This window comes from Aequorivita sp. IT1282 (assembly GCF_058068205.1).
The window spans coordinates 1-115,343 of record NZ_JBYRHR010000005.1 but is presented as its reverse complement, the minus strand read 5'-3'; the positions used below and the strand labels follow the sequence as shown (position 1 = coordinate 115,343).

Sequence of the window (115,343 nt, the reverse complement as noted above, 5' to 3'; positions counted from 1 at the left end):
AAAAACTTTAAAGCCAAAACTATTATGGGTGCGTTCCTTTTCTGAAATATATAATCCTATGTTGGCGTTGGAAGTAGTGGAAATGCTAAAGAAAAAGGGAGTGGATGTTTCTCTTTGCATGGTCGGTCCAGATAAGGACGGAACCTTGGAGCATTGCAAAAAAATAGTTGATGAATTAAAGTTGCCTGTTACTTTCACAGGATTGCTGCAAAAGAAAGAGTGGATTGTGCTTTCGACAAAATATGACATATTTATAAATACGACCAATTTCGATAATATGCCTGTAAGCGTAATGGAAGCTATGGCTTTGGGGCTTCCGGTTATTTCCACAAACGTAGGCGGTTTGCCTTTTTTAATTCAAAATGAAATTGACGGTATATTGGTTCCGCCTAATAATTCAGAATTTTTTGTGAAAGCCATTGAAGCGCTTTGTTTGGACGAATTAAAAGCACAAAAAATAGCTACAAATGCAAGAATTAAAATTGAAACGTTTGATTGGAATAAAGTAAAACAACAATGGATAAAACTATTGGAATCTTAATTTTTAAATAAATTTGTATTTTATTGAAAGCTTTGAAAAATTGATAGTTAAAATCGTAATTTCGAACTTTTAACCGTTTTGAGTTGTCGACAACCTACAACAGACAACCAACATCCCACAACTGATAATGGCCAAAAGCAATATCCATTTTGATATTTCCGAAAGAAAAGTACTGCTTCGTATCTTGGATATTGTCCATGTATTGGCATTGCTTTATTTGATGGGTATCGTTTTTGATTTTGATTATTTCAAAATTAATGCAGAACACTGGATGTGGTCCATAGTTTTGTCTGCGTACCTTACAGTGTTTGCGACAATTTTTGAACTCTATAATCTTCAAAAAGCAAGTAAGTTTAACGTGGTTGTAAAAAACGTAATTATCACTTCTTCGGTAACCGTACTTTTTTATTTACTTACTCCATTTTATACTCCTACACTGCCTACCAATCGATTGCAGATAGTTTACTTTTTTCTTGCTATAAACTTGGCGATGTTGACTTGGCGGTATGCATATATCATTCTTATTTCGGCACCTCGTTTTTATAAAAGAGTGGTGCTAATAGCCCATGCTCAAGATGTTGATGAAATAGTCGCTTCTCTTCAAAAGTCTGATCCCAATTATCGGGTTATCGGATTTTTTAATACGGGCCCAAGTGATTCTACGATTATTAATAACCTAGAAATAGACGCAATATCCATCACTGATATCTGTATGCTGGCAGAAGATACAAATGTTTCTGAAGTAGTAGTTGGCACACCACTTTCGGAGGGTATGACGGTTGAACTTAACAAACAGTTGATAAAACTACTTGAAAGCGGAATTCCAATCCGTGAATATACTCAAGTATACGAGGAATTGACTCACAGAATACCCGTGCAGCACGTAGAAAAGGATTTTTATCGATACTTCCCGTTCAGCAGAAGCAACCAAAACAAGCTTTATTTATTTTTTAGTAGAATTACCGACTTGCTATTTTCAGTAGTTGGACTTGCTTTCGGCATACTATTGCTGCCAATTTTATTAATAGGAAATTTATTTGGAAATCGAGGGCCATTATTTTACACTCAAAAGCGAGTTGGTAAAAACGGTAAACGTTTCAGAATATATAAACTGCGAAGCATGATAAAAAATGCAGAAAAGCACGGCGCCCAGTTTGCGAAAGTAAAGGATAAGCGTATTACGAAATTCGGTCTATTTTTAAGAAGATCTCGGATAGATGAAATTCCACAATTTATAAATGTTTTAAAAGGCGAAATGAGCGTAATAGGTCCGCGTCCTGAACGTCCCGAATTTGTAAAAGGTCTTATAAAGGAAATACCTTTTTATGAAGTGCGCCACCTCATAAAACCCGGTCTAACAGGCTGGGCGCAGGTAAACGCCAAATATGGTTCTAGCAATGAGGATTCTCTCGAAAAACTACAGTATGATTTATACTATATGAAACATCGAGGCCTTTTTCTAGATATTACAATTATGATTAAAACGCTTAGCACCATTTTGTTTTTCAGGGGACAGTGATTTGATGGTTATCTAAAATTGACTAATTGGGAGCAGGAGAATTGGAAACTGGAAGCAGGACGTTTGGACTCGATACGAGATTGGATTGGTGAGCAAAACGGATAGTTTATACCAAAGCCAAGGCAAAGCCATAGCAAAGCCATAGTAAAGCCATTAAAATGTAAGAAAACAACTATTTTTTCCTACAAATTTTAAATTAATAAAATCTCCAGTAAATCCACTCTTCGAAGTGTGGACTTGTTTTTATTTCTAAATTGAAAATTTGGATATTTTCGTTTTACTTCCCACATCGAATGAGAGATTTTTAATCAGACTAAATATCATAAATCAATTCCGAATCTACCCCTCCCTTTGAAGGGAGGCTGGGAGGGATGTTTTTCCAATTTCAAAGAGAGAATTTTTTTAATCCTGCTAACATATCATTAATCAATTCCGAATCTACTCCTCCCTTTGAAGGGAGGCTGGGAGGGATGTATTTCCTACTTCAAAGAAATAAATTTTTAAATCTTGCTCACATATCATAAATCAATTCCGAATCTACCCCTCCCTTTGAAGGGAGGCTGGGAGGGATGTTATTAAACCTGTCCCACACTCGTTGCTTCAGCAGCTTGAGAAGGCAGGGATGAAATAAAATACATCAAATAAACATAGCGAACAGCCAGCGCAATTAATAGCGGTAACAAAGCAATCGCAAATTCCTGTACGCCCGTTATCCAATGAATAGTTAATAGTGCTAAAAACAGTATCAGCATTACCGTATACCTTTTTAATTTTGGAGAAACTTGACTTTTCGAAATTGCGAAAAATAACACGACCGAAATAGGAAAGGCCCACAACAAATTGTAATTGTTGGCAGTAGCAGTATGATCTGTAGCGAACCAAAGAAATAAAAGTAATATACCTACAAGACCGGTAAAAGTAAATATAGCAGCGTCCAGATAACGGCTTCGGGTCGCTCTTTTGTAGTCGCGGTAGGTTATAAAAATAATCAACAATCCCAGTATGCCCAAAATAAACAACGGACTTAAAAGAAAATTGGATCCATCTGTTTTAGGCGTGTTTTCAAAAAGAACAGTAGTTTTTTTAACCAAATTATCTTCTGCACCAGCTCTGTAAATTACCGCATTAGCGGCTCCCTCATACACGTAATCAGGTAGAAATTGGTATTCTATAGGTTTTGCTGTTCTATCTATTACAGCGCCTAAAGCAATGTCTATACCCATACTTCCCCAACTGTTGGCAACGAGATTCTGCTGGATAAGCTCTCGGAAAGTAAATACTTCGGTTATGTGATCTTCTTTATATTCCAGCTTATCGCCAAGAACTATCTGTACAACATCGCGAATTTTAGTTGCGCAATTGTCGTAAAAGAAATCGTATTTATATTTTTTGTTTTCGGCTCTGGCATTGTTCCACAGAAAATCTGAAACAGCCTGCTTTTCAGCATAGCTGAGGTTTAGGATCTGCTCTTTAACCCAACGATTTTGGGCTACATAACTTTCAAAAAACGGCTGATAATAACTTACTCCTAGCTCATAAAGCAGTTTGCCTTGTGCGAATTTTGTGTAGAAATTTGGTGTGTCGAAATCGAACTTTCCGTAATTAAAAACTACATCAACCCCATTTAAAGTATCTTGGATCCTGAATGCGCTGTGCCCAAACTTATCGTAAAGCTCTGGTCCCGGACCAATTGTAATAATGCTAACTTCGGAAGTTTCAGATAGTGGAACAAACTGTGCTTTTGCTGAAACACTTAAAAGAATAATAAAAAAAAGTATGCAATTTTTCACCACGAAGACACGAATATTATTGTTAGCTGTTTATTTTTTGGAATATAAAATTTCATCGAAAAACATCCCAGTCCAATTTCAATGAAAACACATTGGAGTATAAGGCTGCGCTTTGATCGCCAATGTCTGTTAGTGCATAATCCACTTGAATACCTTTATAACGGAAACCAACGCCTATATTAGGTTGAAAACCTACAGAATCACTACCATCCAGTTGTTGAATATTCTGAAAATTACCAACGCCGCCACGCACATAAACCATATCTATATAAGCAAATTCAAGTCCCATAGAAGGAGTAATACTTGCGAGGGAAGTAGAGATAACATCGTTGGTTTCAGCAAATCTGAAATTGAGATCCACTTCTGCCAAAAACGAAAAATCGTAGTGATAAATAAACTTTCGAGCCATTCCCAACTGTAGTTTTGGAATCGTTATTTCGGTAGTTTCTGGCAGCTCTTGATTTTGGCCTTCCACTGCACCTTGAATTTCAGCAAATTTTTCTTCATCAATACTCCACGCGTTAAAAGTAGTGGTAATGTCGCGCGCCATAATTCCGAACATCCATTTATCGTTTCTAAATTGAATTCCGGCATCAAGTCCGAAACCCCAAGATGAGGCAAATTCACCAATAATTCGTCTAATAACTTTGGCATTTACACCAAAATTCAATCCATCAAGTGGCAACTTGCGAGCGTATGAAAACGTAACTCCATAATCTGCAGTTGAAAAAAGACTAATACGGTTATAATCAATGTTTCCTTCACTATCAATTAGCTGGGTAGTATTCAAAATATCATCAACGCCAAAACGAATTATCGAAAGCCCAACGGCGCTTCTATCGTCGAGTGGCATTGCAAAAGCAGCGTAGTCATAACTCGCAATATTTGCGAAATAGGAAGCGTGCATCAATGAAATTTGTTTGTCTTCCAGATTTACCAAACCCGCTGGATTCCAGTAACCAGAGTTAACATCGCCAGACGATGCCACTACGGCATTGCTCATTCCAAAAGCGGCTGCATCAACACCAATGTTCATAAATTCGTTGGAATACTTACGCACGGTTTGTGCGCTCAGTGTAACTGAAGTAAGTATTAGAAGAAGTAAAATTTTCTTTTTCAATCTCAAAAATTTGGACAAATATGGCACTATTTTACAGAATACTAAACTATAAATTTCTGCACATATTGTGTTTTAGTAGCATTGGACGAAAATACTTTGTTATTTTTACATTGAATTTAAAGAATTCGTAGAAAACGCTCCTTAATTAAACTTCTTTCCTTTGAAATGCATCCGATGAAAGACACGCGAACGTGAGGAAAGTAGACTTGTTTGCGGAATTGTTTTTAAAGAATAAAACATCAAATTCAAATTGATAACTAACATTATGAATATTATAAAACAAGTACCCAATATAATCACTTCACTAAACATTCTTTGTGGATGCGTTGCTATACTTTTTGCAACTTCGGGCGATTTGATTACTGCTTCCTTTTTTGTTTTCCTCGGAATTTTCTTCGACTTTTTTGATGGGCTAGCAGCACGTTTGCTGAATGCGCAAAGCGAAGTTGGGCTTCAATTAGATTCGCTTGCAGATGTTATTACTAGTGGAGTTGCACCAGGAATTATAATGTACCAACTATTGAACCTATCTTATTTCGGGCATATGCAAACACTTACCGAAACATTTTCTATGGATGGGTGGAACGTTGGATTTAAAAATTATCTGCCGTTAATTGGATTGATGATAGTAATTGCCTCTGCATATCGTTTGGCGAAATTCAATGTAGATACCCGGCAAACTTCGGGTTTTATTGGCTTGCCAACTCCAGCAAACACACTACTTATTTTAAGTTTACCGTTAATTTTACAGTACCAATATTCTCATTTTGCGGAAAGCATCATCCTCAACAAATGGTTTTTAATAGGAATGACGCTACTTAGCAGTATATTACTCAATGCAGAAATACCTCTTTTTGCATTAAAATTTAAAACTTGGGATTTTAAAAGCAACGCCGTTCGCTATATCTTTTTAATACTTTGTGTGGTGCTTTTAGTACTGCTGAAGTTTTTGGCGATACCTTTTATAATCCTGCTTTATATATTGCTTTCGTTGTTTAACCACAAAGAGCACTAAGAAGGCACAAAGAGCACAAAGAAATCTCTGTGAACTTAGAGTAGACATTGTGTCCATGGTGGGTAAAAAGGGGGAACCACAAAGAGCACTAAGAAGGCACAAAGAGCACAAAGAAACCTCTGTGAACTTAGTGTAAACATTGTGTTCTTTGAGGTTAAAAAGGGGAATCACAAAGAGCACTAAGAAAATTTACGAACATAGATTATTAGTGGATTATCCCTGTTAAATTTAGTAGAATGACAGAAAACCAAATTGCCAATAAGATTATAGGTTGTGCTTTGGAAGTTCATAAAGCGCTTGGTCCAGGGTTGTTGGAATCTGCATATGAAGAATGTCTTTTTTATAAATTATCAAAGGAAGGGCTGGTTGTTGAGAAGCAAAAACCAATGCCACTCATATTTGAAGAGGTGAAACTGAAAGTTGGCTATCGCATTGATATTTTGGTTGAAAATAAGGTCGTAATCGAAATAAAAAGTGTGGAAGAATTGAACGATGTTCATTTAGTACAAACACTTACTTATATGAGGCTCGGTGGTTTTAAATTGGGACTTCTTATCAATTTTAATGTTAGTTTATTGAAGCTTGGTATCAGAAGGGTTATAAACGGAGAATTGTAGATATAAAACATAGTGTAAGCATTGTGTGCTTTGTGGTTAAAAAGGGGGAACCACGAAGGGCACTAAGAAGGCACCAAGTGCACAGAGATTTCTTTGTGAACTCAGTGTACACATTGTGTCCTTTGTGGTTAAAAATTCTGTGGTTGCTTCTAAAACTCCAACTTCTTCTTCCGAAGTTCAAAATTTTGTCCTAGATATACTTTCCGAACCATTTCATCTGCAGCCAATTCTTCAGGCATACCGTGTTTTAGGATGCTTCCTTCAAACATTAAATAGGTTCTGTCAGTTATGGCAAGCGTTTCCTGTACGTTGTGATCGGTTATAAGTATACCGATGTTTTTGTTTTTAAGTTGCGCCACAATACGCTGAATGTCTTCCACCGCCACAGGATCTACTCCAGCAAATGGTTCATCTAAAAGAATAAAATGTGGGTCGGTTGCCAAGGCGCGCGCAATTTCAGTTCTTCGTCTTTCACCACCGCTTAAAAGATCGCCACGGTTTTTACGAATGTGGCCTAATCCAAACTCTTCAATTAACGATTCCATCTTTGCTCGTTGCTCTTTTTTGGATAGTTTCGTAAGTTGTAAAACGCTTAAAATATTGTCTTCAACACTTAATTTTCTGAAAACAGAAGCTTCCTGCGCCAAATAACCAATCCCGTTCTGTGCACGTTTGTACATAGGGTATTTGGTGATATCTGTGCCTTCTAAAAAAATCTGACCGCCGTTTGGCTTTATCAACCCAACTATCATATAAAAAGAAGTTGTTTTTCCTGCGCCGTTTGGACCGAGCAGACCAACAATTTCTCCTTGATTTACTTCAACAGAGATTCCCTTTACAACCTTTCGGCCTTTATAGGATTTCATTAAATTTTCGGCTTTTAGCTTCATTCAGTAAGTGTTTCCGTTGATAGAACGTTAAATGTACTATATAATTTTCCGAAGAAAAAATTAAGATTGTTGTGCATCAAGCGCTTCCCAATATTCAAAAGCTCTGCGCAGATGCGGAATAACTATAGTTCCGCCAATAAGTAATGAAATACTCATGCCTTCAACTACTTCTTCTTTGGTAAGTCCTAATTTGTGGCATTCTTCTAAATGGTAACGTACGCAATCGTCGCAACGCAATACCAATGAATTTCCCAAACCTAAAAGCTCCTTTGTTTTCTTCGGAAGAACGCCTTCCATATATGCGTTGGTGTCTAAATTGAAAATACGCTTGATAATTTTGTTATTATCTGAAAGCATCTTTTCATTCATCTTTTCGCGGTAGGCGTTAAATTCTTCAACTTGATTGTTTTTCATCTGTCGTATATAATATGAAGTTCTTCGTTTTAAATGCTAATGCGGGCGATAAATTGCGAGCCTACAGTGTGTTTATGCTTTTTTCCTTTTTCGCTCTTCTCTCAACTGATTTCTTATAACCACTTTTGAAATATAGATACTCACTTCGTATAAAACAACGATTGGGATAGCTACAATTATCTGGCTCACAATATCTGGGGGAGTAATTACCGCTGAAAGAACTAGCACGATTATTAAGGCAAATTTGCGGTTCTTCCGAAGAATTTCGGGCGTAACCAGTCCTATTTTTGTGAGAATGTACATGAGGATTGGCAATTCAAAAACAATGCCGCAGGCCAATACCGAAGTACGAACTAAGGAAATATAACTATCTAAATCAAAATCGTTAAAGACTTCTTTACTTACTTGGTAATTTCCTAAAAAGTTGATGGATAGTGGAGTAATAAGGTAATACCCAAAAAGCACTCCTAAAAAGAAAAGAAATGAAGCTACAAAAATAAAACCGCGACTAGATTTGCGTTCCTTTTCTTTTAAACCTGGTCGAATAAACTTCCAAAATTCGTAAAGAATATAAGGAAAAGCTATAATAATACCCGCATAGATAGAGGTCCACATATGCGCAGAAAACTGCCCAGCCATCGTTCTACTTTGAATTCGGAAAGGCATTTCTTTAAAACAGAAAGTGTCCATCCCCAAGGAGCGCGAAATATTGCAAAACATTCTATAGGTTGGAAAATCTGGATGCTTGGGGCCGAAAATTAGCGTGTCGAAAATAAAATCCTTAAAAGCAAATGCGATTAACGCCAATACTACTACGGCAAGTGTAGAGCGAATTAAGTGCCAACGCAGTTCTTCCAAGTGATCCAAGAAGGACATTTCTTTTTCTGGGGAACCAAGTTTCTTCATTATATAATGCCCTCCTTAGTAAGATTATGAATGTGTACAACACCACTATATTTGCCTTTTTCTTCAGCAAGAATTTGAGTTATACCATATTTGTCCATCATTTCCATTGCTTCAACAGCCATAGCGTTGTTGGCGATTCTTTTAGGATTATGGGTCATAATATCTTTTGCGGTTAAGCCAGCAAAGTTATCTGTTTTCGTCAACATACGTCGTAAATCGCCATCAGTAATAATACCTACAATTAAATCATTTTCAACCACTGCAGTTACGCCCAGCATTTTTTCTGAAATTTCAACAATTACTTTTTTAACATCAGTATCTGGTGAAACTTGAGGCTTTTCGTTTAAAGAGGTAAGATTGCTTACTCGAAGGTATAATTTTTTTCCCAAGGAACCACCCGGATGAAATTTCGCAAAGTCTTTACTCGAAAATCCGCGAAGGTCTAAAAGGCACATTGCTAAGGCATCGCCAATTACCAATTGTGCGGTGGTACTTGTTGTGGGCGCTAAATTATTTGGGCAAGCTTCTTTTTCTACATAAGCATTCAGCACAAAATCTGCTTGTTGGCCTAAAAAGGATTCCCTATTACCAGTTATGGCTATTAATTTATTGCCAATAGCTTTTATTAATGGGACCAAAACTTTTATTTCTGGGGTATTTCCGCTTTTTGAGATACAGATAACGGTATCGTTTTCTTGTACCGTTCCTAAATCTCCATGGATAGCATCTGCTGCATGCATAAAGATTGAAGGCGTGCCCGTAGAATTTAAAGTTGCCACTATTTTAGTGGCAATGTTGGCGCTTTTGCCGATTCCGGTAACAATTACGCGACCTTTTGAGTTATAAATGTAATTAACTGCACCTGCGAACTCTTCATTTACTAAATGTGCCAAATTCGCAATGGCTTTACTCTCAGTTTCTATGGTGTTTTTGGCTACGGAAATAATTCTCTCTTGCTTGTTCAAAATTTTAATGCTTTTGAATGTTTGTAACTGTATCAGAAATTAGTATATTTAGAATAGAATTATATCAATTCGTTAATCTTAATATAGATACTTTCGTTTAAGATGCAGTCAACGTAATACGGTTGCAAAATTACAATTGTTAATCAGTAAAACAATGTATTGTTGACTAAAACTGAATTGTCTTTTAAAAACTCAATCAGCGTGGCAGAAACTGACATTTACGCAGCCCTGAAAAAATATTTTGGATTTACCCGCTTCAAAGGTTTACAGGAAGAAGTGGTAAAAAGTATCCTCGATGGTAAAAATACATTTGTGGTTATGCCTACGGGCGGTGGAAAATCACTTTGTTATCAACTTCCAGCACTTATGCAAGAAGGAACGGCCATAATCGTTTCTCCTCTTATTGCATTAATGAAAAATCAGGTAGATGTATTACGTTCTCTCTCTTCGGAAGACGGCATCGCTCATGTTTTAAATTCATCGCTCAATAAAACCGAAGTGAAAACGGTAAAAAGCGATATTGCAAGCGGAATAACAAAACTATTGTACGTTGCTCCCGAATCGCTTACAAAAGAAGAATATGTATCTTTTCTGCAAACTCAGAAAATCTCCTTTATGGCGATAGATGAGGCGCACTGCATTAGCGAGTGGGGCCATGACTTTAGACCTGAGTACAGAAACCTAAAAAGCATTATTCAAAGAATTGGCGATAACATACCTATAATTGGGCTTACCGCCACTGCAACTCCAAAAGTACAGGAAGATATTCTGAAAAACTTGGGAATGCCAGATGCCAACACTTTCAAGGCATCTTTTAATCGTCCAAACCTTTATTATGAAATACGTCCGAAAACAAAAAATGTTGATGCAGACGTTATTCGCTTTGTAAAACAGAACGAAGGAAAAACAGGAATTATCTACTGTTTAAGCCGAAAAAGGGTAGAACAACTTGCGCAAGCTTTACAGGTAAACGGTATTAAAGCTGTTCCCTATCATGCAGGCCTTGACGGAAAAACGCGTGTAAAACATCAAGACATGTTTTTAATGGAAGATGTAGACGTCGTGGTTGCAACCATTGCCTTTGGAATGGGAATAGACAAGCCAGATGTACGCTTTGTTATTCATAATGATATTCCAAAAAGTATTGAAAGCTATTACCAAGAAACCGGACGCGCAGGTCGTGACGGCGGCGAGGGGCATTGTTTAGCTTTTTATAGCTATAAAGACATAGAGAAACTAGAAAAATTCATGAGTGGCAAACCCGTGGCCGAACAAGAAATTGGTCATGCGCTTTTACAGGAAGTAGTTGGTTTTGCTGAAACTTCCATGTCGCGTAGAAAGTTTATTCTTCATTATTTCGGGGAAGAATTTGACAATGAAACCGGTGATGGCGGCATGATGGACGACAATATGCGTTATCCCAAAAAGAAACACGAAGCAAAAGACGATGCTGCCCTGCTTTTAGATGTAGTTTCAAAATCTAACCAACAATACAAAAGTAAAGAGGTTGTAAATGTATTAATAGGGAAGGTAAATGCCCTAATAAAATCGCACCGCACCGATGCTCAAGAATATTTTGGCTCGGGTGCAGACCATGATTCTGCATATTGGATGGCGCTACTTCGCCAGCTTTTGGTAGCTGGATTTTTGAAAAAAGATATTGAAACCTATGGCGTTATTCATTTAACAGATTCCGGGAAAGAATTTATAAAATCGCCTTCGTCTTTTATGATGACTGAAGATCATTCCTTTAAAGATGCCAATGACGATATAATTGTAGGTGTTCAAAAAGGAGGAGATATAGTAGACGAAAATCTTTTCAAACTCTTAAAATCGGAACTTAAAAAAGTAGCACACGATTTAGACTTGCCGCCATTTGTAATTTTTCAAGAACCTTCGTTGGAAGACATGGCTCTTAAATACCCAATAACTCTCGAAGAGCTTTCAAATGTTCACGGGGTAGGCGAAGGAAAAGCTAAGAAATACGGAAAACCTTTTCTGAAAATAATTCAAAATTACGTTGAAGATAACGATATAATCAGGCCAGAAGATTTCGTAGTAAAATCTACAGGAAGCAATAGTTCACTTAAATTGTACATCATCCAAAACGTAGATCGCAAACTCGCTTTACCAGACATTGCAAGTGCCAAGGGCATTGAAATGAAAGAATTTATAAAAGAAATGGAGGCGATTGTTTACAGCGGAACTAAGCTAAATATAAACTATTGGATTGATGAGGTTTTAGACGAAGACCAACAGGAAGAAATCCACGATTATTTTTTAGAGACAAATACAGACAGTATTGAAAAAGCGCTCGATGAATTTGACGGCGATTATGATGAAGAGGAATTGCGCTTATACCGTATTAAATTTATTAGTGAGGTTGGCAATTAATCCCGCGAATCATACATTGTTGTAGAGACGCATAGCGCTGCGTCTCTACAATAATTTTTTTTATGATTTTTCTTCTTTGTTGAAATACACTAAGTAATAATACATCTGCTTTTCTTCATCCCAACCCTTTTCAATAAATTTTTCGGCACTATCTGGATTGATAAAGTCTAGCTTAATCTGAATATTAGTATCCAAATTTATAACGTTCTTTATTTTCTTTCTAGCAGCTGTAACAGCAGTATTTGCAATGGGGAAAGTGGTTAAATCTTCAATGCTGTATTTAGGTGCTTTTTCGCTTTTATAATGACGGAATTCCGGCAATAAATCTGGATTATCTATTACCTCGTTCATAAACGCAGTTTCTTCAAATTGATCATTTTTCGCAAAATGATTCACTGCTCTGTTCATAAACATTACTTCCTGTTTTTTATCTTCTGCGGGTAGCACCACGTCTTTCGCAAAATCTTGACAGAATTTCAAATACTTTTTTGTGTAGAAATTATCATCGGCAAATGCTTCAACACCTAAAAAACTTTCCAGCCAATAACGTGCATCGTAGCGGTTGCTATCCACAGAAAGTATTTTGTATCCTTCTTCTTTTTTCGAATTGAAAATGATACAACCTTTGTCTAATTTATTCAAATTTACACCGTGCTGCAGCATAGCTTCCAACTGATTGCCATCTTCGGCAAACTGAAGGAAATCCTGCTTTAATTCACTTTTAAAAATACCGATGGCGTCCATTTTTACATTGTCGAGCTGCACGCCTTCAAGGTAAGCTATATAGACTTCGCCACTTTTTATATGCGGATGTTCCGATTGGTTATAAAGGTAGGTTGCCATTTTGCGACTTTCTTCGTGAATATTTTCAGGATTGTCGAAAATCTTTGTAGTGCTATTAAAAAGTTCGTGAAATTCTAAATCGGCTTCGTGTGTAAACTGAAAATAGTTTTCCTCCTTTTCGCGGAATGGTTTTAAGAAGAATTCTTTTAGCAATGGCGTGATTTCATCGTCCATTTTATAAGGATTTGCCGAAAGAAAAATTGCTTCGTTCCTACTTTTATTACCCACCCTATGAATGGAAAGCGATGCAATGTGGGTACTGAAAAGGTTGATCATATTTATTGTAGGTAATTAAAAAGGTGAAAATGTAAAAGTGAAATATTAAATGATAATTAAGATTTTATGTACCGTCAACCGTTTTAATTCCAGTTTTCGTCAAAATCGAGATTGTCATAATCCTCTGGATCCAAATCGAAATCTTCATCTAAATCATCCTCTTCGATGTCCTCGGCAATGAATTCTTTTTCTGGAGCTTCTTCCGGTATTTGACCGTGAGCAAACATAAGGTTTGGATAAAGCACACCTTCTTCGGCCTCGGCAATATCGGCAAGTTCTGCCATAAACGTCCACATATTTAGAAAATCGTAAACGTACAATAATCGGGTTTTATTTTCATCAACCACATCTTCTAAAAAAGTTTCGTTCATAACCCGAATTCCTCCCGGCTCGTCGCTTACGTCAAAAAGAGAAATCTCTTCGCCCTCTTCCCATAAATCATTGCTGATGTAAAAGGAAGCCATTTCTAACCCATCAAACCCAAAAGATTGGGTAATGGCGTTGTGAAGATCTTCTAATGTAGCAGAAGCTTTTATTTCAATATCCCGGAAAACATCTTCGTGTGTGTCGAGAATAACCCTGAAGCGGTAAATCATTTTTTTAATTTTTTTTGGGATGCAAAGTTATTAAAAAGTAAGCAGTATTCGGTTGAAGTTTGCCTTTTAGGTTTTCTTTTTATTTTGAAAATCTATGCAGCGCATAGGTCATGGAAGCTAATAGGAAAAAGGCAGTTACTTGGTGTAAAACGCCTAAAACCACAGGTACCTGCAATATTAGCGTAAAAACACCTAAAATGAATTGTACAAAAACCAGAATCAATAAAATATTAATTCCCTTTTTCTGGAGAATCGTTAACGGCAATTTTTTCGTTTTGTACCAAATAAAAAGAATTGTAGCAACAACTACATACGCCATATAGCGGTGAACAAACTGAACCCCACTTTTACCTTCAACAAAATTTTTCCAAAGTGGAACCTGTTCTGTATAGACCGTTTCGTGGATTAATTTGCCCTCGTTCATTAAAGGCCAATGGTTGTGAATCCAGCCAGCATCGAGACCTGCAACAAAAGCGCCCCAAATAATTTGGATTAACAATACAGCCAATCCAAAACGGATTATATTTCGAATGTGTGTATTGATTTCTTTTTTAGCAGGATAAATTAAATCTAGTGCTACCCAAAAAGTGTAAGCAAAAGTTATAAAAGCAGTAGTTAAGTGCATTGCAAGCCGATAATGGCTCACACTCGGCCTGTCAATCAGCCCACTTTTTACCATATACCAGCCCAAAAACCCTTGAAATCCCCCAAGAAATAGGAGAATTACAGCCTTTTTAATCGTGGGTTTGGTGAGTTGTTTTTTTAGAAGAAAATAAAGGAAGGGTACAAGGAACACAATGCCAAGTAGTCTGCCCAAAACTCTGTGAATGTATTCCCAGAAATAAATATCCTTAAAGTCTTCGAGATCAAAATGGGTGTGCAGCTTTTGATATTCTGGAAATTGCTGATAATGTTGAAACTCGGCAATCCATTCGGCTTCATTTAGCGGTGGAATTGAACCCGAAATTAATTTATAACTAGAAATTGAAAGTCCGGAATGGGTTAGGCGAGTAATGCCGCCAATCACCACCATAATAAAAATAAGGAAACAGCCCGTTAAGAGCCAGTAAATTACCTTTTTGTTGTCTTTATTTGCCACTGAATTATTGTTTTAATTGTGCAGTCTCTGAAAAAAACCACCACGAATGCACGAATTATTTTTTATTTTCTGAACACTGAACACTGAACACTGAACACTGAACACTGAACACTGAACACTGAACACTGAATACTACCATTCCCACTTGTCCTTAATCAACTGCTTTGAGCCCAATAGCCACTCCTTTTTTCAACATAAAATCGTGGGCAGCTTCATATTTATTTGGAATTTCACCTTCCAGAATTGCTTCTTTTATGGCGTCTTTTATAATTCCAATCTCGCGCGAAGGCTTAAGATTAAAGGTTTTCATAATTTCTTCACCACTAACGGGCGGCTGAAAATTACGAACTTGATCGCGTTCTTCAACTTCCACAATTTTTTCGCGCACCGTTTGAAAATTGGCGTGGTATTTTTTAAACTTCTTCGGATTTTTGGTAGTTATATCTGCTTCACAAAGCGTCATTAAATCCTCTACATATTCACCTGCATCAAAAATCAAACGCCTCACAGCGCTATCGGTTACTTCGCTCGCCAAAACAATTGGGCGGGAACTCATCAATACCATTTTTTGAACGAATTTCATTTTATCGTTCAGTGGCATTTTTAACCTTTTGAAAAGTTTGTAAACCATTTTAGCACCCACAAATTCGTGTGTGTGAAATGTCCATCCCAGTTTTTTATCGAATTTTTTTGTTGGAGCTTTTCCTATATCATGAAGCAGCGCTGCCCATCGTAACCAAAGATCGTCTGTGGCTTTTGAAATATTATCGACCACTTCCAAGGTGTGCCAAAAATTGTCTTTGTGGGTTTGTCCTTCTTTTTCGTCTATTCCTTGTAGCGCAACCAATTCAGGCAAAATAAAGGGGAGTAACCCTGTTTTATGCAAAAGTGCAAATCCTTTTGAAGGCACTTCGGCAAGTAATATTTTGTTGAGCTCGTCCACAATTCGCTCTTTCGTAATAATTTTTATCCGTTCGGCATTTCGTGTGATTGCTTCCAGCGAATCCTTTTCAATAATAAAGTTCAATTGGGTTGCAAAACGAATAGCGCGGAGCATTCGCAATGGGTCGTCGCTATACGTAATATCTGGGTCGAGCGGAGTGCGGATTATTTTTTTATGAAGATCGTCAGTTCCGTTGAACGGGTCGAGCAATTCACCAAAATTTTGTTCGCCTAAACTTAGGGCTAAAGCATTTATGGTAAAATCTCTTCGGTTTTGGTCGTCTGCTAAAGTGCCATTTTCCACAGCAGGATTGCGGCTTTCTTCAGAATAAGATTCCTTTCGGGCACCTACAAATTCAAGCTCTATGCCGCCACTTTTTAGCATTGCGGTTCCGTAAGTTTTAAAAATAGAAACTTTTGGTTTTCCCGGAAGTAATTTTGAAACCTCTTGGGCGAGTTCAATTCCGTTCCCAACGGCAACAATATCAATGTCTTTCGCATCGCCGCGATCTAAAAGAAAATCGCGCACATAGCCGCCAATTACATAGCTTTCCAAATTTAAGTTATTGGAAGCTTTTGAAATAGTTCTAAAGATTGGGTTTTTTAAAGCGGATATGTAGGATGGTTTGATCATTTTTTTTCTCTCGCAAAGTCGCAAAGTCGCAAAGTAATTAGTCTTGCGTCTTATGTCCCCTCGTCTTATGTCAATTTTATTGCCTTACAACTTTTACCGAGCCATCATTTTTCAACTTAATAATCGCCGAAGGTTTTCCAGATTTTCTTTCGCGGTGCAAATTTACAACATAGTCTACGCCTTCCAAAATTACGGGGTCTATTTCACTAAAAATTTGTGGAGTTTTTGCGTCCGATACATTGGCCGAAGTTGAGACAAGTGGTCGGCGCATTTTCTTTATTAATGTTTTGCAAAAATCATCCTTCGGAACGCGAATAGCAAGCGAATTATCTTCCGCAATTAGATTTTCAGCCACACGAATTGGGTCGTCGTAAATGATGGTTGTTGGCTTTTTTGCATATTTCAAAATATCGTAAGCCACTTCGGGTACGTTTTCAATGTATTCGTTCAGCATTTTGAAATCGCTCACCAAACAGATTAACGATTTTTTATCGCTCCTTTTTTTAAGTTGAAAAACTTTCTCCACGGCTTCGGCATTGGTGGCGTCGCAGCCTATGCCCCAAATAGTGTCCGAGGGATAAAGAATTATACCTCCTTTTTTTAAAATAGTCAGGCAATTTTCGATTTCAGTTTTCATCTAAAAAGGTGATTTTTTGTTTTTGTTTTAACGATTGTGTTTGGTTGTTGCTCTTTAAAATAATTGGGAGTAAATACCATTTTTTCGGTTTTAGTAAAAGGGCGATTGTTAAATACATTCTAATCAGTAAATATTTTCCAAATCCATAATTTTTCCGAAGTACATATAAATACGAAATATAACTCTCTTTATTAATTGCTTTCGAAATGCCCGTACTTATGCCTTGATGGTGCAGGATTTGCGCTTCGGGAACCAGCCAACTTTCGTAACCAAGTTTTTTAAGACGGTGGCAAATATCCATTTCTTCCCAATACAGGAAAATATTGGTATCGAATCCACCTACCTCTGAAAATGCTTTACTATCGAAAAAAAGAAAAGCACCATTTACCCAATTAACTTGCAATGGTTCAGTATATTCTTTTTTTCGACTTGGATATAATTTTGAATCGTTTTTTTCAAGAAATCCACGTCCAAAAAGTAATCTTCGCAAGCCTTTGTTATGATCAAAAGAAGGAACAAAATTATTGTCTTCATCAAAATTTTGAGCGGTACAAACGCCAACTTTTGAATGATTTTTCATAAAACCCAACAAAATGCTAAGGCAGTCATTAAGTAGCATTGCATCGTTGTTTAGAAAAAGCAAATAATCTGCTTTCGCGAATTGCGCGCCAAACATATTTCCGCCGCCAAAGCCTGTGTTTATATTGCTTCGGTGAAGCGAAACGTTTTGTTGTTGGGGGAAGCCATCCTTTAAAATTTTATATTCCGAAGGCGTTGAATTATTGTCAACCACAATTATTTGGTAGTTTATTTCAGCCGAAGTTTTTTCAATCACAGTGTATATGCACTCCAAAGTATATTTTGAAGAATTGTAATTGATAATGATTACGGCAATATCCATCAAATGAATTTAAGTGGCGGAATTTTTCCAACTGATTTTGGCAAAGATACAATTACTCTCTGTGGCAGTTGGCCGAAAGATTTAAATATTTGTGCTAGTTATAGCAAGCTTTTATAAACTTCAATATATTTTTCGGCAGTGGTTTTCCAACTAAACTTTTTGGCGCGATCTACGTACCATTTTTCATAAAATGGTTTGTTGTTATTGAATTTCTCCATGCCGTCTTTCAATACATTCGCCATATATTCAGGTTCGTAATGATCCCAAAAAAAGCTGTGCTCGCCGCCAATTTCGGGGAGGGAAGTGTTGTTTGAAAGAAAAACGGGTTTCCCAAAACGCATCGCTTCAATTGGTGGAATTCCGAAACCTTCACGCTGCGATGGAAAAACAAAGGCCTCACAATTTTGAAGATAATATTGTTTGTCTAAATCGGCTATTTTCCCAGTTTGAAACACTCTGTTTTCAAAACCGTACTGCTGTACCATTTCAGTAAGTTTTTCAGCATAATTTGAACTATTGCTACCCGCGAGCACCAAATTATAATCGGGCAGAAAGCGCAACATTTCCACGAGACTCATAAAATTTTTGCGTTCGCTGAAATCGCCTATGGAAAAAAGATAGGGTTTTTGTGGTAAAATTGAAGGTTTATAATCCTTCGGAAGTGTGATGTCGGTAATCGTATTTCCGTTGTAAATTACATATTCCGGAATGTTGGGAACACTAAAATGTGCGTGGGTATCTTGCTTTGCAAATTCCGAAATATATGCAATTGCACTGCTGCGTTTCAGTTTTTCGTTGAATTGCTTTTTCAGTTTTTCTTGCAATTCCACAGTGCCTTCGGTTACAAAATGTACGTCGTGAACCGTTAATAAATAAGGAATGTTGAAGAAAGGTTCAATCTTTATATTTTGATTTAGGCAGTGCCAAAGATTGTATTTTTTCTTTATTCGGAAAGGTTTATGGCGAGTAAGCGAACTGTATTTTCGGTATTTGAAAGTTGCGCCAAATTCTTCTTTTAGTTCTGCGATATTCTTCGCATTCAAAACTATTTCAAAATCGTCCTGAGGAAATTCAGCCAACGCTTTTATGAGGTGGTAATTAAACTGCCCAAAGCCCGAATAACGGTTTTTTAAATTATGCGATTCTAAAAAAACTTGTTTCAAATTAGCCATTTAAGTTTAATCTATATTTCTGTACAACAACCAAAGATTCACATATCGTTTAAACACCGAAAAGGCGCTTACATAGGCCAAAATAAAGCCTTCTTTCCCGTCCAAAATACCCAACCTGAAAATGAATTGGTTCCAAAATCTATAAAAAGGGCGGAATAGAAAATGATAGTAGTTTGGTTTCTTTCCTTTTTTATAAAGCATTTGCGCTTGCAGCGTACTGTATTGATGCATTTTGGCGGTATAATCGTCAAAAGATTTATAGGTGTGATGCGGGAGACTGTTTTTTAAATATTCAGTTTTGCCATCTGCCTCTAGCGTTTCGTGAACAAGTTTTGCGTTGTATTGACAATGATTTTTATTGAAAAACCTAATTATAAAATCATTCTGCAAGCCACTGTATTTAATGCGTTTCCCCATAAAATAGAAATCGCGTTTCACAAAATATGCAATGGCTGAAGGGTTTTTGAAATTTTCAACAATTTCATCGGCGAGTGCTGGCGTTATTTCTTCATCCAAATCGAAAAAAGTAACCCAATCGTTGTTTGCTTTTGAAATAGCGAAATTTTTCTGTGCAGAAAAGTTGTCGAAAGCCCGCTGATAGACTGTAACTTTTTCGTGTTTGGACGCCAAAGCTACCGTTTCATCACTGCTATAAGAATCCACAATCACAATTTCGTCCGCAAACCAAAGGCTTTTTATATAGCCTTCAATATTGTGAGCCTCGTTGAGAGTGATTGCGATTGCGGTGATTTTTGCAGTGTTTTCCAAAAACGGATTGTAGTTTGCGTAAAAGTAATAATTTTACAACTATAAATCTGAAAACTGTTATGGCGAAGCTTCCCATTTTAATGTACCACCACATTACCGCAGAGGCGGGAAAAGGTTTGACGATTTCTGCCGAAAATCTTGAAAAACAATTTAAGCATTTGGCTGAAAATGGTTATAAAACCTACCATTTTAGGGAATTGACAAAACTGAAGTCGTTGCCAAAAAACAAAAACATCGTCATTACTTTTGATGACGGCTATGTGAGTCAAATGGAATTGGCGCTGCCATTGCTGAAAAAGTATAAATTGAAAGCTACATTTTTTGTGCCTTTGAATTTTTTGGGGAAAACTGACAGTTGGAATACTTCTTCTTTGGAAATTATGACTTCGGAACAGTTGAAAAATCTGGACCCAAAAATTATTGAACTCGGGTTTCATTCTTTTAAACACAAAAAGTACACTGCACTTTCCAATGAGGAAATTGAAGCAGACACCCGTCGTTGTGAAGAGTTTGTTTTAGAAAATGAATTGAATTTTTCAGCAGTACTAGCGTATCCATACGGCAAATGTCCGAAGGAAAAGAAGACAAATGAAATTTTCAAAAAAACACTTTTAGATAACGGAATCACTTACGGGCTGCGCATTGGAAATAGAATAAATTCATTTCCGTTTAAAAAACCTTTTGAAATTCAGCGTATCGATGTAAAAGGAGAATTTTCGTTGTTGAAGTTTCGGCAGAAAATTCGGTTTGGGAAGTGGTTTTAGTCCCCCTTCGGGGGCTAGGGGGCTGCTAACGCATTCCCTTTTGCAATAACATTAATTTCACATACCTTTCAAAAACACCATACGCATTTACCGCGGCAACGGTCATTCCTGGTACGCCATCGCGAAATCCACCTTTTAAAATGAACGAACGAAAAAAGCGATAGCTAGGTTTAAAAAAGAGGTGAAACCAAGTAACTTTTTTTCCTTTATCAAACAGTTGCTGCGCTTGAAACCACGCGTACGACTCTTTTTTAGAAATATAATTATCTAAACCTTTGTAAGTAAAATGGAGCATTTTGCTTTTCAGTTTTCCGATACTGCCTATACAAGTAAGTTTTTCGTGTACCGAACCAGCATATTGCGCGCCATCTCGTTTTACGAGTCGAAGCACATCATCGCTATGATGATATAAAAAACGGTTCATATAAAAATGTGGGAAATTGATTTTGTAGCCGCCGTGTTTGGGGTTTTGGAGCGTTGCATTAATTTCTGCTTCCAAAGAATGAGTTACGCGTTCATCGGCATCTACAAATAATACCCAGTCGCCAGTTGCTTCTTTTAACGCGAAATTTTTTTGGTTTGAAAAGTTATCGAATTTTCGCTGAAGAAATTTTGTTGCGTATTTCTTGGCTATTTCGGGGGTAGTATCCGTGCTGAAAGAATCGATCACGATTATTTCATCGGCAAATGCAACCGAAAAGAGCGCATCTTCTAAATATGCTTCTTCGTTAAAAGTGGGTATGATAACAGTAAGCATTGGCATAGCTATTTTTTTATTCTTCTAAAAAGGTCTCTCGCTCCGTGATGGATCATCAAAATATCAATCCTTTTTATATCTACAATTCTATAAATAATTCTGTAATTTCCTACCACTAATTCACGAATATTAGGGTCTTCCATTTCCTCCACAATTTTACCAATGTTTGGATAGGTTTTAATTATTTCTGTGGATTGTTTTATTTTTTCAACTTGGCGCCGAGCGTAGATTTTTGAATCAAGTGAAATATAATAGTAGATTTCTTTTAAATCTATTTTTGCATCAGAAAGCCATTTTATTTGAACCATTCCTGCATTTCGTTTTCTAAAGTTTCTTCGCTTATTGTATCATTCTGCTTAGACTTTTCAATGCGATTCTCAAGCTTATCTATGAAAATAAACCGCTCGATGAGTTCTTCAATAGTGAATTCTTCAGGAAATTTTTCAATATGTTTTTTAAGAAATGTCTTCGTAATCATCTTTCTATATTTTGTTCTAAATTACAACTTTTCGATTTCTGAGCCAACTTCATAAATAACTTTATCTTTGGAGCTTAAAGCAATTTTCAATTTATGACAAATACTTGCAGAATTTGTGGCAATAACGAAGCAAATCAAAGCTTTACAGCAAAAGAGATGATGTACGGCTTACGCGAAAATTTTGAATATTTTCAATGTTCTAATTGCGGGTGTCTTCAGATTGCTGAATTTCCTGCGGATATGGGCAAATATTATCCGGGAGATTATTACAGTTTTGACACTTACGATGGGAAGAAATTTAAAGGAACAAAAGGCGCCATTAAAAAGAAGCAATACGAAGCTGCGGTGCTTGGTGGGCCAGTTTACCAAAATACCTTGGGTAAAATTTTAGGAAAAAAGGAATACGCCATTTTTAAAGGTTTACATGTAAATAAGGAAACCCGAATTCTGGATGTTGGCTGTGGCAATGGTAGAAATTTTTTATATCCGCTGGCGGAAGTAGGTTTTAAAAACGTAACGGGTTGCGATCCTTTTTTGAATGATACCATTAAATATGAAAATGGATTAACCATTAAAAAAAGCAGTATTTATGATATGGAAGGCAGTTATGATATTATAACCTATCACCACGCCTTTGAACATCTGCCAGATCCTTTGGAGAATTTAGAAAAAGTGTATAAGCTTTTAGCTCCGGGCGGAGTTTGCATAATTCGTATTCCGACGGTTTCTTCTTTTGCTTGGGCACATTATGGTGTTAAATGGGTACAATTGGATGCGCCGCGACATTTTTTCCTTCATTCGCAAAAAAGTATGCAGCTACTTGCAGGCAAAACTAATTTTGAAATGTATAAAGTTGCTTATGATTCTACACATTTTCAATTTACGGGAAGCGAAAAGTACTTGAAAGACATCCCCCTTTCTGCGCCGAAAGAAAAAGGTTTTTCAAGTTCACTTAACAGAAAAGTTCAAAATTTTAAATACGAACAAAAGGCCACTACCCTCAATAAAGAGGAGCGGGGTGATCAAGCTGCTTTTTATTTACGCAAGAAATAGTTTTACCTTTGCCAATCTATGACTGCAATTGATACTTCCATTATTATTAGTACCTACAATTCTTGCGAATGGCTTGAAAAAGTGCTGTATGGTTATAACAATCAGACATACAGGCAATTTGAAGTTGTAATTGCCGATGATGGCTCTAATGAAGAGACAGAACAGCTCTTAAAACGGATGGAAACTGAGGTTTTTTACTCCATTGTTCACGTTTGGCATGAAGACAAAGGCTTTCAAAAATCGCAGATTCTTAATAAAGCTATCCTTCAATGTAGTGCTGAATATATAATTATGAGCGATGGTGACTGCATTCCACGAAAAGATTTTGTGGAGCAGCACGTTAAATTTAGAGAAGAAGGTTATTTCCTTTCAGGGGGTTACTTTATGCTTCCTTTAGATATTTCAAAAGACATTTCAAAAGAAGATATTTATACTGAAAAATGTTTCGATGTTTCGTGGTTAAAACAACACGGACTGCAATCTTCTTTTAAAAATAACAAGCTCTATTCGGGACCGTTTAAAGCATTTCTTCTTAATCGGTTTACACCTACAAACGCTAGTTGGAATGGTCACAATGCTTCTGGTTGGAAAAAAGATATAATCGCTGTAAACGGTTTGGATGAACGCATGCAGTATGGCGGACAAGACCGTGAATTGGGCGAACGTTTAATTAATCTTGGGCTTAAAAGTAAACAGATACGCTACAATGCAGTTGTATTACACTTGGACCATCCGCGCGGTTACAAAAATGAAGATTCAATAAATAAAAACTTGGCCATCCGTCAACAAACACGTGGGCAACATAAAAAGTGGACGGCGTTCGGGATTGTTAAAGATGATAATGAAGCTCCGTTTGTTTCGGTAATTGTGAGCACATACAACCAACCCGAATGGCTTAAAAAAGCACTTTGGGGTTTTGAGCAACAATTAGAAAAGAATTTTGAAATTATAATAGCCGACGATGGTTCTTCGGAAGAAACGAAAAATCTAATTGAATCTTTTAAGACAAATTCGGCATTAAGTATTAAACACGTATGGCAGGAAGATCACGGTTTTCAGAAAACGAAAATTCTAAATAAAGCCATAAAAGTAGCAAAAGGCGAATATCTAATTTTTACCGATGGCGATTGTATTCCGAGGAATGATTTAGTTGCAACCCATCTTGGATTGAGCCGACCGAGTTGTTTTCTTTCTGCGGGATATTTTAAATTGTCGATGAATATTTCGAAACAAATTACCAAAGATGATATTGAAACTCAGCGTTGTTTTAATGCGAAATGGCTTTTAAAACACGGCCTAAAAAAGACCTTTAAAATTAATAAGCTAACTTCCTACGGTCTGAAGGAAGATATTTTAAACACATTCACTCCCACCAGCGCCACTTGGGACGGCAACAATGCTTCTGGTTGGAAGAAAGATGTACTTGCCGTAAATGGCTTTGATGAACGTATGCAATATGGTGGCGAGGACCGCGAAATGGGCGAGCGCTTGATGAACTATGGTATAAAACCATTGCAAATTCGTTACAGCACAGTTACACTGCATTTAGACCACGAGCGCGGTTATGTTCGGAAAGAAATGTTTATAAAAAATAAGGCTATTCGAAGAATAACGAAAAAGGAAAAGCGTGTTTGGACAGATTACGGCATTGTTTCGAAAGAGACTGAAGTAACTAATTAAGGCAGTTTAATTCTTTTTATAAACCCCAATTTTCCAATAACGAAGTTCTTCATCTGTAGTTACGGTTGTGAAATCTAACTCTTTTAATCTTTCGTCTTCCTTAAAATATTCCCAGCAACCGTGGCCTTCGCGATAAATTGAAGTTATTATAATTCCGCCATCGGTGAGTTTTGACAACATACGGTCAAGTACATTTTGCTTTTCGGTTTCGTGAATATAGTAGAATGCTTCGTTGAAAACGATTACATCAAAATCTTGTTTTGGAATGAATTTCACGGCATCGGCAGCAAGAAATTCGGCTTTTGGTAATTTCTTTTCGCTTGCAATTTTTATGGATTCTTTTGAAAAATCTAAACCTAAGAAGTAAGAGTAGTCATCGGGGTTTATTCGTTCCGTAAGCAATCCATCGCCGCAGCCAATATCTAAAATACTTGGATTTTTAGGTGAAAAACGGTTTATATATTCAATGATTTTTTGATAACGACTTGCTTCCTTTTCGCTACGCAGACTTTGCCACCGCCCTTTTTTATATTGGCGATTCCAGCGTTGTTTTCTTCTCCAATTATGAAATTTGTCTAGTAGATTCAAGTGCCGCTGTTGTTAAGATGATGCGCCAAAAACGGCTTTAATTTTTCGAAAATCATTTCGGGGGTTAATTGCTTGTAAAGAGAATGTGGGTCTTGCTCAATTCGCCTTCTTTCTTCTAAAGTAAAACTACTAAAGAGATCTGGTTTTTCTTCCAATAAATGAATGGAATCGTGATGGTCGCCATCTTCAAAACTGCACCAATGTTCTTTATTTACGTAAGGTGAATAGATGGTAAACGTAGGTCTTTCGAGCGCTTTCGTAATATGTACACTTCCGCCTTCGTTGGAAACTAAAAGGTCGCATTTATTCATCAGTTTTATAAATCCGCGGATGGAGTCTTCGTAAATATCGAGATTTATTTGGTCTTTATTCTGGCACATTTCATACACTTTAATCGCTTCTTCTTTTTGGTGCGGGGCGTAATTGAAGAGAATAGTGCCTTTGTAATTGGCAGTAATAAAGTCAATTATTTCCACCATATATTCATAAGGCATCGATTTTTGAGGTGTGCTGCCCAAAATGCCCAACATAATTACTGGTCGCTGAAGTGAATTAATCCGACTGTAATTTTTTTCGTCATCGGTCAAGAAAATTTTAGGAGCGTACTCGGGAGCTTCTAATTTAAAAACAGAAGCAATCATATTTATTCTATCTTCAATCGCTTTACCGCAGTTTTTGGAGCGATGTTCCAAAAAACTAATTGGGTGGGTGTAAAAAGGAAACTTTAATTCTTTGTGTGCGCGTTTAAGTCCAATTCTGTATTCGGCACCCGAAAACAGACAAATCATTCTACTTTGAAATTTGGAATACGGATCGAAAATAATATCGTATTTCTCCTTTTTTATCTTCGCGATAGTTTGTAAAAGCTTCGGGAGTCTTTTAAGTTCCTTTTCTTTTACTGAAATAATTCTATCGATATTTGGGTTGTTTTCTAAAACACCAGTTGTGTAATCATACACAAAATAGGTTACTTCACTTTGCGGAAATACCTTTTTGATATTATTGGCAATGACGGAGCTAATTAGTACATCGCCAATTCTTTTGTTCTGTATAACGAGAATTTTCTTCATATAGATTACCTTCGCAAAATACCTTTTTTGGTTTTATCTTCTTTCATAATGCAAGAGAATTTTGTTATTCATCCAGATTATTCGCAAATGGCTGTAAAGCTAAGCGATGTGCTACACAATTTTTCTAAAAATGGTGAATACGTAACCAAAGGCGAGCGCAATGTTATAAAAATGGTGAAAATTGATGGTTATTCTTTAAACATCAAAAAATTTAAAACACCCAACGCTTTTCAATCTCTGGTATATCAATACGTACGCAAAAGTAAGGCAAAACGTTCTTATGAATACGCTAAAAAATTAATTGGTCTGAATATAAAAACCCCTTTTCCAGTGGCATATTTGGAAACTTTTTCGGGTGGGTTAAAAGAAAGTTATTACGTAAGTGAGCAGATAAATTACGATTTCGATTTTCGTGAACTTATTCATAATCCAAAGTTTATAAAGAGGGAAGAAGTTTTAAAACAGTTTACGCAATTCACTTTCAAACTTCACGAAAATGGTGTAAACTTTTTAGACCATTCTCCGGGAAATACGCTGATAATGGATAACGGCAACGACAATTACGATTTTTATCTAATTGATTTAAACCGAATGCTTTTTGAAAATATGACTTTTGAAAAACGCATGCATAACCTCCGAAGGTTGTGGCTTTCAAAAACAATGGTGAAAGTGATGGCGGCAGAATATGCCAAACTTTACGGCAAAAGTTATAATGAAACGCACGCTTTAATGTTGAAACATAGCAGAGCCTTTCAGAAAAAAATAGACAGCAAGAAATTACGTAGACGAAAGCGATAACCGTTTAACTCATTCAAACCCTTCGTTCCCTCATTCCTTATTTTACACCCCGTATCTGTGTGGTAGTTTTACTTCAAGTTTAACACAAAAACCACACATTATGAAAACACTTTTCACATTTTTAGTAATTGCGTTGCTGAGTTTTCAGCTTGGCGCACAAACCGTTTCCATCAGCGGAACGGTAACTGATGACAGCGCACTTCCGTTACCTGGAGTAAACGTTGTTATTAAAGGAACAAGCAACGGAACCCAAACCGATTTTAATGGTAATTATACTATTGTAGCGAATATAGGACAGACCCTGACCTATTCGTATGTAGGATTTGCTACTGAAGAAATAAAAGTTAAAAAAGCAGGGATAATTAACGTGAGCCTAAAGCCAGGTGCTTCTTTAGATGAGGTAGTCGTTACGGCTTATTCTGTTAATAATGATGCTATAAGAAATGCGATGGGTTATGGGGTTAGAAGAAATAATTCATCATACACCTCTTCAAAAAAGCAAAAGGCAGAGCAGAAAGTGATTATTCGAGGGACATCTTCTTTATACGGTTCAAGAGCTATCGTTAATAATAACAACGTTTCCGAAAACGAATCTTACGGTCGTATTGAAGAAAACATCTTTAAAAGTGTGGGTACAGCACCGCTTTCAACTTTTTCCATAGACGTTGATAAAGCAGGCTATAGCAACATTCGCCGAATGCTGAACAATGGGCAGAAAGTGCCGGAAGACGCAGTTAAGATTGAAGAAATGGTAAATTATTTTGCCTACAACTATCCAGAGCCAGTTGGTAAAGATCCTTTCTCAATTACTGCAGATCTTGTAAACTCTCCGTGGAATGCCGATGCTAAATTGGTTAGAATTGGTTTAAAGGGAAAAGATATTTCGTTAGAGAATGTGCCAGCTTCAAATTTAGTGTTTCTATTAGATGTTTCGGGTTCTATGAATGAACCCAACAAATTGCCTTTGCTGAAAGCTGCATTAAATGTTTTGGTAGACAGATTGCGCGAAAAAGATAAAGTAGCCATCGTTGTTTATGCAGGGGCGGCTGGATTAGTGCTGCCACCAACTTCGGGAGCAGAGAAGTTTATAATCCGTCAAGCTATTGATAATTTAAGCGCAGGCGGTTCAACAGCAGGCGGCGCTGGGATTGAGTTGGCTTATAAAATTGCTGAAGAAAATTTCAGCAAAGGAGGAAATAATCGAGTAATACTTGCTACCGATGGCGACTTTAATGTTGGAAATTCCAGCGATCGTTCTATGGAAAGTTTAATAGAAGATAAACGCAAAAGTGGCGTATTCCTAACCTGTTTAGGTTTTGGGATGGGCAATTACAAAGACAGCAAACTTGAAACGCTAGCCGATAAAGGCAACGGAAATCACGCATATATAGATACTATGCAAGAAGCGCAGAAAGTGTTGGGTACAGAATTTTTTGGAACGCTTTACACAATCGCAAAAGACGTGAAAATTCAAGTAGAATTTAATCCTGCAAAAGTTCAAGCTTACCGTTTAATTGGTTACGAAAACCGTTTGCTGAACGATGAAGATTTTAAAGACGATACAAAAGATGCAGGCGAATTGGGCAGCGGGCATACCGTTACTGCTTTATATGAAATAATCCCAGTAGGAGTAAAGAGCAAGTATTTGAAGGATATCGATAATTTGAAATACACCAAACAAACCAATGTGAATTATACCGATGAAATGCTAACGGTAAAATTCCGCTACAAAGAACCCGATGGCGATGTAAGCAAACTGATTGTAAAAACGGTAAAAGATGAAAACAGTACTATGGAAAGTGCTTCGGAAGACTTAAAGTTTTCGGCTGCTGTGGCGCTTTTCGGAATGCAGCTTCGCAAATCTGAGTTTATAAATACCAAAAAGAAAGAAGACGTAATTGCCTTAGCCGAAGCAGGCAAAGGACAAGATAAAGACGGTTACCGAGCCGAGTTTATTCGCTTGGTAAAAAGCAGCAAATAATTCTAAACTATAAAATATTGTGAGGTGGTTTGGTTTTTTTGAAGAAGGGCGCGAAAGCGCTCTTCTTTTTTTATAGTTCATTCGACTACCAATTATTTACCACGGCGGTCCCGGATTGCCTACTTCCTTCGTTAAATCGAATTGCACTGTAAACAAACGGTCACTACCAATTCTTCGGAGGTTATATGTTATTGAAGTTTCATCAATAGTAAACCACCAAACATTGGTGGACGCCAAAGGTATTAAATTACTTGTATGCTGATCTGCAGGAAAAAATTGAATGTTTGCCAAACCTGTATTAGGGCTGAGCCCGCCGTATTGTGTAACTTCTTCCTCGGAACCATCTTTGTGGCGATGATCGTGTTTTAAGAGAATACGATTGTCATCTTGCATTGAAAGCACCCAGGTTCTGGATTTATTTTCCCCAACAAAAAATGGAATGCGGATTGTTTTTTCTTCGCAACTTCGCACGTGCATCACGAGCTTTTCGCCCACAAAGCCATCGCCTTCTTTTCCGCCAGCAGTAATCGTACCTTCATAGGTTTTACCACAGTGTTGCTTTAAAGAGTTCCAAAATTGAACGGATGCAGGTGAATCTTGCGCAAATAAATGCAACGGAAATAGAAGAATTAAAAAGAATATTTGTTTCATTTTAATTAATTTAAATGTTTAATAATTCACATAAATCCATCCAATAAAGGCCTTTGGATATTTGGGGTCATTCAAAACCAACACGTAATAATAGGTGCCCACCGGAACAATGTTTCCAGTAAATAATAGTCCTTCTGTAGCCACACCTTCCCAAAAGCCATCAGCGTTTCGACCAGTGTGAATTAGGTTGCCATCGCGAGTATAGATATTCAATTCAAAGTTTTCGTAAATGTTTAGGAGGTTGCTTATTTCAAAAGTATCGTTTATCCCGTCGCCGTTTGGTGAAAAACCTTGTGGAATAAAAGGCGCACAGTTTTCCGTGGTTAATAAAAATGAAGTTGTAGCAAAGCAGATTTCGTTTTCCAAACGCACATAAATAGTCTGAGGATCCGTGCCGTTTTGGTATTCAGTTGGATTACTGATTGGATTGGTATTTTCCGAAGCATTATCCATAGTTGTGAAATACTGAACCACATCTTCCGGGGCCAAACTAATTAAATGGTCTTGAACAGTTAAGTCGAAAATGGCCGTGTCAAAACCTATATCGCACTTCAATAAATCTGGCAAATTGGGAATAGGAGGGATGATTTCAAATGATATGATTTGCGTAAATGTATTGTTGTCTTCGCGCAATTCTTCAACTGCACCGTTGCCATTTCCATCGTCGTCCACTACGGCAGTGATAGAAAACGTATTCGGCAAAATGTCGGGAAGTATCAATTCTACTTCACCATTTTCACTGCCGCCAATAGGTATATTTTGCTGGGTTTGTGAAATCCCAAGCAAAATACCTTCAGCATAAAACGCCACCGACGTATTGGCTGGCAAAGGACCAGTAGCTTCCAAATTATAAACCGTAAACGGAAGCCAGAGCGCTCTCTCGCGACAAGCGGAAATCTCAAAAAGTTCTATTGTTGCATCAGGCAAAGGGCAGGGTAAAACTTCCACCGTAAAACTGTCTATAAGAAAACAGTCGGGGTTTGAAACACGAATGTAAATAGTCTGTGGGTTTTCAGTATTTTGAAAATTTTCAGGGTTGGCGATTGGGTTGTTATTGTTTTCGGCATCCGTTTCCGAAAGGTGAAAACTTAGGTCGTAAAGTGGTTCTATTTCTGATGTAACTTCCGTTAAATCGAAATATTCTTCCCCAATGACATCGCAAGTCTCCAGATTGTACAGCCCCGTTATTATGGGGTTTATAAGTAAATGAATTGGGCTTTCGTCTTCGTTATTTTCTTCGTTTATTTCATTAATTATTCCAGTTCCGTTGCCGGTATCATCCACGATGGCTTTCAAAATAAAATCTGCTTCAATATTGTTGGGTACGTTAAAAGTGATGCTTCCACTTTCCTGTCCGTTAATGGGGATAACTGCTAATGTAGCACTTTGTGCAATTAATATTTCATCTGCATAAAAAGCAATAGGCGTTCCTGCCGGAAGCACATCGGTACTATTGAGGTTGTAAACTGTATAATCTAAAGTGACTTCTCGATTACCACATTCCGTACCGCCAATTATATTGTCTATTGAAATGGTTGCATCGGGCAGTTCTGTATTTAAAACGGTGATAATATTATTCACCATTACAAAATCTTGCCCGCTGGTAAGTTGAATAGTCGCCGAAGTATCGCCCGGATTTATAAAGTTCGAAATAGGGTAAACATCGATATCCATATTATAAAGCACATCGCTTCCCGTAAAACTATTTGTGCCATTAAAAGCATTATCCGCCGGATTTAGCGGCGGATTGCTGAGAATATTTCCGTTTATTCGAAGGGTTTCATTTACGGCTAAGCCGCGATCGCCCTCCCAAGCCAGGAAACCGATTTTGGCACCTTGATTATCCAGTACCATTAGATTGTCCAATGTTATTTCTAAGGTTTGGTTGGTGCGCGAAACACTCTCCAAACCGTCAAAAACGTTTACCTGATTGTTGGGAAGCGTAGCATCTTCATAAACCACCGTTACCGCCCAACCGCCAAAGTTGGTACCGGAGCCTGGAGGACTACAATATGAAGGGATTACGAGGGTAAGATCTAAATCAGACAGTGTATAATTACCGTTGCCTGTAGTTCTAATTTGCTCTGTAACATCGGCAAATGCTGAAAAATAGACGTAATCATTACCACCACTATTGTAAGTAACATTAAATGTTCTTTCAGCGGTTATGGGAATTTGGTTAAAAGTAACATTGAAATCACCCGGACCCGAGCCTGCCCAATAAAGATAGGCAGCGGTTACTTCTTGATTTGGTTGCAGTTGAAAATCGGCACTGCTACTGGTAAGAATAAAGCATGTTCCGCCTTGGCCGTTTTCTTCAACATTTAGCGTGTTACCAAAAGCGGTATAGTCAAAATGCCCGTTAAACTGTTGATATAGCGAAATATCTTGAGCAGATACAAGGGTAGAAAAAAGTAAAGAAAGTATGAAAAGGTAAGGCTTCAAAGAAAACTAAGAGTTGATTGACTGCTAAATATAGACAAAAAAAGACGCTCTTGTTTTTTGAAGCTAAGAATTTATTATTCTAAACTTTGTGCGACTCTGTGTTTTCTTTGCGAAACTCTGTGTTATGGCTATTACACAGAGAGACACAGAGGTTCACAGAGTGCCGAAGAGAAAAATAAAAAAAATACTATTAATCCAAACTATTCAAGGAGATGATCTGCTTTATAGGTCTCTTTTCTTCAGTATGGCATAGGACCAATAGATGAAAAGTGCAGTCCAAACCAATACAATGAGAACATTCAACCAGCTTACACCATAATCTTTACTGAAATCTTCACCCAATTGATTGGCGGCAGATTGTACAGCTCCCAAACGACTCAACGGTTCTTTGATGAGGTTTGCCATTGCATTTAGCGGAAAGAATTGTGCAATATTGTCTGCAATATTCGTATCCTTAAAAAATTGCCATTTCATCAAACCATAGAATAACCACTCTACAACCTGCCAAACTATTAAAAACCCAAGGGCAAAAGCAGAGCGTTTCACCAAAATTCCGAGAAAAAGACAGAAAGAAAAGAAGGCCACGAGTTTTATGAAATAGGCTGCAATGTATTCCAAATCACTAAAAATGATGCCTATTTCGTTATAGTCAGAGAAACTTAAACCTAGGATTAGCGATACCAAAAAAATGAATATCGTAGAAATACCTGCAAAAAGTAACACGGTCAAAAATTTTGAAAGCACAAATTCTTTCTTACTTAAACCGTCAATTAGGTTTTGTTTTAGGGTTCTGTAGCTGTATTCATTGCTCATCATTGAAACAATTACAATAGCCAAAAACAACTTCAAAATAGCCGCCACATAGGTGTTGAAATGCCAGATATACGGAAAGTTGAAAATTCCTTGGTCTGCCACACGAAAGTGAAAGTCGCCAAAATTGAATTCTATTGAAGAAATAAGTGCAATAAAAGTGATGAGTATAAAATAAATTATTGAAATAACCTTTGCAGCGCGGTTATAGCGTAATTTCTGAAGTTCTATGTTTAATAATCGGAGCATCGAGCTTAGTTTTGTTTGGTTAGTTCAAGAAATTGTTCTTCAAGGCTTTCTTTACGTTTCACGAGGTGCGAAAGGGAGATGCCTTTTTCAAAAATAAGTTTGTTAACTTCCGCCGCGTCCATCGGTTCGTTGAGGTAAGCGATTAAATATTCGCCTTCGAGTTTAATGGTGCCAAAGGCAGGATTTCCTTCCAAAGCATTTTGAAGCAGTTCAATATCATCGCTCTGCATGGTTAAAAAACCGTGGCTAGCAATCAAGCCATCTACGGTGCCCGAATAAAGGCTAACCCCTTTCCGAAGAATAACCACGTGCGTACACACTTTTTCCACTTCATCGAGTAAATGCGAAGCCAGTAAAATTGTGGTGCCTTGGGAAGCGATAGTTTTAATAATTTCTCGAATTTGATGAATTCCCTGTGGGTCTAGTCCGTTAGTTGGTTCATCGAGTATTAATATTTCAGGGTCGTTTAATAATGCCGAAGCAATTGCCAAACGTTGTTTCATTCCCAAAGAAAAGGTGCCGAATTTGCTGTCTTTCCTGTCTAACAAACCAACGAGTTCTAATTTCTCGATAATCTTTTCTTCCGAAACTTCTTTTATTTTACAAACCAGTTGCAGGTTTTGTACCGCCGTCATATACGGGTAAAAATTTGGGTGTTCAATAATAGCGCCTACTTTCTTTAAAGCGTTGTGCGTATCAATGTTGCCGTCAAACCATTTAAAGTCGCCAGAAGTTTTATTTACCACATTTAGAACGATGCCTAAAGTTGTGCTTTTTCCACTTCCGTTTGGGCCGAGGATGCCGTAAACATTTCCCTTTTCAATTGAAAACGAAAGATTATTCACCGCTGTAAGCGATCCAAATTTTTTAGTAAGATTGTTTATTGTGAGAATGTTTTCCACGGAGTAGTTTTTGGTCCCGATAGTATAGAACAGTTGCTAGTATGACGAGCGGGAATGGGTTTTGTTACAAATTTAAGTGAGAAGTGAAAAGTGAAAGGTGATGTGGTTTTTTAAATCTATTCTTTGTCGGATGCCGTTATTTTTCTTTAAATAGTTGTTTTTTAATAAAATAAATCAAATGTTCTTTTTTTAGTTTTCTATAATATTCCACTGAACCTTCCATAACTTTTAAATTGTTAGATACTACATAGTTTAGAGATTCATCAATGATTGCTGCGTTATAAGGAAGAAACATCTGCATATCGAATGATTGTAATTCTTTTTTTGTTGATGATAGAATTCTTTTTGAAGTTAAAGCAATAAAATAATCATCTTCCACTAAATCAGTAAATTTTCCTAATCGATTTCTGAAAATAAATGGATAATCACCTAAAACAAATAAGTCTTTTTCAAATTCAGTAATTTTAGGATAAATCACATCTGGTTTGGTTGGACTACCTTTCATTTGGTCAATAGTTTCTTTATATAATTTAGACCTTAATATTTTATTCCATCCCTCATCATTTCTAATAGTATCTAAATCTATCCCTTCTGTTATAATTACAGCCCGTTGGATTAAATCTTTAGCAGTAAAATCTGTTTTTGGAATTCTCCAAAAAAGGTTAATAACAAAGAATTGCAAATGTGCAAGATTGATGTCAGAAAATAGTTCGAAATTTAGTTCTGCTGTTTGTAGTTCCTGGATGAAATTAGAAGATTCATCATCTAATTTTTGAAACCAAAAATCTTCAATTATTGATGAATGATTTTTCTCATCAACCTTTATTGTATTCCTAAAATCTTCAAAAAAAATACTTTTTGAACTTCTTTGCTTTCTTAAAATTTCGTCCCTTTTTTTATCATAGATATAAAGCAAATTATTTTCATCAATAAACCCTTTTATTAAAAATTTAGGAATGTAATGATGTCTTATGGAATCTTTGTTTTTCAATTTTCTCTAATTACACGCATCGGTCCGGCTATGACCTTGGACGGTTTTACTTTCACTAATTTTTCGGCCAAAACCAAAGATAGCCGAAAAATTTAAACTAAGTGGAAGGCACAAAATTCGCCTGACGCTCAGGTAGTGTTGGCGTTCGTTTTTATTCACTTTAAAATTTAGTAGTATTAAGTCAAAATTTAACTATTTTATTCACCTACACGAAATCAATTCTGGTATGGTCTAATTCGTAAGAGAAGGGATAATAGCCTTTTGGGAGAATAAATTATACACAATTTTCTCCTGTAAACATTTTTACAACACTTGAAAAGGTTTATTTGGAAAATTTATCTAAACAAGACTTAAAAGCGGAATCAAAATCTTCTTTAACCTGATTTTGAGTATTTAAGTCAAGCTCAATTAGCAAATCTTGGAATACGTAAGCAATTCTGTTTTTGTCAACACTAATAATGTATATACCGTCAAAATTTACATTAGATTGAATAAATTCTTTAGAATGTTTTTTTTTGATTTTTTCAATTTCGGAATTAAAGCATTTTGCAGTTTCGTCGGCTTGTTTACTTACAAAGTATGGTTTTTTCATATTATGGTTTGTTAAATGTGTCACCTACTAATTTATACCCCCAACTTTATTACGTTCATACCGTTAATATAGATGGACACACTCAAGTTTTGTTTTTTAACTTGGCGTAATTCCAAATATACAAATTAACCCCATCCAAACCCCTAATCCCCAATTGCCAATCACTCTTTCTTCTTTAAAACATTTTTTCAATTCTTAATTCTGAATTCTAAATTCAGAATTAAGTACCTTTGCATTTCAATTTTAAAAAAGAACACGATGCAAGACGGAATCTATGCAAAATTCACTACCGAAAAGGGAGAAATTCTTATAAAACTTACACACGACAAAACTCCGGGAACGGTTGGAAATTTTGTTGCATTAGCTGAAGGAAATTTGGAAAATGCTGCAAAACCTCAAGGTACACCGTACTATGATGGCTTAAAATTTCACCGAGTACTTCCAGATTTTATGATTCAAGGTGGCGATCCTAAAGGAACAGGCTCCGGCGGACCGGGTTACGATTTTGAAGATGAATTTCATCAAGACCTTCGTCACGACACTCCAGGCGTGCTTTCTATGGCCAATTCTGGTCCTGCGAGTAATGGTAGCCAATTTTTTATAACGCATGTTGCTACTCCTTGGTTGGATAATAAACACACGATTTTTGGAAATGTGGTTGAAGGACAGGATGTGGTAGATAGTGTTGCCCAAGGCGATACTATGAAAAAAGTTGAAATCTTGCGTGTAGGTGAAGAAGCTGAAAAGTGGAATGCTGTAGAAGCTTTTAGAAGTTTTACAGGCGAAAGAGAAAACAGAATTGCAAATATTAAAGCAAAAGAAGAAGCAGAGCTAAAGAAAGTTTCGGAAGGTTTTGATAAAACTGATAGCGGACTTCTTTACAAGATAATTCAAAAAGGAAATGGCGAAAAGGCCTCAAAAGGCAAAACTGTTTCTGTACATTACAAAGGCGCGCTTATTGATGGAACTGAATTTGATTCATCTTACAAAAGAAAAGAACCAATCGATTTTCAGTTGGGCGTAGGGCAGGTAATCTCAGGTTGGGATGAAGGCATACAATTATTGCATGTGGGCGATAAAGCTCGTTTTGTAATTCCTTCGCATCTTGGTTATGGCGAGCGCGGTGCTGGTGGGGTAATTCCTCCAAGTGCGACCTTGATTTTTGATGTGGAATTAATGGGTTTAAAATAATTTGAAAATAATATTTATTATAAAATCAAAACGTCTCGAGCTATCGGGGCGTTTTGTATTTTTAAGCCATGGAAATAGAGAAACTTAAATACCCAATCGGCAAGTTTGATTGCCCTTCAAATATCACTGCCGAAATACAGCAAGCTTGGATTTCCATTTTGGAACATTTTCCAAATCGTTTAGAAAACTTAGTAGCAAATCTTTCTGCTAAACAATTGAACACCCCTTATAGAGAAGAAGGTTGGACGGTGCGGCAAACAATCCATCATTTTTATGACAGCCACCACAACGCTTACAATCGCTTTAAGTGGACACTAACGGAAGAAACTCCAACTATAAAAGTGTACGATGAAAAAGCTTGGGCAGAAACGGCCGATGCCAAGGATGCACCAATTGAATTATCTTTGGCTGCAATAAGTTCGCTGCACGCAAAATGGGTTTACTTAATAAAAGGGCTATCGCAGGAGCAATTGCTGAAAGAGTTTCATCATCCAGCTCGTGACCGTAATTATTCGCTTGCAGAAACTGTGGGCAGTTATGCTTGGCACAGCAACCACCATTATACGCACATTCAAAATTTGATGAAAAGAGAAGGATGGTAAGCCCTTCCATTCTCCGCAAAGGGGAGTACCTTATTTACGAAGCTTTAGAAATTCCCTCTTCGGGGCATAGGAGTTATTTCCACTTAATATTGCAACCCATGCTTGGTTTTTGATCTTTTCGCTGTGGGTTGTTATTAAGTATATTATCTATTGCTTCACGAAGATCGCGACCATTTACGGGTATTCGGTTTCCGGGTCTGCTGTCGTCTAATTGGCCACGATAAACTAGTTGTAATTCATCATCAAAAAGGTAGAGGTCGGGCGTGCAAGCAGCGTCGTAAGCTTTTGCTACTTCTTGGGTTTCGTCGTATAAATACGGGAAAGGAAAACTTAGGCTTTGCGCCGTGCGCCACATTTCGGCGGGAGAATCTTTAGGGTACTTAATAATGTCGTTACTGCTAATCGCAACAAACCCAAAACCCGTTACGCGATAATCATTGCAAACGCGAATAATTTCATCTATAACATGCTTCACGTACGGACAATGATTACAAATAAACATAACTACGGTGCCTTTTTCACCACGAACATCTTTTAACGACACAGGTTTATTACTCACTGCATTTATAAGTGTAAAATCGGGTGCTTCGGTTCCCAATGGAAGCATTGTAGATTCTGTTCTAGCCATTTCTTTGTTTTATATATTAGTTGCAAAGTTGGTTTAAAGTTACAATTTTTCAGTGGTTAATGGGGTATTGAAAAGGCGGCATCTAAACTTTTAAACCACTTCACGTTCAAACTTTTTTCTATTAAAGAATTTATAAAACTTTGTTGTTGCAAAATATCTCCATTAACTTTAAAATCTAAACTAACAATTATGAAAAACTCATATTCATCACTTTCAGTTGCTATTGGAGATTTACAAAAACATGGCTTTACAGAAGATTTTAATCTTATTGGCGAAGGCATAGAATCTAAATCGCTTAAAATGGAGTGGAATGCTGGCCAACTCGAGGTTATAAAATTTTACCGTTTTGAAGGAATGACAGACCCTGGCGATAATACCATTCTTTTTTTAATAGAAACCCACGATGGTAGAAAAGGCTTACTCGTTGATGCGTATGGTGCAGATCAAGGTGAGATTTCTCCTGAAATGATAAAAAAACTGAACATTCACCATGACGAATAATCTTTCGTGGTCAGACTTTGAAAAAGTCGAAATGCGCGTGGGCACTATTCTTGAAGCCAACGATTTTCCTGAAGCTCGTAATCCTTCCTATCAACTTTTGGTAGATTTTGGAAGTGAATTGGGAGAGCGAAAAACTTCAGCGCAGATTACTTCACTTTACACAAAAGAAGAATTGATCGGGAAACAAGTGGTTGCTGTAGTCAATTTTCCAAAGAAACAAATCGCCAATTTTATGAGCGAATGTCTTGTACTTGGCGCGGTGGAAGGGAAAGATGTTACTTTACTTCAGTTGGAAAAACAGGTGAAAAACGGTTTGCGAATTTTGTAATTCTTCAATTTTAAATAGCTTTTCCTCTTAAAATAACTTGCTTTTGTATGCTGTCGCTAATGATTCTTCTTACAATAGAATCGTGTGTTGGCCCATAAATAGGGTGATACTTTAAACGATTGCGCTGCGATAAATTTATACTTTTGTTTTCACCGTTAAAAAACATTCGGTTGTCTTTTAACACGAGTGTTTTAATTGGGTCTAAATCTTTTTTGCTCACCACCAACTTTCTATCGGTTTCAAGAAATTGTATGCCTACATTAAATAGATCGGCCATTTTTAAATGCTGGTTGCTAATGGTGTTTTTAACCGCGGTTTCACTGTAAATACTATCTAAAATAAATCTGCAATTTTCGGAATCATCTTTAAATGTGAACGAAAGATTTTCAGTGGGATTGACAAAATCTATTTTATCAGAATTAATAATTTTTCCAAAATACACATATTCTAAATCTGAAGCCATGATATACTTTTTGTAAAGCGTATCATTAAAAATACCGCGATTTCTTTGAATGTATTTGTCAGATCGGGAAGTAATGTAGATTATATCTTTCGGATCGGCAAGAGACCGTAAAATATATAATTCTTCAATTATCTGAATCGAGTCATCAGCTTGTACATCTGTTTCTACACAAGGTTCATCGCAGAGGAAAAAGCGTTTATTTCCATAAGAATTTCTGTATTCGCACAACCTAAAAACATAGACTTGATATTCTGAAATAGCAATAGTTTCAGTCACTGGAATAAATTTCAAACTCTGGCAGGAATACGAAAAGGAAACCAAAAGAACAGCTAAAATAATGTATTGAAGTAGCTTCATAATTAGTCGGTTTTAAATTGTGAAGAAACTCCGCCGGCAATTCTCCAACCCCAATAATAATCGGGGTGATACGGAAAATCTGAAGTAAAGTGTAAAAAATCCTGAAGGTCTAATGCGTTAAAATCATAAAGGGTAACATAAGCGCCGTAGCCTTGGCGGAAACTGGTAAAGTTAAGTTTCCATTGCTGTTGGTTAAAACCAAAAGCATCGCCGTTTTCATAAGGAATATGGTCCAATTGCAACTTGTCTGCGGTATCTACAGCGTATTCCTGCCAGCCGGTAAACTTATGAAAACTGAGTTCAACCAAACCTATATATGCAGTTTCATCAAAATGCGCCGAGAGCACAATTCCGCCAGTATAAAAGCGATCTTCTCGATCGCCAAAATAATCGAGAACGGGTCCGCCATCGTTATAATATGAAATTTGCACGCGTCTCGCAATGTTGAGGTTAAAGAAACCAATTGTCTGCGAAGCCCTGTTTTTATCGGGGTTCATTAACCAATTGGAGCCAATTGATACGGAATAATCAAAAGTGTTTTGCAGCGGGTTGGCGACAAAGTCGGAAAAATGATATAAAGGCACAAAACGGAAATCGAGTTCGCGCGGAGTTATGTTATTATTAAACCCGGGCGTTACCGTAGCATTGGCGAAAAAGTCGAAAAATGTGGTTCGATAATAGTCTTTGTTTAAATTGCTGCCCAAAATACCTTTGTTGTAAAATAAAACCCCAATATGCACGGAGGGCAAAATTCCAAAATCATTTTTTGCTAATGGCACGTAATTGGCCACGCCACCAGTGGCTGCAACTCTAAATTTTAAGCCGTGTTTTACTTGGTATTCTGCTGTAATATTTATGCCAAAGGCCAAGCGCAAGTCGTCTATCGGCTCCGTAACTTGAGCGATTGCGCTTGCACAGCTAACCATTAATACAAGTATTGCTATACTTTTTATCATGGATTAATATTTTTAAAAACACGGGGAGGAGGTTGGTAATCGATTAATACTTAGTTAAATATATAAAAATATGTTTTAAATGAATAGTGATACGGATATAATCATGGGCAGATTGACTTGTTTTGCAACACATAACATTTTTTAAAGTATTTTCGCAGTGCCAAGTGATTCCCTAATTTAGGGTGAAATGAGCCTTAAATAAAAAAAGATAAAATATTAAATATGAAAAAAGCTATAACTCTATTAACCCTTATACTTATTGGATTTGTTTCGTGTAAAAACAATGAAAAGGAAATAACTTCCGATAAAAATGCTTTGGAAAATCGTTACGAAAAACTGAAAGAATTACAGTGGATGCTGGGCACTTGGACGAATAAAACTGAGACAGAGTTTTCGCAAGAAACTTGGTCACGAGAAAATGATAGTACTTTTACAGGCTATAGTTTTGTGGAAGTGGAAGGAGAGGTTGTTTTTGCTGAAACCATGGCACTAGAGTTAAAGTCTGAAAAGTTACTATTAACGGTTGCTTCAGTTAAAGCTAAAGATAAAAAGCCTGTTACTTTTAAAATGATATCTTCGGAAAACGGGCAGTTTACTTTTGAAAATAAAAAGCACGATTTCCCCCAAAAAATAGTTTATACACATCCTGCAAAAGATTCACTTCATGCTTGGATTGAAGGTACTGCAAATGGGGAAACCAAAAAAGTTGATTTCTATTTTTCGAAATAGTGATCGAGAATTAATTAAACTTCTGCGTCTAAAGTGTCTGTAACCACATGGTATCGTGGGTCTTCAATAGAATTTTCGATAATGGTTTCAAACTCTGGGTTCCAATTTAAAAGTAGTGCTTTACAGTCTGGGCTAAGGTGTGTTAATTTAATTTGCTTGCCGCTATCTATATATTTATTCGCGATATTCCGAACGGCTTCAACGCCAGAATGATCGGAAATTTTGGATTCTATAAAGTCTATTTCAATTGTGTTTGGATCTGTAGAAATATCAAACTTACTGTTGAAAGCGGTAGTTGAACCAAAAAATAATGGCCCCCAAATTTCATACACTTTAGTACCATCTTCTTTAATTCGTTTACGTGCGCGAATTCGTGTGGCGCTTTTCCAAGCAAAAACAAGAGCACTCATAATTACACCCACAAATACTGCTATTGCAAGATCTTGCCAAACGGTAATCGCCGAAACAGCAATTAAAACAATTGCGTCTGAAAGTGGAATTTTATTTATAATTCTGAAACTACTCCACGCAAATGTGCCGATAACCACCATAAACATTACACCCACCAAAGCTGCAATAGGTATTTGTTCAATTAAAGGTGCTCCAAAAAGCACAAAACATAACAGTGCAATGGCTGCCGTAGCTCCTGAAAGTCTACCGCGACCACCAGAACTCACGTTAATAATAGATTGCCCAATCATTGCACAACCGCCCATTCCACCAAAAAGTCCGCTTAACATATTTGCACCACCTTGCGCCATGCATTCACGGTTTCCACTTCCGCGTGTTTCGGTCATTTCATCTACTAAGTTTAAAGTCATCAAAGATTCAATTAAACCAACGGCCGCTAGTAGAAATGCTGTTGAAATTATTAAATCCCAATGGCCTGTAAGGGTATCGATAAAACCAAAAATCTGTGTTTGAAAAACGGGAAGCGAACCTTTTAGACCACTTCCACCACCATCACGAATAAAGGATCCTACAGTACTCACGTCAAGACCTCCAAAGATTGTAATACACGCCACAACAATAATGGCTATTAAAGCTGCTGGTAGTTTTTTAGTTAGTTTAGGTAAGCCAAACATAATTGCCATAGTTAAACCAACCAATGCGAGCATTACCCAAAGATCCATTCCCGTAAGCCATTGAGGCACCGTTCCGCGGCTTTCTTTAAACAGCCCCATTTGTGAAAGGAAAATCACGATTGCCAAACCATTTACAAACCCCATCATTACTGGATGCGGAATAAGACGAACAAATTTCCCTAATTTAAAAACACCTGCCATTATTTGGATAGCGCCCACAAAAAGAAGAGTTATAAAAAGCCATTGCAGCCCAAGATATTCTACAGGATCTGCCAATGAAAGCCCTACTTCATTTCCCTTTTGAATTAAATGAACCATTACAACAGCCATTGCGCCTGTAGCACCCGAAATCATTCCTGGACGGCCACCAAAAAGTGCAGTGATTAATCCCATAATAAATGCGCCGTAAAGTCCCACTAATGGGTCAATACCAGCAACAAACGAAAAAGCAACTGCCTCAGGTATTAAGGCTAATGCTACCGTTAATCCTGAAAGGACATCGTTTTTTGGGTTCTGTGTGAAATTTTTGAAGGTCTGCTGTAAAATCATCGGCGTTTTAAAAAAGTGGCAAAGATAGGTTTTTCTTATTGAATGGACTCGAACCTATTTTTTGCGTATCATATTTATAGTAAACCATCCCAATAGACCAATTATTGCAGCCATAATAACCCACAACCACAGCTTATTTTCGAAAAGCGGGGCACGCTTGGAAACTTCTTCTTTTATAATTTCCCTTTCTTCGGAAAGCTTTACGGACGTACTGTTTGACGGAATACTTTCAGTAAATTTTGAAATGTCATAATTAGGATTTGTCGCTTTAGGATTTCCGTAAACTAAATAATATGTTGCTGGTTCTGCGAAACGAGCGAGCAACGTATGCGTATATCCTTTTACAATTACATCGTCAATTTTTAAAGGACGATTGTCGTGATTTTCAATTTCAATCCTTAATCTTTTGGTTATTGTACTGCGAAAATGTAGATCATTATTTTCTAAAGAACTTAGAATATTTGAGCTAAGCGTATTAAAATTATACTTCCATCCTTTTTTGGTTTTGATACTATCCGTAAGATATTTTATAGTTACCGGACGATAATAATCAATAGAATCTTTAATTTTTAAAGAAACCAAACTTATGGGTATAGATTGCGAAAAGTCAATATCGACAATGGTTCTTTTTAAATCATTGTTTTCTGTGGATGAAAAGTTTTTAATCGCGTATGTGTTGAAAACAGCAGTTTCAATGCTGCTTAATTGTGTTTCCGCAGCGAGCAATTCAGGTTTTTCATTGGATGTAATTTGAAGTCGCAAATAGCGATATTTTGACTTTGGAAACCTAACATTTGTAAATTGATAGTCCGTTAGTTCATTTTTTATTGAAAGAACACGATAATCTGAAACAATAGAAAACCATTCGCTGTTGTCTTGACTTCCTTCCAAATTAACCAGCCAATTGAAGTTTTGCTGTTTGAACTTTAAATGAATCTCATTAAGGGTTTTTTCTGAAGGAATTTCAAAAGTGAAGAAATAAGCGCTCCCTTTTTTTGAAGTATTTAGCAATTTGAAATCGATGTTCTTTTCGGTTTGCTTTTCCGAAGTAATTTTCAATAAATAAGGGACTTCAATGGTGTCGGTTTTGGTAATACCGTAGATTCTGAAATCATTCAAACTGTTCCTCGATTTGCCGAAAACGGCATCGGGCAATTCTACGGCATGCCAAGTTTCTGAAACACCTTTTATTTCTCTCGAATAATCATAGGTATTTAACTGTGCGAAAGCAACTTTCGTAAGTAAAAGGAATAAAACTAGCAGTAATTTATTCTTCCAAATCATTGGTTATTTTTGCTTTAAACTTGTTGTATAAAAATGAAATTATCAGTAATAACACGCCTAAAATTACAAAAACAATGGTTTTAGAAATGGTGTTCATATCTGATATATCGTAAAGAAAAAGTTTTATAAGTGTAAACCCAAAAAGTACAATGGCCACAATTCGAAGGAATGGTTTGCTTTTCCAAATGCCTATAACAATCAATAAAAGTGCATATAAACCCCAAAGGATACTCAAGCCTAATTTATAAGATTGAGTGGAGCCAGCAATATCCAACCAAGCAATAAGCTCGCTACTTAAAATTGCAAGAATAATTATGTGCAGAAAAATAGTGAAAGGCGTTTGAAGTCCTTTCTGCAGCACACCTTTTTTCACCGAAAGCAAGCCTGCATAAACCAAAGCTAACACACTGATGATAGCAATATAGCGTATTAATAAATTGAAAATGCTTCGGTTGTAATATTCGGTTAAAGTGTTGTCAATATACGATTCTCTTAAATCCGTCAACGCAAATAACCCTTCAGTGAAAAAAAGTAAAAAGGATAATGCACTTGCCACAATTAGCACATATGCTAATAGATTGTTTTTAAGTTTTTTTATGTTGAAAATGGATAGCGCTGCAAGAAAAAGCAGCGTATAAATATAGGTCCATACAATTCTAAAGTTAAGATAATCTTCATTTTGATGATAATTGGTATAGGAACCGCCCGTTTCATTTAGTTCCAAATATGATGCGGTGTATTGTGCATTCCAATAGTCTGCAATTTCTAGTCGGAAGCAATTGTAAAGTACAAAAATAAATATGCCAGGAATTACAATTGAAGTTAGTTTCTGAAGAAAATCACCTTTGATTAATGGAGATTCAAATTTTTCATTTTTGAATAAATAATTAATAAAGCCAAATGCCGCGAGAAACAAGATGCCCGTCAAAAACCGAAGATTGAAAATTGGGGTGAACGTACTTTCTTCACCTAAAGTAGTATAAGTTGAGAAAGACATCCAGTCTTGAGCCAAGCTAATAAAGGCGAGAGCCATTAAAACGTATGAAAGTTTTTCGTAAACAGAAACGCTTTTAGTCCTGCCAATCCAAAATAGCAGCGCTGCACCTCCCGCCCAAATTATTGTTACCCAATTGCCGTCTAATTGTACAGGAACGGCAACAGTAAGAAATACTAACACCAAGCCGGCAATAAAATAAAACAGGTTTTTATCTGCCAGTTTTTGTTTATAGATAAGTGTGCTTACACTAAAATGAACTATTGCGTTAGCCAATGTGAACAGCCCTAGTAATTCTTTACCTGTTTCATGATTTGAAAGCAGGGAATAGCCGGCGCCAAAAAAGATAAAGGAATTTGCAAAAAGCAATACAATATCGCCAATATCGAATTTTTCTTTTTTAATTAGTTTGTAAGCTAGTAATGCGCAATAGAAAATCGCGAAGAAAACCAACAGAAATATTAATGCAATCGAAAAGTGCTCGGCAGCATACGAATAAAAGTACCAAGATAAATAGATTAGCCAAGTGAAAGCGAATGATGAGTAATAGATTGATTTCCAATATTTTTTAAAGGAAATAAAAAGTATTCCAATATTTATAATGGCCACATAACTAAAGAGTATTTCGACCCTGCCAGAGTCGTTGCTCAGCAAAAACGGCACTGCATAGGCGCCCACCAATCCCAAATGAGCAATAATGGGAAGATTGTAATTTAACGCCGCAACCACTGTAAAAGCGGTGAAAACTACCATTAATAAAAAGGCAATTGTTTGAGGAATTAATTCATAAAAAGAATATGCCGAAAATGTAATGAAATACATAATTACCATTGCACCGCTTACTAAAACAGCGCTGAAGTTTTTGTAATTCTCTTTAAGCTTTATTCCAAAACCAAGTAATCCCAATCCCAAAATATAACCAAGTATTATTCTAGTTAACGGGCTAATAAGATCATTTTCTATAGAGTATTTTGCTCCAATGGCAACGCCAATAATTGTAATAAGAATTCCAATTTTATTGATAAGGTTTTCACCAATAAATTTTTCGAGATCAGATTTTTGCTTTGCAGTATATCTAGGTTTTGTAGTGGGAGGGATGGTTTGCCTTATTACTCGAGGTAAAGCATCTTCGGTCTTTTCACTTTTTAAAGCAGGTTCGGAAGGAATAGACCGAGTTTCAGGTTCTATTTTAGGCTGTATTTCTTCAGGAACATTATAATTAGCCTCAGCATTCAATGTCTGAATCTGGCCTTTAATTTCCCAAATTTCCTTTGAAAAATGTTCCTGTCTTCTTAGCAGCAGTTCCAACTTTTCATTAAGCGCTTTTAAATAGTTTGAGTTGTTTTGCATGAAAATTTAAGAGGTTTAAAAGCCGCGAACAGCAATTGAGAATTTAAAGACTGAATATTTTACTTATTATCTTTATTCTGGGTTTTCACATTAAAACTAGGCGCTTCATAATCTTTCGGCAAATAATCTGAAGGAATAGTTGAGGCATTCCCATCACGACCCGCTCGATAATGTGGCGATAGTATTTCAATACCGTTCTCATTACACACATCTTGAATATTTTGGTGCAAATCTGAATAAATTTTAGCCTGCTTATTTGCTTCGCGAACGTAGGCATTAATTTGGTAAGCCACATAAAAGTCTTCCAAACTAGTTTGTAAAACGAAGGGTTTTGGTTCTTTCAAAATCAACTCTGTTCGCAGTGCAGCTTCAATTAATATTTGGTACATATCTTTCCAAGGCACGTCATAACCAATAGTAACCGTTGTGTGAATTATCAGTCCATTTGCTGGTGCATCAATACTATAATTAATAGTATGACTATTCATTACAGTAGAGTTGGGAATGGATATAATTTCGTTTTTAATCGTGCGAACGCGGGTAACCAATGAAGATTTTTCAATTACATCTCCAGTAACTTCACCAATTTTTACGCGATCGCCGATAGTAAACAATCGCATATAAGTAAGTACTAAACCTGCAATAATGTTTGAAAGCGACCCCGCAGAACCAAAAGTAAACAGAAACCCTAAAAACACCGAAACACCTTTGAAAATAGGGGATTCACTTCCGGGTAAATACGGGAAAATTACTACAAACATAAAGGCTATAACCAAAATGCGTATAATCTGATAAGTAGGTTCGGCCCAATCTGGATAAAAGCCCGTAAGCGTTAAATTTCCTTTCGCTATTTCATCTTTTAAAAATCGAATTCCTTTCAAAATATATCGAAATACGATTACAATTACAATGATGGTAATTAGGTTTGGAAGAAAGTTCCAAAAGGAAGACAGTATATTTTTAATAGGATTCAAAATATAACCAAACAGGGTGTCGGCAAATTGTTCTGTCCACGGAAAGAGCCCGAAAAGTATGGGTAATGCAATATATACAGCCAGAAGTATTACAAACCACTTCAATAATTTATTTACTAAAAGCAATACATTTACTTGCCGTTTTGCATCAAAAAGGGTGTAGTTTTTAATTTTGATGCCTTGTATTTTTTTGTTTTCTTGAAGTAGAATTTTTTGAGCACTCCATTTAAAAAATTTCGAAATGTAAAAAATCAATAATACAATAACCAAGAGCACCAATAGCGCTAAACCAATTTGTTTAGCGAGTGTTGCAAAACTGGTTTCGTCTTTATATTTTAGAACTGCTGCGGTTATTTTATTCTTGTAGGTTTCTGCTAACTCATTTTTGGAGGTATCGTTCCATAGCGCATCTGTTTCGGTAACGCTCATTATTATTTTCTCTCCTAAAACAATGTCTAAAGTGGTTTCCACTTCTTCAATTTTCAATGAATTTTCATCAAAATTAAAATTGGAGGAGAGATTGCTAATCCTGCTCGAAATTATATCGGCTCGCTCTTTTGGAGAAAAACTGCCCAGTTTGCTATAAAGCACAAAAAGGGTATCATTAAAAAACCCGAATACAGGAAAGCCTTTAGTTGTATTTTTTAGCGAATCTATTCGCGCCTTTTTTAGCGCAATTCTATTTATTTCCTTTTCGTTTAAAACCGTTAATTGCGCCTGTAGTTCTTCTTTTTTTAGATTGTCGGTAGTTTTTAGAGCGTCTATCTGAGCTTCTAAATCACCTTTTCTAATAGAATCAACAACACGTTGGCGTTCAGTTTCTGAAAGACGTTTATTGTAGTTTTCTAGGAGTGCGATGTTAACCGAATCCACTTTAACAGAATTGGTATCCTCTTGGGCAAAACCAATGGAAACCGATAAAACGAATACTATGCGTATTAAACTCTCACAGAATTGATTCATAAGGCAAAGAATTTAGGCTAAAGTAATCAAAAACAAAATTATAATTATTGGCTTTTATGCTTCTTAAAACATTCTAAGATATGTATTTTATTAAGGCAGCGGGAATAATTTGAAATAAGAGAGGGTGCGATTAAGAAATTTCCATTTTAAAGCATAAAAAAACCGGCAGCGGTTTTACCCGTGCCGGTTTACTTTTAAGATTGCTACGATTTATATATCGTCAAATTCAATATCGGTGAAACTACTCGTGTCTGTTGGTACACTTTCTGAAGCTATTTCAGAAGTCTCAGACACTTCATCGGTTTCTTTTTTGTAATCTTTTTGGTGGCGTTCGCTAATAACTTCTTCACCTTTTTCGTCGATTACGTAGTTTATCATTTCTTCCAAAGTATCCTTAAACTCGCTGAAATCTTCTTTGTAAAGGTAGATTTTGTGCTTCTTATAATGGTATGAACCATCATCGTTAGTGAACTTTTTGCTTTCGGTAATGGTAAGGTAAAAATCCCCTGCCTTTGTAGACCTTACATCAAAAAAGTAGGTGCGTCTTCCGGCGCGCATCACTTTTGAAAAAATTTCTTCTTGCTCCATCGTATAATGCTCACTCATAATTTCTGTTTTTTGATTACGTTGTGCCAAAAATCCAAAAAAAAACCAAATCAGCCAAAGTAAATTTACATTTCTTTTTCTAACAGCTGCTTTGCGTAAAGTTCTTTGTAATAGCCTTCAGAATTAACTAGTTCATTATGCGATCCATTCTGAATGATTTTACCATCTTCTAGTACAATTATTTTATTTGCATTTTTAGCCGAAGAGATTCTGTGGCTCACAATAATAGTGGTTTTATCTTTCGAAATTTTATGCAGGTTTTGAAGAATTTCTTCCTCAGTTTCTGTGTCTACGGCTGAAAGGCAATCGTCGAAAAGTAAAATCTTTGGGTCTTTAATTATTGCTCGCGCTATTGAAACTCGCTGTTTCTGCCCACCGCTTAATGTGATACCGCGTTCGCCTAGAATGGTATCGTATCCTTTTGTGAAACCAATAATGTTTTGATGTACAGCAGCATTTTTTGCGGCTTCAATTACTTCTTCTTCAGAAGCATTTTCTTTCCCAAAACGGATGTTGTTCCGAAGCGTATCGCTAAATAGAAAAGCGTCTTGTGGTACATAACCTATACTATCTCGTAAGTCTATTAGGTTTAGATCTCGAATGGACGTGGAGCTAATCTTCAGCATATTTTCATCTACATCGTAAAGTCTCCCAATCAATTCAAGAATTGTAGATTTTCCGGATCCGGTGTTTCCAACAATTGCAAGTGTTTCGCCTGGCTTAACAGTAAAAGAAACGTCTTTAAGAGCCGTAATTCCGGTATCGGGATATGTAAACGTTAAGTTTTTAAATTCAATATTTCCGTCAACAGGCGTATGTTCAGAAACTAAATTTTGGATGGAAGGTATTGTTTTTAGAAATTCATTAATTCGCTTTTGCGAAGCTTCAGCTTGCTGTATCATTGAAGTTACCCAACCAACAACCGCAACAGGCCAGGTGAGCATATTTACATATATAAGGAATTCTACAATGGTTCCAAATTCAATCTGCCCATTGATGTATTGGTTTCCACCAATATAAATAACCAAAATGTTACTTACGCCAATAAGCAGCATCATCAACGGAAAAAATAGGGCTTGCACCTTAGCTAAATCTATGTTTTTTACTTTGCTGCCTTCTGCTAATTCTTCAAAATTGGTATTGGTGCGAGGCTCTATTCCGTAGGCTTTAATAACCGCAATTCCGCTAAAACTTTCCTGCGTAAAAGTGGTAAGTTTTGAAAGATATTGTTGCACAATAGTAGTGCGCTGGTTTATTAATACACTAAGTCTATAAATGGCAATGGAAAGAATAGGTAATGGGGCAATGGCGTAAAAGGTTAAAGTGGGTGCTTGGTAAAACATATAGCTAATAACCACGACAAATAAAGTAATCGTAGTTATGCTGTACATAAGCGCTGGCCCAACATACATGCGTACTTTAGAAACGTCTTCGCTTATACGGTTCATTAAATCGCCCGTGCGGTTTTGTTTGTAGAAACCGAGAGACAATTTTTCGTAGTGTTGAAAAATTTCGTTCTTAAGATCGTATTCCACATATCTTGAAACTACTATAAACGTCTGCCGCATCATAAAAGTGAATAATGCAGAAAGTAATGCCGCGCCTAAAAGCAATAAAATATTTATAAGAAGTTCGTGCTGAACGATGCTAACATCGGTTATTTCGCCATTCAAATACTGTTTTACAGCGGTTACAGAATCGCCAACTTTCATTGGTACTACCAGCTTAAATACGGTAGCAATAATTGTAATAAAAACTCCCAGAAGTAGGCGCCCTTTATATTTTAGGAAATATTTATTGAGATACTTTAATTCTTTCATTTACTCTTTTTGGGTTATTGAGTTAGTTATTTATCCAATTGTAATAAGCAATTGCCTAATTAATGAATAAGTTGGTAGCTAAATAACATTTTTAAAATTCTTAAATTAACAACTGATATTTTGCGGAATTGACAACAAAGAGCTACTTTTGCACCGCCTTTTTAAAGGATGAATAAAAAAATTAAAAAAGCTATGATAACCGAAGTAATTAACACAAACGAACTTCACAAAATAGACCCGGTTTTCGGGCAAATGTCCTTTGACAATCACGAGCAAATCGTTTTTTGCAACGACAAAGATACTGGTTTAAAAGCAATAATTGGTATTCACAATACCGTTTTAGGACCTGCTCTTGGCGGTACTAGAATGTGGAATTATGCTAGCGAGTGGGAAGCTTTAAACGATGTACTTCGTCTTTCACGCGGTATGACGTATAAAAGCGCAATTACTGGTTTGAACCTTGGCGGTGGAAAAGCTGTTTTAATTGGTGACGCAAAAACGCAAAAAACTCCTGAATTAATGCTGAAGTTTGGCGAGTTTGTACACTCTTTGGGTGGAAAATATATTACTGCCGAAGATGTAGGAATGGCTACTTCAGATATGGATCTTGTGCGTACAGTTACGCCTTACGTTACTGGAATTTCAGAATCTAAAGGTGGCGCAGGAAATCCTTCTCCAATTACCGCTTATGGGGTTTTTATGGGAATGAAAGCTGCAGCAAAATATAAATTTGGAAGTGATGTACTTGAAGATAAAGTAATTTATGTTCAAGGAATCGGAAACGTTGGTGAAGCTTTAGTTGAAAACTTAAGCAATGAAGGCGCTAAAGTTTATATTTCAGATATAAATCAAGAGCGTTTGGAAGAGGTTCGCGATAAGTATAGTGTTGAAATATACGGCGGAAACAATATTTATGCAGAAAAAATGGATATTTATGCACCCTGTGCTTTGGGAGCAACCGTGAATGATATTACTATAAATCAGTTAAATGCTTCAATTATTGCCGGAGCGGCAAATAACCAATTGGCAGATGAGCAGAAACACGGAAAAATGCTTCGTGAAAGAGGCATCGTTTACGCTCCAGATTTCCTTATAAATGCAGGTGGAATTATTAATGTTTATGCGGAATTAGAGAATTATGACCGAAAGGAAATAATCCGTAAAACCGAAAACATTTACAATACTACTTTAGAAATTTTAAAGAAAGCTGATACAGAAAGCATTACTACCTATCAAGCTGCGTTTAACGTGGCTCAAGCTAGAATTGATGCAAGAAAAAACGAAAAGTAGGTTTCTTTTTTCTTAAAACACTATCTTTGCAACGCACAAGAAATATCTTGTGCGTTGTTTCTTTTAAACCGTTCTTTCAAAAAATATATGCTTACAAGAAGACATATCCGAGTAAAAGTTTTGCAGTCCGTTTACGCTTTTAACCAACGGCCAGATCCAAATATAGATATACAGGAAAAGTTTTTGCTACACAGTATAGACCAAATGCAGGATCTTTATTTACTGATGCTGCAATTGCTTTTGTCGCTACAACAACAGGCCGAGAGTATTCTTAGCCGTTCACAAAAAAAACACCTTGCCACGGCTTTAGAGAAAAATCCAAGTCGCATTTTTGTTGAGAATAAATTGCTTAAAATAATTGACGAAAATGTTACATTTTCAGACATAATGGAAAAGCGAGGTCTCAATTACTGGTTAATGGACAGCGAGTATGTAACCATTCTTTTTAATGAATTGCGCCAATTGGAATGGTACGAGACCCATCTTTCTAAAAAGGAAACCACCTTCAAAGAAGACCAAGAATTTATCAGTAAGATTTACAAAGAAGTTATTGCGCCGAATGATAAGATATATGAATATCTTGAAGACAAGCGCCTAACTTGGGTAGACGATTTTCCTATTGTGAATACAGCAATTGTAAAAATGCTTAGTAAGCTTTCAGAAAAAAACGCTTCTTCACTTTTAGTTCCAAATCTTTATAAAAATGATGAGGATCGTGAATATGCTCTGCAACTTTTCCGAAAGGTAATTTTAAATGAAGACAAGCTAAACGCCCAAATAGAAGGCAAGACTCCAAACTGGGATCAAGAACGAATTGCAGATGTGGATCTTATTATTTTAAAGATGGGTATTGCAGAATTTTTATATTTTCCTTCCATTCCTGTTAGGGCTACAATTAACGAATACTTAGAGGTTTCCAAAGAATATTCCACTCCAAAAAGCAGCATATTCGTCAATGGTATTCTAGACAAAATTGTTAAAGAATTTACAGAGGATGGTAAGTTGAATAAAATTGGGCGAGGGCTTCAATAGAAGTAAAAAATTACCTATTTTTGGCGTGCTAAAAACATAAAATACATATTTATCATGAAAAAATCAATTTTTATTGTAGCTGTACTATCTGTATTTGCTTTTTCTTCTTGTAAGGATAACGCCGCAGATAAAGTTAACGAAGAGAATGTTGCTGTTGCTGCTGATCGCGATGCTGAATCAGGCAAATTTCCAGTAATAGCTTTTGAAGAAAGTCAATTCGACTTTGGAACTATCGATCAAGGAACAAATGTGGAACACGTTTTTAAATTTAAAAACACAGGTGAAGCACCTTTAATGATCGTGAATGCTAAAAGTAGCTGTGGTTGTACTGTACCAGAATATACTAAAGAACCAGTTGCTCCAGGTGCAACAGGCGAAATGTTGGTAAAATTCAACGGTAGTGGTCAAAACCAAGTTAGCAAAACTGTTACTATTACTACTAACACGAAAGCTGGAACAGAAACTTTAACTATTAAAGCTTTTGTAAATCCTAAAGCAGGTGCTGTTAAAACAACCAACCCAACATCCTAAATTTTAAAACTTAGGACTAAATAATTGCTATGGAACAAATACAAAGTTTTTTACCTATTATCTTATTATTTTTGGTAATGTATCTTTTTTTGATACGTCCACAAATGAAAAAGGCCAAACAAGAAAAGCAGTTTGCTGCCCAACTTAAAAAGGGTGACAAAGTGATAACAAGTGGAGGTTTACACGGTAAAATACTTGAACTTAATGACGACGGTACCTGCATTATTGAAAGTGGAGCCGGAAAAATGAAGTTTGAAAGAGCTGCAATTTCTATGGAGAAAACAGCAAAATTAAATGCACCAGAAAAACCAGTTAAGGAAAAGAAATAATATTTCAATCCTTTTCTAAATAAAAACTCCCTCACTATTTTTAAAATAGTAGAGGGAGTTTCTTTTTTTGGTCCCGATAGTTTTCGGAATTTGAATTACTCTTCTTGCTTTTTAAATTTTGAAAGATCCTGCGCAGTAATTTGTGCAATGTTTACTATTACTTCTACTGCCTTTTGCATACTCTCAACCGGCACATATTCATACCTTCCGTGAAAGTTGTGGCCTCCAGCAAAAATATTCGGACATGGTAACCCCATAAAACTTAACTGCGATCCATCTGTTCCGCCACGTATTGGCTTTATTAATGGTTCTAGCCCTGATTGCTCCATGGCTTGCTTTGCAATTTTTACAATGTGCATTACTGGCTCAATCATTTCACGCATATTAAAATATTGATCCTTTATTTCAACAGTAACAATTTCCATTTCAAATTGTTCGTTTAAATCGTCCGCAAGTCTTTGAACCATCTCTTTTCGAGCTTCAAAATGCTTTTTATCGTGATCGCGAATAATGTATTGTATTTTAGTTTCATCCACACTTCCGTTTATATTGTGAAGATGAAAAAAGCCTTCGCGACCTTCAGTATGTTCAGGAGTTTCAAGCCTTGGTAGCGAGTTAATGTAGTCTGTAGCGATATACATACTGTTTACCATTTTTCCTTTGGCATACCCGGGATGTACAATCTTTCCTTTTACAGTAACCACAGCACCAGCAGCGTTGAAGTTTTCGTATTCAAGTTCGCCCACCTGGCTGCCGTCCATAGTGTAAGCCCACTCTGCACCAAATTTTTCCACATCAAATTTATGTGCTCCTCGTCCTATTTCTTCATCTGGAGTAAAACCTACGCGAATTTTTCCGTGCTTTAATTCTGGATGCTTTATTAGGTATTCCATAGCCGAAATTATTTCGGTAATTCCCGCTTTATCATCTGCACCCAAAAGTGTTGTACCATCAGTAGTGATTAGGGTTTGGCCTTTGTAAAGTAATAAATCTTCAAAATAATCTGGGGAAAGAATGATATCCATTTCTTTGTTGAGAACGATATCTTTTCCGTTGTATTCCTCAATAATCTGAGGTTTTACATTTGCTCCAGTAAAATCTGGCGAAGTATCAAAATGCGAAACAAAACCAATTACCGGAACGGCATGCGAAACATTGGAAGGCAAGGTGGCCATTATATAGGCGTTCTCGTCAATTGTAACGTCTTCCATTCCAATTTCTTTTAACTCTTCAACCAATTTATTGGCGAGGTCCCATTGTTTTTTAGTGCTAGGGGTAGTGTCACTGTTTGGATCGCTTTCGGTGTCTACAGTTACGTAGCTAATAAAGCGATCAATAATATGTTGTTTTTCAATCATAACTTTTCTTTTACGCTACAAAATAAAGCATATTCAAAATAACAAATACATAGTTTAGTGTATTTTTGCAATACATTTCTCAACTATGTACAAAACCATTATCCGCCCACTGTTTTTTAGCTTCGATCCTGAAAAAATTCATCATTTTACATTTTCATTAGTTCAATTTTTCCATAAAATTGGCTTTGGAGGGATTTTCCGAAGTATTTATAAAGTGGAAAACCCAAAGTTGGAACGAGAACTTTTCGGATTAAAATTCCCCAATCCCGTCGGACTCGCAGCAGGATTTGATAAAGATGCAAAGCTGTATAAAGAACTTTCAAACTTCGGGTTTGGATTTATTGAAATAGGAACGGTAACTCCAAAACCGCAGCCCGGAAATGATAAACCGCGTTTGTTTCGTTTAAAGGAAGATTCCGCTATTATAAACCGAATGGGTTTTAATAATGGCGGGGTAGAAGAAGCTGTTGAAAGGCTGAAAGCGAATGGAAAGGCCGTTTCGGCTCCGCTCAACGACCGAGTTTTAATCGGCGGAAACATTGGCAAAAACAAAGTCACTCCAAACGAAGATGCGGCTAACGATTATCTAATCTGCTTTGAAGCACTTTTTGATTATGTAGATTATTTTGTGGTGAATGTAAGTTCTCCCAATACTCCAAATCTTCGCGCATTGCAGGAAAAGAAGCCACTGACAGATTTGTTGCAAACACTTCAAGACAGGAATAGGGCTATGTCTGGTCGAGCGCAGTCGAGACCTCTAAAACCAATTCTGCTAAAAATCGCCCCAGACTTAACAAACGAGCAGCTATTAGATATAATTGAAATTGTTGCCGTAACCAAAATTGATGGAGTTATAGCAACCAACACAACTATTTCCCGCGACGGACTTTCTTCGGAAAACAAAAAGGAAATGGGCGGTTTAAGTGGAAAACCGTTAAATAAAAGAGCAACAGAAGTAATCCGTTTTCTTTCAGAAAAGAGTAATAAAGCGTTTCCTATTATTGGTGTTGGCGGAATTCATTCCGCCGAAGACGCATTAGAAAAACTGAATGCCGGAGCAAGCTTGGTGCAACTTTATACAGGCTTTATTTACGAAGGTCCAGGGTTGATAACAGCTATTAATAAGGCAATATTAAAGTTGTCTTAGGACGGAAGGACCTAAGACAACTTTTTATAATTATAAAATGGTAATAACTTTACATCTCAATTTTGAAAAATCGCAAGTCTTAAATCTTACGTCTTATAGCGCAGCGGTCTTACGTCTAATTTTATGATTGAAACCCTAATTTCCTTTTCTATCGCAACCCTCGCGCTCGCACTTTCTCCAGGGCCAGACAATATTTATGTGCTTACACAATCTTTGGCCAACGGAGCTAAAAGCGGCATTGCTACAACGGCTGGTTTAATTAGTGGTTGCATTGTTCACACAACTCTTTTGGCTTTCGGAGTATCTGCAATAATAACGGCTTCAGATGAAATTTTTTACGCTATAAAAGTAATGGGTGCGTGCTATCTGCTGTATTTGGCATACATAATTTATAAAAGTGATGAGCATATTGCACTTGCGGAAAATGCTCCCAAAAAATCATACTCCCAACTATTTAAAACGGGTGTGATTATGAATTTGTTAAACCCAAAAGTGATGATATTCTTTTTGGCGTTTTTCCCTGGCTTTCTTTGGGATAAAGAAGGAAATACGGTATTTCAATTTTACACTTTGGGAATCACTTTTATGATAGTTTCCTTCATCACTTTTAGTGTAATTGCTATCGGTGCAGGCAAAATTTCAGGCTTACTTTTAGAATGGAAGCAAATGGGGGCAGTTCTTAAATGGTTGCAAATACTCGTTTTTATAGGAATAGCTATTTTTATATTGATACCCTAAATCCACTATTTTTTTTGAAATTGAAAGATTCCTGCCTGCGCAGGAATTGCTATCTTTGAACCAATGCAGCAAGTAAAAATTATAGAATGTCCCCGAGATGCCATGCAAGGCATTAAAGATTGGATTCCCACCGATCAAAAAGTAAAATATATCCAGTCGCTTCTGCGATGTGGTTTTGATACTATTGATTTTGGAAGTTTTGTTTCGCCTAAAGCAATTCCTCAAATGCAGGATACTGCCGAAGTGCTTTCAAAGCTAGATCTTTCAGCTTCAAAAAGTAAATTGTTGGCCATTATTGCGAACCTTCGCGGAGCCGAAGACGCCGTAAAGCATCCCGAAATTGATTATTTAGGTTATCCATTTTCTATTTCTGAAAACTTTCAGATGCGCAATACGCATAAGACTATTTCAGAATCTTTGGTATTACTTCAAGATATATTAAACCTTGCTCATAAAAATGATAAAGAAGTTGTAGCCTATCTATCAATGGGCTTCGGAAATCCATATGGCGACCCGTGGAATGTTGAAATAGTGGGGGAGTGGACAGAAAAACTTTCAGGAATGGGCGTTAAAATATTGTCGCTTAGTGATACGGTAGGGACTTCGACACCAGAGATTATATCCTATTTATTTGCTAACTTAATACCTAAATATCCTAATATAGAATTTGGAGCGCATCTACATACCACTCCAACCGCTTGGCACGAAAAAGTTGATGCGGCTTATAAAGCTGGTTGCCGAAGATTTGATGGCGCTATTCAAGGTTTTGGTGGTTGCCCAATGGCGAAAGATGAATTAACGGGAAATATGCCCACTGAAAAGATGCTCAGTTATTTTACAGCTTCAAAAGTTACGAGTAATATAAACCCGATGTCGTTTGAAAGTGCGCACAATGAAGCCACAAAAATTTTCACTAAATATCATTGATATGAAAAGCAAATTACTTTTAGCCATTCTTTTTGGCTATTTTGCAGTAGGTTGTTCATCAATTCAACCAACTGTTAAGAATCAAAAAAAAGATGCGGCGGTCATTACTGTTAAGTTTGTTCAGATTAATGATGTATACGAAATTGCTCCCTTAAGTGGTGGCGAATACGGTGGATTAGCTCGTGTAGCACATATTCGCGATTCAATTAAACAGAAATTTCCAAATACATATTTGTTTTTAGCTGGCGATTTTTTAAATCCTTCATTAATTGGGACTTTAAAAATAGACGGAGAGCGCTTAAATGGAAAACAGATGGTAGATGTGCTAAATGCCATGGAAATTGATTTGGTTACATTCGGAAACCACGAATTCGATTTAAGTGAAAGTGATTTACAAAAGAGATTAAACGAGTCTAATTTCGAGTGGACTACCGCCAATGCGCGTAAAGTTACCGAAAACGGACTTGTGCCTTTTACAGCCAATAGAAATAATAGTGCCATTCCAGCCACAGATTATTCCACATTTGAAGCAATAGGAACGGATGGGAATAAAATAAAATTTGGCGTATTTGGTGTGACACTGCCGTCAAATCCAAAAGATTATGTTTCGTACGGCGATATTTATGAAAATGCAGAAAGAGCTTATAAAATGGCGCTTCAAAATTCAGATTTTGTAGTTGGCCTTACTCATGTGGCAGTAGATGAAGATATAGAAATAGCTCGCCGTTTGGGGTCTATTCCTCTAATTATGGGTGGTCACGAGCATTTCAATATGCTAGAAAAAGAAGGCACAACTATTATTGCCAAAGCAGATGCTAATGCAAAAAGTGTTTATATACACACTATTACATATAACCCGAACACTAAAAATCTTCAAGTCAATTCAGAGCTGGTGATGGTAACTGATAAAATAACGTCTTCAGCAAAAATTGAACCTGTTGTGCGCAAATGGACCGAACTTGTAGACGAAAAACTCAAGGAAGTTGTGGACAATCCTGGAGATGTAATTTATAATGCTGTAGTTCCATTAGATGGCACCGATACCGCTAATAGAAGCAAACAAACCAACATGGGCGAATTAATTACGCGCTCGATGGCTTATGCATATAATGATAAAGTTGCCGGCGCTCTTGTAAACGGTGGCTCTATTCGTATTGACGATAAACTAGAAGGCGACATAACCAGTATCGATATTTTTAGAGTGCTTCCCTTTGGAGGAAGTGTGCTGAAAGTAGATTTGAAAGGAAGCCTTTTAAAACAAGTTTTAGATTACGGTGAATTACAAAGTGGAGAAGGGGCCTATCTGCAGCGATATAATTTTTCAAGAAATAATAAAGGAGCGTGGCAAATAGGCGATGGTATTGAAACTATAATCGATTCAAAAACATATACAGTTGCTTTCAGCGACTTTTTACTAAAAGGATTAGACATTCCGTTTTTAACTTCAGATAATGAAGGGATTATAAAAATTCACACCCCAAAGGAAAACGAAACTGCTGCCGACATACGGAAAGCGATTATTTTCTATTTAAAATCTCAACAAAAATAAAGATGAAAAGAATTATTAAAATAGTTTTAATAGTAGCACTTCTTGCTTTAATCGCAATTCAATTTATACGCCCTGAAAAAAATAACGGTGGTTACGATAGTGTCGCTTTGTTTGAAGCAGAAACAAAACCTTCAACTAAGGTTGCGGCAATTTTAAAAGAAAGTTGTTATGACTGCCATAGCAATCAAACCGTCTATCCGTGGTATGCAGAAATTGCGCCTGCTTCTTTTTGGCTGGATGACCATATTATAGATGGAAAAAAACATTTAAATTTTTCTGCTTGGGAAGGTTATACCATAAAAAAGAAGGAGCACAAACTAGAAGAACTTGTTGAAATGGTAGAAGATGGCGAAATGCCGTTGCGATCCTACACAATAATCCACGGCGATATTTCCGAAGACGATAGAAAATTATTGTTGCAATGGGCTGGTATGACGCGACTTCAATATAAAAAGCAGTTGGAGGTTTCTGCAACCGAATAAAATTTCTATAATCTATTTAAATTAAGTCTAAATAAACTTGTGAGATTTCATAAACGCTATTATTTTTGCGGCTGAAAAACTAATCTATATTAATTCAGTCTAAATAATATTAAATGAAATCAATCATCACCTTCGCAGTTTTGTTTTTTAGTGCAATAGCCTTTGCGCAAAACGATTCCGACACAATTCCATCAAATTCTCAACAACAACAAAATTCTTCTCAACGTATACTTTCCAATTCATTAGGAAATGCAGTAACGCTTGGAGGTTATGGACAAATAGACTTTAACCAACCAGAAGGCGATAACGGCACCTTGGATGTTCACCGATTGGTACTACTTTTTGGATATAAATTTGATGACAGAACCCAATTTGTTACCGAAATTGAAGTTGAACATGTAGAAGAAATTTATGTAGAGCAGGCATTTGTAAATTATGCAGTAAGCAATAATGTAAGCCTTCGCGGTGGTTTAATGTTAGTACCAATGGGCATAGTAAACGAATACCACGAACCTACTACATTCAATGGTGTGGAACGACCGGCTGTAGACCACGATATAGTACCTACCACTTGGCGCGAATTGGGAGTAGGGGTAACGGGGCGTTTTCCTGCAATATCCTTAGGCTACCAAGCGTATATTTTTAATGGTTTTAAATCTACCGCCCCAAACGATGAGGGAGGAATAAAAGGATTTTTAAAGGGTAAGGATGGTTTGCGTGGCGGACGTCAAAAAGGAATTGAATCTACCGTAGATAGCCCAACTTTTTCCACAAAATTAGATTATTACGGTATTCCGGGCCTTCGTTTTGGATTGTCTGGATATTTTGGAAAGACCCAAGCCGAAGATGAGATAGAAGATATAGATGGCGCCAATATTGGTATTTCTATGGTAGGATTTGATGTGCGCTACGCCTTCCGCAAATTTACTGCTCGAGGTGAATTTATTTATGCTTCCCTTTCAGATACAGATAAATACAACTCCTTAACAGGAATGGACCTAGGTAGTGCTTTGATGGGCTATTATGTTGAAGGAGCGTATAATTTGTTACCACTTACAGCCAAACAAAAACTCTTCGCCTTTGCTAGATATGAACAATATGATACCCACGCTGGCACTGAAGGAAGTTTAATTGGCAACGATGCCTATAACCGTCAAGATATAACCGCGGGCTTATCATACCATATAGCCAATGGGGTTGTAGTAAAAGGCGATTACCAAATTAGGGATAATGCTATGGAAGGTGCCGAAGTTGCTAATCAATTAAACTTTGGAATTGGCGTTTGGTTTTAATAAGCCTTGTTGAATACTAAATTTGAAATCAATACCTTTGCGTTATGAAAATGAAACTGTCCATACTTTTTATTTTAGCACTCGTTTTTGCAGCCTTTTCCGTACCGGATAATGTTGCCAAAGTAGCCCAAAAAGAGATGGTAAAATTTTATGGGACCGAAAAAATTTCGAAAGAAATTATTTCGGTCACCAAAGATTTGAACGCGAAGACCATGACAGAGTTTGGCGATGAAAATTTATTTAAGATTAAGTCTGGCGAGAAGCTGTTGGGCTACGGTTATATAGGAAACGCCCCAAGTAAGACTGCTACTTTTGATTATCTGGTTTTGTTCGACAACAATTTCGTTATAACCACAAGCAAAGTGCTTATTTATCGCGAAGAATACGGCGGGGAAATTAGCAGCAGACGGTGGCTAAAGCAATTTGTGGGTTCTTCACCAACCTCTAAAGAACTTGAATATAACCGCAATATCATGCCTATAAGTGGCGCAACAATTTCAGTGAGATCCTTAACCACCGAAATGAACTCACTATTGAAGAGTATTGCAATTCTTCAGAAAAATAAAGCTCTTTAAATGCAGCTGCACGGCCGTATCCATGACCTCCCTCGCTACGCCAAGCAATTTATTGCGGCATTTATTATTGTGTTGAGTGTAGGTTATTTTATCGGTATAAACTTTGTTCGCGAAACCGACTCGGCCAACCCTAGCGGCCTGGAGGAAAACTATCTTGGCAATGAAGATGCTGAAGATATAGCGGTAATGAAGTTTAAAAAAGGGCAGCGCGAAATGCTAACCATTTTGCACACCCACATTCTTTCCATTTCGTTTATCTTTTTTATGCTTGGTGGTTTGGTGGCTATCACTTCACTGCCTGCCAAGGCAAAAGCTTTTTTAATGGTTGAGCCCTTTGTTTCAATCCTTTTAACTTTTGGCGGCATATATTTTATGTGGAAAGGCGTGCTTTGGATGAAATGGATTGTTATGATTTCTGGTTCCTTGATGACGGTAGTCTACATAATAGCCGCAGGAGCAGTGCTGCTGCAATTGGTTACTTCGAAAAAGAAATATTAATTTTTGATTGACTGCCCCACTCTAATTGCTGCGTTGAAGGTTAAACTATAAAATAATTCAGAATCCATAATTCTTAATTATTTTACTGTACATTTGCACGCAATTAATCCATAACCACTTTCGCTCTTTCGGAAGTTAACTTAATTGCAATGACTGCACACAACAACAAAATTCTTGGAGAAGGCCTTACTTACGACGACGTACTTTTAGTGCCTGCCTATTCTGAAATTTTACCACGCGAAGTTTCTATCGCCACAAAATTTTCTCGAAATATTACACTTAACGTTCCTATTGTTTCCGCAGCGATGGATACAGTTACGGAAAGCGCTATGGCTATTGCCATTGCTCGTGAAGGTGGTATTGGAGTGCTTCATAAAAATATGAGCATTGAAGAGCAAGCAGCCGAAGTGCGCAAAGTAAAACGTGCAGAAAGTGGAATGATTATAGACCCCATTACACTTCAGAAAGAACACACTGTTGGCGATGCCCAGAAAACAATGCGCGAATACAGCATTGGTGGAATCCCCATTACTGATGAAAAGGGAAGTTTGATAGGGATTGTTACAAATCGCGACCTACGTTTTGAAAAGGACGTTAAACGTCCGTTGAGCGAGGTTATGACTACCGAGAATTTAGTTACGGTTGCTCAGGGTACTTCTTTGAAAGAGGCTGAATTAATTCTTCAGAAAAATAAAATTGAAAAACTTCCAGTTGTAAGTGATGATGGAAAGCTTTTAGGGCTTATTACATTTAGAGATATTACAAAACTTACTCAAAAACCAAGTGCAAATAAAGATCAGTACGGAAGGCTTCGTGTTGCTGCCGCTCTTGGCGTAACCGCAGATGCTGTTGAAAGAGCTGAAGCTTTGGTAAATGCACAGATAGATGCAGTAATTATTGATACTGCCCACGGCCATACAAAAGGTGTGGTGGAAGTTTTGAAAAAAGTAAAACAACGATTCCCAGATCTTGATGTCGTAGTAGGAAATATTGCAACTGCCGAAGCTGCATTATATTTAGTTGAAGCTGGCGCTGATGCTGTTAAAGTAGGAATTGGACCTGGTTCTATTTGTACAACTCGTGTAGTTGCCGGAGTAGGTTTCCCACAATTTTCAGCCGTGCTTGAAGTTGCAGCTGCTTTAAAAGGAACGGGTGTTCCCGTTATTGCCGATGGAGGAATTCGTTATACAGGCGATATCCCAAAAGCACTTGCAGCAGGTGCTGATTGCGTAATGTTGGGTTCTCTACTTGCAGGAACAAAAGAGTCTCCAGGAGAAACTATTATTTACGAAGGAAGAAAATACAAGTCGTACCGTGGAATGGGTTCTGTTGAAGCCATGAAACAAGGCTCTAAGGACCGATATTTCCAAGATGTGGAAGACGATATTAAAAAATTGGTCCCTGAAGGAATTGTGGGCCGCGTACCATATAAAGGCGAACTGGTAGAAAGCATGACTCAATTTATTGGTGGCCTAAGAGCGGGAATGGGCTATTGTGGCGCCAAAGATGTAGAAGCATTAAAGGAAAATGGTAGGTTTATAAAAATTACCGCTTCCGGAATCAATGAAAGCCATCCGCACGATGTTACCATTACAAGTGAATCTCCTAATTACAGTAGATAGAGCTTCAAAAAAATATAATTTCTAAAAAGCACTGGATTTTTCTGGTGCTTTTTGCGTTTAAAAGAGTTGCAACTTTTCTAGAGTGTAGTTAATAAAGCTTGAAAGTTTTCAACTATATTCTCTAATTGATCGCTGTTTTTTCTTTTCAATTTAGCGGTGTATGAAATTTGGTTGTTTTGAACGGTAATCTTTGAAACTGGAAAGTAAAGTAGCGCGCGGGTGTATTGATTTGAAACTAATTTTTCTGACAGTTCTGTTCTATCGCCGCTCATACTGTATTGTGGCGATCTTAAAATTGAACTTAAAAATTGTAATTTTTTAATTTCGAAAATAGCAGTATCCGTAATTAGTGACTGCTCGCGACGAATATTAATAGTGATTAGTCTTTTCCATTGATAGCTAATTTGATACTCAAGATCGTCTATAAAAATAGTTTCATCTATATTCCCGAAAGGGTTATTTTTAATTTTTTCAATAGTTGCTAGAGACATCTGCTGTATTAATTTGTTTTTCAATGCATTTTAAGATTTCGATGAAACTTTCAAGCTGTACGTCACTTTCAATTCCGTGTGGTGGTGTTAGTATTATATTTGAAGTGTTTGCCTTCGAGATACGGATATAAACCTTATGTTTCTGCAGCTGTTCTATGAACGATTTTTTCTTCAGCAATTGTTCTACAATTTTTCCATTTCCTTGAAATACATACTTGTATTTCAGCTTTTTATTTTTGGTTTGCAATATCTTTTGAAACATCCTTTCTATAAAAGTAGAAGGATAGATGTCCAAGCTATCTTCACTGTTTTTAGAAAGATGAAGTGTTATTCTGAAAGGCTCTGCCGTGGGAATCGCTCCGCCAACTTCATCAATATTTAGTGAGATTTTTGAACCATCAATTAAGAATTTTGCCTTTTTTGGCTGGTAAATCATTCTGCCAATTTGTGAGTAAACATTTTTAATGTTTACTTCTTCATATTGCCCGTTATGTTTTTCGGCAAAATCTTTAATAATATTCATTGTGAAACGAATTTGGAGTATTTAAAAATATACTTTCCGGATAAATATAGGCAAAAAAAAACGCGAGACTTAGCGCCTCACGTTTGTACTATTAGTAAAGAAAGGACTATTTACCTTCTTCTACTGTAATTGTGATGCCTAATTCAGTAAGAATTGGTACCGTTAAGTCATAACTTGGATCCAAGAAAACCAAGTCTTGAGTGGTTTGCATTACCTGCGTATAATTTTGAGCCATCGCTACTTTTTCCAAAGCTACACCTATTTTAGCATATAGGGGCTTAAGGCCTTCCTGCTGCTTAATTTCCATTAATTTGGCACCGTTTTGCTGAAATTTTTGAATGTCGTCATCAAGTTTTAAAAGCTCGGTTTGTTTTGCCTTTTTTTGCTCTGTAGTAAAGGTGGCTTCTCCAGCTTTATAGGCTTCGGCTAGTTTTTTGTATTCGTCCACCTTTTTGTTTAGGTCGATGTCCAATTGTTGGCCATACGTTTCTACCTGGGTTCTTACGGTTTGTAATTCAGGCATTTTTGAAAGAATGTATTCTACGTCTACTGCTCCAACCTTGCTCTGTGCAAAAGCGGAAATACCAATAAAGAATATGGCGATTTTAAGAAAATTCATTGTAAATGTTTTAAAAATTTAGAGCACAATATTACTATAAATATTGCAATTATTAGTGCTGAATATCAGCGTTTGTAAAAAATATAGTCGGTAACGATTGGTTCTACTCCTTCAGACTTTAAAAGGCTAATTAACTGACCCCGATGATAGGTGCTGTGATTTATAATATGAAAAAAAATATCGCTCACCGTATTTGTGAAATTTTGCCCTTTACTATTGGTGTAATTTATTTTCTCGTCTAATTGTATTGTTTCAATAAGTTCAATGCTGTGTTCAAAGTTTTCGTCGTTTATCTTTTGTAAATAACCAATCTCCAGTTCCTGCCAAACTGAAAGTGCTGGCCTAACTTTAAAAATTCTATGATTCCAAATATGATGTGCGTTAAGCGTATGGCTTGTTAAAGCGCTTATTTTTTTCTGAAAGAGACTGGGGTTTTTTAGCAATACATCAATTAATTGCTGGTTGCAATGGTGGGTGTATTCAAAGGTATTTTTAAAAAAGACTTTCATTACTCATCGTATAATTGCCCACGGGTTGGTTTTAAAGATTCACGTAAAGTGTTCATCAATGATTTCTCAACTACCATAAATGCTATAAAGTGCATAGGCGTTACTTGTTCGTGGCCTGTAAAACTGTCCTTTAAGTTTTCAGATTTAGAAAATTCACTAAGATGTTTTGCGTGGTGCTCGGCTATTTGTTGGGCGTTTGCACCTCTAAAATCCCATATAAGTTTTACTCTTTCAGTCATTTGTAAATAGTTGTGGAGAAATTTTAAAGTATTATTTTTCTCCTTTTTAAAAACTAATGCAAGTTACGGCTTTTCAACATTTTTTTTAAAATTGTAAAACACTATAATTATATTAAATTCGTTTGCTATTCTGATGTGTGTTACCATAGCTTTTTGCTATTTTTGCGATGCTTCAGTAAAAAATAAATATTCAATAACAATGATGAAAAATTTTCTTACCCTATTCATTTTAGGCTTTTTGAGCGCCACTACCGTTTTTTCTCAAAACAAAAAAGAAGTGTTAATGACTATAGACGGGCAATCTGTATATGCCAACGAATTTGAGCGTGTCTACAAGAAAAACCTCGATCTGGTTCAGGATGAATCACAAAAAGATATTGATGGCTATTTGCAGCTTTTTATAGATTACAAATTGAAAATTGAAGAAGCACAAGCTCAAAATTTACATAAAGAAAGTGCTTATATAAACGAGTTTTCAAAATACCGCGACCAGCTTTCAAGAAATTATCTTTTCGAAGATAAGGTAACGGAAGAACTGGCTAAAGAAGCGTATGAGCGCAGTAAATTTGAAGTTAAGGCTTCTCATATTCTAATTAGAGTAGATTATGAATCTGTGCCGCAAGATACTTTAGCGGCATACAATAAAATGAAGTCAATACGCGAAAGAGCGCTAAAAGGGGAAGATTTTACACAGTTGGCAAAAACATATTCTGAAGAGCCTGGCGCAAAAGAAAGAGGAGGAGACTTAGGATACTTTACAGTATTTAACATGGTTTATCCTTTTGAATCTGAAGCGTATAAAACCAAGTCTGGCGAAATTTCAAATATAGTGAGAACAAGTTTTGGTTATCACCTTATTAAAGTAAACGACAAAAGAGCAAAACTGCCGAAAATTGCAGTTTCGCACATTATGATTTCTGAGAGTAAAGGAGCCCGTACATTCAACCCAGAGGAGCGCATCAACGAAATTTACACTATGCTTAAGCAAGGCGAATCTTTTGAAAGCCTAGCAAAGCAATTTTCAGATGATAAAAATTCTGCCGTAAAAGGAGGAAAATTGAATCCATTCACAAAAGGTGATCTTCGGGCTACAGAATTTGAAAATGCAGCCTACGAACTTAAAAATGTAGGCGATTTTGGTAAGCCAATTAAAACAGATTTTGGCTGGCACATTATTCGTTTGGATGAAAAATTACCAATGGAAAGCTTTGATGAGCAAAAGCAAACACTAGAGAAAAAAGTTTCTGATGGCGATCGCGCTAAACTAGTAACAACCGCTACAAATAATAAAATAAAGCAAAAGTATGGCTTCAAAAAAGGAGCGAGCTTTTTGCCTTACTTCGATACATACGTTACAGACGAAGTACTGAAAAGAAAATGGACCATGGAGCCTATTCCAGCAGATAAGGAGCAAACGCTTTTCACTATTGGGGATAAAAAAGCAACTTATACAGATTTTGCAAAATTTATTGATAGCCGCCAAAAAACCACTAGACTTTACAAACTAAAGGAATCATTATTGGTTGAACTTTATGATGAATTTGAAACGGAGCAGCTAAAAGATTACTTCAAAGAAAAACTGGAAGACGACAATGAAGAGTATGCCGCAGTGCTTACTGAATATCGCGATGGCCTTCTAATTTTTGATGTGATGAGCAAAAATATCTGGCAAAAAGCAAAGACCGATTCTTTAGAGCTTCAGCAATTTTTCAATAAGACAAAGGAAAACTACAAGTGGAAACAACGTGTTGATGCAGATATCTACTCGGCTACTTCAGAAAATTTCGCGAAGCAAATTCAAAAAATGTTAGCAGAAGGCAAAACTTCCGAAGAGATAAAAGCAGCAATTAATACAGATGATAAAATAAACGTATTGATAACGCCGGGAATTTTTGAAATTAACCAATCTGAGCTTCCAAAGAACTTAGAGATAAAAAGCGGCGTTTCTTCTGTATATCCAAACAACGATTCGTTCGTGGTAGTTAATATTAAAGAAATACTCGCTCCCGGATATAAAACTTTAGACGAGGTTAAAGGTAAAGTTTTGAGCAATTATCAAAATGAATTAGAGCTGACTTGGATGGAAAGCCTTCGCAAAAAGTATAAAGTTGAAGTAAATCAAAAAACTTTAAAACACGTTAAAAAGGAGTTGAAATGATTCGTCAAATTCTTTATATAACTATTGTTAGTGCTTTCTTGGTTTCCTGTGAGTATTTTAAAACGGAAACTAAAGAAAATGTTATAGCCCGTGTAAACGACAACTATTTATATGAAGCAGACATTGTAAAACTGATAGGCGCAAATACTTCGGCAGAAGATAGTACGCTCATTGTAAATAATTACATAAACCGTTGGGCTACCCAACAGCTGCTTATTGACCAAGCAAGAATAAATATACCTGCAGATAAGCTAGATCAATACGATAAGCTTGTTCAGTCATATCATAATGATTTACTTACCGAAGCTTATAAAAATGTAATTGTTAGCAAGCAATTAGATAGCGTTATTACAGAGCAGGAATTTCGGGAATATTACGAAACCAATAAAGAAAACTTTAAATTAAAAGATCAATTGGTAAAATTGCGTTACGTTCAATTACCTGTAAATTATGACGGTTTGCCCGCTGTAAAGGAAAAATTGAACCGTTATAACGAAAAGGATAAAAAATCGCTCACCAGTCAGAACTACCAGTTTATTTCCTCAAACTTTAACGACACTGTTTGGGTGAAAAGAGAAGTTTTACTGAACACTTTACCAGTAATTAGAAGCACTAGCGATCAAGTGTTAAAAAAATCCAATTTTACACAATTGCAAGATTCATTAGGAGTATATTTGGTGAAAATTGAAAATGTGCTCAACCCCAATGATACGGCACCTATTTCCTACATTATGCCTACTTTAAAACAGATTATTCTGAATAAAAGAAAGCTTGAGCTTATTAAAAAACTTGAAACAGATATTACAAAAGATGCTATTGAAACAAATAATTTTGAAATCTATAAAAATGAATAAATTTTTATTGGTGTTGCTTTTTTCTACTGCAATACTACAAGCACAAACCGTTGTGGAGCCAGATAGTACCGGCGTTGCAAAAAGCAACGACTCATTAGTTATGCAGAAAACGGTAAAGCGCGATACATTAAAACCTTTTAAAAGATATAAAGCCGAAGGCGTTAGCGCCGTTGTTGGAGAATATGTTATTCTTGACAGTGATATTGATAAGGCTTATGTTGAAATGCAATCGCAAGGAATGTCTATTGAAGATATTACCCGTTGCCAATTAATGGGTAAATTAATGGAAGACAAATTGTACGCTCACCAAGCTAAACAAGATAGTATCTTGGTTCCAGATGCAGAAATTAATGGAATGATAGATCAGCAATTACAATATATGATTGGTGAATTGGGAAGCGAAGAAAAAGTAGCGGCTTATTATAGAAAAGATAATATGGCCGATTTAAGAAGAGATCTTTTTGAAGCCAATAAGAGTATTAAACTCGCAAGTTTGATGCAACAAAAGGTAATTGAAAAACTAGAAGTAACACCTGAAGAAGTACGAACTTTTTTCTACTCAATTCCAGAAGAAGATCGCCCAATTTTTGGCGCTGAAATTGAAATTGCTCAAATAGTGGTAGATCCAGAAGTTACAAAACAAGCAATAGATGAAGTTGTTGGAAGGTTAAATGCTATCCGCGCAGATATTCTAGACAATGGGGCTAGTTTTTCTACTAAAGCGGTTCTTTATTCTAAAGATCCAGGCTCAAATTCTAAAGGAGGACTTTACACGGGCGTTAAGCGCGATTCACCTTGGGCTAAAGAGTTTAAAGATCAGGCCTTTTCACTTTTAGAAGGTGAAATCAGCGAACCTTTTGAAACGGAATTTGGATGGCACATACTGTATGTCGAAAAAATTCGAGGACAAGAAGTTGATGTTAGGCATATATTGATGTTTCCAGAAGTTTCTCAGAAATCTATCGATGCAGCACAAAAGAAGATTGAAGATTTAAAAACGAAAATTGAAGCAGGCGAAATTACTTTCGCTGAAGCAGCTCGAAAAAATTCAGACGATAAAGAAACCCGTAATAACGGCGGACAATTAGTAAATCCAATTTCATTCGACACTAAATTCGATCTTACCAAAATGGATCCAACTCTTAGTGCACAAGTGTATAATTTAAAAGAAGGTGCAGTATCAGAAATTTTTACCGACCGCGACCGCACAGGAAAGAGTAGTTTGAAAATTCTTACCGTGACTAAAAAATACGTTGAACACCAAGCCGACTATACAAATGATTATGAGCGAATCAAGCAACTAGCATTGCGCGAAAAGCAAATTAAGGTAATCAACAAATGGCAGAACGAGAAAATAAAAGATACGTATATTAGCATCAATCAAGATTACCAGGATTGTGAATTTGCTGGAGGTTGGTTAAAAAAATAATATAGAAAAACACTATGTCAGACGTAGCAGCGGTAAAACAACTGGTTTCAAAATACAACGCCCTTAAACAAGAAATTAAAAAAGTAATAGTAGGTCAAGATGAAGTGGTTGAGCAGGTTTTGCTCGCTATCTTTTCTGGCGGACACGCATTGCTTATTGGCGTTCCGGGTCTTGCAAAAACCTTGTTGGTTAATACCGTCGCCGAAGCACTTGGCCTTAATTTTAAGAGAATACAGTTTACGCCAGATTTGATGCCGAGCGATATTTTAGGTTCTGAAATCTTAGATAATAATCGCGAATTCAAATTTATAAAAGGGCCAATTTTCGCCAATATTATTCTAGCAGACGAGATTAACAGAACGCCGCCCAAAACCCAAGCGGCTCTTTTAGAGGCTATGCAGGAACGCGCAGTTACTGTAGCTGGCCAACATTACAAACTAGATTTACCATATTTTGTACTCGCTACACAAAACCCAATAGAGCAGGAGGGAACTTATCCTTTGCCAGAAGCACAATTAGACCGTTTTATGTTTGCCATAAACCTTGAATATCCTTCGTTTTCTGAAGAAGTTGAAGTAGTTAAACAAACCACTTCAGGCGAAACCCAAAAAGTAAATGCACTTTTTTCAGCTCAAGAAATAATCGATTTTCAACAGTTAATTAGAAGAATTCCAGTGGCGGATAACGTTGTGGAATATGCAGTTACTTTAGTTAGCAAAACCCGCCCTAATAGCGATACTGCAACAGAAACTGTAAAGAACTATATTGATTGGGGCGCTGGCCCAAGAGCTTCACAAAACCTTATATTGGCAGCAAAAACAAACGCCGCAATACACGGTAAATTTTCTCCAGATATCGAAGACGTGCAAAAGGCTGCAGTTGCAATCCTTCGTCATCGATTAATTAAAAACTACAAAGCGGAAGCAGAAGGCTTAAGCATTGAAGAAATCATTAAAAGTTTGTATTAAATAAGGTACAATCACGCTCCACTCAAAGATTTTTTATAAGCATTAAAACCGAAAATTTTGAATTTCTTAAAATTAGCTATCTAATATTAAGGATTTGATAATTTTACGCAATAGAAATTACTATTTAGTGAATTATATTCACTAAATAAGCAATTCCTTTATATACTTTTTAATTATTATAAAATTTTGTAATTTCGCAACTAGAAAAAATACAACTATGGCATTTGATATTGATATGATTAAAAAGGTTTACGCCCAGATGGCAGAACGTGTTGATAAAGCACGTGAAATCACGGGAAAACCACTTACACTTTCAGAAAAAATATTATACTCTCACCTTTGGGACGGCAATCCGAATAAAACATTCCAACGCGGAAAGGATTATGTAGATTTTGCGCCTGATAGAATAGCTTGCCAAGATGCAACTGCACAAATGGCTCTTTTGCAATTTATGCAAGCGGGTAAGAAAACAGTTGCAGTTCCAACCACTGTACATTGCGATCACTTAATACAAGCCAAACAAGGCGCAGTGCCAGATTTAAAGCGCGCTAACGAAACTAGTAACGAGGTTTTTGACTTCTTAGAATCTGTTTCAAACAAATACGGAATTGGTTTCTGGAGACCGGGTGCTGGAATTATTCACCAAGTTGTTTTAGAAAATTACGCTTTTCCAGGTGGAATGATGATTGGTACCGATAGCCACACTGTAAATGCAGGTGGTTTAGGAATGGTTGCCATTGGTGTTGGTGGCGCAGATGCTGTTGATGTAATGGCAGGAATGCCTTGGGAATTAAAATTCCCAAAATTAATAGGTGTTAAATTAACTGGCGAACTTAACGGCTGGACGGCTTCAAAAGATGTTATTTTAAAAGTAGCTGGAATCCTTACTGTAAAAGGAGGAACAGGGGCTATTGTTGAATATTTTGGACCAGGAGCAAAAAACCTTTCTTGTACAGGTAAAGGAACAATTTGTAATATGGGTGCCGAAATTGGTGCAACCACTTCAACCTTTGGTTATGATGATGCAATGGAGCGTTTCCTAAGAGCAACAGACCGTGAAGATATTGCAGACGAAGCAAATAAAGTCAGAGAACATTTAACAGGTGATGACGAAGTCTATGCGAATCCTGAAGCCTACTTCGATCAAGTTATTGAAATAGATTTAAACACTTTGCGTCCACACTTAAATGGACCTTTTACTCCAGATTTAGCAACTCCGGTTGGCGAATTGGGTGAAAAAGCAAAAAAGAACGATTGGCCTATAAAAGTAGATTGGGGTTTAATTGGTAGTTGTACAAACTCATCTTATGAAGATTTAACGCGTGCTGCTTCTATTGCGCAACAGGCAATCGATAAGAAATTAAAACCTAAAAGTGACTTCGGAATAAATCCTGGTTCGGAAACAATTCGTTTTACTGCGGAACGTGATGGCCTTTTGGATGTTTTCGAAAACCTTGGCGCAACTATTTTCACAAACGCTTGCGGACCGTGTATTGGTCAGTGGGATAGAAGTGACAGAAAAGGAGATGAAAAGAATACGATCGTGCATTCTTTCAACAGAAACTTTTCTAAACGTGCCGATGGAAATCCTAACACCCACGCTTTTGTTGGTTCACCAGAAATGGTTGCCGCAATTGCAATTTCGGGCCGTTTAGATTTCGACCCAATGAATGATACGCTTTTAAACGAAGACGGTCAAGAAGTAAAATTTGATATACCAGTTGGTTTAGAACTTCCTCCAAAAGGATTTGCTGTAGACGACAATGGATATTTAGCACCTAAGGAAGATGGTAGCTCGGTTGAAGTGAGAGTTGCTACAGATAGCGAACGTCTTCAATTATTGAAGCCATTTGTACCTATTACGAATTCTGAATTGCAAGGCGTAAAATTGCTAATTAAAGCTTTCGGAAAATGTACAACAGATCATATTTCTATGGCTGGACCTTGGTTGCGTTACCGCGGACATTTAGACAATATCTCTAACAATACTTTAATTGGAGCTATAAATGCTTTCAACAAAAAGACCAATTTTGTAAAAAATCAATTTACAGGCGAATACGGTGGTGTACCAGATGTGCAACGTGAGTATAAAGCTAAAGGAATTAAAACTATTGTTGTGGGCGATCACAACTATGGTGAAGGTTCCTCAAGAGAACACGCAGCTATGCAGCCAAGATTTTTGGGTGTTGCCGCGGTTCTAGTAAAATCTTTTGCAAGAATTCACGAAACAAACCTTAAAAAACAAGGAATGTTAGGTCTTACATTTGCGAATGAAGCAGATTATGATTTAATCCAAGAAGATGATACTTTCAACTTTGTGGATATTGCAGATTTTGCTGAAAACACGCAGTTAACTATTGAAATCGTTCATAAAGATGGAAATAAAGACACGATTAAAGTGAACCATACTTATAACGATGCGCAAATAAAGTGGTACCGTGAAGGATCGGCTTTGAATTTGATTAAAATACAAAACGGTTAAAAACCGTTTACTAAATATTCAAAACCTAACAGATTTAAAATACCTGTTAGGTTTTTTTATACCCTAAAATTATGATTCCATTTCTAAAAAAACACTGGAGCAACATTTTATTTGTCGCTATATTGGTTTTGCTTATTTTTCCGCAAACACGCATGCCCATTCAGGTATTTGTGCAACGACTTATTTCTTTTTCTCCTTCTGAAAAAGCTGAAAGTGAGCGAGAATCACTTCAAGATTACGATTGGAATTTGCGAAAATTAAATGCCGAAGAAGTAAACTTTTCACAATCTAAAGGGAAAGTAACTATTGTGAATTTTTGGGCTACTTGGTGCCCTCCCTGTGTAGCAGAAATGCCTTCATTCCAAAAATTATACGATGTTTATGGCAATAAAGTAGACTTCTATTTTGTGACTTCGGAAATGCCTGAAAAAGTTGAAAAATTTATGGTGAAGAATGCTTACACCCTGCCCATCTTTCTTCAAACTTTTGAAGCACCAAAAAAGTTGGAGGCACACGTTTTGCCCACTACTTATTTAATTTCCAAAAAGGGCGAAATTATAATAGATGAACAAGGCGCAGCCGATTGGAATAGCGAAAAAATGAAAACACTTCTGGATAAACTGCTAGAAGAATAATCTGTAAAAACTATACAGAATAGTAAATTTCTTTAATAGATTTCATCTCCTTTTTTCCTTCTGCAATTGCAGTAATTCTATCCCACGATTTCGCACTTAATAAAGATTTCAAAGGTTGATCTACCTTTATAATTTTTGGAAAATTTTTAATGAGTTGCTTGTCCCAAGTTTCGTGATGATTTAAAAGATCGTCAGGATATACAGTTTTACGGCGCGTGCCTTCTTCTATACCTGTAAAAGGCTCAGAAACATTTAGGTATCCATAATCATCGGTTAATTCTTCTCCGGGATGTATATCGCGGATTGCAATTTCAAAGTCGTAGGCGGTAGATATGCAATTGCTTTTAAAACTATGGTTTACGTAGCGGCCATAATCCCAACAAAGCACGTAGTTTCCTTTCCGGTTTCTATAGCAATAAGTGTCTAAAATGTTTTGGTAAAGCGCGTTCATTTTCTTTAGTTTGGCGGGAGTAAACTCACGGTCCAAATCGTCTAAAGCCCACGTTATTGTGCCAGCGGGAATAAATTCTGTAGCAACTACGCCATATCCTACTTCCTTGCTTATAAACTTTAATTCTGTTTTAGGGTGTATCATAAACAATGTAATTTTGCGGAATAAATGTAATGCAAATTCTTAATCAATTTACATCTTTCCTTCTATTGCATATGAAATTTTATAGCAGTTAATTTGTCGATTTTTTCAGAAAATTATTTTGCTATTTCAATTGGTTTTGAACCGTATTTCTCCCTAAATTTTTCCATTAAAACATAGATAGTCAGCAACATTGTTAATGCATAAATACTGTCTTCAATCGGTACTGTGCCTACTCGTATACCCAAATTTTGTGCGTCGTTATACCAAACTACTTCTTCGTGAATCCAACTTCCAGTAAGGAAACCATTCACAATAAAAAAGGGAACCAAAAGGATGAGGAAAACTGGAAAGAAAACGTTTAAAACATCGCGTTTATAATTATAAACCATAACCAATAAAACGATTGCATATCCAAAATTTACGGCCGTATACCACCGATCATAAAAATAAAGTAGCGTAACAATTAAAACAGTCTGTAGTGTATAATATACTATATCCGTGGTTTTATTTGATAATGAAAACTTGGGAAGCAAATTTTTAAACGCATAAATGGTAAAAATACAAGCGTATGGAATGCAGATAAAGAAAATCCATTCCTCTAAAGGAAGGGCAGCTAAACTTATTCCGGAGAGATATTTTTCATTAAAACCCCAATAGCCATTTTGCGTAAAAATGATATCCCAGGGTATAAAAAAAGCCATCATAATAAAGGTGGCGGGGAAGAAGTATTTCCAAAGTTTATAAAACTTCAATTTTGGGTGAAAGCTGAACAAAAATGGAACGCTAAACGATGCAATATTCAGCAGAAAATAAAGATGCCACATGGTTTATTTTTTAAAATATTTTAATGGCGGAAAAAGCATCCCGAAGCACTCACCTTTATCTTTTCCTAAGTGTTTGTGGTGCATTTTGTGAGCGCGTCTTATACCACGAGCATACCAATTATTGGCGTTTCGGAACATTTTAAAACGTTGGTGTATAAAAATATCGTGAACAAAAAAATAGGCAAGTCCGTAAGCGAAAATACCCAAACCTATAGGCAATCCAGCCCAAAAGCCGAAATAGCTCCAGCCAATAAAACAGCTGATGCTAACCAATGCGTAAAAAATGAAGAAATAGTCATTACGCTCCCACCAACTACCGTGATCTTTGTGGTGATGGTCCTTGTGTAGCTTCCACAGAAAACCGTGCATAACGTATTTATGGGTAAACCACGCCATAAACTCCATAATACTGAAAGTGACAATGAAAATTAATATCCAAAGAACAGTGGTCATTTTACTTTTTAATTTGTGATTTTGAAATTCCTAATGTGAAATAAATAGGAAAAATAACTAAAATTATTTCACCAAATTTAATTGATATTTTACATAGCTCCGCGTTAAAAGCCCAATTTTTTCAACATTCGGAACGCGGATGCGCACATTTTTAATTTCGGTTGCGGGTGTTTGCTGAAGTTTTTTCAATAAACGTTTGTAATATCTATACGCTACAAAAACACCGAGTTTAGAATCGTGCGGTAATTGTAAAATTCCCTGGTATCCGTGGTTGAAGTTTTCTTCAATCTCTTGTATTATTTGCGCTTTTGAAGCTTCGTCTAAAGCAGCCAAATTTGTATTTGGAAAATAGGTTCTGTTTAAGTTTTCAAAATCTTCTTTTAGGTCGCGTAAAAAATTTACTTTTTGAAACGCCGAACCCAAACTCATAGCAGATTCTTTTAACTGATGGTATTTTGCGTCATCTCCTTTTACAAATACTTTTAAACACATTAAGCCTACAACATCTGCAGAGCCATAGATGTAATCATTAAATTCTTCAGTAGTATTATAAACACTTTTGGTTAAATCTAAGCGCATACTCGACATAAATTTGTCGATTAAGGTTTTGTCAATTTCGTATTTACGGACTGTTTCCTGAAATGAATTTAAAATTGGGTTCAAACTTATACCATCTTCAAGTGCTTCAGCCAAACCGTACTCAAAGCGGTCGAAAAGAACTTCCTTATTATAATCGTGAAATGAATCAACAATTTCATCTGCAAAACGCACAAAACCGTAAATATTATAAATGTCTTGGCGAATGGAAGGTCCAAGCATACGAGTGGCTAACGAAAAGGAAGTACTGTAAGTTCCAGTAACCTCTTTGCTGCATTTACGCGATACTATGTCAAAAAGTTCTTTCAATGTGTGTTCTCTTTTTAGATTAAACCTGCAACTAATTTTCCTGAGATAAGGGCGGGTGGAACTCCTGGTCCCGGCACGGTGAGCTGTCCGGTAAAAAAAAGATTTTTCACTTTACCACTTTTCAATTTTGGTCTTAAAAAGGCCGTTTGCAATAGTGTATTTGCCAAACCATACGCATTACCCTTGTAACTGTTGTAGTCTGAAACAAAATCATTAATACAAAACGATTCCTTAAATATAACGTATTTTTTAACCTCTTGGTTTGTTGTTTTTTCAAAACGATCCATTATTTTCTCGAAATAATCTTCTCTAATTTCTGGAATATCATCTAATCCAGGAGCTAACGGAATCAGGAAAATACCTGCTTCTTTGCCTATAGGCGAAACACTAGCATCTGTTTTTGAAGGGAAACTTGCATAAAATAATGGTTCATCTGGCCATTGTGGGGAATCGTAAATTTCTTGTGAATGCTTTTCAAAATCTACATCGAAAAACAAGGTGTGATGATCTACGTTTTCAATTTTTTTATCGAAACCAATATAGAACAGCAGGGCAGAAGGGGCAAAGGTTTTTTTACTCCAATAGCTTTCTGAATATTGACGAAACTGCTTGTCTAAAAGTGTTTCGGTATGGTGGTAATCGGCGCCGCTTAAAATTACATCGGCCTCAATTTTTTCACCGTTTATAAGCAACGAATTTGCTTTTCCGTTTTCAACGATTATTTTTTCTACATTCTGATTGGTTTTTATGGTTACCCCTAAGTCTTCAGCTAGCGTTTTCATTCCTTCAACTACAGAATACATGCCTTCTTTTGGATGAAAAGTTCCGAGTCCGAAGTCGGCATAATTCATAAAACTATAAAATGCTGGGGTGTTGGAAGGCTTCGCTCCTAAAAATAAAACAGGGAATTCTAAAATTGAAATTAATTTTGGATTCGTAAATTCTCTGCGAACGTCCTTACTAATAGTGCTGAAAAACTGCCCAATCTTTTTCATTGTAGTAACAGTAACCAGCTCTAAAGGAGAAACGCCTGGGCGATATACCAAATCTTTGATAGCTATGTTGTAGTTATCCATAGCTTGATCCATGAATTTCCGGAGTTTTATGGAACTTCCAGATTCTTCCTTTTCAAAAGCAGCGCATATTTTTTCGAGCGTATCTTCTATTGTGATGAAATCATCTTTTCCAAAATACACACGGTATGCTGGATTTAGCTTTTCAAGCTCATAATAATCTGAAGGTGCTTTCCCGAAATCATTGAAAAAGCGTTCAAAAACGTCTGGCATCCAGTACCAAGTAGGGCCCATGTCAAAAGTGAAACCGTCTTTCTTTAACTGCCTAGCTCGGCCACCAATCGTACTGTTTTTTTCGTAGATAGTTACATTATTTCCCGCTTGAGCCAAGTAACACGAAGCCGCGATGGATGAAAAGCCGGAACCAATAACTGCGATTTTTTTCATATTGTTTAACAAATCTACATTATATTTAAACAAAAATAAAAGTTGCAGATCATTTTTGGCTTTTATTTAATAAATTAGAGAGACTAAACCTTTGGTAGATTTATTTTAAAAGGACTAGAAATTAACTGTTTGAAAGGCTTTCAACTTGATCTGTAAAATGTTTTACGTCTTTAAAAAGCTTTACATTTTTTGTGCTCTTGTAGTTCTTACTAAACTTGCGGCCTAAAACCCAAAGTTCACTGGGGCCTTTGGCGCAAACTTCATTTTGAAATTCGTTTAAATATTTCTCAAGGTTATCATTCTCTGGTTGTACAGTAAAATAGGTGACAAAAGTTATTTTGGTTTTGGTCTTTAGAACGTGCTTTAAGCTATCCATCGGTATATTAGCGCCTAGGTATATGGTCCTGTATCCAGCTGATAGCAGCTCATAATTAGCATAGAGTAAGCCAATCTCGTGAATTTCTTGGAAAGGAAGATAAAGCGCAAATAGCTGCGTATTTTTTCGGTCAGTAGTATGCTTATGCTTAGCCGAATGCTCGATAATGGAATGTTTTATTTTCTCTGAAATAAAATGTTCGTGCGATGGATCAATAGTTCCCGAATGCCAGAGAATACCCATTTCATTTAGTAGTGGCACGAATATTTGTATGAAAACATCTCTGAAAGATCGATTCTCCAAAAATTTGTCCAAGGTAGCGTCAAAAAGTTCATCGTCAAATTCAAACATTGCCGATTTAAAAACATTGAGCATATACTCTGAATCGAGCCCATTTATGCTTTCCCTAATCAACTTTTGAATTTGCGTAGAATCTAAACTTGCAAGTTTCGAAATTTTATACCCGGCATTATATAGGTAAGCTATATTTAATAGCTTTTTTAGATTTTCGAGATTGTACTTTCTAATGTTTGTATCGGTACGGTCTGGCTCAAGAAGGTTGTATCTTTTCTCCCAAATCCTAATGGTATGGGCTTTTACGTTGGAAAGATTCTCGAGATCTTTAATGCCAAATTGTGTTTTGACCACTGAAGAATAATTTATTATTACGAGGTGAAAGTACTAAAAAGATGTGAGATTGTTTAGAAAAATGTTGAAAACTCTAAACAAATATTAATGTCAGATTTTAGGGATAGAACTAGCTTTTTCTAAATAAGAATTGCGGGCCCCATTTTTCATTCTCGGAGTACATTCGAATGTAAGTCAGATTATAACAATTTTGTTATATAACAAAATTGTTATATATTTGGATTATGAAATCAAGTTCCTTGATAAAGATGATTGAAAAGGATGGTTGGTACATTGTGAGAACCAAGGGCAGCCATCACCATTTCAAACATCCAGTGAAAAAGGGATTAGTTACTATTCTCCATCCAAAAAAGGATGTGCCGATAGGAACAGTAAATTCAATCTTAAAACAAGCGGGGCTTAGTATTTAACACCACTTTCATTATTAAAGAATTAGGTGGCAATGCAGGGTAAAAAAAGACAGCAAAAATGGAAAAAAAAAGAATTAAAGTCTATGTCGAAAAAGCAACGGACGGTACCTATTGGGGTACGACAGAAAATTTAGACGGAGTAGTTTCAGCCTATGGGAATTCACTATCTGAATTGAAAAAAGAAATTCAAAAAGTATTTGATGAACACTTGGAAGTAGCTCAGGAATTAAAAGAGGACTGGGTCGTTAAGTATAAAAATGGAGTGGAATTTGAGTATAAAATGGACCTTGAGAGTTTCTTCAATCTTATACCAGAGGTAAAAATAGGTTCGATTGCCCAAAAAGCAAATATCAATTCTTCCTTGTTACGTCAATATAAAACCGGCAAAGCAAATGCCTCAGAAGATCAGGCCAAAAAAATCGAAAAAGCGGTGCACGATCTCGGAAAGGAGTTACTATCCGTTTCCTTCTAATGCTATCAATATTAAAGAAGTAGAAATTTTCTGAAGACTGTTCCTAAATTTGATAATCCAAAAATTGAAAAACCCCATAAAACATAGTCTTACGGGGTTTTATTCGTACCCGGAATGGGACTTGAACCCACACGCCCAAAGGACACATGGCCCTCAACCATGCCTGTCTACCAATTCCAGCACCCGGGTGGGTACATATTATAAAAATACTTAAAGCCGCTGCAAAAATGTGCAAAACAAAAAAAAGTTAAACCATTGGATTAACTTTTTAACCTGTCCAGGTTAGTATTATTACAATGTGCAAAAGTAATCATATTAATTGAGTCGTCCTAAAATGAAATTCAAAGATTCACGCAGGATTAGGGCTTGTATTCCCTGGTGATTTGAAAATCTGTAAGTTGCGAGATTTATTGTTTGATATGTTTTTAAATTCGGCCTACAAAGCCACAATCCCTGTTGAAAAAGCAATAGTTAAATTCAATATTAATGTCTTGTTTACCCTTCACCTTATTGCTAAATTTATAACCTAAATTAAACCCCATTCTATAAATAGTAGTTTTCCCTTCATCCTAGCTTTGTAATACTTCATGTTATCCCTAATTGAATCTTATTTTTCGGTTTTAATGCTTTTTGGTGCGTCCCAAGCGGTGACGGGTATTTACCTCACAACCAAAAACAAAGACAGGCCCTTTGCCAATAATATGCTTGCCCTACTTCTGTTTGTATGGGGATTTTCCTGTTACTGGTTTTTTGCCTTCATCCACCAAGGCCCATTTTTTAGCGTAGCGCTTACTACTTTTATAGGCCCGATGATCGCCCTTGTTTTGTTTCCTCCCATCTATCTCTATGTTAAATTTCTTTTCTACGAATATGAAGGCTTCCAAAAGAGTGACCACCTGCATTTTTTGCCAGTGTACCTTTATGTAGCCTTTACTTTATATCTGTTTTTTGACAGTGACTTTTCTATTGCTACTATGCGGCAGCACGAGTGGTATCGTACTAGAACCTTGCTTTGCTCTTACCTCGCAACTATACAGGGGCCTTTTTATTTTATTAAAACAAACCGCATTTTAAAACTGAGGCATCAGCGGCTCAAGGAGCGATATTCTGAAATTGAAAGCAGGCAACTGGAATGGCTACATATTATAAATTACAGTTTTGCCTTGGTCTTTGTTATTGGTGGAGTATCTACCATTTTACGGATTACCTATCTTGATCCTTATATTCTATACATGGCATACCACGCCGTGATTGCTGTTAGTTTATTCTATATAACCTTAATGATATATAAATACCCTTTAATTTTCGATCGGGTAGACCCTCATGCCGAAACTTATTCAAATGAAACCCATTTAAATGATGTTCCCCAAAGCGCATACGATTCGCCTAAAATTTTACACGCCTATAAACTAGATCTTCTCAAAGACGATACTATTATCGATAAAGTTGAAAAGCTTATGAGCGAACAAAAAGTATATAAAAACCCAAACTTTAGCCTAAACGATTTAGCCGACGCAATTTCGGAAAGCAGAAATGCCATTTCGCATAGCCTCAATAATAGTTTAAATAAAACCTTCTACAATTATATAAACGAATTGCGCATCGAGGAAAGCAAACGCTTGCTTGCTGGGGAAACCCTTCTTCATTTTACCATTGAAGGTATTGCCGCAGAAGCTGGTTTTAAATCTATGTCTGTCTTCTATAGATTTTTTAAAGACATTGAAGGAGTAACCCCAGCTGTTTATCGGAAAAAACACCTCAATTCATAAAATATTCATATATAACATCTTATCATTTCTGGGTGTCTGTTTGGGACCAAACGGAGTAATAAAATTTGGTCAATTGAAGCTAAACTGATTAGTTTGCTCCCTCAATATATTTTTTTGAATTAAGTCTTCTTGATTGTAAAAAAACCCTAAAAAAAACATTTAGAATGAAAAAAACAAACGCTACTTTACTGTTTGCCCTCTTAATTGCCATTACTGGCTGGGCGCAGGGACAGTTACAACCCTTTAATGATGATGTAGAATCACATGCCGATTTTACACAAAATAATATCCTTGGATGGACCTCCGTCGATGTGGATGGTTTAAATACCGCTGGCCCATTTCAAAGTTTTCCAGGAAAGGGCGACCCATTAGGATTTATAGTTTATACACCTTCGCAAACCAGTCCACCTAACACTCTTAATGGTTTCGACACCCATTCAGGTGAAAAATATTTCGCAAGTATCTCTTCATGGGATGGCCCAGTAAACGACTGGCTAATTTCTGATGAATTGGTAAATCATCCAGGTGGAAGCTTCTCGTTTTACCTTAAAAGTGCCGCCGATTTTTTGGGTCCTGATGCCTTCAAAGTAGGCTATTCAACTACAGGAACAGACCCTCAGGATTTTATACTCTTTAATGGAGGAAACACCACAACTCCCTCATTAAACTGGACAAAGTTTGAGTATGTAATTCCTGCTAATGCAAAATACTTAGCTATAAATAGTGTATCCCAAGGTTATATGATGCTTGTGGACGATCTTCAATTTTCTCCAAATACAGAGCCTTTAGCGCCAGGCGCGATCACTCAGTTTACTGTAGAAACACAAATTGGAACTGAATTTGAAGCTCATTTTGACTGGGTTAATCCTACGGTAGATAATGCGGGTAATACGCTTTCAAATATGACGGGCGTAAAGATTTATAGAGGTACAAACCCAATGAATCTTATTGAAATTGCAGATCTTCCTTCAGCTGTGGGCCAAAGCATGAACTATATAGATGTACTGCCTGCAGAAGGCACTTATACCCATAGATTTGTACCTTATAATAATGCTGGCAATGGTATTCCTTATAATACCCCATCTACCTTTTTTGGATATGAAACTACTCCTGGAGCTCCTGCTAATATAACATTTACACAAGATGCAAGCTCAAATACAGTGATCTCTTGGGACGCGGTAGATTACGGCGCAAATGGAGGTGTATTACAAGATCCTGTGGTAGGTTATACTATTAAACGTAGTCTTGGTGCTACTACCGAAACATTAGTAGAGATGCATCCAGGAACCACTTTTACTGAAAACAATATTCCCGCATTATACCTTTATACTTATAGCATCACCGCACAAACGAGCCCTGCTAATTTAGGCGTTTCTGCAATTGTGTCTGCTTACTCAGGCCTGGGAGAAAACCAAATGTCTGTAACCAGCGGCAATGCTGTTGCCACCCAGCCTTTCGAACTTAGTAGAGGTTCTGTTATTTCGCAAAGTATTTATACGCCTGAAGAAATAGGTAACAGTGGCCTTATTACATCAATTTCTTATTTTGGAAATTTAGGAACTACAACTACAGCTCGTTATAAAGTATATATGAGTTTATCGAATCGCGATACTTTTGGAACAACCATTTACAATGCAGTATGGGAATACTATGGCGATCAAAAACTATTGTTTGATGGCGATGTTGAATTCCCTGCAGGAACAAATGAAATTGCAATCGATTTAGACCAACCTTTTTATTACGATGCTAGCAGTAATCAAAATGTAATTATAACCATCGTAAAACCATTACTGGCAAATCCACCGTCGGTAAATCCAAGAAACTTTTACAATACACCGGTCGACGGAATGCGTACGTATTATGCAAATGGTACCTCTGTAGATCTAAGTGTAGTTACATCGCAACCGGCATCTTGGGCTACTACGGTAGTACCTACTATCCCAAGTATCGTTGTTGAAAAAACCACAGATTACGGTAGCTTATCGGGTACAGTTACACTTCTTTCAGATGGCTCACCATTGCAAGATGTAACAGTAACTATAACTCCAAATGGAGGTAGCGCTTACCAAACCGAAACAACTACTACAGATGCTACAGGAAATTATACAATCCCAGCGCTTATGGCTGGCGATTACGTAGCTACCTTTAGCAAAAATACGTTTAACACTATTGAAATAGGTTTTACTATTGCACCTAACGAACAACTTGTTCTAGATGCTGTTTTAGATAATTCGCTTCCAATAGTAATCTCTGGAACTGTGATTGACGAGGCAGGGTTAGGAATAGAAGGTGTTAACCTTCATTTAACTGGCTTTTCTGAATTTTCTACCATCAGCGATGCTACTGGTAATTATACTTTAGATGCCTTCGCCAATAAGCAATACGATCTTGAAGCTGTACATCCGTTATATAGTGCGGAAACAATAAATATTACAAGTGAGGCGGCAGATTATACACTAGACCCTATTACCCTAAATCTAGCAACACCTAAGCCAGGTAATGTGATGGCGGTAAATAATAATGGTGTTGGCGAAGTAAACTGGAGAGTTCCAGTTGGCTATTCTAACGAAACCTCAATAGGGTGGGGAGACTTTGTTACCGCAGGAGATTCTTGGGGGAATGGAGGCGATCCGTTTATTGCAGGTATAAGATTTCTGCCTTCAGATTTGCAAAATCAAGTAAATGCTGATGCAGAACTTACACATGTAAAAGCTTACATAGCTAACAATGCCGAGATCATCATTAAAATTTTTGAAGGAGCCAACGGGGCAGAACTAATACATTCACAAACCGCTTCTATCACAACGGAAGGATGGTATGATTTTGAACTTTCACAGACAATTGCTATTGATAATACGAAAGAACTTTGGATAGGAATTGAATTTCTTGCCGGTCAATACGGCGCTTACCCAATAGGACTAGACGATGGACCAAACGTCCCAGCTTACAAGGGAAGTATGAAGTACGAGAATGGTGTATGGACCGCGATGAGCCTTACTAATAAGAACTGGAACATCTACGGTATTACTAATAATACTACAGCTGCCAATCCATCAGGTTATAGAGTTTATAGAAGCCCTGCAGCCGCAACTACGTGGACAGAGCTTACTACGGCCCCTATTACAGCTACCACTTTTAACGATCCCACTTTAAGCAGTGCCGCGCCCGATATGTACAAATACGGAATTACCGCTGAATATGGTAATAGCCTTGTTTCTGAAAAAGGTATTTCAAATGAAATTGAACATAATATGTTCTTCGATTTCACTTTAAACCTAACAACCGATAGTGGTAGTTTAGAAGGAGCCTATATTTCTATTTCGAATAGCAATAATTTTGCAGAAACAACTGTGGCAGCACCACCATCTGTAACATTCGATCATTTATTACACGGTACGTATAACATACGTATTGAATTGGATAACTACGAAATCGTAGAACTTACTGACGTAGTAGTAGAAGAAAACGGTAGTCTTACAGTTCCGGTTAATTTGAATAAAGTACAACCTTCAAATCTTACAGCTACTATTATAGGTACAGATGCAGCCCAACTTGATTGGACACTTCACAGTACCTATACAGATCAAATGGAAAGATATGACGATTTTGAACGTCAGAATATTTCAAATTATATTCTTAGGGATTTAGACGGATTAGAAACGTACACCTATACTAATTTCAACTTCCCAAGTGCTGGAGACCCTATGTCGTTTATGGTTTTTAATCCATACGCAACATCGCCACCAATAGCAATGGAGGCAGTTTCTGGACGTAGATTTTTAACTGGCTTTGCTGGTCCTAATGGTGCTAATAACGACTGGATAATAATTCCTGCCGGAACTGGTGAGTTTTCATTCAGCGCAGCTTCTTTAGTAGGCGCAACCCCAGAAAATATTAGAGTACTATATTCTACTACTGGAACCGATGTATCAGATTTTACAGCATTCGGAAATGAAATTACTGTTCCTGAAGCTTGGACTCAATATTCTTTTGATACACCCGTAGATGCTAAATATGTTGCTATTAATTATGTAAGTAACGACAGTTATATCCTTAAAATAGATGACATCAAATTTGAAAGAGAGTATGACCACGCTCTTTCCTATAACATTTATCTAGATGGCAACTTAATTTCTGAAGATGTAACAGAAACAACATTCTTGTTAGAAAACCTTACACCACAAGGGCACATAGCAGAAGTTGAAGCAGTTTATGAAACTGGAGTTTCAGAAAAGACACAGGTAGAGATATTTATGTTGGGAGTAGAAGACCAAAACTTACCCGAATTCTTGGTATATCCTAACCCAACTTCAGGTAGATTCACATTAGAACTGCCAAGTCGCGCTACGGTACGTATAGTAGATCTTAATGGAAGATTATTATACTCTGCTGTAAAGGAAGCTGGAGCAACTATGATGGAACACCATCTTTCTGCCGGCACCTATATTATTCAAGTAGAAACAGAAGCAGGAGTTTCCACCAAGAAACTACTCTTTCTATAATTAGCACATTTTAATTCCTCAATTCTACCCCAAGTGTAAGCCGTCTCATTTTCTAAAAATGAGGCGGTTTTTTTTATTATTTAGTTATCGAATAGTACTACATCTTCAATTTCAATTTAACCAACCTCACTACCAAAGGCACGATCCAAAATCTAAATTCAACAACTTACAACTTAATCCCCACATCCTACGTCCTACGTCCTTCAGTCCTACGTCCTAAGTCATTCAATCCTAAATACTACAACCACAAGCTACACCCTACAACCTATATCCCACCGTCCTAAGTCTTTCAACCTAACGTTCTTCACCACTAATTCTCAGCCTCAACAAAGGATTTTCGTTAATCTTCTTTTTATTTACGCGGTCAAAGTGTATTTTCGTCCCTCAATTTTAAAAACAATACTATGAAAGACTTAATCGAGAAAATCAACGCTGAATTTGAAACTTTTAAAACAGAGGCAGATTCGCTTACTGAAAAAGGAGTTAAAGCCGCAGGGGCAAGAGCGAGAAAATCTACGCTAGAAATGGAAAAATTATTAAAACAATTTAGAAAAGTTTCTATCGAAGAATCAAAAAAATAATGTTTTCAAATCTATTCTGATACTTCTAAAGAATGACTTTATAAGTATCAGACATAGATGTTGATGTTATATTTTATTAAAAAGGCTGGTGCTAAAACACTGGCCTTTTTGTATTCCTAAAGTTGATCAATTTAGATGTGGGTGTTTTTTTTTGACCGGCACATCAAAGCTTTTATATTTAATTTTACAAGTAAACTTCCAACTTCCAACTTCCAACTTCCAACTTCCAACTTCCAACTTCCAACTTCCAACTTCACATTTCACATTTCCCATTTCCCATTTCGTATTATGTATTTCATATTTCCAACTTCACATTTCACATTTCGTATTTCCCATTTCGTATTATGTATTTCATATTTCCAACTTCACATTTCACATTTCGTATTTCGTATTTTGTATTTCCAATTTCCCATTTCCAATTTCCAATTTCCCATTTCGTATTATGTATTTCTTATTTCCAACTTCACATTTCGTATTTCCCACTTCGTATTTCGTATTTTCTCCATCCCACTTCCCATTTCCCATTTCTTATTTCCCATCCCATTTCCCATCCCACTTCCCTGATATAGATTGACCATTTTAAAATGGAAATCAATGAAAATAAATGCAGCGAGTAATCGCTATCTTATTCCTATAAAAACAAAAAAAATCGCCTGAGGAATTTCCTCAGGCGATTTGATTTTAAAAATTATTAATTCTGAAAACTACTCTTTTATAAGTCGTTTGGTTATCTGCCCTTCTTTGCCTTTGATTATCACTACATAAGTAGCGGCGGCAAGGTTGTCAACGTTCAGGGTCTTGGCTGTAGTCATTCCCTTTAGGTTGAAGGTTTGTACCAACCTTCCCGTCAAGTCGTAAATATTAGCACTCTCAAGCTCTAGGCTCTGTGGGTTTCCGATAGTCACACTTCCTTTTGCTGGGTTGGGGTACATTGCTATGCTTCCAAGATTTTGGTTGTTATCACCAACACCAAGTACACTTTCTACTATTAGCTCGAAATCGCAAGTACTAGTGTTGCCGTATTCGTCTGTCGCTGTTAGTGTGATTGTATACGTTCCATCAGAAAGTGGTGTTCCTACTGCTGGGCTCTGTGTTGTTACTGTTACAGGATCTGTACAGTTGTCGATAGCTGTAGCTTCACCTGTTGCAAAGTAATCTGGAAGAATATAGAATATATTTCCAGGTCCCGGATCAACAGTTTGATCTGCTGGACAAGTAATTACTGGTGCTAATAAATCTACAACTGTTACTTCTGCAGTACAAGTTGCAAGGTTGCCATTTAGATCTATTGTAAATACCTGAACCGTAATTGGCGCGCCAATATCTGAACAATCGAAAGCTGTAATATCTACTGCCGAAGCAAAGATGCCACAAGCATCATCGTTAGAGGCTATCACATTACTTGGGTCAAGGATAGCAGTACCATCTGCACCAAGTTCTAAAGTGAAGTCTTGACAAACAAGTACTGGGCTAGTATTATCTTCAACCGTTACTGTAGCATTACAAGTTGACGTGTTTCCGTTTACATCGGTTACAGTTAATATTACTGTGTTTGCTCCAACATTTGAACAATCGAACGTGGCCATATCCAAAGTATAGGTATCTATTCCACAAGCATCAGTGCTTCCGCCGTCAACGTCTATTCCCGCAATGGTTACTGTACCCGAAGCATCGAGTACTACTGTAATGTCTTGGCAAACCACTACTGGCGCCGTTACATCTTCAACAGTTACTACAGCTGTACAAGTTGAAGTATTTCCGTTAACATCTGTTACAGTTAATATCACGTTGTTGTCTCCAACATCTGAACAATCGAATGTGTTGATGTCAATAGTTGTAGAGGCTACACCACATTGGTCTGTGCTTCCACCATCAACATCTGCTGCCACAATTGTTGCATTACCAGCTGCATCAAGTTGAATAGTGATATTCTGACAAACAGCTACTGGAGCTTCATTGTCGGTCACTGTAATATTGAAGCTACAAGTGCTTGTATTTCCGTTTACGTCTGTTGCAGTAAACTCAATAGTATTTACACCTACTGGGAAACTGCTTCCGCTTGGATCGCCCATTGTTTGAATAATAGTAGCAATGCCACAATTGTCAAAAGCTACTGGTGTAACAAACGTAACCGTAGCAAAACAATCTCCCGGATCTGTGTTTGCGGTGATGTTTGCTGGACAAATTATGGTTGGTGGGATGCTATCTTCAACAGTTACAATTGTTGTACAAGTTGAAACGTTTCCGTTAACATCTGTTACAGTTAAGGTCACTGTATTTGGACCAACATCTGCACAAGTAAATGTTGATTTATCAATTGTTGTGCTTGCAATGCCACAGGCATCTGTACTTCCATTTTCAATATCTCCAACTGTAATGCTTGCATTTCCAGCAGCATCTAATTGAATTGTGAACGGAGCAGCACAATTTGCTACTGGCGCAACATTGTCTTCAACTGTTACAACTGTTGTACAAGTTGAAACATTTCCGTTTACATCAGTTACCGTTAAAGTAATTGTATTTGGACCAACATCTGCACAATTGAACGTTGATTTATCAATTGTGGTACTTGCAATGCCACAGGCATCTGTACTTCCGTTTTCTATATCTCCAACTGTGATGCTTGCATTTCCGGCGGCATCTAATTGAATGGTGAACGGCGCAGCGCAATTTGCTAAAGGCGCTACATTATCTTCAACTGTTACAACTGTTGTACAAGTAGAAACATTTCCGTTTACATCAGTTACCGTTAAAGTTATCGTGTTTGGACCAACATCTGCACAAGTGAATGCTGATTTATCTATTGTTGTACTTGCAATGCCACAAGCATCAGTGCTTCCGTTTTCAATATCTCCAACTGTGATGCTTGCATTTCCAGCAGCATCTAATTGAATAGTGAACGGCGCGGCACAATTTGCTACTGGCGCAACATTGTCTTCAACAGTTACAACTGTTGTACAAGTTGAAACATTTCCGTTTACATCGGTTACAGTTAAAGTAATCGTGTTCGGACCTACATCTGCACAAGTGAACGTTGATTTATCAATTGTTGTACTTGCAATGCCACAGGCATCGGTGCTTCCATTTTCAATATCTCCAACTGTAATGCTTGCGTTACCCGTAGCATCTAATTGAATCGTAAATGGTGTAGCACAATTTGCTACAGGCACTACATTGTCATCAACAGTTACAACTGTTGTACAAGTAGAAACGTTTCCGTTTACATCAGTTACCGTTAGGGTTACTGTATTCGGACCTACATCTGCACAAGTAAAACTTGTTTTATCTATTGTTGTAGTTGCAATTCCGCAGGCATCCGTACTTCCGTTTTCAATATCTCCAACCGTAATGCTTGCATTTCCACTGGCATCTAATTGAAGGGTAAACGGTGCAGCACAGTTTGCTATTGGCGCAACATTGTCTTCAACAGTAACAACACTTGTACACGTAGATACATTTCCGTTATCATCCGTTACCGTTAGGGTTACCGTGTTTGGACCAACGTCCGCACATGTAAAATTATTAGGGCTCACCGATATATTGGCAATACCGCAATTATCTGTACTTCCACCATCAATAGTCGCGGGATCCAATATTGCTTGGCCATTTACATCCAATTGTATTACAATAGGAGAGGAGGTAGCCCAAACATAATTTATTTTACTATAATCAGAATGATCATTTACCCAAGCAGATACCGCAGAACCTAATCCACCTGGATCACTATAGCCGGGGGCTCCAGTATCCAAACTATAATTTTCAGCATTGATCGCAAAACCAGACCCCCAACTATCAGTCCAACCAGTATTGGTAATGGTGTTCGGATCAGTTGTGTTGGGATCAACAGAGATTGCATAATCTGATGCATTACCTCCAAAAATTAAAGCAGCGGCATCTTGCGGGCTATAAACGGGAGGATTAGTACCCCAATTTGGTCCATCACTAACCTTATAAGATCCTATGAATATTGGAGTAGATCCAACACATACCGCTATCGGTGCTATGTTATCCTCAACTGTTACAATTGTTGTACAAGTTGAACTGTTGCCATTTACATCGGTTACTGTTAAAGTAATTGTATTTGCACCTACATCTGCACAGGTGAAAGTTGATTTATCTATTGTAGTGTTCGCAATTCCACAGGCATCGGTGCTTCCGTTTTCAATATCTGCAAGAACAATGCTTGCATTTCCAGCTGCATCTAATTGAATAGTAAACGGAGCAGCACAATTTGCTACAGGCGCAACCTTGTCCTCAACAGTTACAATGGTGGTACAAGTTGATACATTGCTATTCGCATCTGTTACTGTTAATGTAACTATGTTTGGTCCCAAATCTGCACAAGTAAAGTCTGTAATGTCTATCGAAGTGCTTGCTACCCCACAGTTGTCGGTACTGCCATTTTCAATATCTAATACTGTAATACTCGCATCTCCATTAGCATCCAATTGAATGGTAAATGGGGCAGCACAGTTGGCTACTGGATTCTCGGTATCGTTTATTGTTACATCAAAACTACAACTGTCGGTGTTCCCACTCGCATCGGTTACTACAAAAGTATTCGTAGTAGTCCCGACTGGGAATATTTGCCCTGAAGCCAAACCTGCCGTTTGAACCGTGGAAGCGCCAGAACAATTGTCCGTTCCAACGGGAGCAATATAGGTTATCATTGCACCACAATTCCCTGAATCATTATTCGCAATTATATTTGATAAACAAGTGGAACCACCACTATAAACCTTAAAAGTATAATCATAGTTAGGAAATGGGTTATACCCTGCATTTGCATAAATATTTCCATTTGGATAAGGATTTGCTGTATCTCCCGCTATGCACTGTATTCCATTGGTACCGGTAAAAACAAGATAATATGTATTTCCCGGTGTAACCGAAACAGTGGGCCAAGAGGTATCTGCCCATTCATTTTCCGATACGCCAATTGCCGTTCCACTCGCCATTAAAACACCTCCATTGTTAGGTAAATTATCATAAAGTGCTATGGTAACGTCTCCTGTTCCGGGATTTCCTGAGAGTAATATAGAAGCTCCGCTCAAATTGTTCAAAGATGGAATAAAAGACTGCGCAAGATCTAACTGACTAAAGTTAGCCATACAAGTATTATTTGATAAGCTTTCTTGATCAACCACTAGTGGATCTCCAAAAGTTGGTGCCTCTGTATCATTCACTGTTACCTCAAAACTACAGCTTTCAGTATTGCCATCGCTATCAGTAGCCTCAAAAGTGTTAGTGGTAACACCAATAGGAAATACTGAACCAGATGGTAAACCAGCTGTTTGCGTTGGTACTAATGGCCCATCGTCAGGGTCTGATGCTGTTACTGTATAATTCACTACTGCACCACAAATACTTGAGTCGTTAGGCACTATTATGTCTCCAGGACAGCTTACATCTGGAGTGGAAATAATCCGCCAAACGTAATTTGTACTTCCTAAACAGTTGTCAGTAACATATGCTGATGTAGCAGTATTTGTTCCTCCTGGATCATTATAACCAGGGGCTCCTAGATCAAGAAAATAATTTTCAGCTACTTCTTGACAATTAGATACACCCCAAGTAGTTACCCATGCGGTATTGGTTATTGTTGTAGGATCAGTAGTATTTGAATTTGTAGAAATAGCATAATCAGTAGGGGAACCTCCAAATAGTAGTGCAGCAGCCTCCACAGCACTCAGTGCTGCTGGGTTAGTAGTATAAAATGGACCGTCATTAGTTTTAAATGATCCTACGTATGTAGCAGTTAGTGATCTGTTAAAGGTCGGCGGAACAGTATTGGACTGCCGCCTCAGGGCCACTTCTATTTGACCTTGCATCTCTAAAGAAACAGCTACTGTATTTGCACTGCCCGATGAGGTGGATATTGTTTGTGCCGAAACGGCTCCCACAATACCCAATAATATAATAGTTAAGAATTGGGTAATTTTTTTCATTGATTTGGAGTTTTAATTAAGGGCGCTAAAGTAAAAAATTATGTTAAAGTGGATATACGTGGTACTACGTACTTAACATAAATTGAATTAAAAAAACATATAAACAATTGCTATTCATGGTTTTAAAAATTAAAAAAAAATTATTTTGTTGAAATAAACGATAGAAATGGACATTTTATACCTCTGAAAACAACTTATTTAACCAATTTGCTATGGTATTCCTTTAAAAATTGCTCACATCAGCAGCATTCGTTATCCGCTTTTATTGATTTTTTATAATTTTTAATGCCTTACTGTAAGCATCGAAATTGGTAGCAGGGCTAAATTTGAGAGTTAAGCTGTATCAAGTTCAAGTTGAAAATGTATTTTAGTAACCTTGCTTCAAAACAATTAAAGAATATCGCTCAAGGAAATTCCTCGTTCAACTTCATTTTAAAGATTAATTCCGAATTCTATTTTTTTAGCAAATGTTTGTTGTCTATCATATAAGCTTTACCAATTCCAACCTTTTCACCTCCAAACCTCAGCCTAAACCTAATGCCAGTGTAAGCAGCCTGTCCTGAGCGTAGTTCTGATGTCAGGGTGAGCGCAGTCGAACCCCCTTATACCTCCAAACGTATGTAAATCGCTACGGAGAAAAACAAAAAACATTTCAATATATGAATGAGGCAAAACACTTCAATTTTTTATCCCAGACAATTTTTCATCCTATAATTTTATATTTCCGGAGATGAAGATAAAACCTCACATTTAAATAATCAATTTATTTGGGCCTCATCATGTGAGTTGAGCGATTCTGATAGTGAACACCCCCCTAGTGCCAGTGAACGACCTATTTAACAATTTTTTCAAATTGTCATTTTAATGATATTGCTTCATAAAAAATAATGCTTCCTCAAGCAACGCGAGTTTAAAATGTTTGCCAATACCACTCTAGCTGTCGCGCGTTTGCATCGCGAATCAATGCACCAATCCAATAAACCAATCAACGAATCCCGTATTCGTTTTCGATTTCACCCAAAATGTCGAAATCGGTTTCAACACCGCGCGCTCCTTCCCCTTTTAAAAATCATCAATACTACCTCTAAAGCTACAACAAAGGGGAAGGTGGCAGCTGGACGAAAAAGTTCGATTGTACCTCCAAATCTCCATCCCGGCTGACGGAAGGGGTAAATCATACTTGGAATTGGGAACTTTATTCTTGGTTTCTGCCTAGAACATCCCCCCAGCCCCCCTTCAAAGGGGGGAGTAACAGGGCGTTTTCGGTATTAACGCTGTGTTCCTTCCACATGTGATTCGTGTTCCATCTTTTAAATTGAAGTGACTCCAGCACCTGCCCACCGAAGGATCGTCGTGATTCCCTTAAGTCGTGGTTCGTGTTTCCATTTTGTCTTACGTCTTACGTCGTTTTCAATTTCATCTTCATCTCCGTTTCTTCCTTTCCACCGAGCTCCTTCCCCTTCTCGATATTTTAGTTTGAAAGAAAGAAGTTTCTTGAAGGGGAAGCCAGCCTAAACACATACGGGCAGGGTGGCAGCTGGGCTAAAATGTTTGTTCGCACCCCCAAATCTCAATCCTAGCTGACGGAAGGGGTATAAGTATATTTGCTTGCATCCTATATCTCTCATTTAGTCACTACAGCAAGGTCCCCAAGTACCCGACGACAGGAGGGTGTATCGAGGGGCCCGACTTCGGAATCCTATAACCTCAATACAAATTTTAGATCCCGCGCCCTCTGTGTCCTCTTTGCCACTATAGTAAACCATTCCTGTTTTCTTTCATCCGGGTTTCCTATTTACTGACCTGCGCCCCGCTGGCCCGAGTGTACAACGCGTGACCTTGCTATTTGTAATTACAGTGATAAAATTAATGAGTGTAAATGAAAAAGGAAGGTCGGAATACGCTAAAAATAAACCGATTATGCCTAAAAAAGTAACGATTGTGCCTAAAAGCTTAGGTTTTGTAAATAATAATTTAATAATAAGGAGGTGACACTAAATTTTATGGAGCCTCAAAATATGAAGGGCTGTCCGCATATTAAATATAGTTTTGCCTTTTTAATACTCTCAACAAATCAGTATCAATCTTCCTCAAGTAGTGCGCGTTTAAAATGTGTATCACCAACCCCAACTCCTTCCTTTCCACCTCTGTGCTCTTTGTGGCTCCTTAGCGCCCTCTGTGGTTAACCTACGCAAACGTCATTACGATGCAGCCACCATCATGAGCCCCCGGCCTCCAATACCATAAATGCATTCGTGGCACCCCTCATCAATCCGCACTCCCCCCCCCCTTCGAAGGGGGGCAAGGGGGGATGTAATCCCGACCCTGCCAAACCGAGAAAATAAAATTCGTGTATTCGTGGTCCCCTTAACCTGCCTACAAACCCGTCACACTCAGCCCACTCGAAGTACCCAAATTCTCAACCCCCACTGCATTTGCACTTCTAAATAAATAATACGTCCCCTGCACTTCCTGATAAAACTTCATCCCCAGCACGGCCATTGCAGTCCCAGTTACCTCTGGCAGATCCACCTGCATTTCAAAAGAATTCGCACTGTAGTTCTTGTCCAGATAGAGCGGGGCACTATTCTTTAAACGATATTCAAGCGTGTCGAAGTCGAAGTGTAAAAGACCCAAAGTAAGCGCCATATGCGTGGCACCGCCGGGAAATTTAATAGTCTTCGCATCAAAATTTGTGATGCTTAGCCTTCGCGTAGTAAAATCAAACTCGGCAGAGGCCGCTAAGGTCTCTATAACATTGCAGGCAGGCGTAAATTCAAAATCCTTCAGCAATTTGCTGCCCATGGGAGTTTCAAGGCCACGACCCACATTTCTTTTGCCGCGAGTGTTTATTTTATCCCTATCCTTAATTCTAGTAAACATTTGCACCATCCGACCGTGGAGTTCGCCGTCTTTGCGCACGCATAAAAATGGCGCCAATGCAATTTTAAAAAACTTCTTGGTCTTACTACAACGTCCAAATTCTGAAGCGTTTTCCATAGTGCGCACAAGACTCTCCTTATTCTTCCTGTCCTTACTAAAGCCACCTCCTGCTGCTCGCGCAAGGTGCCCTCCGTTCTTGGAGTTGTAATAATTAATATCTCCAATAGTTCCTTTCAGTTTAACAATCCCTACTTGCTTTGCCATAATAAAATGTTTTAGATACGACTAATATAATCATTAATCAACTAAAAGTCAAGTTTATAGCGTATTTAAAGTATGGTTATAGTATATATATAGTATGTCTACAGTAACTATAAAGTATTTTTATAGTATCTAAAGCATATGCAAAACACATCACAAATCTATTCCCCCCCTTCGAAGGGGGGCCAGGGGGGATGTTCACATAAACCCGTGCAAAGCGAGAAATATATAAAATTCGTGTATTCGTGTATTCGTGGTCCCACTACCATAAACTCGAGCAAAGCGAGGAATAAATAATATTCGTGTATTCGTGATCCCACTACCATAAGACCGCGCAAAGCGAGGCATAAAAATAAATTCGTGTATTCGTGGTCCCACTACCATTATTCCTTTAAAGAATAACCCCAATTTTTATATAACTAAATCAATTGAACTTGATCTATTCCCCCCTTCGAAGGGGGGCCAGGGGGGGATGTTCATTCGCAGAACTCAAAAACCCTATAAAACAATAAAAACCCCTTGAGTTATCAAGGGGTTTTAAGCATTTTGTGACCTGGCCGGGGCTCGAACCCGGGACCACCTCCTTAAAAGGGAGGTGCTCTACCAACTGAGCTACCAGGTCTTCCTTTATGCGGGTGCAAATATACTATGATTAAATTAAATTTTCAAAACGAAATTGCAATAAATTTCAATAAATTTCAAAAGCACTGAAATACAGGGTCTCCCAACTCAACTTTTTTTTAAATCTTCCTTTTTAAAGTAAATATCTGCATAATATTGGACGATTCCTTGCTCAAAGAAGCAGAACTTCGCAACTTTACAGCTATGCAAATACTCTTAATTGGATATATGGGAAGTGGAAAATCTTCCGTGGGAGAAAAACTCGCCAAAGTTTTAAAGATTCCCTTTAAAGATATGGACTCCGAAATTGAAAGCGCCGAAGGTTTAACCATACCCGAGATTTTTTCAACTAAAGGAGAAATTTATTTTAGGAAAGTAGAAAATAAAGTTTTAAAAGACCTTTTAAACCAATCGGGCAGTTTTGTTTTAGCCACTGGCGGCGGCACACCTTGTTACGCCGATTCCCTGTCTTTTATGCTGCAACAGCAAGAAACTATTTTAGTGTATTTAAAGACGCCTCTCGATGTTTTGACAGCCAGATTGCTTTCAGAAAAGGATAACAGACCATTGCTGGCACATTTAAACACCGAGGAAGAGGTGAATGACTTTATTCGTAAACATCTTTTTGAAAGAGCATTTTACTACAATCAAGCAAATATTAAAATAGATACTACTACAGAAGATGTAGCGGAAACTGTTGAGAAAATTATCGCAAAACTATTCTAAAATTGCCCTGTCACTACCGTCCTCGAAAATAACTGAAACGTTTTCGTTTAATGATGTGGATAGTGAAATACCTTTAAAATCGGCCTTTATAGGGTATTTTTTGTGATTCCTATCTACTAGCACTGCGGTTTTAAATTGCTTTAATGGCACTTCTAAGAAATGTTTAACCCCGTAAATTAGCGTTGTCCCCGAATGTAGCACATCATCTACCAACAAAAGAGATTTGTTTTGGTAGTCTTCCCTTTTTAAAGAAGTTTCAATTTCTTTTGTCGGATTCTTTTTATCAATAATTACTTCGCAAAGCAAAACTTTTATAGGCGAAATTGTCTCTAGTTCCGTTTTAATTTTTTCTGCTAAAAGAAAGCCATTGCCTGTAATTCCAGCCACTACCACTTCTTTTTCGTCCACGTTTGTTTCGTAAATTTGGTAAGCTATCCGCTTTATTTTATGAGCTATTTGCTTTTTGTCTAGAATTACGGTGTTCATTTCTTGCATCTGCTAATTTTTATAAATATAGTTATTGCGCTTCGTTTTCCTCGTCAGTAGATTCGGTAAAATCATCTATGTCTCTTCGGTCTTTTTTGGTGGGTCGTCCCACGCCTTTTTTACGGTAGTAAGATTTAGCGTATTGAAGCATTTCATTAGTTTCAAAAGCTTCTTTTGGGGTGGTATCTTTTCTGTAAATATCTACCAACTTAGCGCCAACTCTGCTTTCCGGAAGGTCTAATACTTCTAGCTGATAATTAATTTGATTTTTCCGAAGCGTTATCTTATCGCCTTGATATACGTTTCGCGATGCCTTTACAATATCACCATTCACACGTATTGCGCCTTTTTTACAAGCTTGCGTAGCGATGTTTCTAGTCTTTAGATACCGAACTGCCCATAAATATTTGTCAATCCTCATAATTATTATGCTCAAAACAACGTTAATGTAGTGTGCAAAAATAGCGGAAAATTGTATCTTGCGCCCACAAAAAATTGATGATGATAAAAATTAAATACGCGATCGCTCTATTAATTGTAATGCTCGTTGTTACTGTTTCTTGTAAAAAAGATGACGGTGATGATATTGTAACAATTCCACCAAGAGATCGAGGACCCGAAGCAATAAGAGCTCAAGCCGAGATTGAAGCGTTTTTGGAAACTCACTTTTACAATTATGAAGAATTTGCGGCCGATCCACAGAACTTCAAAATAAAATTTGATACTATCGCTGGCGATAACGCCTCTAAAACAAAGTTGTTAGACCAAGTAGACTTCCTAGAGGTTGTCGATCTTTTTGATACTGATGTTACCTATAAACTTTACTATTTAAGTGTTCGTGAAGGTAGTGGAGATAAGCCTAATTTTTCAGATTATACCACTAACACCTATGATGGAAGGTTGATGAATTTAGACTTGTTTGATAGCTCAGTTATTCCAGTTCGGTTTAACCTTGTAGATACCCAAACATCGTCAGGCATTATTAGAGGCCTGCAACAAGCTATTATACAGTTTAGAGGCGCTGCAAGCGTTACGACTAATCCTGATGGCACCCTGTCTTTTGAAGACTTTGGTATTGGAGCGGTATTTATACCTTCAGGTCTAGCTTACTATCAATTTGGTGCGACAGGTGGTCTTGATGAATATGAACAAGTAATATTTTCTTTTGAATTATTCGCTTCCGAAGTTGCAGACCACGATGAAGATGGAATTCCTTCTTTTATGGAAGACCTTAGCGGAAATGGCTACTTGATGGATGACGATACTGATGGAGACGGTATTGTGAATTATTTAGATACTGACGATGATGGCGACGGCAGACTCACTAAATTTGAAATAGAAATAGATGGTAATGGTGTAATAACATTTCCAGATTCAAATGGTGATGGCATTCCAGATTACTTAGATCCTGAGAATTAATCTCTGAAAAATCAATAACTAAAAAAGCCCGATTCTATAAAGAGTCGGGCTTTTTTGATATTCTGAAATAGCTATTGCATTTATTTGCGAGCTATAACTTTTTTCACTGCATTTACAATTGCTGAAGCATTAAGGCCGTATTTATCCATTAATTGCTCTGGGGTTCCCGATTCACCAAAAGTATCTTGAGTGGCTATTAATTCTTGCGGCGCAGGATGCTGCGTTGCAAGCAAACGCGCTACGCTTTCACCTAAACCACCAAGAAAATTATGCTCTTCGGCAGTAACTACACAACCGGTCTTTTTAACGCTTTTCAAAATAGCTGCGTCATCTAAAGGTTTTATAGTGTGAATGTTTATAACATCGGCTGTAATTCCGTTTTCGTTCAAAGTATCTGCTGCTTGCAAAGCTTCCCAAACTAAATGACCCGTTGCAATAATAGTAACATCAGTTCCTTCCTGTAACTGAACCGCTTTTCCTATCTGAAAATTCTGATCGGCAGGGGTGAAGTTAGCAACTTTTGGTCGTCCAAAACGAAGATAAACTGGGCCTTCATAATCTGCGATAGCAATAGTTGCAGCTTTAGTCTGGTTGTAATCGCAAGTATTGATTACAGTCATTCCAGGAAGCATTTTCATCAACCCTATATCTTCCAATATTTGATGCGTCGCGCCATCTTCACCTAGAGTCAAACCTGCGTGAGATGCACATATTTTTACGTTTTTACCGCTATAGGCAACACTCTGTCTAATTTGGTCATAAACGCGACCGGTAGAGAAATTAGCAAAAGTTCCTGTAAAAGGAATTTTCCCGCCAATAGTCATTCCCGCAGCCATACCAATCATATTTGCTTCGGCAATTCCTACTTGAAAAAAGCGCTTCGGATGGTTTGCTTTAAACTCGTCCATCTTTAATGAACCAGTAAGATCTGCGCAAAGTGCAACAACATCTTTATTTTTCTTTCCAAGCTCAGTCAATCCATCACCAAAACCTGAACGTGTATCTTTTTTGCCTGTATCTGTGTATTTTTTCATTGTGAATCTTTTCAAATTTAATAATCTCCCAGAGTTACAGGGTTTTGTGAAAGTGCGTTTTCCAACTGCTCATCGTTTGGAGCTTTTCCGTGCCAATCATGGGTGTGCATCATAAAATCTACACCGTTCCCCATAATGGTATGCAATAGAACACAAACAGGCTTTCCGTTGCCAGTTTTTTCTTTTGCTTTCTTCATTCCAGAAATGATTGCTGTTAAATCGTTTCCTTTTTCAATATCCATAACATCCCAACCAAAGGCTTCAAATTTTCCTTTAATGTTTCCCATAGGAAGCACATTGTCTGTTGAGCCATCAATTTGTTGGCCGTTTAAATCTACGGTTACAATTAGATTATCCACTTTGTTTCCGGCAGCATACATTATTGCTTCCCAGTTTTGGCCTTCTTGTAATTCGCCATCACCACAAAGTGTGTAAATAATATGCTTGTCGTTGTTTAGTTCTTTTGCCTGTGCAGCACCAATAGAAGCTGAAATACCTTGACCCAAAGATCCCGAAGCAATACGAATGCCTGGTAAACCTTCGTGCGTAGTTGGATGTCCTTGTAAACGTGAATTAAGTAGGCGGAATGTGTTCAATTCTTCCACAGGGAAATATCCTGCACGTGCCAAAACACTGTAAAATACAGGAGAAATATGACCGTTAGACAAGAAGAATAAATCTTCGCCAATGCCATCCATTTCAAAAGTATCGTTGCGTTCCATTAGCTCGTTGTAAAGTGCAACGAAAAATTCGGCACAACCTAGAGAACCTCCAGGATGTCCAGAATTAACCTTGTGTACTTGCCGTAAAATATCTCTGCGGACCTGAACTACCAAATCCTCCAGTGCTTTGTAATCTGCCATAATATGTTTTAAATTTCAGCCTCAAAAGTAAGGTTTTCTAGGGGGCGTACAAAGTGTATATCAATGCTTTTATTAACGATTTAGAAGTTTTGTTAACATGCTTTCAATTCAGATTTTAGAATTCAAACTTTACAATAATCTGGGTTTCGCTAATAAGTAGCAATATTCATAATTCATAATTCACAATTCTGAATTAATAAAATTATCTTTGCCCCCTCAATAAAATTTGCTGAATGCACTTTAAATTAGAAGCCACCGACTTACAAAGCAGCGCCCGCGCCGCAACTATAACTACAGATCACGGAGTAATTGAAACTCCTATATTTATGCCTGTTGGCACCGTGGGCACCGTAAAAGGTGTACACCAGCGCGAACTAAAAGAAGATATAAATCCGGATGTTATTCTAAGTAACACCTACCATTTATACCTAAGACCGCAAACGCCTATTATTGAAAAAGCGGGAGGTATCCATAAATTTATAAACTGGGACCGTAATATTTTAACCGATAGTGGCGGCTACCAAGTGTATTCGCTTTCGGCAAATAGAAAGATTAAAGAAGAAGGTGTAAAGTTTAAAAGTCATATAGACGGTAGTTACCACGTGTTCACCCCCGAAAATGTAATGGAAATTCAGCGCTCGATTGGTGCCGATATTATTATGGCGTTCGATGAGTGTACGCCATATCCTTGCGAATATAATTATGCAAAACGTTCTATGCACATGACGCATCGCTGGCTAGATCGCTGTATAAAACATTTGGATAAAACCCCGCTGAAATACGATTACGGCCAAACATTTTTCCCAATCGTTCAGGGTAGTACTTATAAAGATTTAAGAAGACAATCTGCAGAGTATATTGCTTCGGTAGGCGCAGAGGGTAACGCAATTGGCGGACTTTCAGTTGGCGAACCTGCAGACGAAATGTATGAAATGACGGCAGTAGTAACCGAAATTCTTCCGAAGGATAAACCGAGGTATTTAATGGGCGTGGGAACACCAGCAAATATTTTAGAAAACATCGCTTTAGGTGTAGATATGTTCGACTGCGTTATGCCAACTAGAAATGGGCGCAATGGGATGCTTTTCACTTCCGAAGGAATTATCAATATAAAGAACAAAAAGTGGGGAGATGATCTTTCAGTCATCGATCCTATGGCCATAACTTGGGTAGATACAGACTATAGCAAAGCATACCTTCGTCATCTGTTTACCGTGAATGAAATGTTAGGAAGACAAATAGCAACTATTCATAATCTAGGGTTCTATTTATGGTTGGTTCGCGAGGCCAGAAAACATATATTAGCGGGTGATTTCGCCCAATGGAAAAACATAATGGTAAAAAAATTGGAACAACGATTGTAAGATGCTTAGCATACTCGATAGATACATACTTAAAAAATACTTGGGCACTTTCACGCTCCTGCTATTGCTATTTATACCTATTGGAATCACCGTTCACCTTGCAGAGAAAATAGATAAAATCCTCGAAAACGAAGTGCCTTTTATGGAGGTGATGATTTATCTCTATAATTTCACTATTTACTTCGCAAACCTATTATTTCCGCTATTTCTATTTCTTTCTGTTATTTGGTTTACCTCAAAACTCGCCAATGATACCGAGGTAATTGCCTTTTTGAGTAGTGGGGTTTCCTATTATCGTTTTCTGAGACCTTATATTATAGGAGCCACCATCGTTTGTATTGCAGCTCTTGGTTTCAGTATGTATTTGGCGCCAAAGGCAAGTAAAGGTTTTAATGAGTTCTCTTATAATTATCTAAAAAAAGGGAAACAGGATCGGGATCAAAGCAACGTTTACACTCAGATTAACGACAACGATTACATCTACGTAAGCTACTTTAATGTAACAGATAAAATAGGAAGCAACTTCACTTTAGAACACTTTGAAGGAAACGAGATGACCTATAAAATCTCAGCAGGACAGATTAAATATAATGACAAGGACAGTACCTATTCACTGTTTCATTACAACAAACGAAAAATAGGGGAGAACCATGATATTTTAGAAAGTAAACCCAAACTAGACACTGTGTTCTCTTTCGATTTGGAAGATTTAACGCCAGTAACCTATATCGCGGAGACATTAAATTTTACGGAGTTGAACGATTTTATCAAAAAAGAAAAAGCACGTGGTTCCTCCTATATAAATAGGTACGAAGTGGTTCGTTACAAACGTTGGAGTTTGCCCGTTTCAGCCTATATTTTAACCATTATTGCCGTTGCAGTTTCCTCAGTAAAAAGACGCGGGGGAATGGGGCTTAACCTTGCTATTGGGATTAGTATAGGGATGATTTTTGTATTTTTTGATAAAGTATTCGGTACCATGGCAGAGCAGAGTGATTTTTCTCCGCTTATAGCTACTTGGTTTCCTAACTTTGTATTCGCAATTTTAGCAATCTATCTTTTAAGAAATGCGAAACGATAAGCTCCTCAACTACCTCCACCTACATTTTATAGTATTTATCTGGGGTTTTACTGCCGTTTTAGGCGCACTAATTTCTTTGGAAGCCATCCCACTGGTTTGGTACCGGATGCTTATGGCTTCTGTAATAATTTTGATATTTCTGAAAGCGAGAAAAGAGAATTTAAAATTCCCGCTAAAAACCTTGGGAGGTTTTGCCCTAGCGGGAATTATAATAGCATTGCACTGGCTCACTTTCTTTGGAGCCATAAAAGCTTCAAACGTTTCGGTGACGCTCGCAGTAATTTCCACAGGAGCATTCTTCGCATCATTTTTAGAGCCCTTATTATACGGAAGAAAAATTATTTTATACGAAGTACTCTTCGGGCTCATAGTAGTCGTTGGGCTCTACATTATTTTTGATGTAGAAGGATCTTATACTTTAGGAATTATACTGGCGCTTATCTCAGCATTCTTAAGCGCACTATTTTCGGTAATAAATGGCAAGTTTATACTAAAGCATAAAGCCTCGGCAATTTCATTTTACGAACTACTATTCGGCGTGTTGGGAATAACAATCTACTTAGCATTTTCTGGAAAATTTACACCTGAATTCTTCACCGTTTCAACGCACGATTGGATTTATTTATTCATCTTGGCATCTGGTTGTACTGCCTATGCTTTTATTGCTTCAATACATGTAATGAAATGGATTAGCCCATACACAGTAATGCTTACCATAAATATGGAACCTGTGTACGGTATCATTTTGGCACTCATCGTTTTGGGCGATTCTGAAAACATGAGTCCGCAATTTTATTACGGCGCAGCTATTATATTACTTACAGTAGTAGCCAACGGTATCATTAAAATTACTCAGGAAAGAAAACGAAGAAGATTGAGCAACACCTAAAAACAAAATTTTATCTTTGTACACCAACCTTTATAAAACGAAGGAATAAATTATGGAATATCTTGATTTTGAACTCCCTATTAAAGAATTGCAGGAGCAATACGAAAAAGCTTGCCTTATTGGTGAGGAGAGCGATGTAGATGTAACTAACACCTGCAAGCAGATTGAAAAAAAGCTAAAAGAAACCAAATTAGACATATATAAAAACCTAACCCCTTGGCAGCGCGTTCAGTTATCGCGTCATCCCGATCGTCCATATACAATGGATTATATAAAAGCCATTTGTGGCGATTCATTTTTAGAACTTCACGGTGATCGTGGTTTTAAAGACGACAAAGCAATGGTTGGTGGCCTCGGTAAAATTGGCAACCAAAGTTATATGTTCGTAGGCCAGCAAAAAGGTTTCAATACAAAAACGCGCCAATACCGAAACTTCGGAATGGCAAATCCCGAAGGTTACAGAAAAGCGTTGCGCTTAATGAAATCTGCAGAAAAATTTAATGTACCTGTAGTATGTTTCGTAGATACACCCGGTGCTTTCCCAGGTTTAGAAGCTGAAGAAAGAGGACAAGGTGAAGCCATTGCCCGAAACATTCTCGAAATGACCCGCCTTAAAGTTCCAATTATGGTTGTAATAATTGGTGAAGGTGCAAGTGGTGGTGCTTTAGGAATTGGTGTTGGCGATAAAGTGCTAATGCTAGAAAATACCTGGTACTCTGTAATTTCTCCAGAAAGCTGCTCCTCTATATTATGGAGAAGCTGGGAATTTAAAGAACAAGCAGCCGAAGCTCTAAAACTTACGGCTATTGATATGAAAAAACTGAAGCTTATTGACGAAATTGTCAAGGAACCTTTAGGTGGCGCTCATAGTAATCGAGAAAAGACTTTTACAACAGTTGCTGAGGTAATTGAAAAGACTTATAATTCATTAAAAATGTTATCCCCAACCGATTTGGTAAAAAATAGGATGGAAAAATATTTAGATATGGGCGAGTTCAAAGGTTAAAACGTACTATAGCTTATCATACCGTAAATCCGAAGCGAGAGCCTCGGATTTTTTTACGGGTTATCAACAATAAATCGGAGTTTTCAACAGTTCAATTGTTGAAGAACGGTTAATATCGTAACTCTACTAATCTATCATTTCTCTTAACATTTTCTTTACATTCGCTTCATGGAAAAAATCAAACCCCAAACTAGTTATTCATCTCGCCCTACGCAAGTTATATCGCTTGAAAAAGGCAAAATACCGCCACAAGCCCTTGATTTAGAAGAAGTTGTACTTGGGGCTTTGATGATTGACAAAAAAGGAGTTGATGAAGTAATAGATATCCTACATTCTGAGGTTTTCTATAAACAAGCCCATCAACACATCTTTGAGGCCATCCATAATTTGTTCGAAGACAGCCAACCAGTAGACTTATTAACCGTTTCTACGCAACTTAAGAAACAAGGGAAACTGGAACTTGTGGGAGGTGAGTTTTACTTGATACAATTAACCCAAAAAGTGTCTTCTTCGGCACATATTGAGTTCCACGCGCGTATTATTCTTCAGAAATATATCCAACGAAGTCTAATAAAAATTTCAAACGAAATAATCGAAGATTCGTATAATGAAGGCACAGACGTTTTTGATCTTTTAGACAACGCTGAAGCAAAATTATATGAAGTTACACAGGGAAATATTAAACGTTCTTCAGAAACTGCTCAGAATCTTGTAATTCAAGCGAAGAAAAGAATTGAAGAAATTGCCAATAAGGAAGGCCTTTCGGGAGTTCCTTCTGGTTTTACAAAACTAGATAACCTTACTTCGGGCTGGCAACCTAGTGATTTAATTATTATTGCTGCTCGTCCTGGTATGGGTAAAACAGCATTAACGCTTTCAATGGCTCGAAATATGGCTGTTGAACACAATATTCCGGTAGCCTTTTTCTCTTTGGAAATGTCGTCCGTACAACTTATTACTCGTTTAATTTCCTCAGAAACTCAGTTGAGTTCAGAAAAATTACGTACTGGAAATCTCGAAAAACACGAATGGGAGCAGTTGAACGTTAAAGTAAAAGGCCTCGAAAAAGCCCCACTTTTTATTGATGACACTCCTTCACTTTCTATTTTCGATTTACGCGCCAAGGCAAGAAGACTTTCTTCCCAACACGGCATTAAGCTTATAATTGTAGATTATTTGCAATTAATGACGGCAGGTGGAAGCCAAAAAGGAGGTAACAGGGAACAAGAAATATCTACTATTTCGCGTAACCTAAAAGCATTAGCAAAGGAATTAAGTATTCCCGTAATTGCACTGTCCCAGCTTTCTCGTGCTGTTGAAACACGTGGAGGTAGTAAGAGACCATTACTATCTGACCTTCGTGAATCTGGAGCAATTGAGCAAGATGCAGATATTGTTTCCTTTATTTATCGCCCAGAATATTACAAGATTGACGAATGGGATGATGAAGAACACACCCCAACTGCGGGCCAAGCCGAACTTATAATAGCAAAACACCGTAATGGTGGCTTAGATGAAATTCGACTTAAGTTCGTAGGTAATTTAGGTAAGTTTGATAACCTAGAAACCTTCGACATCCCCACAGAAATTCATTCTAGAATGAACGATGCTGCTAATGACGATACGTTTAAAACCAAAAATTTGCCTTCAGCAAACGAAGCTTTCGGAAGTTCAATGAACAATGATTTCTCTGCAGATGATGATAACGACGTACCTTTCTAATTAACCTGTCCCCCTGAGCGCAGTCGAAGGGTTTTTCATTCTAATTACTTTATCACGATCAACTCATGTGTCACCTTGAGCGCAGTCGAAAGGTCTTTGATTCTAATTTAACTCTGACCATGACCGCAACATGTCACCCTGAGCGCAGTCGAAGGGTCTCTCTTTCCAATTATATTTTTTCATATCTAAAACATGGCTTAAAAATTGTCGTTATATTCGCACGATGACACGATTTATTCTTATCATATTTTTACTTCTTTTTTCAATAAAAGCTTCCGCTTCATATATCCTTATTCCTATGGATGCCGAAAGTCAAAAGGAGCACCTAAAAGCTTACGGAATTACTTATTGGGTTTTGGAGAAACAGCAAAAAGTAAAATGGCTGCTCAATTATCGCGGCGGTTCATTTTTAATGCCAGATTCTCCCGAAATTCAAAGAGAATGCCAGATTCGCGGCGTCTCTTTTGAAGTTATTTCCGATAGTAAAACCGAACAAATTCTTACTGATATTAGTAGTCCATCTAAAAATATGGACGCTGTAGTTTTAGAAAAAGCACCTAAAGTTGCGGTTTATTCCCCAAAAGGAAATCTTCCGTGGGACGATGCCGTGACTATGGTTTTGACCTATGCTGAAATTCCATATACCGTAATTTATGACGAAGAGGTTTTAAGCGACCAACTAATTCTCTACGATTGGTTGCATTTACACCACGAAGATTTTACTGGTCAATACGGAAAATTCTACCGTGCCTATCGTTCTGCACCTTGGTATATTGAAGAAAAAAATAAAGCCGAAGCCCTTGCTACAAAATTGGGATATAATAAAGTTTCTGAAGAGAAGCTGGATGTTGCCAAGAAAATTCGTGATTATGTAATTGGCGGCGGATTTATGTTTGCTATGTGTAGTGCAACGGATAGTTTTGACATCGCACTTTCCGCAGAAGGTGTTGATATTTGTGAACCAATGTTTGATGGAGATCCAAGTGAAGCTGGCTACCAAAGCAAAATTGATTACAACAAAACCTTCGCATTTAAGGATTATATTTTGGAGCGTAACCCGATGGTTTATGAATTTTCGAGTATCGATATGACGGAGAAACGTCGCATTGCAAAGGAATCAGATTATTTCACATTAATGGATTACTCCGCGAAATGGGACCCGATTCCTACCATGCTTTGCCAAAACCATACTTCATTGGTAAAGGGATTTATGGGACAAACAACATCTTTTGACCCAGACGAAATTAAAAGCAATGTTTTGGTGATGGGCGAAAACAAAAGCAACGGAGAAGCGCGCTATATTCACGGAATAAAAGGAAAAGGATTCTTTACGTTTTATGGAGGTCACGACCCCGAAGATTATCAACATAGAGTAGGGGATGCCAAGACAGAATTGGCACTACACCCAAAATCACCTGGCTACAGACTTATTTTGAACAATGTGTTATTCCCTGCCGCCAAAAAGAAAAAGCAAAAAACCTAGGTTTTTGAGCGCAATCTGTCCCCCTGAGCGCAATATGTCCCCTTGAGCGCAGTCGAAAGGTCTTTCTTCTTACTACTTTGTCACCCTGAGCGCAGTCGAAGGGTCTCACTTAGCAAGCCCTTCGTAATAGTCTTTTGGTGGCAAAACCGTAATTTCTACTCTTCTATTAAGTTGTTTATTTTCTTTAGAATCATTCGGAACACGAGCTTTGCTTTCGCCGTAGGGTTTTATTTGGAATTCATATAGGGAATTTTCACCAAATATTTCTACTAACCTATCCTTTACGGAAATGCATCTGTTTTCAGAAAGTATCATATTTAGAGTTTCGTCTCCGTCACTATCGGTATGGCCTTCTATCAAAATGGTTGCTTTGTCTACTCGTTGAATGGTTTTCACCAAAGAATCGAGACTGTGTTTTGCAGTTTCCTTCAAATCATATTTTGCTACATCAAACAAAACATCGGCATTTATAGTAAGTTTTATAACACTGTTTATAGCTCCAATTGCATCAATATCGGCACCAGCACTTATGCTTCTGCAAAGATCTTCCATATCTGTAATCCGTAAAAAGTAGAATACTCTTTCTTCGTCAATTCCCGCATCACTTAATTCTATAGACGATTTTCCGCCTGCTATTTTCCCCGCATAAACCCAATCAACTCCGTCTTGTGAAATCTCTATTTTTGCAGCCTCACGTGAGGGACCAACTTCAAAAATGTAAAGATCATCGCCGGGCAAATTCATAAAACCATTATCGGTAAATTGAACAGTTAAAGAACCACCGCACCCCAAGGAAAGAAAATTGGGCGTTTGGTAATTTCTGTAATTTGGTTCGTGAAGCGATTGTATGCTGTCTCTGTATTTTTTAATTGGCGCAGGCTTTCCAACTTTATATGCTATTAGTTTATCGGCAAATGAAATCTTACCTAGAGGCAGATATATAGATTCGTAACGATCAATTCTGTATAGTTTGCCAGTTCCTTTTTGTGCGAAAATATAGTTTCCCGAAAACGCCAAAGCTATTAAAAGAAGAAAGTAGGAGCGGAGCATCATTTCAATTTTAAACGAAGATACTAATTCTACTTTACTTGAATTTGAGGCATAAAAAAACCGCCTCATTTCTGAAGCGGTTTTTAGGCGAAATAATATAGTTAATGTCTTATTTTACTTGTTTTACGATTGCGGCAAAAGCCTCTGGATGGTTCATAGCCAAATCTGCCAAAACCTTACGGTTAAGTTCGATTCCACTACTTTTCATACTACCCATAAATTGTGAATAAGACATTCCATGCTGTCTTGCACCCGCGTTAATACGGGTAATCCATAAGGATCTGAAATTTCTCTTTTTTACACGACGGTCACGGTATGAATAAAGCATTGCTTTATCTACGGCGTTTTTAGCTACTGTCCATACATTTTTACGTCTTCCAAAGTAACCTTTGGCTTGTTTAAGAACCTTTTTACGGCGGGCTCTCTTCGCTACTGAATTTACTGATCTTGGCATAATTTTAAATGTTTTTGTAGCAGGCGATTCGCAAACACTGATTTCTGATCACTGAATACTGAATACTTTTATGAGCGCTACTCCAGGGTTTAAATAATAGTTTTAACCGGTTAAGCGGTATTACTTCATTCGAAGCATTTGCTTAACATTACTCTCGTCGGCCTTGTGAACTAACCCATCATGGGTTAATGCAAGTTTACGTTTTTTGCTTTTCTTTGTTAAGATGTGGCTTTTAAACGCATGCTTTCTTTTAATCTTACCTGTACCTGTTAGCTTAAAACGCTTTTTGGCACTGGATTTTGTTTTTTGTTTCGGCATGTTTTCCTACTTTATTATTAATTATTTCGCTTTATTGTAAACTGCAAATTCAATAAGAATCTGAAGTGTCTTTTTATTTTGAATCAATGCAGATTATTGAAACCTGCGTATAGATTACTTTTTCTTCGGCGCGATGAACATTATCATTCGCTTTCCTTCAAGTTTTGGCATCGACTCTACTTTTCCGAATTCCTCAAGATCTCTAGCAAGACGTAAAAGTAAAATTTCACCTTGGTCTTTATAGATAATTGATCGTCCTTTAAAGAACACATATGCTTTCAATTTTGAGCCTTCCTGCAAAAACTTTTCGCCGTGCTTCTTTTTGAAATCATAATCGTGATCGTCTGTATTGGGCCCGAACCTAATTTCCTTAATGGTAACTTTGGTAGCTTTTGCCTTTAAAACTTTTTCGCGTTTCTTCTGTTCGTAAACAAACTTTTTATAGTCTATTACTTTACAAACGGGAGGGTTTGCATTTGGTGAAATTTCTACAAGATCAAGTTCTTGCTCTTCAGCAAATTCACGTGCTTTCTTTAAAGGATAAACTCCTATTTCAACATTGTCTCCTACAAGGCGGACTTCTTCAGCACGAATCTTTCCATTGATTCTGTGTTGATCTTCCTTAATTATCCTTGCAGGTCCTCTACTTCTTTTTCTACGTATTGCTATGGCGTACTAATTTTAGTTAAACATTAAATTCTTTCGATTCTTTTTTAATCTCTTCCTGAATCAATTTTGAGAAGGCTTGCGGAGTCATTGTACCTAGATCGCCTTCGCCGTGCTTACGCACAGAAATCGTTCCATCTTTTTCCTCCTGCTCCCCTACAATCAACATATAAGGGATTTTATTCATTTCTGCCTCCCTAATTTTCTTGCCAATTGTCTCATTTCTATTGTCAACAAGGGCGCGAATTTCGTCATTTTCAAGCAAATCTAAAACTTTTTGTGAGTATTTTTCATATTTTTCACTCAAAGATAATATGCTCACTTGCTCAGGCATAAGCCAAAGCGGGAAGTTACCCCCAGTGTGCTCTAACAATATAGCAACAAAACGCTCCATGCTTCCAAAAGGTGCACGGTGTATCATCACCGGTCTATGCATCTCGTTATCACTGCCTTTGTACTCTAATTCAAAACGCTCTGGAAGGTTGTAATCTACCTGAATTGTTCCCAATTGCCAGCTTCTTCCAAGTGCATCTTTTACCATGAAATCCAGTTTTGGACCGTAAAAGGCTGCTTCGCCGTATTCAATTTTATAATCAAGTCCTTTTGCTTCGGCAGCACTAATAATTGCTTTTTCTGCTTTATCCCAATTTTCTAGACTTCCAATGTATTTCTCTGGTTTCTTTGGATCGCGCAATGAAACTTGCGTATAGAAATTCTCAAATCCTAAAGAACCGAAAACATATAACACCAAATCAATTACCTTCTTAAACTCATCGTCTAATTGGTCTGGCATACAGAAAATATGTGCGTCATCTTGCGTAAAACCGCGAACACGAGTTAAACCGTGAAGCTCTCCACTTTGCTCATACCTATATACTGTACCGAATTCAGCAAAACGTTTCGGTAAATCTTTATAAGACCAAGGTCTGCTATTGTAAATTTCGCAATGATGCGGACAGTTCATTGGTTTCAAAAGAAACTCTTCGCCTTCGCTTGGTGTATGTATAGGTTGAAAGCTATCTGCTCCATACTTTTCATAATGACCAGAAGTAACATAAAGTTCCTTTTGACCAATATGAGGAGTGATTACCATTTCGTAACCAGCCTTTTTCTGAGCTTTCTTCAGGAAGTTCTCAAGTCTTTCACGAAGTGCAGCTCCTTTAGGAAGCCACAATGGAAGACCTTGACCAACTTTTTTTGAAAAGGTGAAAAGCTCAAGCTCTTTTCCAAGTTTTCTGTGGTCGCGTTGTTTTGCCTGTTCTAGTAACTCAAGGTATTCAGTTAAATCCTTTTGTTTTGGAAAACTGATACCGTAAATACGAGTTAGCTGCTTGTTATTTTCATCACCTCTCCAATAGGCTCCGGCAATACTCATTAATTTAATGGCTTTTACAATTCCAGTATTCGGAATATGTCCGCCTCGGCATAGATCTGTAAAGTTATCATGGTCGCAGAAGGTTATGGTTCCGTCTTCCAGATTTTCAATCAGCTCTACTTTATATTCGTTGTTTTGCTTTTTATAGTAATCTAATGCATCACTCTTCGAAGTTTCACGAATTGAAAATTCGTGCTTGCCACGAGCAATGGTTATCATTTTATCCTCTATCTCTTTTAAATCTTTTTCTGAAATAGTTTTGTCTCCAAAATCTACATCGTAATAAAACCCATTTTCAATAGCTGGACCAATCGTTAATTTGATTCCAGGATAGAGTTGCTCCAAAGCCTGCGCAAGGATGTGGGCAGAAGAATGCCAAAACGCTTTCTTCCCTTCTTCGTTATTCCATGTATATAGTATAAGACTTCCGTCTTTCATTAAAGGAGTGCTCGTTTCTACGGTAAGCTCGTTAAAGGATGCAGAAATTACGTTTCGTGCAAATCCTTCGCTAATGCTTTTGGCTACATCCATAGGAGTAACCCCTGCATCAAAATTCTTTACACTTCCATCTGGTAAGGTAATGGCTATCATAAACTGAAAAATTTTAGGGTGCAAAGATACTATTAGTTTTGGCGCCTTGCAATAATTGGTTTTGCTTATTATAGGTATAAGGAATCAAATTTTATATGATCGATATAGCTGTATTTGACAGGAAGAATAGAGGAGTGAAAGCCTCTGGGTTAAAAGGTGGAATATTTGATGTTTTATTTGGTCTATATATTAAGGTATAAGTGGTCCAAAAAATATTTTTGCCGTAAGTATTATCAGTTGAGATAGTTGGTGTGAAGTATTGTAAATATTGAAAAAAAAGCTTCAAATAAGTTTGTGGGTATCGAAAAGCGATCTATATTTGCACCCGCTTAGAATAACAACCTCGGTAGTTTGAAAAGCAAAAACAAGTTCTTTTAAAATTAAGAAAAATACTTTAAAAAAAGTATTGCAGGTTACAAAAAAGGGAGTACATTTGCACCCCGCTTCAGATAACAGATTTGGTTGTCGAAAAGCTTGAAACACGCTCTTTAAAATTTAGAAAAAAAATACTTTAAAAAGTATTGCCGGTTATAAAAAGGGTGTTATATTTGCACCCGCTTAGAACAGCAGCTAGGATGTTGGGAAAGTTAGTAATTCGCTCT

At 37.1% G+C, this 115,343-nt stretch carries 104 protein-coding genes, 2 tRNA genes and 1 pseudogene (1 of these 107 running past the window's edge); 48 read left to right on the top strand and 59 right to left on the bottom strand.

The genetic code is table 11. The annotated features are described in order from the left end of the window. Together AC3RVG_RS12005 and AC3RVG_RS12000 are read left to right on the top strand one after the other, a co-directional pair. Window positions 1–541: the 3' portion of a glycosyltransferase family 4 protein gene (locus AC3RVG_RS12005; protein WP_489691706.1), read on the top strand. It extends 482 nt beyond the left edge of the window; 541 of the gene's 1,023 nt are visible here — the last part of the coding sequence; its start codon lies beyond the left edge, outside the window; it ends in the stop codon at window positions 539–541. Between the two features lie 127 nt (window positions 542–668). Further along, window positions 669–2,060 (top strand): sugar transferase, encoded by a 1,392-nt coding sequence (locus AC3RVG_RS12000; protein ID WP_489691705.1) that lies wholly within the window; start codon window positions 669–671, stop codon window positions 2,058–2,060. A gap of 575 nt (window positions 2,061–2,635) precedes the next feature. Here the strand turns inward: AC3RVG_RS12000 and AC3RVG_RS11995 are convergent. Further along, window positions 2,636–3,850 carry a lipoprotein N-acyltransferase Lnb domain-containing protein gene (locus tag AC3RVG_RS11995; RefSeq protein ID WP_489691704.1) on the bottom strand — a complete coding sequence of 405 codons (1,215 nt, stop codon included), beginning with the start codon at window positions 3,848–3,850 and terminating at the stop codon, window positions 2,636–2,638. A gap of 52 nt (window positions 3,851–3,902) precedes the next feature. Then, on the bottom strand, window positions 3,903–4,970 hold the full coding sequence (locus AC3RVG_RS11990; protein ID WP_489691703.1) for a putative type IX sorting system protein PorV2: 1,068 nt from the start codon (window positions 4,968–4,970) through the stop codon (window positions 3,903–3,905). Between the two features lie 265 nt (window positions 4,971–5,235). On the opposite strand from AC3RVG_RS11990, the gene AC3RVG_RS11985 reads away from it, so the two are divergent. Together AC3RVG_RS11985 and AC3RVG_RS11980 are read left to right on the top strand one after the other, a co-directional pair. Next, window positions 5,236–5,985, top strand: coding sequence for a CDP-alcohol phosphatidyltransferase family protein (locus tag AC3RVG_RS11985; protein ID WP_489691702.1), 750 nt, complete (start codon window positions 5,236–5,238; stop codon window positions 5,983–5,985). Window positions 5,986–6,221: 236 nt separating this feature from the next. Beyond that, window positions 6,222–6,602, top strand: a complete 381-nt coding sequence (locus AC3RVG_RS11980) for a GxxExxY protein (protein WP_489691701.1) — start codon at window positions 6,222–6,224, stop codon at window positions 6,600–6,602. A 149-nt stretch (window positions 6,603–6,751) separates the two neighbouring features. Here AC3RVG_RS11980 and lptB read toward each other — a convergent pair whose 3' ends face one another. From lptB to AC3RVG_RS11960, 4 genes are all read right to left on the bottom strand, one after another. Beyond that, complete coding sequence (gene lptB, locus AC3RVG_RS11975) at window positions 6,752–7,492, bottom strand: LPS export ABC transporter ATP-binding protein (RefSeq protein WP_489691700.1); 741 nt, start codon at window positions 7,490–7,492, stop codon at window positions 6,752–6,754. A gap of 60 nt (window positions 7,493–7,552) precedes the next feature. Beyond that, a complete protein-coding gene (locus tag AC3RVG_RS11970; RefSeq protein ID WP_489691699.1) occupies window positions 7,553–7,906 on the bottom strand; it encodes a carboxymuconolactone decarboxylase family protein in 354 nt (117 codons plus the stop codon). Between the two features lie 72 nt (window positions 7,907–7,978). Next, a complete protein-coding gene (gene tatC / locus AC3RVG_RS11965; RefSeq protein ID WP_489691698.1) occupies window positions 7,979–8,812 on the bottom strand; it encodes a twin-arginine translocase subunit TatC in 834 nt (277 codons plus the stop codon). Further along, entirely contained in the window at window positions 8,812–9,777 is a 966-nt protein-coding gene (locus tag AC3RVG_RS11960; protein ID WP_489691697.1) for a KpsF/GutQ family sugar-phosphate isomerase, read from the bottom strand. Before AC3RVG_RS11960 ends, tatC begins: the two co-directional genes overlap by 1 nt. Before the next feature lie 195 nt (window positions 9,778–9,972). Between AC3RVG_RS11960 and AC3RVG_RS11955 the strand changes: the two genes are divergently transcribed. After that, entirely contained in the window at window positions 9,973–12,171 is a 2,199-nt protein-coding gene (locus AC3RVG_RS11955) for a RecQ family ATP-dependent DNA helicase (protein ID WP_489691949.1), read from the top strand. Window positions 12,172–12,231: 60 nt separating this feature from the next. Here the strand turns inward: AC3RVG_RS11955 and AC3RVG_RS11950 are convergent, their stop codons facing one another. The 8 genes from AC3RVG_RS11950 to AC3RVG_RS11915 all read right to left on the bottom strand — a co-directional run bounded on the left by AC3RVG_RS11950 (window position 12,232) and on the right by AC3RVG_RS11915 (window position 20,039). Next, window positions 12,232–13,290: a nucleoid-associated protein gene (locus AC3RVG_RS11950; protein ID WP_489691696.1), complete on the bottom strand. Its 1,059-nt coding sequence runs from the start codon at window positions 13,288–13,290 to the stop codon at window positions 12,232–12,234. 83 nt (window positions 13,291–13,373) lie between these two features. Next, window positions 13,374–13,886 carry an IS1096 element passenger TnpR family protein gene (locus tag AC3RVG_RS11945; RefSeq protein WP_489691695.1) on the bottom strand — a complete coding sequence of 171 codons (513 nt, stop codon included), beginning with the start codon at window positions 13,884–13,886 and terminating at the stop codon, window positions 13,374–13,376. 79 nt (window positions 13,887–13,965) lie between these two features. Next, window positions 13,966–14,985 (bottom strand): COX15/CtaA family protein, encoded by a 1,020-nt coding sequence (locus AC3RVG_RS11940; protein WP_489691694.1) that lies wholly within the window; start codon window positions 14,983–14,985, stop codon window positions 13,966–13,968. A gap of 151 nt (window positions 14,986–15,136) precedes the next feature. Then, window positions 15,137–16,561, bottom strand: a complete 1,425-nt coding sequence (locus AC3RVG_RS11935) for a CCA tRNA nucleotidyltransferase (RefSeq protein ID WP_489691693.1) — start codon at window positions 16,559–16,561, stop codon at window positions 15,137–15,139. Between the two features lie 76 nt (window positions 16,562–16,637). Continuing rightward, complete coding sequence (locus tag AC3RVG_RS11930) at window positions 16,638–17,198, bottom strand: L-threonylcarbamoyladenylate synthase (protein WP_489691692.1); 561 nt, start codon at window positions 17,196–17,198, stop codon at window positions 16,638–16,640. After that, window positions 17,188–18,099: a glycosyltransferase gene (locus AC3RVG_RS11925; protein WP_489691691.1), complete on the bottom strand. Its 912-nt coding sequence runs from the start codon at window positions 18,097–18,099 to the stop codon at window positions 17,188–17,190. Before AC3RVG_RS11925 ends, AC3RVG_RS11930 begins: the two co-directional genes overlap by 11 nt. A 98-nt stretch (window positions 18,100–18,197) precedes the next feature. After that, window positions 18,198–19,262, bottom strand: a complete 1,065-nt coding sequence (locus tag AC3RVG_RS11920) for a glycosyltransferase family 4 protein (protein ID WP_489691690.1) — start codon at window positions 19,260–19,262, stop codon at window positions 18,198–18,200. Window positions 19,263–19,277: 15 nt separating this feature from the next. After that, entirely contained in the window at window positions 19,278–20,039 is a 762-nt protein-coding gene (locus AC3RVG_RS11915) for a glycosyltransferase family 2 protein (RefSeq protein ID WP_489691689.1), read from the bottom strand. A gap of 59 nt (window positions 20,040–20,098) precedes the next feature. Here AC3RVG_RS11915 and AC3RVG_RS11910 point away from each other — a divergent pair, with 59 nt between their 5' ends. Next, window positions 20,099–20,803 carry a polysaccharide deacetylase family protein gene (locus AC3RVG_RS11910; protein ID WP_489691688.1) on the top strand — a complete coding sequence of 235 codons (705 nt, stop codon included), beginning with the start codon at window positions 20,099–20,101 and terminating at the stop codon, window positions 20,801–20,803. A 25-nt stretch (window positions 20,804–20,828) separates the two neighbouring features. Here the strand turns inward: AC3RVG_RS11910 and AC3RVG_RS11905 are convergent, their stop codons facing one another. From AC3RVG_RS11905 to AC3RVG_RS11895, 3 genes are read right to left on the bottom strand one after another with little or no spacing between them, the layout of a single operon-like run. Then, window positions 20,829–21,560 carry a glycosyltransferase family 2 protein gene (locus AC3RVG_RS11905; RefSeq protein ID WP_489691687.1) on the bottom strand — a complete coding sequence of 244 codons (732 nt, stop codon included), beginning with the start codon at window positions 21,558–21,560 and terminating at the stop codon, window positions 20,829–20,831. 8 nt (window positions 21,561–21,568) lie between these two features. Continuing rightward, a complete protein-coding gene (locus AC3RVG_RS11900) occupies window positions 21,569–21,868 on the bottom strand; it encodes a type II toxin-antitoxin system RelE/ParE family toxin (RefSeq protein WP_489691686.1) in 300 nt (99 codons plus the stop codon). After that, window positions 21,856–22,038, bottom strand: a complete 183-nt coding sequence (locus AC3RVG_RS11895) for a hypothetical protein (RefSeq protein WP_489691685.1) — start codon at window positions 22,036–22,038, stop codon at window positions 21,856–21,858. The genes AC3RVG_RS11900 and AC3RVG_RS11895 overlap by 13 nt, the downstream gene beginning before the upstream one ends. A 93-nt stretch (window positions 22,039–22,131) precedes the next feature. Here AC3RVG_RS11895 and AC3RVG_RS11890 point away from each other — a divergent pair, with 93 nt between their 5' ends. The 3 genes and pseudogenes from AC3RVG_RS11890 to AC3RVG_RS11880 all read left to right on the top strand — a co-directional run bounded on the left by AC3RVG_RS11890 (window position 22,132) and on the right by AC3RVG_RS11880 (window position 24,771). Beyond that, the gene (locus tag AC3RVG_RS11890; protein ID WP_489691684.1) at window positions 22,132–23,091 is read left to right on the top strand and encodes a class I SAM-dependent methyltransferase; all 960 of its coding nucleotides are present in this window, start codon (window positions 22,132–22,134) and stop codon (window positions 23,089–23,091) included. Window positions 23,092–23,109: 18 nt separating this feature from the next. Then, window positions 23,110–23,925: pseudogene (locus tag AC3RVG_RS11885) on the top strand (glycosyltransferase family 2 protein); the annotation flags it as partial. Between the two features lie 33 nt (window positions 23,926–23,958). Further along, on the top strand, window positions 23,959–24,771 hold the full coding sequence (locus AC3RVG_RS11880) for a glycosyltransferase family 2 protein (protein WP_489691948.1): 813 nt from the start codon (window positions 23,959–23,961) through the stop codon (window positions 24,769–24,771). A 6-nt stretch (window positions 24,772–24,777) separates the two neighbouring features. Here AC3RVG_RS11880 and AC3RVG_RS11875 read toward each other — a convergent pair whose 3' ends face one another. After that, on the bottom strand, window positions 24,778–25,359 hold the full coding sequence (locus AC3RVG_RS11875; RefSeq protein WP_489691683.1) for a class I SAM-dependent methyltransferase: 582 nt from the start codon (window positions 25,357–25,359) through the stop codon (window positions 24,778–24,780). After that, on the bottom strand, window positions 25,356–26,429 hold the full coding sequence (locus tag AC3RVG_RS11870; protein ID WP_489691682.1) for a glycosyltransferase family 9 protein: 1,074 nt from the start codon (window positions 26,427–26,429) through the stop codon (window positions 25,356–25,358). Before AC3RVG_RS11870 ends, AC3RVG_RS11875 begins: the two co-directional genes overlap by 4 nt. 48 nt (window positions 26,430–26,477) lie before the next feature. On the opposite strand from AC3RVG_RS11870, the gene AC3RVG_RS11865 reads away from it, so the two are divergent. Together AC3RVG_RS11865 and AC3RVG_RS11860 are read left to right on the top strand one after the other, a co-directional pair. After that, window positions 26,478–27,227, top strand: coding sequence for a lipopolysaccharide kinase InaA family protein (locus AC3RVG_RS11865; protein WP_489691681.1), 750 nt, complete (start codon window positions 26,478–26,480; stop codon window positions 27,225–27,227). 100 nt (window positions 27,228–27,327) lie between these two features. Beyond that, window positions 27,328–29,208 carry a vWA domain-containing protein gene (locus tag AC3RVG_RS11860; protein WP_489691680.1) on the top strand — a complete coding sequence of 627 codons (1,881 nt, stop codon included), beginning with the start codon at window positions 27,328–27,330 and terminating at the stop codon, window positions 29,206–29,208. Window positions 29,209–29,304: 96 nt separating this feature from the next. Here AC3RVG_RS11860 and AC3RVG_RS11855 read toward each other — a convergent pair whose 3' ends face one another. The 6 genes from AC3RVG_RS11855 to AC3RVG_RS11830 form a co-directional block, all read right to left on the bottom strand. After that, window positions 29,305–29,859, bottom strand: coding sequence for a hypothetical protein (locus AC3RVG_RS11855; RefSeq protein WP_489691679.1), 555 nt, complete (start codon window positions 29,857–29,859; stop codon window positions 29,305–29,307). An 18-nt stretch (window positions 29,860–29,877) separates the two neighbouring features. Continuing rightward, window positions 29,878–32,304, bottom strand: a complete 2,427-nt coding sequence (locus tag AC3RVG_RS11850) for a T9SS type B sorting domain-containing protein (RefSeq protein WP_489691678.1) — start codon at window positions 32,302–32,304, stop codon at window positions 29,878–29,880. Between the two features lie 222 nt (window positions 32,305–32,526). Continuing rightward, complete coding sequence (locus AC3RVG_RS11845) at window positions 32,527–33,363, bottom strand: ABC transporter permease (RefSeq protein ID WP_489691677.1); 837 nt, start codon at window positions 33,361–33,363, stop codon at window positions 32,527–32,529. A 5-nt stretch (window positions 33,364–33,368) separates the two neighbouring features. After that, window positions 33,369–34,265 carry an ABC transporter ATP-binding protein gene (locus AC3RVG_RS11840; RefSeq protein WP_489691676.1) on the bottom strand — a complete coding sequence of 299 codons (897 nt, stop codon included), beginning with the start codon at window positions 34,263–34,265 and terminating at the stop codon, window positions 33,369–33,371. 136 nt (window positions 34,266–34,401) lie between these two features. Continuing rightward, window positions 34,402–35,256, bottom strand: coding sequence for a DUF4238 domain-containing protein (locus tag AC3RVG_RS11835; protein WP_489691675.1), 855 nt, complete (start codon window positions 35,254–35,256; stop codon window positions 34,402–34,404). A 322-nt stretch (window positions 35,257–35,578) separates the two neighbouring features. Beyond that, entirely contained in the window at window positions 35,579–35,848 is a 270-nt protein-coding gene (locus AC3RVG_RS11830; RefSeq protein WP_489691674.1) for a hypothetical protein, read from the bottom strand. Window positions 35,849–36,106: 258 nt separating this feature from the next. Between AC3RVG_RS11830 and AC3RVG_RS11825 the strand changes: the two genes are divergently transcribed. Together AC3RVG_RS11825 and AC3RVG_RS11820 are read left to right on the top strand one after the other, a co-directional pair. Further along, window positions 36,107–37,039 carry a peptidylprolyl isomerase gene (locus AC3RVG_RS11825; protein WP_489691673.1) on the top strand — a complete coding sequence of 311 codons (933 nt, stop codon included), beginning with the start codon at window positions 36,107–36,109 and terminating at the stop codon, window positions 37,037–37,039. A 68-nt stretch (window positions 37,040–37,107) separates the two neighbouring features. Next, on the top strand, window positions 37,108–37,641 hold the full coding sequence (locus AC3RVG_RS11820) for a YfiT family bacillithiol transferase (protein WP_489691672.1): 534 nt from the start codon (window positions 37,108–37,110) through the stop codon (window positions 37,639–37,641). Window positions 37,642–37,714: 73 nt separating this feature from the next. Here AC3RVG_RS11820 and AC3RVG_RS11815 read toward each other — a convergent pair whose 3' ends face one another. Continuing rightward, entirely contained in the window at window positions 37,715–38,269 is a 555-nt protein-coding gene (locus AC3RVG_RS11815; RefSeq protein WP_489691671.1) for a thioredoxin family protein, read from the bottom strand. Between the two features lie 189 nt (window positions 38,270–38,458). Between AC3RVG_RS11815 and AC3RVG_RS11810 the strand changes: the two genes are divergently transcribed. Next, entirely contained in the window at window positions 38,459–38,770 is a 312-nt protein-coding gene (locus tag AC3RVG_RS11810; RefSeq protein WP_489691670.1) for a phosphoribosylpyrophosphate synthetase, read from the top strand. Beyond that, entirely contained in the window at window positions 38,760–39,098 is a 339-nt protein-coding gene (locus tag AC3RVG_RS11805; protein ID WP_489691669.1) for a tRNA-binding protein, read from the top strand. Before AC3RVG_RS11810 ends, AC3RVG_RS11805 begins: the two co-directional genes overlap by 11 nt. A 10-nt stretch (window positions 39,099–39,108) precedes the next feature. On the opposite strand, the gene AC3RVG_RS11800 is transcribed toward AC3RVG_RS11805, so the two are convergent. Together AC3RVG_RS11800 and AC3RVG_RS11795 are read right to left on the bottom strand one after the other, a co-directional pair. After that, the gene (locus AC3RVG_RS11800; RefSeq protein WP_489691668.1) at window positions 39,109–39,918 is read right to left on the bottom strand and encodes a hypothetical protein; all 810 of its coding nucleotides are present in this window, start codon (window positions 39,916–39,918) and stop codon (window positions 39,109–39,111) included. Between the two features lie 2 nt (window positions 39,919–39,920). Beyond that, window positions 39,921–40,874: a hypothetical protein gene (locus tag AC3RVG_RS11795; protein ID WP_489691667.1), complete on the bottom strand. Its 954-nt coding sequence runs from the start codon at window positions 40,872–40,874 to the stop codon at window positions 39,921–39,923. A gap of 222 nt (window positions 40,875–41,096) precedes the next feature. Between AC3RVG_RS11795 and AC3RVG_RS11790 the strand changes: the two genes are divergently transcribed. Beyond that, window positions 41,097–41,603 (top strand): DUF6265 family protein, encoded by a 507-nt coding sequence (locus AC3RVG_RS11790; protein ID WP_489691666.1) that lies wholly within the window; start codon window positions 41,097–41,099, stop codon window positions 41,601–41,603. 14 nt (window positions 41,604–41,617) lie between these two features. Here the strand turns inward: AC3RVG_RS11790 and AC3RVG_RS11785 are convergent, their stop codons facing one another. The 6 genes from AC3RVG_RS11785 to AC3RVG_RS11760 form a co-directional block, all read right to left on the bottom strand. Then, window positions 41,618–43,237 (bottom strand): SulP family inorganic anion transporter, encoded by a 1,620-nt coding sequence (locus tag AC3RVG_RS11785; RefSeq protein WP_489691665.1) that lies wholly within the window; start codon window positions 43,235–43,237, stop codon window positions 41,618–41,620. Between the two features lie 54 nt (window positions 43,238–43,291). Further along, entirely contained in the window at window positions 43,292–44,521 is a 1,230-nt protein-coding gene (locus AC3RVG_RS11780) for a DUF3999 family protein (RefSeq protein WP_489691664.1), read from the bottom strand. Continuing rightward, window positions 44,505–46,865, bottom strand: coding sequence for a DUF2339 domain-containing protein (locus AC3RVG_RS11775; RefSeq protein ID WP_489691663.1), 2,361 nt, complete (start codon window positions 46,863–46,865; stop codon window positions 44,505–44,507). Before AC3RVG_RS11775 ends, AC3RVG_RS11780 begins: the two co-directional genes overlap by 17 nt. Window positions 46,866–46,924: 59 nt before the next feature. Next, complete coding sequence (locus tag AC3RVG_RS11770) at window positions 46,925–48,802, bottom strand: mechanosensitive ion channel family protein (RefSeq protein ID WP_489691662.1); 1,878 nt, start codon at window positions 48,800–48,802, stop codon at window positions 46,925–46,927. Window positions 48,803–49,012: 210 nt separating this feature from the next. Next, window positions 49,013–49,408 (bottom strand): PUR family DNA/RNA-binding protein, encoded by a 396-nt coding sequence (locus AC3RVG_RS11765; protein ID WP_489691661.1) that lies wholly within the window; start codon window positions 49,406–49,408, stop codon window positions 49,013–49,015. A 65-nt stretch (window positions 49,409–49,473) separates the two neighbouring features. Next, window positions 49,474–51,228 carry an ABC transporter ATP-binding protein gene (locus tag AC3RVG_RS11760; protein WP_489691660.1) on the bottom strand — a complete coding sequence of 585 codons (1,755 nt, stop codon included), beginning with the start codon at window positions 51,226–51,228 and terminating at the stop codon, window positions 49,474–49,476. A gap of 192 nt (window positions 51,229–51,420) precedes the next feature. Between AC3RVG_RS11760 and AC3RVG_RS11755 the strand changes: the two genes are divergently transcribed. The 4 genes from AC3RVG_RS11755 (at window position 51,421) to yajC (ending at window position 54,410) form a co-directional block, all read left to right on the top strand. Next, complete coding sequence (locus tag AC3RVG_RS11755; protein ID WP_489691659.1) at window positions 51,421–52,518, top strand: Leu/Phe/Val dehydrogenase; 1,098 nt, start codon at window positions 51,421–51,423, stop codon at window positions 52,516–52,518. An 87-nt stretch (window positions 52,519–52,605) separates the two neighbouring features. Continuing rightward, the gene (gene nusB, locus AC3RVG_RS11750; RefSeq protein WP_489691658.1) at window positions 52,606–53,550 is read left to right on the top strand and encodes a transcription antitermination factor NusB; all 945 of its coding nucleotides are present in this window, start codon (window positions 52,606–52,608) and stop codon (window positions 53,548–53,550) included. A gap of 54 nt (window positions 53,551–53,604) precedes the next feature. Beyond that, complete coding sequence (locus AC3RVG_RS11745; RefSeq protein ID WP_489691657.1) at window positions 53,605–54,081, top strand: DUF1573 domain-containing protein; 477 nt, start codon at window positions 53,605–53,607, stop codon at window positions 54,079–54,081. A gap of 29 nt (window positions 54,082–54,110) precedes the next feature. Then, window positions 54,111–54,410, top strand: a complete 300-nt coding sequence (gene yajC / locus AC3RVG_RS11740) for a preprotein translocase subunit YajC (RefSeq protein ID WP_489691656.1) — start codon at window positions 54,111–54,113, stop codon at window positions 54,408–54,410. A gap of 95 nt (window positions 54,411–54,505) precedes the next feature. On the opposite strand, the gene pepT is transcribed toward yajC, so the two are convergent. Beyond that, window positions 54,506–55,768 (bottom strand): peptidase T, encoded by a 1,263-nt coding sequence (gene pepT, locus AC3RVG_RS11735; protein WP_489691655.1) that lies wholly within the window; start codon window positions 55,766–55,768, stop codon window positions 54,506–54,508. A gap of 85 nt (window positions 55,769–55,853) precedes the next feature. On the opposite strand from pepT, the gene AC3RVG_RS11730 reads away from it, so the two are divergent. The 9 genes from AC3RVG_RS11730 to guaB all read left to right on the top strand — a co-directional run bounded on the left by AC3RVG_RS11730 (window position 55,854) and on the right by guaB (window position 64,598). Then, on the top strand, window positions 55,854–56,915 hold the full coding sequence (locus AC3RVG_RS11730; RefSeq protein ID WP_489691654.1) for a quinone-dependent dihydroorotate dehydrogenase: 1,062 nt from the start codon (window positions 55,854–55,856) through the stop codon (window positions 56,913–56,915). A gap of 123 nt (window positions 56,916–57,038) precedes the next feature. Beyond that, the gene (locus AC3RVG_RS11725) at window positions 57,039–57,653 is read left to right on the top strand and encodes a LysE family translocator (protein WP_489691653.1); all 615 of its coding nucleotides are present in this window, start codon (window positions 57,039–57,041) and stop codon (window positions 57,651–57,653) included. 63 nt (window positions 57,654–57,716) lie between these two features. Beyond that, window positions 57,717–58,580 (top strand): hydroxymethylglutaryl-CoA lyase, encoded by an 864-nt coding sequence (locus tag AC3RVG_RS11720; RefSeq protein WP_489691652.1) that lies wholly within the window; start codon window positions 57,717–57,719, stop codon window positions 58,578–58,580. A gap of 1 nt (window position 58,581) precedes the next feature. Beyond that, window positions 58,582–60,129, top strand: coding sequence for a bifunctional metallophosphatase/5'-nucleotidase (locus AC3RVG_RS11715; protein ID WP_489691651.1), 1,548 nt, complete (start codon window positions 58,582–58,584; stop codon window positions 60,127–60,129). A 2-nt stretch (window positions 60,130–60,131) separates the two neighbouring features. Beyond that, complete coding sequence (locus AC3RVG_RS11710; RefSeq protein ID WP_489691650.1) at window positions 60,132–60,611, top strand: heme-binding domain-containing protein; 480 nt, start codon at window positions 60,132–60,134, stop codon at window positions 60,609–60,611. 113 nt (window positions 60,612–60,724) lie between these two features. Next, complete coding sequence (locus tag AC3RVG_RS11705; RefSeq protein WP_489691649.1) at window positions 60,725–61,903, top strand: hypothetical protein; 1,179 nt, start codon at window positions 60,725–60,727, stop codon at window positions 61,901–61,903. Window positions 61,904–61,947: 44 nt separating this feature from the next. Next, complete coding sequence (locus AC3RVG_RS11700) at window positions 61,948–62,478, top strand: FMN-binding protein (protein ID WP_489691648.1); 531 nt, start codon at window positions 61,948–61,950, stop codon at window positions 62,476–62,478. After that, the gene (locus tag AC3RVG_RS11695) at window positions 62,479–62,976 is read left to right on the top strand and encodes a hypothetical protein (protein WP_489691647.1); all 498 of its coding nucleotides are present in this window, start codon (window positions 62,479–62,481) and stop codon (window positions 62,974–62,976) included. Between the two features lie 149 nt (window positions 62,977–63,125). Beyond that, on the top strand, window positions 63,126–64,598 hold the full coding sequence (gene guaB / locus AC3RVG_RS11690) for an IMP dehydrogenase (protein ID WP_489691646.1): 1,473 nt from the start codon (window positions 63,126–63,128) through the stop codon (window positions 64,596–64,598). Between the two features lie 77 nt (window positions 64,599–64,675). Here the strand turns inward: guaB and AC3RVG_RS11685 are convergent, their stop codons facing one another. From AC3RVG_RS11685 to AC3RVG_RS11665, 5 genes are all read right to left on the bottom strand, one after another. Then, the gene (locus tag AC3RVG_RS11685) at window positions 64,676–65,089 is read right to left on the bottom strand and encodes a hypothetical protein (protein ID WP_489691645.1); all 414 of its coding nucleotides are present in this window, start codon (window positions 65,087–65,089) and stop codon (window positions 64,676–64,678) included. Further along, window positions 65,070–65,612: a hypothetical protein gene (locus AC3RVG_RS11680; protein WP_489691644.1), complete on the bottom strand. Its 543-nt coding sequence runs from the start codon at window positions 65,610–65,612 to the stop codon at window positions 65,070–65,072. The genes AC3RVG_RS11685 and AC3RVG_RS11680 overlap by 20 nt, the downstream gene beginning before the upstream one ends. 106 nt (window positions 65,613–65,718) lie before the next feature. Then, the gene (locus AC3RVG_RS11675; RefSeq protein WP_489691643.1) at window positions 65,719–66,231 is read right to left on the bottom strand and encodes an OmpH/Skp family outer membrane protein; all 513 of its coding nucleotides are present in this window, start codon (window positions 66,229–66,231) and stop codon (window positions 65,719–65,721) included. 65 nt (window positions 66,232–66,296) lie between these two features. Further along, window positions 66,297–66,740, bottom strand: coding sequence for a DinB family protein (locus AC3RVG_RS11670; RefSeq protein ID WP_489691642.1), 444 nt, complete (start codon window positions 66,738–66,740; stop codon window positions 66,297–66,299). Further along, window positions 66,740–66,979 (bottom strand): hypothetical protein, encoded by a 240-nt coding sequence (locus tag AC3RVG_RS11665; protein WP_489691641.1) that lies wholly within the window; start codon window positions 66,977–66,979, stop codon window positions 66,740–66,742. The genes AC3RVG_RS11670 and AC3RVG_RS11665 overlap by 1 nt, the downstream gene beginning before the upstream one ends. Before the next feature lie 199 nt (window positions 66,980–67,178). Here AC3RVG_RS11665 and AC3RVG_RS11660 point away from each other — a divergent pair, with 199 nt between their 5' ends. The 6 genes from AC3RVG_RS11660 (at window position 67,179) to AC3RVG_RS11635 (ending at window position 75,505) form a co-directional block, all read left to right on the top strand. Then, window positions 67,179–69,137, top strand: coding sequence for a peptidylprolyl isomerase (locus tag AC3RVG_RS11660; RefSeq protein ID WP_489691640.1), 1,959 nt, complete (start codon window positions 67,179–67,181; stop codon window positions 69,135–69,137). Further along, entirely contained in the window at window positions 69,134–69,991 is an 858-nt protein-coding gene (locus tag AC3RVG_RS11655) for a peptidyl-prolyl cis-trans isomerase (protein WP_489691639.1), read from the top strand. The genes AC3RVG_RS11660 and AC3RVG_RS11655 overlap by 4 nt, the downstream gene beginning before the upstream one ends. Continuing rightward, window positions 69,984–71,420 (top strand): peptidylprolyl isomerase, encoded by a 1,437-nt coding sequence (locus tag AC3RVG_RS11650; protein ID WP_489691638.1) that lies wholly within the window; start codon window positions 69,984–69,986, stop codon window positions 71,418–71,420. Before AC3RVG_RS11655 ends, AC3RVG_RS11650 begins: the two co-directional genes overlap by 8 nt. Before the next feature lie 14 nt (window positions 71,421–71,434). Next, on the top strand, window positions 71,435–72,388 hold the full coding sequence (locus tag AC3RVG_RS11645; RefSeq protein WP_489691637.1) for an AAA family ATPase: 954 nt from the start codon (window positions 71,435–71,437) through the stop codon (window positions 72,386–72,388). A 217-nt stretch (window positions 72,389–72,605) separates the two neighbouring features. After that, entirely contained in the window at window positions 72,606–74,870 is a 2,265-nt protein-coding gene (locus AC3RVG_RS11640) for an aconitate hydratase (protein WP_489691636.1), read from the top strand. A 71-nt stretch (window positions 74,871–74,941) separates the two neighbouring features. Beyond that, entirely contained in the window at window positions 74,942–75,505 is a 564-nt protein-coding gene (locus tag AC3RVG_RS11635) for a TlpA family protein disulfide reductase (RefSeq protein WP_489691635.1), read from the top strand. A gap of 10 nt (window positions 75,506–75,515) precedes the next feature. Here AC3RVG_RS11635 and AC3RVG_RS11630 read toward each other — a convergent pair whose 3' ends face one another. The 6 genes from AC3RVG_RS11630 to AC3RVG_RS11605 all read right to left on the bottom strand — a co-directional run bounded on the left by AC3RVG_RS11630 (window position 75,516) and on the right by AC3RVG_RS11605 (window position 80,767). Further along, entirely contained in the window at window positions 75,516–76,100 is a 585-nt protein-coding gene (locus AC3RVG_RS11630) for an SET domain-containing protein (protein WP_489691634.1), read from the bottom strand. Between the two features lie 113 nt (window positions 76,101–76,213). Further along, entirely contained in the window at window positions 76,214–76,924 is a 711-nt protein-coding gene (locus tag AC3RVG_RS11625; protein WP_489691633.1) for a lycopene cyclase domain-containing protein, read from the bottom strand. 3 nt (window positions 76,925–76,927) lie between these two features. Further along, window positions 76,928–77,377, bottom strand: a complete 450-nt coding sequence (locus AC3RVG_RS11620) for a sterol desaturase family protein (protein ID WP_489691632.1) — start codon at window positions 77,375–77,377, stop codon at window positions 76,928–76,930. A 63-nt stretch (window positions 77,378–77,440) separates the two neighbouring features. Further along, window positions 77,441–78,283, bottom strand: coding sequence for a phytoene/squalene synthase family protein (locus AC3RVG_RS11615; protein ID WP_489691631.1), 843 nt, complete (start codon window positions 78,281–78,283; stop codon window positions 77,441–77,443). Between the two features lie 14 nt (window positions 78,284–78,297). After that, window positions 78,298–79,743: a phytoene desaturase family protein gene (locus tag AC3RVG_RS11610; protein WP_489691630.1), complete on the bottom strand. Its 1,446-nt coding sequence runs from the start codon at window positions 79,741–79,743 to the stop codon at window positions 78,298–78,300. A gap of 121 nt (window positions 79,744–79,864) precedes the next feature. Continuing rightward, entirely contained in the window at window positions 79,865–80,767 is a 903-nt protein-coding gene (locus tag AC3RVG_RS11605; RefSeq protein WP_489691629.1) for a MerR family transcriptional regulator, read from the bottom strand. Between the two features lie 224 nt (window positions 80,768–80,991). Between AC3RVG_RS11605 and AC3RVG_RS11600 the strand changes: the two genes are divergently transcribed. Next, on the top strand, window positions 80,992–81,177 hold the full coding sequence (locus tag AC3RVG_RS11600; RefSeq protein WP_489691628.1) for a type II toxin-antitoxin system HicA family toxin: 186 nt from the start codon (window positions 80,992–80,994) through the stop codon (window positions 81,175–81,177). Window positions 81,178–81,235: 58 nt separating this feature from the next. Beyond that, window positions 81,236–81,649, top strand: coding sequence for a helix-turn-helix domain-containing protein (locus tag AC3RVG_RS11595; RefSeq protein ID WP_489691627.1), 414 nt, complete (start codon window positions 81,236–81,238; stop codon window positions 81,647–81,649). A 106-nt stretch (window positions 81,650–81,755) separates the two neighbouring features. Here the strand turns inward: AC3RVG_RS11595 and AC3RVG_RS11590 are convergent. After that, a tRNA-Leu gene (locus AC3RVG_RS11590) sits at window positions 81,756–81,838 on the bottom strand. A gap of 398 nt (window positions 81,839–82,236) precedes the next feature. On the opposite strand from AC3RVG_RS11590, the gene AC3RVG_RS11585 reads away from it, so the two are divergent. From AC3RVG_RS11585 to AC3RVG_RS11575, 3 genes are all read left to right on the top strand, one after another. Further along, window positions 82,237–83,418, top strand: a complete 1,182-nt coding sequence (locus AC3RVG_RS11585; protein ID WP_489691626.1) for a helix-turn-helix domain-containing protein — start codon at window positions 82,237–82,239, stop codon at window positions 83,416–83,418. A 164-nt stretch (window positions 83,419–83,582) separates the two neighbouring features. Continuing rightward, complete coding sequence (locus tag AC3RVG_RS11580; RefSeq protein ID WP_489691625.1) at window positions 83,583–87,920, top strand: carboxypeptidase regulatory-like domain-containing protein; 4,338 nt, start codon at window positions 83,583–83,585, stop codon at window positions 87,918–87,920. Window positions 87,921–88,324: 404 nt separating this feature from the next. Then, window positions 88,325–88,501: a histone H1 gene (locus AC3RVG_RS11575; protein WP_489691624.1), complete on the top strand. Its 177-nt coding sequence runs from the start codon at window positions 88,325–88,327 to the stop codon at window positions 88,499–88,501. A 704-nt stretch (window positions 88,502–89,205) separates the two neighbouring features. Here AC3RVG_RS11575 and AC3RVG_RS11570 read toward each other — a convergent pair. From AC3RVG_RS11570 to AC3RVG_RS11560, 3 genes are all read right to left on the bottom strand, one after another. After that, entirely contained in the window at window positions 89,206–94,449 is a 5,244-nt protein-coding gene (locus AC3RVG_RS11570; protein WP_489691623.1) for an HYR domain-containing protein, read from the bottom strand. A gap of 2,376 nt (window positions 94,450–96,825) precedes the next feature. Further along, window positions 96,826–97,596, bottom strand: a complete 771-nt coding sequence (locus tag AC3RVG_RS11565) for a hypothetical protein (protein WP_489691622.1) — start codon at window positions 97,594–97,596, stop codon at window positions 96,826–96,828. 546 nt (window positions 97,597–98,142) lie between these two features. Then, window positions 98,143–98,215, bottom strand: a tRNA-Lys gene (locus tag AC3RVG_RS11560). 203 nt (window positions 98,216–98,418) lie between these two features. Between AC3RVG_RS11560 and AC3RVG_RS11555 the strand changes: the two genes are divergently transcribed. After that, on the top strand, window positions 98,419–98,940 hold the full coding sequence (locus AC3RVG_RS11555; RefSeq protein ID WP_489691621.1) for a shikimate kinase: 522 nt from the start codon (window positions 98,419–98,421) through the stop codon (window positions 98,938–98,940). Here the strand turns inward: AC3RVG_RS11555 and AC3RVG_RS11550 are convergent. Next, window positions 98,932–99,435, bottom strand: coding sequence for a phosphoribosyltransferase family protein (locus AC3RVG_RS11550; protein WP_489691620.1), 504 nt, complete (start codon window positions 99,433–99,435; stop codon window positions 98,932–98,934). The two genes, AC3RVG_RS11555 and AC3RVG_RS11550, sit on opposite strands and share 9 nt — an antisense overlap. A 22-nt stretch (window positions 99,436–99,457) precedes the next feature. Further along, on the bottom strand, window positions 99,458–99,847 hold the full coding sequence (locus AC3RVG_RS11545; RefSeq protein WP_489691619.1) for an RNA-binding S4 domain-containing protein: 390 nt from the start codon (window positions 99,845–99,847) through the stop codon (window positions 99,458–99,460). A 77-nt stretch (window positions 99,848–99,924) separates the two neighbouring features. Between AC3RVG_RS11545 and AC3RVG_RS11540 the strand changes: the two genes are divergently transcribed. Continuing rightward, the gene (locus AC3RVG_RS11540; RefSeq protein WP_489691618.1) at window positions 99,925–100,845 is read left to right on the top strand and encodes an FKBP-type peptidyl-prolyl cis-trans isomerase; all 921 of its coding nucleotides are present in this window, start codon (window positions 99,925–99,927) and stop codon (window positions 100,843–100,845) included. Window positions 100,846–100,925: 80 nt separating this feature from the next. Here AC3RVG_RS11540 and AC3RVG_RS11535 read toward each other — a convergent pair whose 3' ends face one another. Both AC3RVG_RS11535 and AC3RVG_RS11530 read right to left on the bottom strand, forming a co-directional pair. After that, window positions 100,926–101,879, bottom strand: coding sequence for a transketolase family protein (locus tag AC3RVG_RS11535; protein WP_489691617.1), 954 nt, complete (start codon window positions 101,877–101,879; stop codon window positions 100,926–100,928). Window positions 101,880–101,896: 17 nt separating this feature from the next. Further along, window positions 101,897–102,742 (bottom strand): transketolase, encoded by an 846-nt coding sequence (locus tag AC3RVG_RS11530; protein WP_489691616.1) that lies wholly within the window; start codon window positions 102,740–102,742, stop codon window positions 101,897–101,899. A 233-nt stretch (window positions 102,743–102,975) separates the two neighbouring features. Between AC3RVG_RS11530 and tgt the strand changes: the two genes are divergently transcribed. From tgt to AC3RVG_RS11500, 6 genes are all read left to right on the top strand, one after another. Next, window positions 102,976–104,106, top strand: a complete 1,131-nt coding sequence (tgt, locus tag AC3RVG_RS11525) for a tRNA guanosine(34) transglycosylase Tgt (protein ID WP_489691615.1) — start codon at window positions 102,976–102,978, stop codon at window positions 104,104–104,106. Window position 104,107: 1 nt separating this feature from the next. Then, window positions 104,108–105,187 (top strand): LptF/LptG family permease, encoded by a 1,080-nt coding sequence (locus tag AC3RVG_RS11520; protein WP_489691614.1) that lies wholly within the window; start codon window positions 104,108–104,110, stop codon window positions 105,185–105,187. After that, window positions 105,174–106,076 (top strand): DMT family transporter, encoded by a 903-nt coding sequence (locus tag AC3RVG_RS11515; RefSeq protein WP_489691613.1) that lies wholly within the window; start codon window positions 105,174–105,176, stop codon window positions 106,074–106,076. The genes AC3RVG_RS11520 and AC3RVG_RS11515 overlap by 14 nt, the downstream gene beginning before the upstream one ends. Window positions 106,077–106,128: 52 nt before the next feature. Then, window positions 106,129–107,082: an acetyl-CoA carboxylase carboxyltransferase subunit alpha gene (locus AC3RVG_RS11510; RefSeq protein WP_489691612.1), complete on the top strand. Its 954-nt coding sequence runs from the start codon at window positions 106,129–106,131 to the stop codon at window positions 107,080–107,082. A gap of 168 nt (window positions 107,083–107,250) precedes the next feature. After that, window positions 107,251–108,804 carry a replicative DNA helicase gene (dnaB, locus tag AC3RVG_RS11505; RefSeq protein WP_489691611.1) on the top strand — a complete coding sequence of 518 codons (1,554 nt, stop codon included), beginning with the start codon at window positions 107,251–107,253 and terminating at the stop codon, window positions 108,802–108,804. Between the two features lie 223 nt (window positions 108,805–109,027). Further along, window positions 109,028–110,287: an asparagine synthetase B gene (locus AC3RVG_RS11500; protein WP_489691610.1), complete on the top strand. Its 1,260-nt coding sequence runs from the start codon at window positions 109,028–109,030 to the stop codon at window positions 110,285–110,287. A gap of 105 nt (window positions 110,288–110,392) precedes the next feature. On the opposite strand, the gene AC3RVG_RS11495 is transcribed toward AC3RVG_RS11500, so the two are convergent. The 5 genes from AC3RVG_RS11495 to thrS form a co-directional block, all read right to left on the bottom strand. Next, window positions 110,393–111,406: an OmpA family protein gene (locus tag AC3RVG_RS11495; RefSeq protein WP_489691609.1), complete on the bottom strand. Its 1,014-nt coding sequence runs from the start codon at window positions 111,404–111,406 to the stop codon at window positions 110,393–110,395. 40 nt (window positions 111,407–111,446) lie between these two features. Continuing rightward, the gene (gene rplT, locus AC3RVG_RS11490) at window positions 111,447–111,791 is read right to left on the bottom strand and encodes a 50S ribosomal protein L20 (RefSeq protein ID WP_489691608.1); all 345 of its coding nucleotides are present in this window, start codon (window positions 111,789–111,791) and stop codon (window positions 111,447–111,449) included. 120 nt (window positions 111,792–111,911) lie between these two features. Next, window positions 111,912–112,109, bottom strand: a complete 198-nt coding sequence (gene rpmI, locus AC3RVG_RS11485; RefSeq protein ID WP_435679519.1) for a 50S ribosomal protein L35 — start codon at window positions 112,107–112,109, stop codon at window positions 111,912–111,914. A 114-nt stretch (window positions 112,110–112,223) separates the two neighbouring features. After that, window positions 112,224–112,736, bottom strand: coding sequence for a translation initiation factor IF-3 (infC, locus tag AC3RVG_RS11480; RefSeq protein WP_489691947.1), 513 nt, complete (start codon window positions 112,734–112,736; stop codon window positions 112,224–112,226). 58 nt (window positions 112,737–112,794) lie between these two features. After that, on the bottom strand, window positions 112,795–114,741 hold the full coding sequence (thrS, locus tag AC3RVG_RS11475) for a threonine--tRNA ligase (RefSeq protein WP_489691607.1): 1,947 nt from the start codon (window positions 114,739–114,741) through the stop codon (window positions 112,795–112,797). Window positions 114,742–115,343 lie beyond the last annotated feature (602 nt).

Bases quoted from the DNA above. Each gene is read 5' to 3' on its own strand.
- AC3RVG_RS12000 (WP_489691705.1), top strand. From the start codon at position 669: ATGGCCAAAAGCAATATCCATTTTGATATTTCCGAAAGAAAAGTACTG.
- AC3RVG_RS11985 (WP_489691702.1), top strand. From the start codon at position 5,236: ATGAATATTATAAAACAAGTACCCAATATAATCACTTCACTAAACATT.
- AC3RVG_RS11980 (WP_489691701.1), top strand. From the start codon at position 6,222: ATGACAGAAAACCAAATTGCCAATAAGATTATAGGTTGTGCTTTGGAA.
- lptB (WP_489691700.1), bottom strand. From the start codon at position 7,492: ATGAAGCTAAAAGCCGAAAATTTAATGAAATCCTATAAAGGCCGAAAG.
- AC3RVG_RS11970 (WP_489691699.1), bottom strand. From the start codon at position 7,906: ATGAAAAACAATCAAGTTGAAGAATTTAACGCCTACCGCGAAAAGATG.
- tatC (WP_489691698.1), bottom strand. From the start codon at position 8,812: ATGAAGAAACTTGGTTCCCCAGAAAAAGAAATGTCCTTCTTGGATCAC.
- AC3RVG_RS11950 (WP_489691696.1), bottom strand. From the start codon at position 13,290: ATGATCAACCTTTTCAGTACCCACATTGCATCGCTTTCCATTCATAGG.
- AC3RVG_RS11945 (WP_489691695.1), bottom strand. From the start codon at position 13,886: ATGATTTACCGCTTCAGGGTTATTCTCGACACACACGAAGATGTTTTC.
- AC3RVG_RS11935 (WP_489691693.1), bottom strand. From the start codon at position 16,561: ATGATCAAACCATCCTACATATCCGCTTTAAAAAACCCAATCTTTAGA.
- AC3RVG_RS11930 (WP_489691692.1), bottom strand. From the start codon at position 17,198: ATGAAAACTGAAATCGAAAATTGCCTGACTATTTTAAAAAAAGGAGGT.
- AC3RVG_RS11925 (WP_489691691.1), bottom strand. From the start codon at position 18,099: ATGGATATTGCCGTAATCATTATCAATTACAATTCTTCAAAATATACT.
- AC3RVG_RS11910 (WP_489691688.1), top strand. From the start codon at position 20,099: ATGGCGAAGCTTCCCATTTTAATGTACCACCACATTACCGCAGAGGCG.
- AC3RVG_RS11905 (WP_489691687.1), bottom strand. From the start codon at position 21,560: ATGCTTACTGTTATCATACCCACTTTTAACGAAGAAGCATATTTAGAA.
- AC3RVG_RS11900 (WP_489691686.1), bottom strand. From the start codon at position 21,868: ATGGTTCAAATAAAATGGCTTTCTGATGCAAAAATAGATTTAAAAGAA.
- AC3RVG_RS11895 (WP_489691685.1), bottom strand. From the start codon at position 22,038: ATGATTACGAAGACATTTCTTAAAAAACATATTGAAAAATTTCCTGAA.
- AC3RVG_RS11890 (WP_489691684.1), top strand. From the start codon at position 22,132: ATGACAAATACTTGCAGAATTTGTGGCAATAACGAAGCAAATCAAAGC.
- AC3RVG_RS11870 (WP_489691682.1), bottom strand. From the start codon at position 26,429: ATGAAGAAAATTCTCGTTATACAGAACAAAAGAATTGGCGATGTACTA.
- AC3RVG_RS11865 (WP_489691681.1), top strand. From the start codon at position 26,478: ATGCAAGAGAATTTTGTTATTCATCCAGATTATTCGCAAATGGCTGTA.
- AC3RVG_RS11860 (WP_489691680.1), top strand. From the start codon at position 27,328: ATGAAAACACTTTTCACATTTTTAGTAATTGCGTTGCTGAGTTTTCAG.
- AC3RVG_RS11855 (WP_489691679.1), bottom strand. From the start codon at position 29,859: ATGAAACAAATATTCTTTTTAATTCTTCTATTTCCGTTGCATTTATTT.
- AC3RVG_RS11845 (WP_489691677.1), bottom strand. From the start codon at position 33,363: ATGCTCCGATTATTAAACATAGAACTTCAGAAATTACGCTATAACCGC.
- AC3RVG_RS11830 (WP_489691674.1), bottom strand. From the start codon at position 35,848: ATGAAAAAACCATACTTTGTAAGTAAACAAGCCGACGAAACTGCAAAA.
- AC3RVG_RS11825 (WP_489691673.1), top strand. From the start codon at position 36,107: ATGCAAGACGGAATCTATGCAAAATTCACTACCGAAAAGGGAGAAATT.
- AC3RVG_RS11820 (WP_489691672.1), top strand. From the start codon at position 37,108: ATGGAAATAGAGAAACTTAAATACCCAATCGGCAAGTTTGATTGCCCT.
- AC3RVG_RS11815 (WP_489691671.1), bottom strand. From the start codon at position 38,269: ATGGCTAGAACAGAATCTACAATGCTTCCATTGGGAACCGAAGCACCC.
- AC3RVG_RS11810 (WP_489691670.1), top strand. From the start codon at position 38,459: ATGAAAAACTCATATTCATCACTTTCAGTTGCTATTGGAGATTTACAA.
- AC3RVG_RS11805 (WP_489691669.1), top strand. From the start codon at position 38,760: ATGACGAATAATCTTTCGTGGTCAGACTTTGAAAAAGTCGAAATGCGC.
- AC3RVG_RS11800 (WP_489691668.1), bottom strand. From the start codon at position 39,918: ATGAAGCTACTTCAATACATTATTTTAGCTGTTCTTTTGGTTTCCTTT.
- AC3RVG_RS11795 (WP_489691667.1), bottom strand. From the start codon at position 40,874: ATGATAAAAAGTATAGCAATACTTGTATTAATGGTTAGCTGTGCAAGC.
- AC3RVG_RS11790 (WP_489691666.1), top strand. From the start codon at position 41,097: ATGAAAAAAGCTATAACTCTATTAACCCTTATACTTATTGGATTTGTT.
- AC3RVG_RS11785 (WP_489691665.1), bottom strand. From the start codon at position 43,237: ATGATTTTACAGCAGACCTTCAAAAATTTCACACAGAACCCAAAAAAC.
- AC3RVG_RS11780 (WP_489691664.1), bottom strand. From the start codon at position 44,521: ATGATTTGGAAGAATAAATTACTGCTAGTTTTATTCCTTTTACTTACG.
- AC3RVG_RS11775 (WP_489691663.1), bottom strand. From the start codon at position 46,865: ATGCAAAACAACTCAAACTATTTAAAAGCGCTTAATGAAAAGTTGGAA.
- AC3RVG_RS11770 (WP_489691662.1), bottom strand. From the start codon at position 48,802: ATGAATCAATTCTGTGAGAGTTTAATACGCATAGTATTCGTTTTATCG.
- AC3RVG_RS11765 (WP_489691661.1), bottom strand. From the start codon at position 49,408: ATGAGTGAGCATTATACGATGGAGCAAGAAGAAATTTTTTCAAAAGTG.
- AC3RVG_RS11760 (WP_489691660.1), bottom strand. From the start codon at position 51,228: ATGAAAGAATTAAAGTATCTCAATAAATATTTCCTAAAATATAAAGGG.
- AC3RVG_RS11755 (WP_489691659.1), top strand. From the start codon at position 51,421: ATGATAACCGAAGTAATTAACACAAACGAACTTCACAAAATAGACCCG.
- nusB (WP_489691658.1), top strand. From the start codon at position 52,606: ATGCTTACAAGAAGACATATCCGAGTAAAAGTTTTGCAGTCCGTTTAC.
- AC3RVG_RS11745 (WP_489691657.1), top strand. From the start codon at position 53,605: ATGAAAAAATCAATTTTTATTGTAGCTGTACTATCTGTATTTGCTTTT.
- yajC (WP_489691656.1), top strand. From the start codon at position 54,111: ATGGAACAAATACAAAGTTTTTTACCTATTATCTTATTATTTTTGGTA.
- pepT (WP_489691655.1), bottom strand. From the start codon at position 55,768: ATGATTGAAAAACAACATATTATTGATCGCTTTATTAGCTACGTAACT.
- AC3RVG_RS11730 (WP_489691654.1), top strand. From the start codon at position 55,854: ATGTACAAAACCATTATCCGCCCACTGTTTTTTAGCTTCGATCCTGAA.
- AC3RVG_RS11725 (WP_489691653.1), top strand. From the start codon at position 57,039: ATGATTGAAACCCTAATTTCCTTTTCTATCGCAACCCTCGCGCTCGCA.
- AC3RVG_RS11720 (WP_489691652.1), top strand. From the start codon at position 57,717: ATGCAGCAAGTAAAAATTATAGAATGTCCCCGAGATGCCATGCAAGGC.
- AC3RVG_RS11715 (WP_489691651.1), top strand. From the start codon at position 58,582: ATGAAAAGCAAATTACTTTTAGCCATTCTTTTTGGCTATTTTGCAGTA.
- AC3RVG_RS11710 (WP_489691650.1), top strand. From the start codon at position 60,132: ATGAAAAGAATTATTAAAATAGTTTTAATAGTAGCACTTCTTGCTTTA.
- AC3RVG_RS11705 (WP_489691649.1), top strand. From the start codon at position 60,725: ATGAAATCAATCATCACCTTCGCAGTTTTGTTTTTTAGTGCAATAGCC.
- AC3RVG_RS11700 (WP_489691648.1), top strand. From the start codon at position 61,948: ATGAAAATGAAACTGTCCATACTTTTTATTTTAGCACTCGTTTTTGCA.
- AC3RVG_RS11695 (WP_489691647.1), top strand. From the start codon at position 62,479: ATGCAGCTGCACGGCCGTATCCATGACCTCCCTCGCTACGCCAAGCAA.
- guaB (WP_489691646.1), top strand. From the start codon at position 63,126: ATGACTGCACACAACAACAAAATTCTTGGAGAAGGCCTTACTTACGAC.
- AC3RVG_RS11685 (WP_489691645.1), bottom strand. From the start codon at position 65,089: ATGTCTCTAGCAACTATTGAAAAAATTAAAAATAACCCTTTCGGGAAT.
- AC3RVG_RS11680 (WP_489691644.1), bottom strand. From the start codon at position 65,612: ATGAATATTATTAAAGATTTTGCCGAAAAACATAACGGGCAATATGAA.
- AC3RVG_RS11675 (WP_489691643.1), bottom strand. From the start codon at position 66,231: ATGAATTTTCTTAAAATCGCCATATTCTTTATTGGTATTTCCGCTTTT.
- AC3RVG_RS11670 (WP_489691642.1), bottom strand. From the start codon at position 66,740: ATGAAAGTCTTTTTTAAAAATACCTTTGAATACACCCACCATTGCAAC.
- AC3RVG_RS11665 (WP_489691641.1), bottom strand. From the start codon at position 66,979: ATGACTGAAAGAGTAAAACTTATATGGGATTTTAGAGGTGCAAACGCC.
- AC3RVG_RS11660 (WP_489691640.1), top strand. From the start codon at position 67,179: ATGATGAAAAATTTTCTTACCCTATTCATTTTAGGCTTTTTGAGCGCC.
- AC3RVG_RS11655 (WP_489691639.1), top strand. From the start codon at position 69,134: ATGATTCGTCAAATTCTTTATATAACTATTGTTAGTGCTTTCTTGGTT.
- AC3RVG_RS11650 (WP_489691638.1), top strand. From the start codon at position 69,984: ATGAATAAATTTTTATTGGTGTTGCTTTTTTCTACTGCAATACTACAA.
- AC3RVG_RS11645 (WP_489691637.1), top strand. From the start codon at position 71,435: ATGTCAGACGTAGCAGCGGTAAAACAACTGGTTTCAAAATACAACGCC.
- AC3RVG_RS11640 (WP_489691636.1), top strand. From the start codon at position 72,606: ATGGCATTTGATATTGATATGATTAAAAAGGTTTACGCCCAGATGGCA.
- AC3RVG_RS11635 (WP_489691635.1), top strand. From the start codon at position 74,942: ATGATTCCATTTCTAAAAAAACACTGGAGCAACATTTTATTTGTCGCT.
- AC3RVG_RS11630 (WP_489691634.1), bottom strand. From the start codon at position 76,100: ATGATACACCCTAAAACAGAATTAAAGTTTATAAGCAAGGAAGTAGGA.
- AC3RVG_RS11625 (WP_489691633.1), bottom strand. From the start codon at position 76,924: ATGTGGCATCTTTATTTTCTGCTGAATATTGCATCGTTTAGCGTTCCA.
- AC3RVG_RS11620 (WP_489691632.1), bottom strand. From the start codon at position 77,377: ATGACCACTGTTCTTTGGATATTAATTTTCATTGTCACTTTCAGTATT.
- AC3RVG_RS11610 (WP_489691630.1), bottom strand. From the start codon at position 79,743: ATGAAAAAAATCGCAGTTATTGGTTCCGGCTTTTCATCCATCGCGGCT.
- AC3RVG_RS11600 (WP_489691628.1), top strand. From the start codon at position 80,992: ATGAAATCAAGTTCCTTGATAAAGATGATTGAAAAGGATGGTTGGTAC.
- AC3RVG_RS11595 (WP_489691627.1), top strand. From the start codon at position 81,236: ATGGAAAAAAAAAGAATTAAAGTCTATGTCGAAAAAGCAACGGACGGT.
- AC3RVG_RS11585 (WP_489691626.1), top strand. From the start codon at position 82,237: ATGTTATCCCTAATTGAATCTTATTTTTCGGTTTTAATGCTTTTTGGT.
- AC3RVG_RS11580 (WP_489691625.1), top strand. From the start codon at position 83,583: ATGAAAAAAACAAACGCTACTTTACTGTTTGCCCTCTTAATTGCCATT.
- AC3RVG_RS11575 (WP_489691624.1), top strand. From the start codon at position 88,325: ATGAAAGACTTAATCGAGAAAATCAACGCTGAATTTGAAACTTTTAAA.
- AC3RVG_RS11570 (WP_489691623.1), bottom strand. From the start codon at position 94,449: ATGAAAAAAATTACCCAATTCTTAACTATTATATTATTGGGTATTGTG.
- AC3RVG_RS11565 (WP_489691622.1), bottom strand. From the start codon at position 97,596: ATGGCAAAGCAAGTAGGGATTGTTAAACTGAAAGGAACTATTGGAGAT.
- AC3RVG_RS11555 (WP_489691621.1), top strand. From the start codon at position 98,419: ATGCAAATACTCTTAATTGGATATATGGGAAGTGGAAAATCTTCCGTG.
- AC3RVG_RS11550 (WP_489691620.1), bottom strand. From the start codon at position 99,435: ATGCAAGAAATGAACACCGTAATTCTAGACAAAAAGCAAATAGCTCAT.
- AC3RVG_RS11545 (WP_489691619.1), bottom strand. From the start codon at position 99,847: ATGAGGATTGACAAATATTTATGGGCAGTTCGGTATCTAAAGACTAGA.
- AC3RVG_RS11540 (WP_489691618.1), top strand. From the start codon at position 99,925: ATGATGATAAAAATTAAATACGCGATCGCTCTATTAATTGTAATGCTC.
- AC3RVG_RS11535 (WP_489691617.1), bottom strand. From the start codon at position 101,879: ATGAAAAAATACACAGATACAGGCAAAAAAGATACACGTTCAGGTTTT.
- AC3RVG_RS11530 (WP_489691616.1), bottom strand. From the start codon at position 102,742: ATGGCAGATTACAAAGCACTGGAGGATTTGGTAGTTCAGGTCCGCAGA.
- tgt (WP_489691615.1), top strand. From the start codon at position 102,976: ATGCACTTTAAATTAGAAGCCACCGACTTACAAAGCAGCGCCCGCGCC.
- AC3RVG_RS11520 (WP_489691614.1), top strand. From the start codon at position 104,108: ATGCTTAGCATACTCGATAGATACATACTTAAAAAATACTTGGGCACT.
- AC3RVG_RS11515 (WP_489691613.1), top strand. From the start codon at position 105,174: ATGCGAAACGATAAGCTCCTCAACTACCTCCACCTACATTTTATAGTA.
- AC3RVG_RS11510 (WP_489691612.1), top strand. From the start codon at position 106,129: ATGGAATATCTTGATTTTGAACTCCCTATTAAAGAATTGCAGGAGCAA.
- dnaB (WP_489691611.1), top strand. From the start codon at position 107,251: ATGGAAAAAATCAAACCCCAAACTAGTTATTCATCTCGCCCTACGCAA.
- AC3RVG_RS11500 (WP_489691610.1), top strand. From the start codon at position 109,028: ATGACACGATTTATTCTTATCATATTTTTACTTCTTTTTTCAATAAAA.
- AC3RVG_RS11495 (WP_489691609.1), bottom strand. From the start codon at position 111,406: ATGAGGCGGTTTTTTTATGCCTCAAATTCAAGTAAAGTAGAATTAGTA.
- rplT (WP_489691608.1), bottom strand. From the start codon at position 111,791: ATGCCAAGATCAGTAAATTCAGTAGCGAAGAGAGCCCGCCGTAAAAAG.
- rpmI (WP_435679519.1), bottom strand. From the start codon at position 112,109: ATGCCGAAACAAAAAACAAAATCCAGTGCCAAAAAGCGTTTTAAGCTA.
- thrS (WP_489691607.1), bottom strand. From the start codon at position 114,741: ATGATAGCCATTACCTTACCAGATGGAAGTGTAAAGAATTTTGATGCA.